Consider the following 113,550-nt stretch of genomic DNA (forward strand, 5'->3'; position numbering starts at 1 on the left):
CGCGTTCCATTTTGTGCTTCCACAAACGCCTTGCTCCATGCAAGAGGTCAAAATGCCCGAATTCCGGGAGCTTCGGAACTCTGTCACGAATCAGTGTATGCCTTGTTTTTACCTGCGGCCAATCAAAAGCTTTTCCGTTGTAGGTAACAAGTGATGTAATATCAACCTCGCTTAAAAAGCTCTGATACAAGGCGACTTCATTCCCCGGTTTGGGCAGAAGATGCTGTTTGATTATCACTCGATCTTTATATACCCTTGCATGGCCGAGCAAAAAAATCGTATTGCCGGCTCCACCGCCAAGACCTGTTGTTTCTGTATCAAAGAAAAAGAGGCTGTTGTTTTCATATCCTTTTGCAGATAGTGTATGCGACAGGCTGCTTTTATTCCATAACGCGATGACTTCATCAAGCTCGGAAAAACAGTAATGTCCGTGCCGATGGGAGAGCGGATATTCTACTTCCCTGATCAGACAGTATTCATCCTCAAAGAAGAAAGGCTTCACGCCATAAGCCTCCCACTCTTTAAGAAACGGTATATCAGAGCGAATGTCTGAGTTCCCATTCTCTTCTATCTTGTGTTCTGCTTCCTCCAGCACCATATGCTTTTTCATACGCTGGAGTTTTCCTTTTAACGACATGCCTAACCTCCTTTCCTTATGACATTTGGTCCAACAGCTGCAAAATTCGTTCCTTGGCTTTTATTCCTTCTATTTCAGTACCTATACAAGACGGACAGCCATCATGACAAGGACATTGTTTTATCAGCCGCTTAGCCGCTTCATTAATGTCAGCAAACCGTGTAAAGACTTCCTCTGCCAAGCCGATTCCGCCCGGATAATGGTCATACAAAAATACCGTTGGCAAACCGGTATGGGCAGCTTTGATTTGTGAAACGACATGGACATCATTTCGGTCACACATAATATACACAGGGACAATATGCTGCAAAACATTCGATATGCCGAGAAGCAGCTGTTCGAGTGTCTTTTCTCCAATGTCTTCATCAATTGTTTTGATTTCAAGCCAAGCCGCACTCGTGTGGAGTTCTTCTTCCGGTAAATGGATAGGGCCTGATCCGATATTTTCAAAAGTAGTCATCTTAATCTTTTTAAAAATAGTGGGCAATGCATTTACCGTAACATCGCCGTAATGTAGGGATGTACGGCTCCTCTCTTTTGTTTTGTCAATTTCCAGCACCTTCAGCTGGACTGCCAGATTGGCATCCGTGTAATATTCCACATCAACTCTTCTGACATAAGCCTTTTTATGATCCCAATCAAGCTTTTCCACTTGGAATTGCACGCCTTCATGCAAATAAATCGCTTCATCATGAAGAAGCGTCATCGCACTAAACCGATCCATTTCACCGATGATTCTCACATTCGCAATATCCGTTTGATCGACAATGACCACATTTTCTTGTGAAGCCGAACGCAGACTGATATTGGAAGCAGGAAACGATTCGTTTGCCCAATGATAACGTTCCCCATTGCGGTGCAGGACACCTTCTTCCTGAAGGTACTCGAGAATATCACTGACGTCCAGCGGCCCAAACTCTTCATCGGCTTTAAAAGGAAGTTCATAAGAAGCGCATTTTAAGTGATCAACTAAAATAATTAGATTCTCTGGGTTGATTCTTGCCGATTCCGGCGAACGGTTAAAGAAGTATTCAGGATGGCGCACAATATATTGGTCAATCGGTGTTGAATTGGCGACCATGATAATCAAAGACTCACCGTGCCTTCTGCCGGCTCGTCCCGCCTGCTGCCATGCACTTGCCACACTTCCGGGATAACCGGTCATGATACAGACCTGCAGCTGACCGATATCAACCCCGAGCTCCAGCGCATTTGTGCTGACAACCCCAAGAATTTGGCCATCTCGCAGTCCTCTTTCGATTTCTCTCCGCTCTTTCGGAAGATAGCCTCCCCGATAGCCTCTGATTGACTTTGTCCCGATCTCTTTTTTCACAAGCTCTTGAATATGGCTTAAAATAATTTCCACCCGGACTCTGCTTCTGGCAAAAACAATGGTCTGCACTTTGTTCTTCAGGAACTCTTTCGCCAGCTCGTTTACTTCTACTGTTGCGCTTTTTCTGATGTTAAGCGGCTGATTAACAATTGGAGGATTATAAAATACAAAGTGCTTCCGTCCGCTTGGCGCACCGTTGTCATCGACCAGCCTCATTGAGTTTCCGGTCAGCTGCTCTCCCAATTCCTTTGGATTCGCGATCGTTGCCGAGGTACAAATAAAGATCGGGTCACTTCCATAAAACCGGCAGATCCGTTTCAGCCGGCGGATTACATTTGCCACATGGCTTCCGAATACACCGCGATACGTGTGCAGCTCGTCTATCACAATATATTTAAGGTTTTCAAACAGACTCACCCATTTTGTATGATGCGGAAGAATGGCCGAGTGGAGCATATCAGGGTTTGTAATCACAATGTGCCCTGCTTTTCTGACTTTTTGTCTGATCGCCGGAGATGTATCTCCGTCATATGTAAAACTTTTAATATCAATGCCCATCTCATCAATGATTTCATTGAGTTCACTTTTTTGATCCTGGGCCAGCGCTTTAGTAGGAAATAAATATAACGCCCGGTTTGTATCGTCCTCAGCGATAGATTGCAGGACAGGCAGGTTGTAGCATAATGTTTTTCCGGATGCCGTAGGCGTTACAGTTACAATGCTTTCCCCTTTTTGCACATATTGAAAAGCGGCATATTGGTGGGTATATAAGGCATCAATTCCCCTTTTGGAAAGGGCTGTTTTGAGTCTCTCATCTATACGTTCAGGCATCGGTCTTGTCCTTGCTTCACGAGGCTCAATTTCATGCCAGTTCACAACGTTTTCATTTCCTTTCAATTCAGAAATGAGTTCAGTCAGTGATTTCTTTTTCATTCTTTACACCTCTTTATCAAGTACAGTTTACCGAATATTTGTTTGCATGGCTAGGTGCAAATTTTATACAATCGGACAACAAAAAAGCAAGGCATCCGCCCTGCTTATTTCGCTCTTATTGTGAGCAGCTTTGTTTCGCCTTTGTGTGCAGCCTTTTCGCCTGCAGGCTCTATTGTTTCCACAGCTTCCCCATTCATAATGACGATTGGGATGACTGTGCTGCTCGCTTTTTCTTTTATTAACTCCAAATCACACGTGATGAGCGGGTCGCCGACCTTTACTTTGTCACCTTCTTTAATATGAGCGGTAAATCCTTCTCCATTCATATTTACGGTTTCTAATCCGACGTGAATTAACAGCTCGATTCCCGAACGTGTCCGGATGCCCACGGCGTGTTTTGTATGAAACAGCTGAATCACTTCACCTTCAGCAGGTGAAACAATTTCACCATTAGAGGGTTCAACTGCAATTCCTTCGCCCATCATTTTTTGTGAAAAAACAGGATCCGGCACATCTGTCAGATCCATTACCGTCCCGTCTGCCGGAGAATAGATGACCTCTTCCGTAATTTTTTCCTCTGATTTTCCCATTCCGAATAATTTTTTCAGCAATGTGTTATCTCCCTTCCAATTCATCAACCGTTATCCCTTCATTCACCACCTATTTAACCACACTTTCAATTTCGCTTCAATTTATAACAACATCCGGCACAAACGCATAGTCTGATAAAAAAAGGCGGTGGCTCATTTGGAATGTAAAGATGACAAAAAGAATGAATTGTCTAAGAAAGAAGAGACCATCAATCAAGCAATGGACCATCTGTTTCAGTCTTCTGCATTAGGAAATCTTTTACATGGTTTTCAAAACTTGATCGACTCTAGTTTCAAAGATGTACAGACAACGATAGACGTCAGAGAAAGTGATAACGGGCTGTATGTCGATATCACAATTCCAGCAACGTTTCGAGACGGCGAGATTCTCATCGACATTAAGTCCCGGTACCTCCATGTAACGCTTCAGGAAAAACAGAAGGAGCAAAACGCCTCCACATTAACAAGCATGACAAGAACCGTACAGCTGCCTTATGAGGTACACCAGGAAGAAATGGCAACGTCATGGAGTGAGCAGACAATGACGCTTTTCTTCCCAACAAATAAGCATGAATGATTTGATTCATTCATGCTTCTGTTATTTGAAAAAGCTGGTAAATCCCTTTATTAATGAGCCGACTTGATTCATGGCACTCATGACTTGGCCTGTCGTATCCATCATTTTATTAAAGTCAAACTGCCCGTTCGCTTTTTTGAATTGTGACATAATACTTTGAACCTGTGAAGGCTGCTGCTGATTCGGTCTCGGAATAGGATAAGGATTAGGAAATATCGGCGGCTGCATAGGCATAGACTGAGGCGGAATATACGGCTGATAAAACTCCTGTTGTCCGTAATGCTGCGGAACGTACTGTTCAAAATGAACAGGCGCATTCTGCTGATAATATCCCTGCACTTGCTGAGGGTAATAATAACCCAATTGCCGAGGATCGTTTTGAGGTCTCCTTTTCATTGCGATTTCCCCCCTAGACTCAACAGTTTCTCTCCTATATATGTATGAATCATTTCTTTTGTTTGTGTCTGATGCCATCAAGCGTGTTTGTCAAATTGTGTCGAAAGTTTAAATTTTTTAAAAACAGAAAAAAGTCGAATCATTATGATACCATATTTTCAATACAGATGAGAGGGGATGCACCATAATGAACGTATCATACTTAAGCAAACGTTTTGCAGAAATGAAGAAATATGAAACAGACTGTGTGAATAAACTGATGGACTTTGCCAAGTTCCTCTATATTCAAGGACACTTCAACGCAACTGAATTTCGTAACAGTATGAAGGTTCTGGAAGCAAATGGAGCAGAAAGCCCGGCATATGAGCTGAATTAATGTCCGGCCCCCTATAATAAAAATGAAGACAGCCTTTATTGGCTGTCTTCACTTGCAATTTCATCCCTCACTGTCTGCAATGTGTAAATGACTGATTCAGTGATGTCTTTGAATCGCTTTTTATGAATATGATGAACATATGATTGAAGAATCAATTCCAGGAAATTATCTTTTGCGGTCTCTATTTGCTCAGCATGCACATATTTCGGGCGGCGAGCCTTTATAAATTCAAGCGTCCCTTCCGCCCAGTGAGCTGCCAGGGCATCATTCTCCTCCACAGCAGGCTTTATCGTCTCAAAAAAATCGTACGAGTGGTTATTTTCTTTCCCTTCCTGATATCGTGCAGCACCTGTTTCAGCGGCTTCAATCATCTGCTCGGTAACTTTCAGCAATGTTTGTGGTTGCAACATCCTTCACCTCAAAGCTTATCGTACCAAATTTTGCTCATAAATTCAGCCGATACGGTATACCTTGTCCACAGCATACCTCTCTTGAGGGGATCGGTACAGTTCGTTTATACATATATGAAGATCCATGATTTCTTCTTCCAGAACACTCAAACGTTCGTCCTCCGTTTCACGCATTTCAGCCTCGAATACATCTATAGAACGGCTAAGGCTCTGTTCAGCACAGTTTATTTCAGTTTCTATATCAGAAAGCATTCGGAGAATATCTGTCTTGCTTACGTAACCGGACATTTGTGTTCCTCCCTTTACTCTTCTCTCCCGGTTAAATTCTTTGCTCGCACGGCGCAATCCTTCCGCATGACAAAACTAGAAGCAAATCGCCAAACAAACAGGTATTCCACGAAAAGCTGAAGTTTTCGACAAAAAGACACGCAAAAATTGTATGATCCTCACGCTTAATGCACACGATACTTGTGAGGAGGTGCCGTATGAAATCTAGACCGAAAAAAGCCGGCCAGCAAAAAAAGACGGAATCAAAAGCAGTTGATTCTTTAGATAAAAAACTAGGCGGCCCGAACCGTCCTTCTACGTAAGAAGCAAGGAAATTCCTTGCTTCTTTTATTTCTTCAGCCAATGCTCCACCGCAAAGAGCGCATGCAGCTGACGTTTTTTATTTACATACCAGTCGGTCAATTCTATCTGCCGCGGCAATGCCTCCCGCACAAAGAGGCCTTTCTTTATCTTTCCATGAAACCAATCTGTTTTCTTTCCGTCTAATGAGTGAGTTAATTCAGGGTAGCATGTCCTTAGCATAGGAGATGTCCTTTTTGTGATTCCGATCATTTTTTCCATATCAAAACGGGAGCCTGTATGCGGCACTGTGTGCAAAAAGTCATAAAAAGAAGAAAACAGTTCCGGACTGAACAGCAATTGTGACAGCTGTTTTCCAAGCCTTATCCTTTCTTCGGTTTTAGAAAAACGCTTGGCCGAAATACCGTAAAGAATGCCGTCTGAAGAAGGAAAAATAACGGTGTTGAAATGAAACCAGTCACTTAAATAAAAAGGAATCGTGCCAAAAACGTTCTTTTTGAACGAAGGATTTTGTATAATAGGTGTTTGGATAGTGTTTTGTTCATTTATAATGAGAGCATACATGAGCCGCTCCGTGTTTCGTTCATGCCAAAAACGGGTCCACTCTTCTGTCATAAATTGTGATACGCCAAACAATTGCAGATAGTTGAACAGGGGCTTCCCGGTTTTTACAGACCAGTGGTACAAAAGAAGCTGCGGATAGGCATCTGAAAAGATGAGCCAATTCGCTCTCTCGTAGGCCAAAAAGAACCACCTTTGCTGTGACTCACGCAGACCAAGCTGAAACAGACTGCCCTTTAAATCAGTCATTGACCAGCCGGCATTGCGTGAAACGAAGGAAGCTAAGAGTGACCATTTAATTTCTGGATGACGGTCATAGAATGCTTTGTAAGCATTCGTTCTTGATATATTATCGGCGTTTTCGACTGCCGTCTGCCGTTCAATCCGGCGAAGAAGCTTTCTGATGGCCTGTTGTTCTTGCACGTTCATTCACTTCCGTCACTAATAGTTTAATAAGGAGGATGAGAAAGTGATTCGGTATCCTAACGGAAAAACGTTTCAGCCGAAACATCCGGTTTCATCCCAAAACAGTCATAAAAGAGCGCCATCTTACAGTAATCGCGGAATGACCCTCGAAGATGACTTAAACGAAACGAATAAGTATTATCTGACAAACCAAATTGCCGTGATACACAAAAAGCCGACACCTGTTCAAATTGTAAATGTCCATTATCCAAAAAGAAGCGCTGCAGTCATAAAAGAAGCCTATTTTAAACAATCATCGACAACAGATTATAACGGAATTTATAAAGGGCGGTACATTGACTTTGAGGCGAAAGAGACAAAAAACAAAACCTCTTTCCCCCTGCAGAATTTCCATGACCATCAAATTGAGCATATGAAGCAGGTAAAGGCTCAAGACGGTATTTGTTTTGTTATTATATCCGCTTTCGGCCAGGTTTATTTTTTAGAAGCCGATAAGCTGTTTTATTTCTGGGAAAGAAAAGAAAAAAACGGCAGAAAATCCATTCGTAAAGATGAGTTAGAGGAAGCAGCTTATCCGATTTCTCTTGGATACGCGCCAAGAATTGATTATATTAGTATTATTGAGCAGCTTTATTTTTCGCCATCATCTAGTGCGAAAGGTTGATTAACGAAAGGTTGAGATGTTATGTCAGATCAATTTACGAGTCGTGAAGCTCGACGTAAAGCGAACAGCAAGTCGAGCCCTTCACCGAAAAAAGGCAAGAAACGAAAAAAAGGCGGATTGTTTAAAAAGACGCTATTCACTTTACTCATTCTGTTTATCCTGGGTGTAGTCGGCGGCGCCGTAACATTTGCCGTCATGGTTTCAGATGCGCCGTCACTGAATGAAAACAAATTGAAGACGCCTTATTCTTCAACTATTTATGATAAAAACGGAAAAGAAGTCGCAGAAGTCGGTGCCGAAAAGCGTACCTACGTCTCGATAGATGAAATACCTGATGTCGTAAAAGAAGCCTTTATCGCGACAGAGGACGCACGTTTTTACGAACACCACGGGATTGACCCTGTCCGTATCGGAGGCGCCTTAGTCGCCAACTTTAAAGACGGCTTCGGAGCTGAAGGCGGAAGTACCATCACCCAGCAGGTCGTAAAGAACTCCCTTCTGTCACATCAGAAAACGCTGAAACGGAAGGTGCAAGAAGTCTGGCTTTCTATACAGCTGGAACGTAATTATTCTAAAGATGAAATTTTAGAAATGTATTTAAACCGAATTTATTTTTCTCCTAGAGCTTACGGAATCGGAAAAGCGGCGGAAGAATTTTTCGGCGTCACTGATTTAAGCAAATTGACAGTGGAACAGGCTGCGACACTTGCGGGTATGCCGCAAAGCCCGACAGCGTACAATCCGGTTAAAAATCCTGATAAAGCGGAAAAAAGACGGAACATTGTACTCAGCCTGATGAAAAAGCAAGGATTTATTTCTGATTCTGAATATACTAAAGCCAAAAAAGTGGCGATGAAAGACGAAGGCGTTGTTTCACAGAAGGAATATGAAAAAACAAATTCAAACAAATACAGCGCGTTTGTCGATGAAGTCATGAAAGAAATAGATGAAAAATCTGATGTCGATCCATCTGCTGACGGATTAAAGATCTATACAACACTGGATACAAAAGCACAAGACACTTTAGATGAATTAATGGATGGGGAGACTGTCGGATTTACTGAAGGAATGCAAGGCGGCGTTTCGCTTCTTGACACAAAAACTGGTGAAGTCCGGGCAATCGGTTCCGGAAGAAACTCAACAGTTGGGGGCTTCAACTATGCCACTCAAGCAAAAACTCAGCCTGGTTCTACCATAAAACCAATCCTAGACTACGGACCAGTTATTGAAAATAAAAAATGGTCCACTTACGAGCAAATTGATGACTCAGCTTATACGTATTCAGATGGAACACCTATCCGCGACTTTGACCGTCGATATAAAGGGCCTATGTCCATGCGGGAAGCACTGGCACAGTCCCGTAATATCCCAGCTTTAAAAGCATTCCAAGCAGTCGGAAAAGACGCTGCAGTGGATTTTGCTAACGGATTGGGACTCGGTTTAAATAAGGAAAAAGTGTATGAATCCTACTCTATCGGAGGATTCGGAGATGACAACCCGGGTGTCTCTTCTCTGACAATGGCAGGAGCATACAGCGCATTTGGAAATAACGGAACGTATAATGAACCGCATTTTGTGAAGTCTATTGAATTTAACGATGGAACAAAGCTTGACTTAACACCGAAATCTAAGTCAGCAATGAGCGATTATACAGCCTTTATGATTACAGATATGCTGAAAACAGCTGTTAAGACAGGTACCGGACAGCTTGCACAAGTACCTGGAGTCGAGGTAGCCGGTAAAACAGGAACAACAAACTTTAATGAAGATACAATACAAAAGTACAATATCGCCCCGGGCGGTGTGCCTGATTCCTGGTTTGTCGGGTATACACCTCAGTACACTGCTGCTGTATGGACAGGTGTAGATTCACAAAACAAGTTAGGGAAAAAATCTTTAAATAAAACGGAACAGCAAGTCGCAAAACGTCTATTTGCACAGCTCATCGCCCAAGTCGATGACGGAAGCGGATCATTTGAGAAACCTGATAGCGTAGTGGAAGCGACTGTGGAAAAAGGCTCTAATCCGGCAAAACTGGCAGGGCCGAATACGCCAAGCGATAAAAAGGTCACAGAGTACTTTGTAAAAGGTACATCCCCTTCTACTGTTTCTAAAACATATGAGAAAGAAGAGAAAGAAGAAACAGCAAAACTGTCTGGTTTAAGTGTGAAATATGATAAAGATAATCAATCATTGACATTAAGCTGGAAGTACGACGGAGATGCGACCTTTGCTGTTAAGCAATCTGTTGATGGCGGCAGCTACTCTGAAGTACAAAACAGCTCTGCAAAAGAAGCAGTCATTTCGGGCGTGCAGCCAGGCTCTGTATACAAATTCGAAGTGACAGCCGTCAGTGATGATGGCAAAAGTTCAGCGTCGACATCCTATGAAGTGCCAAAAGCCGAAGAGGATGAAGATAAAGAAGACCAGCAGCAAACGGATGATGAAAATAAAGATGATGAGAAGACTCAGGATGACACACAAACTGATGATTCTCAAACAGATGACAGTCAGACAGATCAAGATCAGACCGATGATTCAACAAACGATCAAGACAAAAAACAAGACAACACGAACACCAATCCGTCCGACAACAGCAACCAAGACCAATCTAACGATAACAGCAGCAATAACAACGGCCGCAAAGAAGAGGACGCGTCAGATGGTGACTCAACGGATGATTCATCAGGGTCTAATACAGATAAAAACAAAACAAATACATCTGACAATACACAAACGAATTCATCATCAACTGAAAAAACGAATTAAAGACAAAGCCATCACCCTTTTAAAGGTGGTGGCTTTTTTCTGCACAAAAAAACCTCCTTTTTAGGGGAGGTTTTATCGTTTCATCGCGTGATGCTTATAGAAATGCTTCTTCATTTCTGTAAAAAGTTCATCTAGCTGGATAAAGCAATGATACTGGGTCGGCTTCAGCAAAATGAACTCCACTCGTTCAGCCCAATTAATCGGCTTAGCCGGAAATGATTTCTTTGTCAGTTCTGACCAATTCAGCGATATCACCCGCTCACCCGCTGTCCAATGAAATGAAGCCAGTAAACATACAATCCCTTTAAGCATGTCGTTTTGATCGCATCTGGACTTTCTTGTTTGAAATACAGGGAGAAGTGATTCTTTTGTTTCTTCCCACACTTGAAATAGATACGGAACGTACTTTCCGCTGTTTTCCCACGGCAATATGTCTTGCGTGGTCTCAGAGAAGTCAAAATACAAAGGATTGCCCCTTAATGCTTCCTTGGTATCGGTGAAGTCAATGTGGCCCAGACTGCGCAAATATTGCTCATAAGAAGCTAACAATTCATTCGCTGCCGTCATCGTTTCACCAGCCCTTTTTTATCTCTCTTCTGCCCTTCTCTGCACAGAGAAAGCAATGGACATTCCGCACAGCGCGGCGATTGTGCCTTACAGTGATATCTTCCGAAGAATATGAGACGATGATGGGTAACGGACCAATCTTCTTTAGGAACCTTGCGCATCAGTGTCTTTTCGACTTCCAGCACCGAATCCTTCCACCGGCAGATTCCCAGACGCTTGCTGACCCTCTCGACGTGTGTATCCACTGCAATGGCCGGTACGCCAAAGGCAACAGATACGACAACATTGGCTGTCTTCCGGCCAACTCCTGGGAGTTTCACAAGCTCATCACGGTCCTTCGGTACTTCTCCGCCATAATCTTCAATAATCATTTTACTCAGTTTTTGAATATTTTTTGCTTTATTACGGTACAGACCGATTGATTTGATATCCTGCTGAAGCTCTTCCAGAGAAACAGATAAATAGTCTTCCGGACGTTTATATTTTTGAAATAATGTTTTGGTCACCCTGTTTACAAGTGCGTCTGTACATTGCGCAGATAAAGCGACTGCCATCACTAATTCAAAAGGATTGGAATGAACAAGTTCACACTCCGCGTGGGGAAACATGTCGCCTATCTTCTCTAAACAGAATTCAATTTGTTTTAGATTTAACACGATTGTCACCTTTTCACTTTATTGTTCAAGCCAATTGTAAAAAGGAACCTGCCTCTTATACTCTTTTTGCGGTTCATTCTGTTTTGTTTGAACACGCCGGAATTTTTGGCTGTGGATTTTGGCCTGCTCCACTGTTCTCAGCCCGTTTTTCTTCCATTCAAACAAAATCCGGTCAATGTAGCGGAAGCTGAGTTTTCCTGATAATACAGCCTCTTTTAAAGCGTGTTTAATCAGCTGTGCATCATGCTGATCCTGATCCTGCCAAATGGCCAGCGTTTCACACTCCAAAGGAGATAACGGTCTTGCAAACTCTTCTTCAAAAATCGTATAAAGGCTTCTTTGTTCCCCTTCTGCTTTTCTTTCTTGTGTTTGATTCTGTGCAAGCTCTATATACTCATAGAGCTTGCCCCATAAAGGCTGGAGTGAATATTTCTCAAACTTGATGCCGTTTTGGTCTTCGCCTTCCTCAATAAACAGAAAACCCTTTTGGATAAACATACGCAATCTGTTTGTGCATTCTTCAACAGAAATCGTCATGCCTTCCTGCAGTTCATGCGGTGTAGGAAAATAAGATCCCTTTTCTAAATGCATTTTGATTTTCAACAGCAGAATCAGTTCTGTTTCATTAAGTCCAAGCTGTTTATAATGGGTCAGCAGAAGATTGGGGATCGTCGACATCCCCATCTCCTGCATATCAATAAATTGCTGTTTTTTCATCGTTACACCTCTTACTGTAAAGGATAGTGTTTTCCCCTTTACTGTAAAAAGTCTCCCTTGCAGGAGACTCTTTTTTTGTTTCATTTAAATGTATTACGGATACAGACGGTTCAACAGTCTTGGGAACGGAATTGTTTCACGTACGTGAGGCGCTCCGCTGATCCAAGCTACTGTACGCTCTAATCCAAGGCCGAATCCGGAATGTGGAACTGATCCATATTTTCTAAGTTCAGCATACCATTTATATGCGTCAGAATCCAGTCCATGTTCTTTAAGGCGCGTTTCCAAAAGTTCCATATCGTGAATCCGTTCAGAACCGCCGATGATTTCTCCGTAGCCTTCAGGCGCGATCAGATCTGCGCAAAGCACTACATCTTCGCGGTCAGATGCCGGCTGCATATAGAACGGTTTTAAGGACGTCGGATAGCGAGTGATGAAAACCGGCTTGTCATAGTGCTCGGCAATCGCTGTTTCATGAGGCGCTCCAAAATCGTCTCCCCACTCGATATCGTCAAAGCCTTTTTCTTTCAGAAAATCAACCGCTTCGTCATACGTAATTCTTGGGAACGGCGCTTTGATTTGCTCAAGTTTTGACGTGTCTCTTCCTAGTGTGTTTAATTCAATTTTGCAATTCTTAAGAACTGATTGCACGATGAAAGAAACGTAATTTTCCTGTACCTGAAGGTTTTCCTCAAATTCAACAAACGCCATTTCCGGTTCGATCATCCAGAATTCGATTAAGTGACGTTTTGTTTTAGATTTCTCTGCTCTGAACGTCGGTCCGAAGGAGAATACTTTTCCTAAGGCCATTGCCGCAGCTTCCATGTACAGCTGTCCGCTTTGAGAAAGGTAAGCATCTTCATCGAAGTATTTTGTCGCAAAGAGCTCAGTTGTTCCTTCAGGCGCACTTCCAGTCAAAATCGGCGGATCTACTTTTACGAAGCCTTCGTTATTAAAGAATTCGTAAGTCGCGCGAATGATTTCATTGCGGATTTTCATGATCGCATGCTGGCGCTTTGAACGAAGCCATAAGTGTCTGTGATCCATCAAAAATTCCGTACCGTGTTCCTTTGGCGTAATTGGATAATCAGTCGCTTCGTGAATGACTTCAATATCTGTCACAGCTAATTCATAACCAAGCGGAGAACGCTCGTCCTCTTTGACAATTCCTTTTATATAGAGTGACGTTTCCTGCGTCACAGATTTAGCCGTTTGGAAAATGCTTTCTTCAACCTCCGCTTTTACAACGACACCTTGAATAAAACCTGTACCGTCTCTCAGCTGTAAAAACGCGATTTTCCCGCTTGAACGCTTATTAGCGATCCAAGCTCCGATCGTTACTTCCTCACCTACGTGCTTGTACACTTGGTTGATTGTTGTTTTCAAAATATTTCCCTCCAAAACAAGAAGACATTCGGAAGCTTTTGCCCCGCGAACTCTTTTATCATCACTTTATTATACCCGGTCTTAACTGACCGGGTCAATGCAGATAAAAAGCGGCTTTTTGTCAGCCGCTTTCTGATCCGTTAGCAATGTTTTTCTACAAAACGTTTGATTCGTTCCACCGCTTTTTCTAGAAGGTCTAATGATGTCGCGTAGGACAACCGGACATTATCAGGAGAGCCGAATCCGGAACCTGGAACAATCGCGACTTTTTCTTCTTCAAGAAGCGCCTTGACAAATTCATCTACATCTTTGAAACCGCAAGTTTGAGCTGCTTTTTTTGCATTCGGAAATAAGTAAAAAGCACCTTCCGGCTTCACGCAGCTGAAGCCCGGGATTTCAACGAGCTGATCATAAATCGTGTTTAATCTATGCTCAAATGCTTTTCTCATCTCCTCCATTGGCTCAGAAGGTCCGTTGTATGCGGCAATCGCTCCGTATTGTGCAATAGATGTCGGATTTGACGTGCTGTGGCTTGCAAGGTTTGTCATCGCTTTGATGATCTCTTCTGCTCCAGCCGCATAACCGATTCTCCAGCCTGTCATGCTGTGTGATTTTGATACGCCGTTGATGACGATCGTTTGCTCTTTCAAACGGTCAGACAGCTGTGCGATGGAAACGTGTTTTTTTCCGCCGTATGTAAGTTTTTCATAAATTTCGTCAGATACTATCAGGATGTCATGATCAAGGCATACTTCGCCAAGCGCGGCCAGCTCTTCTTCCGTATACATAACGCCAGTCGGATTGCTTGGTGAATTAATAACGATTGCTTTTGTTTTTTCTGTAATCGCTTTTTTCAGCTGCTCAGGAGAAATTTTAAAGTGATTTTCCTCAAGCCCTTCCACATAAACAGGCTGACCGCCAGCGAGTTTCACCTGTTCCGGATAGCTTACCCAGTACGGCGTTGGGATAATCACTTCATCTCCTTCATCCAAAATCACTTGGAAAAGGGTATACAGTGCATGTTTGGCACCAGTACAGACAATCAATTGAGACGGTTTGTATTCAATATTCTGGTCACGTTTAAATTTCTCTGCAATGCTGTTCTTTAATTCAGCCAAACCGCCTGAAGGCGTATATTTCGTATGTCCTTCGTTCATTGAGCGTACAGCTGCATCAATAATGTGCTGCGGTGTATTGAAGTCGGGTTCGCCCGCTCCAAGGCCGATGACATCATGGCCTGCCGCTTTCAGTTCTTTCGCTTTCGCTGTAATGGCTAGTGTGGTAGACGGTGTTAATGCGGATACTCTTTTTGCCAGTTTCAACTTGAACTCCCCCTAATTCGTCTTAAGGCGTGATATTTTTGAGAATCTTTCCAGTTGTAAAGTCCACATAACTTAAACTGTATTGTCCTTCTTTGTCTAAGTACGTTACTTCCCAAAGCAGGACGTTCCCTTCTCTTGCCAGGTGAACCTCTTTTTGCTTTGAAACCAGCCCTTCATCTTGTATGATTTTCGCCGCTTTGTCCTCGGTGATTCCCTCTTTTGCTTCTTTTGAGAGAATTTTTGCTTTTTTATCTTCAGGAACCCATACATATAATTTGATGCCTTTTTTGTCGGTTCCCTTTACGATATAATACTTTTCTTTTCCGACAAATGTTTCGACTTGATCAACGCTGGTGAGGTCGGTTTCTTTTTTCGCTTCAGCAGCTGCTGCTTCGTGCCCCTTTTCCTTTTGTGCCATGGCTGATTTATAAATGTTTGCCGAGACAAGAAGTACTGCTAAAAAAATAATACCAAATATGGCGGTAAATATTAATGCTTTTTTTCTCATCTTCTCACCTACGTACGATAAATAGTAAAAACGGCTTGGTTTTTGTTTTCTTCATCAAGCGCAAGACCGAACATCAGATTATCTCTTTTCAGTGTCCGATTCAGCGTGTCTACAATTTTATAAAGGTCATCCGAATGCTCTACATTAATTGTTGAAAGAATTTCGATTTTGCTTTCCATTTTTTCATCCTCCAAATTGAACAAATATTGTTAGTCATACTCCTTTTCAGGACGCGCCATACTAGTACCACAGAGCGGAAAAACCGCTTTTACAAATAAAACACGTCCTACTCCCACACCGGAAAGCCGCTTTATGCGGCTTTTATTCACTTTTTCCGGCAACATAAGCTTCAATCTCACTGTCAGTCACTTCAGATATTGCGGACGTCGGCAGAGCGTCAAGAAACAGGCGCCCGTAACCAGCGGTTTTGACCCGTCTGTCTAATATGACAATCGTTCCTTTGTCTCCGGCTGTCCGGAGTAAGCGCCCAATTCCTTGTCTGAACGTCAGCACCGCTTCCGGCAGTGAGACCGTTTGAAACGGATTGCGCCCTTTTTTCCTCGCCAACTCACATTTTGCAGCGTGCAGCGGATGATCCGGAGCCCGGAAAGGAAGTCTCACGATGATCACTGTCGTCAGCTCATCACCAGGGAAATCAACGCCTTCCCAAAAATGATTCGTTCCAAGCAAAATGGCCTGATTGGCTGTTTTGAACGTTTTCATCAGTTTTCCGGGACTGCCGCCGGTTATGCCCTGAGCCAAAAGCTGAATGCCTGAAACACTCATGGCGAGCTTGAGTTCCTGATGCACTTTTTTCAGCATGTCATGAGACGTAAACAGCACAAGGATTTTCGGCTGTTTTTCTTTTGCCATCAGTTCGATATAACGTGCGGTATCCTGTATAAATTCAGTCTGCCCCGTATCTTGGATCGATTTTATTTCTTTTGGAATCATTACCTGCATCCGCTCATCATAAGAAAAAGGCGACGCGATCCTCATTGTGCGGGGGAAAAAGTCGCTTAACCCCAAACGCTCAATGATAAATTGAAACGAATTTTCTATCGTTAGGGTTGCAGATGTAAGAACGACACTGTTTTTCCGGGCAAAAAACTGATCAGCAAGAAGCTCGCCCGGTTCCAGCGGCTGCGCATATATAGCTACTGCATTCTTCGCACCTTTAGCATCTATCTCAATCCAAACCGCTTCATTGTCATCTGAGCCAAAGAACAGCTGATTTAGAGTCTGGCAGTACTCCCCCAAATCATTCATGCTTCTATTATATTCATCGGCCAAAAAAGCATTTTTGCTTTTCATAACCGTCAGATGTTCTTCCATCAGAGCCGTCTGGGTCTCAAAAAGCTGCTGCAAATGCGCCAGCATAGAACAAAGCCTTTCCGCTCCATCTGTTAAAATAGGCCATCCTTTATCGTGACTTTTTTTGTTCACGTTAAAGACAAGACGGTTTAAGTCTTCTTTAGGTTTTCTTCGTTTGACAAAAGAATGCACAGAGCTGAAAAAAGCATCACTTTCCGCCTGAATATGCTGAATCCACTCCTCCACTTCGAAAAATGAATCCACCGGCAGGCTGTGGCGCTGAAAAAGCTGTCTCATTTTTTTCAGAAGCCCCTGCTCTTTCAGCGTTCCGATTCTGCTCAATTTTGTATGCAGTTCTATGTAAGTTGCTCTTTTTCCTAAATGTTCGCTTGCGGCACGTTCAAAATGGTGTGCTTCATCAATGACAAAAGTCCCGCTATCCGGGAGTCTTTTTTTCCGGCTTGCCTCATCGGTAAGCAGAAGAGAATGATTCGTAATCACCAGGTCAGACCGCATCGCACTTTGTTTGGCCCGTTCATAAAAACCAATCACTTGATCCCTCTGTTTTCGTTTATAAGAATGATCATCATATGCCAATCTGTCCCACAGCAGTTTTCCGCCTGACGGCAAATTCAGTTCTGCTACATCTCCCGTGTTTGTCTCTGTCAGCCAAACAAGAAGCTGGGCTTTTGTCAAAACGGCATCATAGTTATCGTCTTCCTCATGAAGCACCTGCTCAAACTTATAAAGGCACAGATAATGCGTTTGCCCTTTTAAAATAGCCGCAGTCACCGAAAAAGGGAACATATCTTTGATGATCGGCAAATCCTTCGTCAAAATCTGCTGCTGAAGAAGGGTTGAATACGTGCTGATGACGACCGGCTTTTTTGACTTTTTAGCAAAAAGCGCAGCCGGAATCAGGTAGCCGATCGTTTTTCCGATTCCCGGAGCAGCTTCAATCAGCGCGTGTTCACGATTGGCAAAGGCCTCAGCCACTTCTTTCATCATCAGCATTTGGCCTTCTCTTTTTTCGTACTGGGGCATGAACTCAGAGAGCGCTTTTTCATTTCCTGCTGCCCAATTTTCTATCTCAAATAGAAATTCTTCATCTTCTTTGAGACGTTCAATCAAAGGTTCAGGTTCTCTGACAGAAAAAGATGAAAAACGCGTAAAGCCTGGCATATCTGTATGTCTGTTTTCATAAATGAACATATCTAACAAATGCGTCAGATCACTGATAAAATGCTGTGACAGCCTTCTTAACTGCTTTAATGTCGGGTAAGGAAGCCGCCTTAGCTTTTCAAGAATTTCCAAAAAAATAAGTCCTGTGACTTCAGCGTCGCTGTCAGCTCGATGCGGCTGATCATGCCGCAGCTGAAGCTCTTCGCTTAATTCAGTCAGCTTATATCCCTCAAATCCCGGAAATGCGATACGGGAGAGCTCAACAGTATCCAGCACTTCACAATCTGGGAGCTGGAAACCCGCTTTATGTAACTCATGCTTCACAAACCCGAGGTCAAAATGGATATTGTGGGCGACAAAGTAAGCGCCGTCAAGCAAATGAAACACTTCTTCAGCCACTGCTTTAAACGGCGGCTGATTTTCTACCATTTGATTCGTGATTCCCGTAAGCTGTTCAATAAAAACCGGAATGGATTTATTTGGATTAATATATTTTGAAAACCGCTCAGTAATTTGTCCATTTTCAATTACAACCGCTGCAATTTGAATGATTTTATCGCCCTTTTTTGGCGAATTCCCTGTTGTTTCTACATCTATAACAACGAACCGTTGCTTTTTCATTAAAATGGACACCTCAATTCTTGCATACGACAAAAGTGTAACACGTTTTGTACGGAAATGGAGCGGCAAAACCGTTTTACGCTGAAAATCTTAAACGAAAACCCCCGATAAAGGGGGCGGTATATCTACAAAATGGTGCTGGCAGGTTCTTGTCCAAGCATTTGTTCAATTTTGTTTTGGTCATTCAAAACGGCAACTTTCGGCTGATGGCTTGCCGCTTCTTGATCAGACATCATTTTGTAAGAAATAATAATAACCTTATCGCCTTCCTGTACAAGGCGTGCGGCAGCTCCGTTTAAACAGATGACTCCGCTTCCGCGCTGACCGGGAATAATGTACGTTTCCAGGCGTGCTCCATTGTTATTATTCACAATTTGCACTTTTTCATTAGGAAGCATTCCTACCGCATCAATAAGATCTTCATCAATTGTAATGCTGCCCACATAGTTAAGATTTGCTTCTGTAACTGTTGCCCTATGAAGCTTTCCGCTCATCATCGTGCGATACATCATTATATTCTCTCCATTTCTCGAATATCAATAATGATATTGTCTATTAAACGCGCTTTTGAAAATGCAACTGCTACAGCCAGAATAATCTTTCCTTCGAGCTTGTTCACAGGCTCAAGTTCCGGATAAGAAAATAGCTCAACATAATCAATTCTGCCGCTTGTCGTTTCAATGATGTCTTTTGCAGCATTGATGACCGTTTCAGGATTTCTCTCACCTGCTCTGATCAGCTCGGCACTCGTCTGAAGGGCCTGGTAAAGCTTAGGCGCTTCTCTTCTTTCCTCAGCCGTTAAATACACATTCCGGGAGCTTTTGGCTAACCCGTCTTCCTCTCTGACCGTATCTACAGCAACCAGTTCAATATCCATGAAGAAATCACTGATTAAACCATCAACAACTGCCACCTGCTGCGCATCCTTTAAACCAAAATAAGCGCGTGTCGGTTTAACAAGATTGAACAGCTTCGTCAGCACGATGGCAACTCCGTCAAAGTGTCCTTCTCTTGAACGCCCGCATAAAACCTCTGTACGTCTCTCAACATGTATCGTTATATTTTTTTCACCGGGATACATGTCACGGGCATCAGGAGTGAAAAGAATATCAACGCCGGCATTTTCCGCAAGAGCGGCATCACGTGCAAGATCGCGCGGATACGCTTCAAAATCCTCCCCGGGACCGAATTGCGTCGGATTCACAAAAATACTCATAACGACGGCGTCATTTTCTTGCCTGGCTTTGTCTGCCAAGGTTAAATGCCCTTCATGAAGAAATCCCATCGTCGGAACAAATCCGATTGTTTTGCCTTCTGACTGATATTGTGTAATGATTTCTTTCAGCTGTGAGATATCTGTAATCTGCTTCATCTTATTTTCCTCCGTACAAGCCTTCCAGGACTGCCTGATTCATCTGAAAGGAATGCTTTTGTTCAGGGAAAGCACGATGTCTTACATCATGGACATATCCACTGATTGCTGTTTCTATAGTGCCGTCAATTTGCGTATATTGTTTCACAAATTTAGGTGTTCTAACAACACCATGGCCAATAACATCGTGATAAACAAGAACCTGTCCGTCCGCTTTTACACCAGCTCCGATTCCAATGACAGGAATGGATAATATTTCTGCGATTTTTGCCGTGAGTTCTGCAGGCACACATTCAAGCACAAGCATCATGGCTCCCGCTTCCTCGCATTTTATACTGTCTTCTATTAATTTCTTAGCGCTTTGTTCATCTTTGCCCTGTACTTTATATCCGCCTAATACACCGACTGATTGCGGTGTCAGCCCTAAATGACTGACAACAGGAATGCCACCGAGCGTCAAGGCGCGGATGGATTCAAACACCCCTTCACCGCCTTCCAGTTTCAGCGCGTCGGCTCCGCTTTCCTGAACGATAGCTGCGGCATTTTTCAGCGTATCCTCTTTAGACAAGTGGTAGGACATAAACGGCATGTCGGTTACGATAAATGTATTTGGCGCACCTCTTTTGACCGCTTTCGTATGATGGATCATATCCGCAACTGTCACGCCGACAGTTGAATCAAGGCCTAGCACGACCATTCCTAGTGAATCACCGACTAAAATCATATCGACTCCCGCTTGTTCAGCAAGCTTGGCTGCCGGATAATCGTAAGCCGTCAGCATGACAATCGGTTCTTCATTTTCTTTCATTTTTAAGAAATCAAGTTTTGTTTTCACTTTTTCTCCTCCTCATTTTTAGAGGAGATGAGCTGCCGTTTCTTATACAAGCCAAAAAACCTTCCGCTACACGAGAAGGATTCTTCACTTTCTAAAGTTCGGCGAGTTTCATCCCTCTGTCCCAGTCCTTTTTGGATCAAGGCAGACTGCTGCAATGTCTATCTATTTTTTATGAATAGGTGCAGTTCGCAGGCGATACTGCCCAATGGAAGTATATCAAAATCAACACGCTTGTACCAACTACAATGAACCCATTTCGATATCTGCCGAATAGATTTTTTTTATGCCTTCCTTTGTTTCTAAAAGAAGAACACCCTCTTCGTCTATTCCTAAAGCTTTCCCATAAAATGTTCCATTTAGCGTTCTTGCTCTTAATTCACTGCCGATCCCAAGCGCATAGCTTTCCCACAGCAGCTTAATCGGCGTGAAACCATGCGCTAAATAATCGCGGTACCGTTTTTCAAAAGAAAGCAAAATATGCTGCATGACGCTGGCCCGATCTATTTTTTCACCGGCTGCCAGACTGAGGCTCGTTGCGGTTTCCTTTAGCTCCTCTGGAAAATCATCGGCCTCTTGATTGACGTTTATGCCTGTTCCAATAATGACTGAACGGACGCGGTCTTCTTCCGCCTGCATTTCAGTTAAGATGCCGACTGCTTTTTTTCCGTGAATTAATATGTCATTAGGCCATTTAATATCCGTTTGGAGACCTGTTGCCTCCTCTATTCCTTGCACAACAGCTACCGCAGCAAGAAGTGTAAGCTGAGGTGTTTTTTGAAGCGGAATGTCTGGACGCAAAATCAGGCTCATCCAGATGCCTGTTCCTTCTTGAGAATGCCACACCCTTGACATACGCCCTCTGCCGGCTGTTTGTTTATCCGCGACAACGAGAGTGCCCTCGGGCGCGTTATCATTAGCAAGCTCATGAGCCTTTTTTTGAGTGGATGAAAGGACGTCATGATAAAAAAGATGCTGGCCCATCACTTCTGTTTTCAGCCCAAACCGTATCTCACTTTCACTGAGTTTTCCAGGCTTTTTGATAAGCCGATACCCTTTTCTTCTGACAGCTTCCACTTCATAGCCTTCTTTGCGAAGCTCCTCAATATGCTTCCATACAGCTGTTCTCGAGCATCCGAGAGCATCACTGATTTTTTGGCCGGAAATAAACTCGCTTCCGGCCTGAGAAAATAATTCAATAAGATCGTTTCTTAAGGTTGATCGCATGTCTTCAGCCACTCCTCTATGTGTTCCTTCTGATTGGAGAGCTTTCCCGTTACAACAGCCTGCTCTATCCGCTGTAATTCTTCAGACACCCATTTTCCAGCGGGCTGGTTTCGCAGTGCAAGTAAGTCCCGCCCTGTGATGGCAAGATCCTTCAGACTTTTGATGGGCAGGCTTTGATAAGCTTCTCTAACTTCCTTCAGTCTCTCGCCGTTCAGCTGCTTGGTTTGCCGGAGCATTGATATTTTGACCGCGGATAAAAGCGCTTTTTCACCAGCCTTGTACATGGACATAGCGTCATGGCTCTGGCCAAACGTATCGGCAATGTGAGCGGCTTCCTTCATCACTTTTCCAGGGAGCTTCCAGGCTTTCAGGAAAAGCATCGCTTCTTTCAAGTCTATCTGAAGATCAATTAAAAGCGCTGCCCAAAGCTCCTCACGAGAAGTGAGAAGAGAAAACGGAAACTCGCTCGCCGTCAGCAGGTTCTCTCGTTTGTGATAAAAACCGGGCAGTTCTTCATAAAGCCCCGTATGTACAAGCATTTGAATGGCCTCTTGGGACGCTTTTCCCAGTAAAAGCTTCTCGAACTCTATTGTTTTCCGTTCGACTGATACATGAGACAGAAGTGTTTTCTCTTTTATGATCGCTTCTTCTGTTTCTTTCGAAAGCGTAAATCCGAGCTGGCTCATAAATCGCACCGCTCTCAGCATGCGAAGCGCATCCTCCTGAAAGCGGTCCTCCGATTTTCCAACCGTTCGAATCAGCTGCTGATCAATGTCTTTCTTGCCGCCAAAATAATCAAGAACTTGACCGTCAGCTGTCATGGCCATCGCATTAATCGTCAAATCCCTGCGTTTCAAATCCTCTTCTAATGAGGTGATAAAGTGCACTTCTGACGGTCTTCTGTAATTTTCATAATCTGATTCAGTCCGGAATGTAGTGACTTCATAGGTATCATCTTCCCAGAGCACGATAATGGTCCCGTGCTCTTTGCCGACATCAACTGTCCGCTTAAAAAGCCGTTCTACTTGGTCCGGTGCCGCATCTGTCGCAATATCGACATCTCCAATTGTTCGTTTCATATAGCTGTCACGAACTGCGCCTCCGACAAAGTAAGCTTGGTGGCCTGCTTCAATTAATGTGCGGAGCACGGGAAGTGCTTTAATAAAAACTTGTTCCATGTCATCACTCCAGTTCTGCTAAATCGGCATATATCTGTTCATACTGGCTGACAATCTTTTGTGACGAAAATTCATTATTGAGCATTTCCATGGCCGCTTCTGTAAACCGCTTGCTCAGCTGTTCGTCTTCTAAAATGCGAACCGCTTTGGATGAAGCGGCTTCGACATCGCCGACATCCACCAAAAACCCGCTCACATTGTTTTTTATCACTTCAGGGATACCGCCAATATTCGTTCCGATGCAAGGCACTCCGCATGCCATCGCTTCAAGCAGGACAAGGCCAAAACTTTCTTTTTCAGACAGCAGCAGCTTCAAATCACTAATGGAGTAAAGCTCCTCGACACGGTCTTGATTTCCAAGCATCAGCACTTGTTTTTCCAGCCCATATTTTCTGACAAGCTCACAGGCCACTGATTTCTCAGGACCGTCTCCGACTAAGAGCAGTTTTGCTTTTGTTTTGCCGGCTATATTGCGAAACACCTGGATGACATCCTGCACACGTTTGACCTTTCTGAAGTTGGACACATGGATCACGACTTTTTCATCCGGCAGGATTCCATGTTTCTCTTTAATGGCCGCTGTGTTTTTCTTAAGGTATACACGTTCATCTATGAAATTATAAATCGTTTCTATTTTTTTCTCCGGCTTAATTAAATCGTACGTTTCAGCAGCAAGGGCTGATGAGACCGCTGTCACCCTGTCTGAAGCCTCTATCGCAAAACGGATAAGATCTTTTAAGGATGGATCGTAGCCTAATACTGTAATATCCGTTCCATGCAAAGTTGTTACGATGCCGATATTCCGTTTCAGCATCTGCTTTGCGAGATAAGCGCAAACCGCATGCGGCAGAGCGTAGTGAGCGTGGATGATGTCTAAATTCTCCCGTTCTGCAACCTCAGCGATTTTGCTTGCCAATGTTAAATCATACGGCGGATATTTAAAAACGGCATATTGGTTAACTTCAACTTCATGAAAGTGAATATTAGGATGGTATGTATTTAATCTAAACGGGATGCTCGATGTTATAAAATGGATTTCATGACCCTTTTCAGCAAGCTGTTTCCCGAGTTCTGTCGCAATGATACCTGAGCCGCCGACGCTCGGATAGCATGTAATGCCTATCTTTAACTTTTTCATTGTTCGCCCCCAAGCACATCATGGTCCAGCATCAGCATCCGATTAGAAAAGAAGCCCTCGGCGTACCCTACACCCGCTTCTTTGCCGTACAGCTTTTCTCTTGCTTCAATGATCTCGATATAACCGTTCGTCAATGGTGTTGAAACAGAATTCTGTGACGGTACAAACTGGCTTTTGTAGGCATTGAGGCTTTTCTTTTTATCCTCTATTGTATCCGAGATATCAATAACAAAATCAGGCTGATGAAAACCATTTATCATATAATAGTAGACCTTACTTACTTTATGCGCAGGCAGGCTGTTTTCATCTTTATATTTATGAATTCCTGCTGAAAAGATCGCTTCTTCTACCAGTGCGGCAGCATTGCCGTGATCCGGATGACGATCCTTTTTATATGGCATAAACACCGCTTTCGGCCGGCAGGTTCTAATGACTGTGACAATCGCCCGAATCGCCTCATCACTCATCATCAGCCCGCGGTCAGGGAGCGTCAGCTGAATTCTTTTGTCCACACCTAATATACGGGCTGCTTCGGCCGCTTCTTCTTTTCGCAAACTGACTGTTCCGTTTGAAGACAACTCCGCTTCAGTCAAATCGCATATCACAGCTTTTTTTTCCTGTTTGACAAGCTTTGCTATTGTGCCGCCCATACCGATCTCGACATCATCACTATGGGCGCCAAAAGCAAGAACGTCAGCATTATACATGAGGTTCTTCTCCCCGAAGAAGATTGCGGAATTCAAAAACGCCTTCATCAAGTGTGCGAACAAGTATTTCTGCAGTTCCCATATTGGTGGCAAGCGGAATCGAATAAACATCACATAAACGGATTAATGCCGAGACATCCGGTTCATGCGGCTGTGCGGTCAGCGGGTCGCGCAAAAAGATAACTAGGTCAAGTGCGTTAACGGCAATTAACGCGCCGATTTGCTGGTCTCCGCCTAAAGGGCCGGATTGAAAACGCTGAATTTGAAGGCCGGTTGCCTCTTGAATTTTCAATCCCGTTGTTCCCGTTGCATATAGATCATGATGACTCAAAATCTCTTGATAAGCGGTTGTAAATTGGATCATATCCTGTTTCTTCTTGTCATGCGCGATCAAAGCAATTTTCATCATTTATCCCCCTGTCTAATCAATGATATTTTCCAATCCGTAGACAAGCTGATCAATCTTCATGACTTGTTCTACAGACAGTTTTACACCGGACATGAAGGAAGCACGGTTATAAGAATCGTGACGGATCTGCAGCGTTTGGCCGTCCATGCCGAACATCACTTCCTGATGGGCGATCAACCCTGGAAGACGAACACTGTGCAGACGGATTCCGTTTAGCTCCGCACCTCTTGATCCTGGGAGAATTTCTTTTTCATCTGGATGTCCTTGCTGTTTTTCTTTTCGAACCTCGGAAATCATTTCAGCGGTTTTGAGAGCCGTTCCGCTTGGCGCGTCAAGCTTCTGATCATGGTGAAGCTCAATAATCTCAACATCATCGAAGTAATTGGCAGCCATTTTTGAGAATTTCATCATGAGTACCGCACCCAATGCAAAATTTGGAGCGATGATAGCCCCGATCCCTTTTTCTTCTGTCAGAGATGTAAGTTCTTTCAAATCACCTTCAGAGAAACCGGTCGTACCCACTACAGGGCGGACACCATGTTCTAATGCAACTTTTGTATGTACTTTCCCGATTTCGGGTGTAGTTAAATCAATCAATACATCTGGTTTTGTTTCTGTAAAGCAGGCATGGATATCTGTGTAAATAAGAGCATCAGACTCAACAGACATCACATCAGATAATTTGTGCTGATCGTATGTATGGTCAACTGCTCCGACTAGGTCAAAATGAGGTGTTTTTTCCGCCAATTTAACAGCTTCTTGCCCCATTCTTCCCCGCGGTCCTGCAATGACTACTTTAATTGTTTCGTTTGACATCTTGATCTCCTCTACTTTCCTTCTTCTTTTCTAGTCCAGCGGTCTTTATCTCTTGTATTAAATTTATGCATGACTCGGTCGTGGGCTTCCTCTAATGAAATATCAAGTGAGTTGGCTAAACAAACCAATACAAACAGCACATCGCCCATTTCCTCTTCCATGCTTTTATCATCTTCAGTCGCTTTTTTTGGTTTTTCTCCAAAACGATGATTGATTTCTCTTGCAAGCTCGCCCAGTTCTTCGGTTAATCTTGCCATCATGGCAAGCGGGCTGAAATACCCTTCCTTAAATTGGCCGATGTAGCGGTCCACCTCAGCCTGTATATCTTTCATTGTTTTATCACTCACTGCACGAAACCTCCTATCATCCTCTTACATGTTAGCTAATTCGGATACGTTTGACAAATGTTTAAGCACGTTTGCTGTTTTCTTTTGCATCCACTATAATATAAACGCTATCTAATGGAAGGAAAAGGGGTTTTGTGTGATGCTTGGAGAAATTAGATTAAAAAACATATTTTTTATTTTAATCGGTGCAGCAATTTTTTCATTTGGCCTGGTTCATTTCAATATGCAAAACAATCTGGCAGAGGGTGGATTCACGGGAATTACACTATTGCTTTATGCCCTTTTCCATATTAGTCCTTCTATTTCAAACCTGGTTTTGAATATCCCGATCTTTTTTATCGGCTGGCGTTTGCTGGGCAAGACAATGTTTGTATACACCCTAATCGGTACTGTAGCACTGTCTTTATTCCTCAGCATTTTTCAGCGATATGAAATACATATGCCCCTTCAGCATGATCTTGCGCTTGCCGCTTTATTTGCCGGCGTATTCATTGGGGCCGGCTTAGGCATTATTTTTAAGTTCGGCGGTACGACGGGCGGGGTTGATATCATTGCCCGTTTGGTCAATAAGTATTTTGGGATACCGATGGGCCGAACGATGTTTGCTTTCGATGCTTGCGTGATCATTTTATCATTGCTTACCTATCTCTCTTACAAAGAAGCCATGTACACATTGGTTGCCGTTTTTGTGGCGGCAAGACTGATTGATTTTATTCAGGAAGGCGGATACGCAGCTAAAGGTGCAACAATCATCTCTGCGAAAAACGACCAGATTCAGAAGAAAATTCTTGAGGAAATGGAACGGGGCGTTACCATTTTGAAAGGACAGGGATCCTACACGAAAGAGGATCTAGACGTGCTGTATTGTGTAGTGCCCAAAAACGAACTGGTCATGCTGAAAAGTGTGATTAACTCCATTGACCCTCATGCCTTTGTCGCGGTCAGCGATGTCCACGATGTGCTTGGAGAAGGATTTACACTCGATGAAAATAAAAATCCGCTCCCGCGCTAATGTTTTTTTGATAACAAAAGGCGGCTGCCGCCGCCCCTCTTACTCATTTTGGATAATCCCGCTTTTTTAGTTTCTTTTTCTCCGCTCTGTATTTTCTGTAACCGACATAAGTAAGTGCAGTAATGATGATACCGCCTGTAGTGATCATCACCCATAACAAAGACGGATCTGCATCATCCTCTTCCACCCTGTCAAATACACACTTCAGATCGTTCTGGAGTAGGGAAAGCCGTTCAAGCTTCGTACTCTCGGTCATTTGCTGAAACCCCTCTTGCTCAATCACTTCAATATGTTTTCCGACTGTATCAAGCTGATCTTCTGATATATCGATTGTAAGACTTGGATAAATCAAATCATACAAGCTGATAAATTCGTTCCACTTTTCATAAAAGCTCGTACTTTCATTTTTTTGGACATCCTGCTTAAGTGCGGCAAAGACCTCCATAATCGGCTTCTCCAGTGACCCCCAAAGGGGATCAGACTGATTGTCAACAGCATCCATCAGCATTCTGAACTGCGCGGCTGCTCTGAGCTTTTGTGTGTCTGATGCATCAGCCTGTTTTAAACTCCGTACCATATCGTTATAGCCCAAAGTAATTTGGCGAATTTGGGCTCCAGTTAACATGCTGTCTTGCTTCTGTTTTTCAGCGGATTTTAATGTTTTTTCAAAATAAGATAAGACTTGTAGCGCCTCTTCATATTTCGACTGACGGGTCATTTGAAAAACCGTATCGGATAAATCATTCAATTCCTTGAGGCTTCCCCGCTCTTCAGCCTTGGCATTCCCATTATAAAAAATAAGAGCAATCAACAAACAGATCGTCAGCTTTCGTTTCATGCAGGTCCCTCCCACTCTCTCTCCTTACAGAATATGAAGGAAAGGACAAGGATAGACCAAGATTGTCTTTACGTCAGTTGAAGCTTTGTTTGCTTTTTCGAAATGACGAGATAGAAGGCAAGTCCGATTGAAAAGATGCTCAGCCAAAACGTTCCGTATCCTATGTCAGTCATATATTCAGAAAGCATGGAGTATTGCGGCATCATTCCAAACAGATAATCAATGACATCATTATGAAGCGTCCAGGCCGCAGCGATAACAAGATGCCATAATGAAAATCGAAAATACGGGCTGTACAGCACCCCCTGGACAGCCATTGCAAAATGCGAGGCAATCAGCATATAGCCTTCCCATGGCAAATCACCCGTTACAGCCAATACGAGAAGATTCATTCCGACCGCCCACAAACCATATTTCACAAGCGTCACTAACGCAAGCGCTTCAAAAAGCGGAGCATTCCGCTTCATGAGAAAGGCCAGCAGCACAAACAAGAAGAAAAACGTTGCTGTCGGGCTGTCCGGGACAAAGATGAGGAAACGGGTCGGCGTCTCCAAAAGCTGAGGCAAGTACCAATAGTATCCGTAAACCGTTCCCAGAAAATTGATCGCTAAGACAAGAATAAGCATCGTTCGCTGTCCTAATACATATTGAAACCATTTCACATCAAATCAACTCTCAGTCTGTAAAAATAATGTGTCCATATAAAAAAGCTGACGCCTGGTCAGCTTTTGATAATAAAAGTATATCCTTCCGTTTCGCAATTCACAATACGTTATTTTGCCGTTGTTTCGGAAATGAATTTCGCAAGTTCTTCAAGCTGCTTATCATTTCCTTTGAACACGCCTGCCGGCATTTGGCCTTTTCCTTCAACAGCGATCTTTTTGATTTCTTCCGGCTTCAGTCCGGTGTCTACCAATGAAGGCCCGGCCGCTCCGCCTTGAAGATTATCTCCGTGACATGAAATACAGCCCTGCTCCTGAAAAATTTTATATCCTTCGGCACTGGTATCGATATCCGCTTCTTTTGTGATTTTCCCCTGCTCCTCCGCCTTTGCCCAGTCGTGAGTAGCTACGGACTGCCAGGTCAAAAATACAGCCGCGGAAATAGCCAAGAGCATCATCCCTACAGCCACGGGACGCTTCCAAGGCCTTCTTTCCGTTCCCCTGTCGAGAAATGGTGCCAAAAGCAGAGCGCCAAAGGCGATCCCCGGCATAATCATAGCGCCGACCACCGTAAAGCTCCCAGCGGCGTATTCATATTTCAAAAGCTGATATAAGAAAAGAAAATACCAGTCCGGCAGCGGAATATAACCTGTATCCGTCGGGTCCGCCATCCGCTCCAAAGGCGGCTGGTGTACAATCGTCAAAACAAGAAAACCGATCAGAAAGACAGCTCCGACCATCCATTCCTTCAATAGGAAATTTGGCCAGAAGGCTTCTGTTTTACCGGGATACTCTGAGTAATCCTTCGGTATATTCGGCTTTTTCTCAGCCGGTATCCTTGAGTCTCCTACAAATTTCATCCCTTTGCCCCGGTGCATGTCATCCCCTCCCTTTTATTCGCAGATCAAGTTTAAAGCGGTCCTGAAATCCCCTGCTTGCGGATCATAATAAAGTGTGCGGCCATCAATCCAAACAAGGCGGCAGGAAGAAAGAATACATGGATCGCAAAAAACCTAGTCAGCGTTTGGGCGCCTACAATATCCGGATGCCCTGCCAGGAGTGTTTTGACTTGCGTCCCGATCAAAGGAGTGGCTTCAGCGATCTGCAGCCCGACTTTTGTGGCAAACAGAGCCTTCATATCCCAAGGTAGCAAGTAGCCTGTAAACCCAAGCCCAAGCATGACAAAAAAGATTAACACACCGACTATCCAGTTCAGTTCCCGCGGCTTTTTATACGCCCCTTGGAAAAAGACCCTCAGCGTATGTAAAAACATCATCACAATGACCAAGCTGGCGCCCCAATGGTGCATTCCCCTGACAATCTGGCCGAATGCAACTTCATTTTGCAAATAATATACCGATTCCCAGGCATTTTTAATATCAGGCACATAGTACATCGTTAAAAACATCCCAGACAACACTTGGATAACGGTTACAAAAAACGTCAGTCCCCCAAAACAGTACACAAACGCAGAGAAATGGTGGGCGGGATTCACATGTTCCGGCACTTCGTGATCGGCAATATCCCTCCACATCGGTGTAATATCAAGCCGTTCATCTACCCAGTCATAAATTTTGTTCAGCATGTCACCCTTCCCCCTTAGGCTTTGCTTTTCCAAGATACAGGAAGCCGTCTTTAACTTCTTGCTCGTAATGATCAAGAGGCGCAAGCGGCGGCGTGCCCGGGACATTGGTGCCGTCTTTTTCATAGAGTCCGTAGTGGCAAGGACAGAAAAATTTATTCGGATTTTTAGGATCGCTGTTCCAGTTCACCGTACACCCCAAATGCTTACAAATTGGTGAAAGTGCTACAATCTCATCCCCATTTTTGAAAACCCAAGCTGATCTCGATTCTTCCGACTCATACCAGGCATCGACTTGATTAATTTTGAAATCAAAGCGCTGCGGCTCTTTTGTCAGCTCATCTACGCTGACAACCTGAACCATGTCCTGCTTTCCTGTCGATTTTAATACCGGGTCGAGTGCAAAGCGAACCATAGGCATGAGCATACTAGCCGCCATAAACCCCCCTACGCCTGTAAGCGTATAATTTAAAAATTGACGTCTCGATATATCATGTCTTCCGCCCATCTCTTCTCCCCCCCTCAAGGTCAACCCTGCAAACTGACTAAAATAGAAAATATTTCATAACTCTAGACACCCTCATAATATATGAATCTCTCAGCAAGGTCAATATAGCCAAAATATTGTTTATAAGGAAATGTAAGTGTTTTTACGAGGCGTTCCATAACTGTAACAAAACGTTCAAAATTTCAGCTGTTCGTTCATCTAATATTTTTCTTTTTATGGAGTCATTTAAGTGCTCTAACGGAACAGAAGGCGCAACAATCATCTTCCCCAATGACTCTTCGCAACTCCAATGATCATCAGCTGTCAGCAGTACAACATGCTGAAAATCTGATTTGACCTCCTCCTGTAAATCTTTCAGCCCTTGAACGGTATTTTCATTTCTATCAACATATGTATAAGCAGGCAATAAATATACCCGTCCTTTTAACTGCCTTTCCAATTCATCAGCTAGAAGCTGCGTAAATTCGCCTCTTTCAGCTGCTATTTTTAATTGGCTCCCCATTTTTATGTTAATTAATGGTATGACAGCGGTATCGATGTAATCTTTAGATTGTAAATAGTCCTTAGCATCAGGCATTTTCCACCTCATCATCGTTCTCCCCTTTTTACGACAACAAGCCTTGCATTACACTGCAAGGCTGGTCATGTTATGTGAGCTGATTCAATTGGCGCGATAATTGTTCAAATGCTTCTTTATCGTGACGATCAAGCGCATCGTCAATGTCTTTTAATAATTTTTCTCTTTGGAATGTAGAAATGGCGTGCTCCAGGATTTGTTCAGCCAGCCCCTGATCTTTTTTGTTTTCAAACAGATCTTTCGGAATGTGAGGGTTGGACTCCAGCACCGCCGCATACTCAGGAGAACTGTAGGCTGAACGGAAATTAAGCTGGATAAACAAATCCTGCTGTTTATTTAATCTAATATCATGAAAAGATTTTTCCGCGTCGGTTGTCATAACATTCTCTTTATAAAACCGAAACGGAACTTCTTCAACACAATGTGTTGACATTATAATGCCTCTAGGGCAAAATTCTGCCTGCTCTACAAAATGAACCTTTTCCATTAAAGAATCGTGGCTCATTAAATAGTTCAAGATCCATACGCACTCTCTGCGCTTTAGCTGATAATGGTTTAAAAACCAACGGATAAAATCCTTTTTCTCATTGACAGAAACAGGGGTCTGCATGTAATTCCCTCCTCTATCGTTCGTATAATCTATACTTATATGTTCCACATAAGCGGTTAAATTTCCTGCTTATCTCGAAAATTCATCCTCGATCCGCAAGATTATTTCTTCCAACTCTTCATTGGCTCCGTCTATTTCGAGTACCTTTTTCAATAGCGGCAGCGCTTCTTGTTGGAGGCCTTCTTCTAATAAAAAGGTTGCGTATTCGTATAAGAAATCTCTGTCATCACGATAGTGAAGAAAAGCTGCTTCAAAGGATTGTTTTGCTTGTTCATACTGCTCTAATTCGGTGTAAGCGCTGGCCAGATACCAATTGTATTTCGGATCTTCTTCCCCGTAGCCCCGCACCTCTTGAATCAGATCAATAATTTGCTCAAAATCCTCTTCCTTATGATACACAGCAAGGAGAGTATGAAGTGCTTCGACAAAACCAGGATCAAGAGCAAGCGCTTCCTGAAGAAGTTTTTTCCCTTCTTCTGACTTCCCGATTTTTAACGCCATCTTTGCGGCATAGAGGAAAAGTTCTTTGTTATATTCATCATACCTGATACCCTCTTTTGCCGTTTTTAATGCCTCTTCATACATCCCTTCAGCCTCATAGCTCTTTGAAAGCGGCATATAAAGTGATGAATAGGATGGATCAAGCTCCTTTAAATCGGACAGCTGTTTAATAGCCGTTTTGATCAGTCCCGCCTGCGAGGCTGTAAATCCATAGCCGAAAATTGTATTAGGGTCAGGATTCTCATCTACAGCTTTTTCATACCACGGAATGGCCTCCTCAAAATCTCCTGATGCACTTAGCGATTCCGCCAGTCTTTGGTGGACATTAACGCCTCCGATCTCACTCTGCTCCCCAGCCGTTCTTTTAAAATATTGAACAGCTTTTGCATAGGCTCCTTGAGTAAAGTAAAGCTCGCCTAGCGCAAAATCAATGATTGGTTCATTTTCAAGAATAGACTTTGCCTGTAAAAGCTTTTGCTCACTTACTTCGAACAGCCCCTGCATCTGATAAAGATCAGCCATGAGCAGCAGGCTTTCCGGATATGATGGGTCTGATTCCGGGATCGTTTCCAGCACAGCCAGCGCTTTTTCTTCTTCGTCAATATCTATTAAAAGTTCAGCATAAAAATTCGTCAGTTCTGTTTCATTCGGATATAAATCATGCAAATCACTGATCAGTGAGATCGCTTTCTCTACATTTCCCCACTCGTAATAAAGCTGTGCTGCGATGGCTTTATCTTCATCATGAAGCTGTTTTTCGGCCTTCGAGAGGGTGTTGAGTCCCTTTTCTGTTTCTCCTGCTTCAACTAATTTTATGGCTTCTTGAATTAATGTATTCAAATCGGACCGGTCCTTTCTTTTCCTAACAACATCAATCATACATAAAAGTCTTACTTGTTTGGGTTAATCCTATCATAATTCAGAGGAAAGCCCTCGGCAAATAAGATGCTTACACTGTACGTCAAGGAATTTCTGAGTCTTATTAGTTTATCAAAAGATCCTGCGATAGCAAATAAAAAAAGGAAGATAGCCCTCTATTACAGTAAAGCAGCCCTTGACCTGCCGACTTGTAAGTAAAGCACCCCTCCCTCTTTTTTAGTTTTTATATTCCTTTATAAGACAGGCTATGTTTTTCCCCTTCAGTTTATGACTGATAAACGCTCACACAACAAATCCTGAAGCATAAAACTTCAGGATTTGTTTGAAAGCTTATTTAAATGATCAAAAAAGTTTGGATATGACACATGAATGGCGTCTGTCTGTCCGATCTCAACCGGCTCCTCTGTTAAACAGGAAGCTATGCCGAGCATCATTCCGATCCGATGATCACCATGACTGGATACTTTCGCGCCGCCTTTAAGAGTTTGTTTGCCGTATACCTTCATTCCGTCTTCAGTCGGTTCAATCTCAGCACCGAGCTTTCGAAGCTCTGAAACAACTGTGTCGATACGGTTCGTTTCTTTCACTTTAAGCTCTGCGGCATCCTTAATGACTGTTGTTCCTTCCGCCTGAGTCGCAAGAAGCGCAATAATAGGTATCTCATCAATCAAGCGCGGAATAATATCTCCGCCAATTTCAACCGCTTTAAGAGATGACGTTTCAATGATTAAATCTCCATAAGGCTCTGCGCTTTCGTCAACAGATGGTATGATTTCAAGCTTTGCCCCCATGTTTTGAAGCACGTCGATGACACCGGTGCGAGTCGGATTTAACCCCACGTTTTTCAGTACAATTCTGCTGTTTGGAATCATTGCGCCAGCTGCAAGGAAAAACGCGGCTGAAGAAATATCTCCTGGAACAAAAATATCTGCAGCCGTGAGCTGCTGGCCGCCTTTTATGGAAACGCTTGTCTTGTCCTCTGCCAGTTTCACTCCGAAAGCCGACAGCATCCGTTCAGTATGATCTCTGGATTTATGAGGCTCGGTGACAGTGGTAGTCCCCTCAGCCTGTAACCCGGCAAGCAGAACAGCTGATTTAATTTGCGCGCTGGCCACAGGTGATACATAGTCAATGCCTTTTAATGTACCGCCGCTTACTGACAGCGGTGTAAATTCTCCGCCGGCTCTGCCGTCAATTTTAGCGCCCATTTGTTTCAGAGGTTCTGTTACACGTTTCATTGGGCGTTTCGCAATGCTTTCATCCCCAGCTACCGCGCTGTAAAAAGGGCGGCCCGCAAGGATTCCGAGCATCAGACGAATCGTTGTGCCTGAATTACCGACGTCTAACAGACTTTCTGGTTCTCGCAGGGAATCCATCCCTTTCCCGTGAATGACTACATCACTGCCGTTTCGCTCAATTTGAACACCCATCTTACTAAAGCAATCGATGGTGCTCAGACAGTCTGCTCCCGGCAGAAAATTTTTAACAGTTGTTGTGCCTTTCGCAAGCGCGCCAAACATAACAGAGCGGTGAGAAATAGATTTATCACCGGGAATATGTATTTCGCCGTTTAACGCCTGCACCTTTTCTCTTTTCATTGTTTCCACCTCAATCAGCATAAAAAGTTTCGTATTCCGCGCGGGCTTCTATGCACTGTTCGGCCCGTTTGCGGTCATCATCGGATTGAAAACTGATCCTTAAAATCCCGTTAATATCTTCTCTCGTTTCAATAATGCGAATATTCGTTATACTGATGCGTTCCGCAGCAAGTATAGCCGTTATCTCGGAAATCACACCAGGATGATCCGGCACGTCTACGTATAAATCATAAAATGCCGGTATTGCGCCCTTCTGGCGGAGAGGCAGTCCATCACGGTAGTCTTTTGCCGTTTTAAAATAATTGAATAGTTTTTCCGCATCTCCATGCTCTACATATGTCCGGATCGTTTCAATCTCACGAGTCCACTCATCAAAACGATCTAAAATCTTATCTTTATTATGTAACAGAATATCACGCCACATTGCAGGACTGCTTGATGCAATCCGGGTAATATCCCGAAAACCGCCGGCAGCAAACCGCTTCACAAGCGGATAAAGCTCTTCCGAGTGATGGGTCTGATGCACAAGACTGGCTGCAACAATATGCGGAAAATGACTGATCACGCTTGTTACGCCATCATGCTCTTCAGGCGACATTTCTACAAATTGGGCATTCGTCCCTTGCAGCAAATGTTTTAACTGATTGACCGCTTGTCTGTCCGTTTTACGGCCCGGGGTTAAAATATAAAATGCATTTTCAAACAGAAATTCCTTTGCAGCGGCAACTCCTGATTTATGCGAGCCCGCCATCGGATGCCCTCCGACAAATTGGTAGCCGGCAGGCAGCACTTGATCGGCGTAATGAACCACTTTTTGCTTTGTGCTTCCTACGTCAGTAATCAAAAGCGGATGCTTAATTTCTGAATGGGCCAGCTCTTCAAGCATAAGCAGCGTTTGCGCAACAGGTGTTGCAATAATAACGGTTGCAGCTTTTTTCGCGCCGTCAATAAACGAATCAGCACTCTCGTCTATCACACCTAATTTTAAGGCAGCCACTACCTGCTCATCTGAGATATCGACCCCAATAATGCGTTTTTCCGGATGTTTTTTTTTGATGGCTAACGCAATAGAACCGCCTATCAATCCGAGACCGGCGAGCAATATTGTATCTTTGATTTGATTCATTCGTCATCACCTGGTTCATAGACTAAAGAGGTGATTCTTGACCACCTCTTATAAAATTTCAGCTAAAGTTGCGAGAATTTCCTCGTTTTGCTCTTTCGTGCCGATCGTAATCCGGAGTGAAGTCGGGAACCCTAATGCATTTCCTGATCGGACAATATAACCTTTTTGCAGCAATGCCTGAAACAATTCATCAGACGGGCGGTTAAAATCTATTAAAACAAAGTTTGTCTGTGAAGGGTAGCATTTTAATCCGTGTGTTTCCGCAAAATCATAATACTGCTGAAGGCCTGCTTGATTTTTCTCGATGCAAGAAGCGATAAATTCTTGATCGTCAAGCGCTGCAATCGCTGCAGCCTGGCCAAGACGGCTGGTGTTAAACGGCTCTCTTGCCGGCTCTATTTGGCGGATCAATTTTTCGTCAGCAATACCGTATCCGACTCTAAGCGCCGCCAGACCGTATGCCTTTGAAAACGTACGCAATATCATCAAGTTGGAATACGTATTCAAAAGCGGTATGCTTTCCGGGTAATCCTCAGCTGTTACATATTCATAATATGCTTCATCAAGAACAACGAGGACACGAGAAGGAACACGTTCCAGAAATGAAATCAATTCTCCTTCAGCTGTATAATTGCCAGTCGGGTTGTTCGGGCTGCAAATCCAAACGACTTGAGTCTGTTCGTCAATCGCTTCAAGCATCGCGTCTAAATCATGAGAGCCGTCAGAACGAAGGGCAATTTCACGAACCTCAGCGCCTTCAATTACCGCATTATGCTTATATTGCGGAAAAGTCGGTGCTGCTGCAATCGTGTTTGTTTTGTCGTTTAAAAAAGCCCGGCATATTATTTGGATGATTTCATCTGAACCATTGCCGAAAATAAGTGATGTTTCGCTCACATTGAGGTGCTCACTGAGCCTTGTCCGCAAAGCGGCGCTATATCCATCGGGATAAAGCGCAAGCTGTTGAATTTCATGATGAAGTGCCTCTTTTGCAGCTTCCGAACAGCCGTACGGATTTTCGTTTGATGCAAGCTTCACGACTTTATCCAAGCCATATTCTGCTTTTACTGCTTCAATCGGTTTACCCGGCTGATAAGGCTTCAGTTGTTTTAAATGTTCTTTGATACGCAAATCCAGTCACCTCATTTTAAACTGTACAAACCGCCAAACGTCTTCGCGTAATCTTCAAACTCCTGCACTGCACGATCTCTCGTCTCAGTGCTGATGAGCCGTTCCTTTAATTCTTCTATCTTTTTGACGAGCGCACTTCCCACTACGACACCGTCACAGATTTCATTCATCTTGACCACCTGCTCGCGGCTGGAAATACCAAACCCTACAGCAACCGGCACAGAACTGAGATTCTTCACTGTCCGGATAAATGGATAAGCTGATGAATTGAACTCATTTCGGACACCGGTCACACCTAACGAAGATACACAGTAGACGAAGCCCTCGGCTTGTTCAATAATCGTTTTCAAACGGCTTTCGCTTGTCGGTGCAACTAAAGAAATATACGTTACCTCATGGGTTTTGCATTCCGCTTGAAGGCTGGCGCTCTCTTCTAAAGGCAGGTCCGGAACAAGCAGGCCGTCTATATGATTTTCCCGCAGTAAAGCGAAAAAGTATTCTTTGTTCAATTGTAACACAGGATTATAATACGTAAAGAGGATAATGGGAATATTGACGCCATTTTTTTTCATTTCTCCGCCTAATTCAATCGCTTTTACAATATTCATCCCGTTCTCAAGCGCCCGTTTTGAAGCCCGCTGAATCACCGGACCGTCTGCCAGCGGATCTGAATATGCTACACCGATCTCAAGTGCCGTGGCACCCGCTTTTTGAAGAGACTTAGCCAGTTCGACTGAAACTTCCGGCAACGGATCACCCGCTGTAATAAACGGGATAAACAACTTTCCCGACTGCTGCAGGTCTACTTTAAACATGCGCTTTCACCTCATCTTCCAATACGTTCATTAATGTGTTGACATCCTTGTCTCCTCTTCCTGATAAACAGACAAGGATAGTTTGATCCCGCCCCATCTCTTTTGCGATTTTAAATGCCTTCGCTAATGCATGAGCAGATTCGATCGCTGGTAAAATCCCTTCTTTTTCTGACAATAGTTTTAACGCATCTACTGCTTCTTCATCAGTTATGCTATCGTATGTGACACGGCCGCTTTTATGCAAATAAGCGTGCTCCGGACCAATTCCCGGATAGTCAAGTCCTGCTGAAATTGAATAAGGCTCAATAATTTGACCGTACTCGTCTTGAATGAGGTAAGTGAGCGAACCGTGAATCACACCGACAGTTCCTTTCGTAATGGTAGCGGCATGAAGCGGGGTGTCAATTCCTTTTCCTGCCGCTTCAGCACCGATCAGTTCAACATCTTCGTCTAAAAATGCCTGAAACATGCCTATCGCATTACTTCCGCCGCCTACGCAGGCAACGACTTTATCAGGCAGTGTTCCCTCAATGTCCTTCAGCTGATCCTTCGCTTCCTCTCCGATCATTTTTTGAAATTCCCGGACAATTTGCGGGTAAGGGTGCGGTCCGACGACCGATCCAATCATGTAAAAATGATCCTCACAATGCTGAACCCAATAGCGGATAGCCTCATTTGTCGCATCCTTCAGTGTCCCGTTTCCGCTTGTGACCGGCACAACCTCTGCTCCAAGAAGCTTCATTCGGAATACGTTCAGAGACTGGCGGGCGACATCCTCTTCACCCATAAATACAATGCAGGAAAAACCAAACTTTGCAGCAACCGTGGCGGCGGCTACTCCATGCTGTCCGGCACCTGTTTCTGCAATGATTTTCGTTTTGCCCATTTTTTTTGCAAGCAATACCTGGCCTAAAGCATTGTTGATTTTATGGGAACCTGTATGGTTTAAATCTTCTCTTTTCAAATAAATTTTAGCGCCGCCTAAATGCTCTGTGACTCGATCGGCATATGTTAATGCGGTCGGCCTGCCGGAATATTCAGCTAACAGCTTATGATATTCTCCCCTAAAAACAGGATCATCCTTTATTTCCTTAAATGCTGTTTCAATTTCTTCTAACGGCTGCATAAGAGTTTCCGGAACAAATTTCCCGCCAAAATCGCCGTATCTGCCTATTTTATTCGGATATGGATACATATCGGTTCATCCTTTCTTCTAAGAGCCTAATCAGTTTGACATCTTTTTGCCCGTTCTTTTCTATTCCGCTGGCAAGATCGACTCCGCCCGGTCTCCATTTCAATAAGTCTGCGATTGTGTCGGGATTCACACCGCCTGCGATGAAACACCGTTTCCCCGTTTGTTCAGCTTTCTGCTGATATTCAGGCACACACTCCCAAGCAAAAGCCACTCCAGTCCCGCCTCTTGCCCCTTTTACAGATGAGTCAATCACAAAACCGTCTACAGAATCGTTAAAGCGGTCCAAGTTCTGAATTACTGTGCTGTTATGATGGAGCGCCTTCCATATTTCACAATTTGTCAGCAGACGGAGGACTTCAGCATCCTTTGGAGTCTCATCACCATGAAGCTGGATGACGTCAAGCTGCAAATCGCCTGCTATACGGGCAATCGTTCCCAGCGATTCATTCACAAAAACGCCTGCAATCTGTTTTTTGGTGCGAACTTGGCTCAGCCACTTTTTCACATCTGCCGGAGATACTTTTCGTTTACTGTCAGCAAAAATAAAACCCAGATAATCTGCCTGTGAATCCGCTGCAAGCCGCAGGTCCTGCAGTGACCGTATACCGCAATACTTTAATGCCGGTTTTTTCACAACCTCACTCCCCATACAAAGCATGGATTGCTTTTTGCTGTGAATGCTGTCTCATCAATGACTCTCCGATTAGAACAGCTTGTGCTCCATGTTCTTTGACAAATGTTAAATGTTCTAAAGAACCAATGCCGCTTTCACTGACAAGCAAGCATTCTTTCGGAACTAGGGATGCAATCTGTTTCGTCTGTTCAAGCGAAGTTTCAAACGTTTTTAAGTTTCGATTATTAATACCGAGAATATCAGGGGTGAATACCTTCACTATTTGTTCAAGCGTCGTTTGATCATGAACCTCCACTAACACGTCCATTTCCTTTTCCCCTGCTTCGAGATACAACTCGTGAAGCTGTACAGGATCAAGCACCTCTCCGATTAACAATATGGCATCTGCTCCAATTCTCTTTGATTCCTCCACTTGAATAGAATCGATAATAAAATCTTTTCTCAGCACCGGAATCGAAACAGCACGCTTTACGTCTGATAAATAACTGTTTTTCCCTTGGAAAAACGGAAAGTCAGTTAAAACAGAAAGCGCGTCTGCCTGCGCAGCTTCATAGTCTTTTGCAATCCGCTCCGGAACAAAATCTTCTTTAATGAGTCCTTTTGACGGCGACGCTTTTTTGACTTCGGCAATCAATCCGATAAAACGGTTCGGGTTAGCCAGCGCCTCTTTAAAAGACCGTTTTTCAAAAGGCTGCTCTTCTGGCAGGATGAGAGTTTTGACTTCTTCTTTTTTTTGATTGATTATGTTTTCAAGCATAGATCTCTCCCTCTTTCTGTTTCAGTCTATCAAGCTGCGCTGCGGCACCTCCGCTTGCAATCGTTTCTAACGCAAGCTCCGTTCCTTCTTTCAGTGTTTCGGCAATACCCGCCGTGTATATCGCAGCGCCGGCATTAAAGGCTGTAATATATAAAGCTGATCGGCTGCTTTTATTTTCAAAAATATTCTGAATCAGATGAGCGCTTTCTGTCGGTGACTGCACCTGTATATCTTCAAGTCTGCCATTTTTGAAGCCGAAGTCTTCGGGTGAAACAGTATATTCCCGGCGCTCTCCATCCTTTATTTCAATCACATCGGTCGGTGATGTAACCGAAAGCTCATCTAAACCGTCACGGCTTGCTGCGAATAGTACATGCTTCGGCTGGAACATTTCCAGTGCGCTTGCCATCAATCCCGCTTTTTCAGCAGAATAGACACCGATCACCTGACGCTTCGCCTGCAAAGGATTGCTGAGCGGTCCGAGCAAATTAAAAATCGTTCTGAATCCGAGCTCTTTTCTTGTGCCCGCCACATGTTTCATGGACGAATGATAAAGCGGCGCAAACAGAAATCCCATGTTATTTGTTTCAATGCTGATTCTGACTTCTTCAGGTGTGGTTTGGATTGGTATCCCAAGCTCTTCTAGAACATCGGCGCTTCCGCTTTTAGAGGATACGGAGCGATTGCCGTGCTTAGCAATTTTAGCTCCTGCTGCTGAAGCAACGATTGCCGATGCCGTTGAAATATTAAAGGTAGAGATGCCGTCACCGCCTGTACCGCATGTGTCAACCACATCATGAAGTCCGTCTACCGTAAGGGCATGTGTCCGCATGGCCTTCACAAAGCCCGCCAGCTCTTCTGCAGTTTCGCCCCGATGAGCCAGGATTGACAATATACCGCCCATTTCAGAAGGAGTCATTTCTGCTGTCATCATCATATTCATAAGCGCTTCCGCTTCAACAGCAGTAAGTGTCTTACCATCAACGCACGTTTGCAGAAATTGGTTCATCGGCTTCATCCCCCTTGCTACGAAACATGTCTTCAGCAATATGAATGGTTTTCAGCAGTGCGCCCGCTTTGTTGCAGCTTTCTTCATATTCGGCTTCCGGCACAGAATCAGCAACAATACCTGCTCCAGCCTGTATCGATGCAACACCGTTTTTTACGCTCATGGTGCGGATCGTAATACAGGAGTCGATATTCCCGTCAAATCCGATGTAGGCGATGCAGCCGCCGTATGTCTCTCTCGGTGTCGGCTCCAATTCATTTAAAAGCTGCATGGCGCGGATTTTTGGGGCCCCGGTTAAAGTTCCCGCAGGAAAAGCCGACATTAGCGCATCAACAGGGTGAACTCCCTCTTTCAACCTCCCTGTGACGACTGAAATGATGTGCATAACATGTGAAAATGAGACGATCTTTGTGAACTCCGGCACAGCAACCGATCCATACTCTGCCACTCTGCCGATATCGTTTCGAGCTAGATCAACGAGCATATAATGCTCCGCTTTTTCTTTTTCATCTTTCATCAGATCAATTTTGAGTTTTTCATCTTCCTCTTTGTCTGCGCCTCTTTTTCTTGTTCCGGCAATCGGATGGATTTCCAAATGCCCGTCTTGAACGTGGATTAACCGTTCCGGAGAGCTGCCGACAATCTCTCTGTCCGGGAGTTTTATATAATACATATACGGCGAAGGATTGACGATTCGCAGCACTCTGTACAATTCGAAGGAATCTGCTGTTATCGGAATCTCAAATTTTTGTGACAGGACACCTTGAAAGATGTCGCCTGCTTTTATATATTCTTTGATCTTTTCTACATCTGCCATAAACGCTGATTTTTCGTAATTTGAAGATACTGAATCGAAACCTGGTGTCTTATATGACTCAGATGAAAGAAACAGTTCTTTTATGTTTTTTTGATCCATCATCTTATCAATGAGGCCTTGTAGCTCTCGGTGATTTTTATTGAACACAGCAATTTTTTCAGCTTCAGTTTCTTGTCCATTCAATCTAGCATACTGAATAAAGTGGACGTTTTTTGTTTCATGATCATAAGCAATTAATGTGCTGCAAACAAACAGCATACACTTTTCAAATTCCGTTTCCTTCCTGTGGCGAGGAACAGAAGGTTCAATCATCGGGATCATGTCATAGCTTAAATACCCGACAGCTCCGCCTACAAAGGGAATGGCAAGCTCTGGCGTTTTGATTTTGTATGCTGCATTCATCCAATCCAGAACCTCTTTTAATTCTTTTCCAGTGTAAAGGGATCGTCCATTCTCATCTTGAGCAGTAAAATCATTTTGCTGTTCTTTGATCGTGAGAAATGGCTGAAGGCCGATGAACGAATATCTGGACCAATTTGATGTGTCATCCTTGCTTTCAAGAAGGTAAGTGATCTTCCTGTCCAGCTGCTCGATCATTTGGATAGGTGTCAGTGTGTCAACTGTGAATGTCTCCACAATCGGTATGGTGCGGTAGGACATACTGTCCTCTAAAAATGCAGAAATGTTTGATTGGAAATTCATTGCTCTCACTCCTTTTGGCAAGGAGAATGAGAAGAAGGCATGAGAGGGAAAATCAAGATATAACAAAATAAACCCAAAAGAAAGGCTTCTTTTGGGTAGAATAAACATACATGTCTCAGCTCAACTACACTCATTCTCTGCTACCCTATTCTCTAACTCAACTCATTCACTAAGCTTTATACACACTCTTGTGTATTTCTAAGCTGTTCTAATCGTATTACAATTCATTATTTTTTGTCAATGATAAATCGGGTCTTAATACAACCGCTTTTTCTAAATAGACATGTCTGATTTGATTCTGAGGAACTTCAGTCTGAACAGTCATCATGACCCTTATACATTTTTTCAGACCGCCTGTAACATCCATTTCCTGCATACATGTCACCGGCACATACTGCCAGCCAGAAAGCTCACGGACAGCTTTTGCCGGGAAAACAGAGTGCAGGTCAGGCGTCGCCGATAGAAGCATTTGAACAACATCTTCCGGCTTTGTTTTGTTTTCTTCTATCATTTTTTCTAACAGCTGTTTGGTTTTTTGTAAAATCTCTTCTTCAGTATCCTTTTCTACTGTAGTTGCTCCGCGAATTCCACGAATCATCATGATGTCTCCTCCATTCGCCATTTGTTCAGCCAGCTCTCAAGTTCATCTCTTGAAAACGTATGGTCGGCGACTTTTCCTAATTCTTTGAGAACGATGAATTGAATCATACCGCCGCGGGTTTTTTTATCATTCATCATACGGTCTAAAAGCACGGAAGTTGCCGTTTCTTTTTTAATGCGGCTTGGATAGCCTAGGTTCTTAAGCCAGCTGACTAATCGATTTCTGTCCATTTCACAGCCGGCTTCCTGTTCACTTATATATAAAGCAAACTGCATACCGAGTGCTACCGCATCACCGTGGGTGATCTGTCCGTAGCCATACTCCGCCTCAACTGCGTGGCCTAGCGTATGCCCAAAGTTAAGATAGGCTCTGATTCCTTCTTCCTTTTCATCCTGATGAACGACAGACGCTTTAATCGAAATACCTTTAAAAATCATGTCATTCAGCTGCTCACTGGTGATATCGTTCAATGAGTGAATGTCCAGCAGGTCTTTCAGGAATTCTCTGTCATAAATAAAAGCATGCTTAATCACTTCTGCCATCCCGGACCGAAGCTCTTTTTCCGGTAGGGAACGGAGAAAGTCCGTATCGTAAAGCACGGCTTTGGGCTGATAAAATGCGCCGATCAGATTTTTTCCAAGCGGATGATTCACCGCTACTTTTCCTCCGACCGCGCTGTCATGCGCCAAAAGCGTTGTAGGCATTTGAATGAAATCAATGCCGCGCATAAAAGTAGCAGCCACAAATCCAGCAAGATCTCCTACAACACCGCCTCCAAAAGCGATGATGCATGAGGAGCGATCCATATGAAATCGAATCGCTTCACTCTGCAGCTTCGTGTACATATCCATTGATTTCGCCTGCTCTCCGCTCGGCACCGTCACTTTTTTCACAGGCCATTTTTCTTCCAGCAGGTGAAGCATTTCATCACCGTACAGGCGATCCACTTCTTCATCGGTAACAAGCATAATGCGTGTTAATGGCCTGTTTAGCGAGGTTAATAGTTCACAAGCCTTTTTTCTGATTCCTTGTCCGATAAATACAGGATACGAAGAGGAAGCGGTTTGAACATGCAGTGTTCTCATTAAAATTCCCTCGACAGTTTTCTCATATTCTCCACGTTTTCTCTAATGCGGTCAATTTGGTCTAAGCCGAATTGTTCAACAACAGCGTTCGCAATTTCCCATGCAACAGCAGCTTCCGCCACTACACTTGCTGCTGGCACTGCGCAGCTGTCTGAACGTTCAATGCTGGCAGAAAACGGTTCTTTCGTTTCAATATCCACACTTTTCAGCGGTTTATATAATGTCGGAATCGGCTTCATGACTCCGCGGACAACGATTGGCATTCCTGTCGTCATGCCGCCTTCCAATCCGCCAAGTCTGTTCGTAGCACGCGTATATCCTTTTTCTTCGTCCCAAATGATTTCGTCATGAACCTCGCTGCCGTTTCTCCCGGCCGCTTCAAAACCGATGCCGAATTCCACACCTTTAAATGCATTAATAGACAGTACTGCCGCAGCAAGCTTGCTGTCCAGTTTACGGTCATAATGAACGTAGCTGCCCACGCCCACCGGCATTCCTTCAACAATCACTTCCACAATTCCGCCGATGGAATCTCCGTTTGCCTTCGCTTCGTCAATGGCATCCATCATTTTTTTGCCTGCTTCTTCATCGTAGCATCTGACCGGAGACTCTTCAGTCACACGCTTCAAGTCATTAATTGAAGTATAATCCGTTTTTTCAGCCTTAACTGCCCCGATCTGTAATACGTGGCCCGCTACCTTAATGCCAAGCTCAGAAAGGATCTTTTTAGCGACAGCGCCTGCCGCCACTCTTACGGTCGTTTCACGTGCTGAAGAGCGCTCAAGCACATTTCTCATATCGCGGTGGTTATATTTAATCGCACCGTTTAAATCTGCGTGTCCCGGTCTCGGTCTGGAAATTTGGCGTTTCATTTCCTTTTCTTCTTCTTCAGTAATCGGAGCCGCACCCATAATTTTAGTCCAGTGTTTCCAATCGTTATTTTCTACGACAAGAGCGATTGGTGAACCGAGAGTGCGGGCATGGCGCACCCCGCTCATAATTTTCGCCTGATCCTTTTCGATCTGCATGCGGCGCCCGCGGCCATGGCCTTTCTGGCGTCTGCCAAGCTCAAAGTTGATATCTTCCTCAGTTATGTAAAGCCCCGCAGGCACACCTTCAATAATGGTTGTCAATTGGGGGCCGTGTGATTCACCGGCTGTTAAATATCTCATGACTTCTTCTCCCTTCATCACATTAACGCTTTTAAGTAAAACTACTATAACATATTTTTCAGCAAAAAGTCAGTCTATCTTTTTTGATAAAAGAATGTATCCGCAGGAGAAAGGCCGAATTTCTCCGGATTGAAGATCTGCTCTGTGCTGCCGACAAAGAGAACCCCATTCTTTTTTAAGCTATGAGCCATTTTTAAGTACAGCTCTTCCTTTGCGTTTTCTGTAAAATAAATAAAAACATTGCGGCACACAATCAAATCAAAGTCTTGCTCGTAGCGATCCGCAAGCAGATTATGTTTTTGAAACCTAATGTTCTTCTTTATGCCATGTTTCACTTCATAGCTCTTATCAGCGTTTTGAGTAAAATAACGATCCTTCACAGAAGACGGCACTTCTTGCAAAGACCGCTCCTGATACACGCCTTTTTTCGCTTTTTCCAGTGCCTTATCATCTATATCAGTCGCCAAAATCTGATAGCCTGGGAGCCCTTTCTGCTGATCTAAAATCATTGCGAGCGTATAAGGCTCCTCCCCTGTAGAGCATGCCGCGCTCCATATTTTTAAAGGATTTGAATGTTTGATTAAAGGCAAAATAGCTGTTTCAAGAACTTCCCATCTTTTATAATTTCGATAAAATTCTGAAACATTAATCGTCATTCTGTCCAATGTTTCATTTAAAAGCGTCTGATCCTTTTCTAGTGCCGCTGCAAAATCCTTAAAGCTTTGAAAACCTTTTTTCTCATAAAGAGATGTCAGCCTTCTCTTCATTTGCGCTTCTTTGTATAAAGTTAAATCAACTCCGGTTAATTGCTTCCATTTGGTTGTAAATACGCTGTATGTATCCATCTCTTCTCTCCCAGTCTCGCTGTCTTTTGTCCTAGTATAGCTTGTTTTATCAGGAAATTGTATTGTTTCAAATAAAAAAATCAGCTTTTCAGCTGATTTCAGATGATTGGTAAAGACAGTGGTGGATCCCCTGCCGTTTTAGCCATATATTCAAGTCAATGTAAACCTTTACAAAAAAGCCGGAACCGGCGGAGTGCAGATGCCGGCTCTTCTCTCGGCTTTTTCAGCAATGATTAATAGATCCAGCCTGTCATGAGTTGTTGATATGATACTAACTCTTCATCCTTAAAGAAAATATGAATCTCACGCTCAGCGCTTTCCAGAGAATCAGAGCCGTGGATAATATTTTTTCCGACAAACATGCCGAAATCCCCGCGAATGGTGCCTGGCAATGCTTCTTTAGGGTTTGTTTTTCCAATCAGCTGCCTAGTCACTTCAACGACATTTTCGCCTTCCCACACCATCGCAAAAACTGGTCCGGAAGTAATAAACTCAACAAGTTCTCCAAAGAAAGGCTTTCCTTGATGTTCGGCATAGTGTTTCTCAGCCATTTGTTCAGTTACTCTCATCAGCTTTGCGCCAGCTAATTGTAAGCCCTTACGTTCGAATCTAGATAAAATTTCCCCGATCAGCTGCCGTTGGACACCGTCCGGTTTCACCATGATAAAAGTCTTTTCCATCACATTCTCCACCCCATCATATGTATGTATAGGCTTTCACATTGCACACCGAAATCGTAACATCTTTCAGATAATTAATCAATCCGGGGCGGAGAAATTTCTTAATATATACAAAAAATTAAAATTTTCTTTTGCCGATATATTTTGCGATGGCTGCAAGAGAAGAACGCGCACGCCCTCTCGGAAGCGTGTTAAGTTTTTGGAAAGCTTTTTGCAGATACATCTCGCTCACTGCCATCGATGCTTCAATTGCATCTGTCTTTTTGATTTCTTCAATAATGGGCGCAAGCTGTTCTTGTGTCGTCTCGCTGTTAATTAATTTAAGCTGATTCTTTAAAGCTGGATTTTTTAATGCATATAGGACAGGCAATGTAACATTTCCTTGAAGCAAATCGCCTCCAACCGGTTTACCCAGTTCTTCTTCAGTTGAAGTAAAATCAAGAATATCATCAATGATTTGATAAGACATGCCGACATAATATCCAAACCAGTAGAGCGCCTTATGAATCTTTTCTTCAGCTCCGGAAGCAATAGCCCCCAGCTGGCAGCTGACAGCGATAAGAAGCGCCGTTTTTCTCTTTATGCGCCGCAGGTACGTTCTGAGATTCTGTTCCATGTTGTATTTGTCTTTGATTTGTTCAATCTCTCCAAGACACACTTCAACAATGGTCTGTGACAAGATCCGATGAGCTTTCGGTTCATTAATTCTCGTCATCATTTCAAGAGATCCGGCAAGCATATAATCGCCTGTATACATCGCAATTCGGTTATCCCATTTGGCTTTGATCGTCGGCTTTCCCCGGCGAAGCTCCGCATCGTCAATGACATCATCATGAACCAACGATGCCATATGAATCATTTCCAGAGTGACAGCGACATATTTAATCTTATTGATATCGTAATCGCCAAACATGCCGGAAAGCAGAACGAAGACAGGCCGAATCCGTTTGCCTCCTGCCTGCAAAAGATGAAGACCCGCCTCGCTCAAAAGCGGATAATCGGAGCGTACGGTTTGTTCAAGCTCCCTTTCAATTACATCAATATCGTCATTTAAAAAAGAGTAGGCCATTTTAAATTTCATATCATTCACCCAAACATCTGTGTTTTCATTTCCATCCGATATGCGTGGCAGCAACTCCGCCAGTAAACGAATGATATTTGACATTTTTCAGACCCGCCTCTTCAAACAGGCCTGCCAGTTCCTTCATACCAGGGAATTCTCTGGCTGACTCTTGGAGCCACGAGTATTCTTTATAGCTTTTCGCAAACAGCTTCCCGAAAAACGGCATAATATACTTAAAGTACATAAAATAAGCCTGTCTAAATCCAAACATTTCAGGCTGTGAGGTTTCCAGGCATACTACTTGTCCGCCAGGCTTCACCACACGTCTCATTTCTTTCAGTACGGTCAAATAATCCGGCACATTACGCAGTCCGAAGCCAATTGTTACAAAATCAAATGTATTATCATCAAAAGGGAGCTCCATTGCATTTCCGTGCAGCAGTTCGATTTGACTGAAACCGCCGTCTTTTACTTTCTGTTTGCCGACGCTCAGCATGTTTTCGCTGAAATCCAAACCCTTTATTTCACCGGTTTTACCGGCTGCTTTTGCAAGAGCAATCGTCCAGTCAGCTGTTCCGCAGCAAACATCAAGAGCTTTGGCGCCTTCTTTTACACCCATGATGCGCATCGTTTTATCACGCCATTTTTTGTGCTGCTGAAAACTGATGACAGAGTTCATTTGGTCGTAGTTTTTATATATTTTTTCAAATACTCCGTGTACGCGCTGTTCTTTTGAGTCCTGCATAATGGTTACCCTTCTTCCACTTTCTGATGATAAGTTTGGTCTTGGCTGATTGTCTTCAGGCGGTTTAATAAAATTTGCTGAATAGGTGAGCTTAGAGGCAGAAGTGACTCAATGCTGTTCTTTGCTTTCTTAAAACACTCTTCCAGCATCTCTTCTTTTGTTTTCCCCAGCTGTATAACACTGCCGATCACATCTAAAAATGTATCATTTCCGGTCATAAGCCGCTTATATACAAAAAAATCACTCGATAGCTTCTTCCAGCGCGGGAGATTGAAATGTTCAGACACCCGATGGAATAGAGCTGATTCAACGATGCCGACACTTTCGAAAAAATGGTGTTCGTCCTTTACAGATCGGTCATACAGACGAATTTTATGTTCATTGATTTCTTTAATTGCTGTAGCGAGCGTTCTAATCATGTAGATATCCTTCATTTCAGATAGTAATGAATAGTACAGTCCGCTGAAATAATCGCCTGCAAGAACAGTCAATTGACGGTTCTTGTTTTCGTCTCGTTTTATGACTCTGGCTGTCGTTACTTCATCATGGGTATCAAGGGCGCTTTGTACAAGCATCGCTGTTACAATATAATTTTCTCTGTCATTGTTTTTTATGTCGGCTTCCTCAAATAATGCATGAAAAAGAAGAAGCTTATCCTCATCGATCTTAGGCGCAGAAATATGCTTCGCTAAATAAGGATGAGACAGCTTTTGTTTTATTTTCGTGTTCAGATTGGCTAAAGTTCCGTAGATGTCTTGCAAAAATATCACCCTTGTCCCCAAATTCACATTTATTTCTAAATCATATGTATGAGTTTTATTTTGTCATAAGATTACGCAGGTATCATTATAGCATAAAAAAAACAAATTGGCTGTATCCTCCCGCTGTTTGCGAGCATTTGCTTTAAAACAGCGGGGACAGCCAGCTTATTTTTTTTCGCTTTTCATTTCTCCGTATGCGGTTTGAATGAGCGCCTCTCCTCTGACTTTAATGGCAGAAGTATGCTCTGTAAACTGAGCAATGATCACTTCTCCCTTGTCGAGTTTTTCGGAATGGTGAAACTTTGTGTCCGTTCCCCTTGTCAGGCCGATCACATTCACTCCATCCTCAATTGCTTTAATGACAACAAAATCGCTTGAATGCTTTTCGTTCATTTATAGCACCCTCTATCTTTATTAGTCCTGGCGTTTAATATGTTCCAATACTTCTGAACGTGCAGCAGCATCATCTTTGAAAATGCCTCTGACAGCTGAAGTGACTGTTTTGGCGCCCGGCTTTCTTACGCCCCGCATTGTCATGCACATATGCTCTGCTTCAACAACAACCATTACGCCATGCGGATCAAGCGTTTCTACGATGCTTTCTGCAATTGTAGAAGTGATGCGCTCCTGAAGCTGCGGACGCTTTGCAACTGCCTCAACAGCACGCGCCAATTTGCTGAGCCCTGTGACTTTTCCGCCCCGCGGTATATATGCAACATGTGCTTTTCCGTAAAAAGGAACAAGGTGATGCTCACACATAGAATGAAACGCGATATCTTTTACTAGAACAAGCTCCTCATGGTCTTCACCGAAGATAGTCTGGAAATGTTCTTTTGGATCTTCATTCAAGCCGGAGAATACTTCGGCATACATCTTTGCGACTCGTTTCGGAGTATCAAGAAGCCCTTCTCTGTTTGGGTCCTCTCCGATCGCTTCTAAAATTTGACGAACAGCTTGTTCGATTTGTTCTTTATTAACTTCTTTCATGTTCTGTGTCCTCCACCAATGAATACATTTAATTTCGATTCTAGCACACATGCCCCGCTAAAAGCAAAGTGAATGCACACGCTCCTAAAAAAATGAAAAGCCCCTTAAGAAGGGGCTTTTCTGTGAAGAAATAAAGTGTATGTAATCTAGATGCATACACGATCTATATTCACAATTATTTTCCGGCAACTGCGTCTTTAAGCGCTTTACCTGGTTTGAAAGCAGGTACTTTGCTTGCTGGAATTTCGATTTCTTCACCTGTTTGAGGGTTGCGTCCTTTACGTGCAGAACGTTCACGCACCTCGAAGTTACCAAAACCGATCAGTTGGATTTTATCACCGTTTTTAAGTGCATCTAAGATCGTATCAAAAACAGAGTCAACTGCTTTTGTCGCGTCTTTTTTAGACAATTCGCTTGCTTCCGCAACCGCATTAATAAGTTCTGTTTTGTTCATGCCTTTCACCTCCTCCCAAAAGGAATAAGCTCAGTTCGTTTATTATCATTTCTTCACAGTTCAGTCTGATTCTAAACCTGCCTGAGAAAAAAATCAGACAAGCAAGAGAAAGACAATTAAACGGCTTTTAAGAAAAACTGCACTCCAAGGAATGTTTGTCCATCAGAGTGAAGAATTTCTGTATGTAGAGTAACACATATAAAAAGCCATATCAAGCATTTTAAAGCGTCAATCCCTTGCTCGTCAAGGATTTAACGTGATTTATCGAACAAATATTCCTTTTTTTCCTTTTTTCATCCTATTCCTTGATCCTTTTCCAATATTAAGAGCAAAGAAAAAAGACCTCCTATTCTATAAAGAGGTCTCCCCGCATTACAGGATAATGGCGATTAAGCCGCCTGATCCTTCGTTTATGATTCTTTCTAATGTTTCTTTTAATTTATATCGTGCGTTTTCAGGCATCAGTGACAGCTTAGCCTGAATCCCTTCTCTCACGATAGAGCTGAGCGATCTTCCAAAAATGTCAGAGTTCCAAATTGAAAGCGGATCATCCTCAAAGTCCTGCATTAAGTAACGCACCAGTTCCTCGCTTTGTTTTTCAGTTCCGATAATCGGCGCAAATTCGCTTTCGACATCCACTTTGATCATATGGATTGACGGTGCGACAGCTTTCAATCTTACGCCGAATCTGGAGCCTTGCCGTATAATTTCCGGCTCATCCAGACTCATGTCAGTTAAAGCAGGCGCTGCAATGCCGTATCCCGTCTGTTTGACCATTTTTAAAGCGTCGGACACCTGGTCATATTCCGTTTTCGCATGGGCAAAATCCTGCATCAGCTCTAGTAGGTGGTCTCTGCCCCTGATTTCAACGCCTACCACTTCTTTTAGGATTTGATCATATAAATGGTCGGGCGCATACAAATCAATTTCTGCAACCCCTTGGCCGAGCTCAATCCCGGCTAATCCGGCACTTTCAATAAACTCAAACTCACTGAATTGACCGACAACCCTGTCGACATCACGGAGGCGTTTAATATCCTTAACAGTTTCCTTCACTGATTCCTGATAGCTCTCGCGCAGCCAATGGTTTTCTTTCAGCACCATGACCCAGCTTGGAAGATTTACATTTACTTCAAGCACAGGAAACTCATAAAGAGCCTCTCTGAGAACATTCAGTACATCGTTTTCCCGCATACTTTCTACGCTCATTGCCAAAACAGGGATATCGTATTTCTCGCTTAAATCCTGGCGCATCGCCTCTGTCTCCGGGTGATAAGGTTTTACTGAGTTAATGACCATAATAAAGGGTTTTCCGACTTCTTTCAGCTCTTCAATGACTCTTTCTTCTGCCTCTATATAGTCACTTCTGGCGATATCACCAATCGTGCCGTCTGTCGTAATAACCACTCCGATGGTCGAATGTTCTTGAATCACCTTCCGCGTTCCGATTTCAGCAGCCTCATGAAATGGGATCGGTTCTTCGTACCAAGGTGTATTAATCATCCGCGGGCCGTTTTCATCCTCGTATCCTTTTGCACCCGGCACTGTGTAGCCTACACAATCTACTAATCTTATATTGACATCGAGTCCGTCTGATACATGAACAGACATCGCCTGATTCGGAACAAATTTAGGCTCTGTAGTCATAATCGTTTTTCCGGCTGCGCTTTGTGGCAGTTCATCCTGCGCACGTGCCCGGTCTGCTTCATTACTGATATTCGGGAGCACCACAAGCTCCATAAATTTCTTAATAAACGTAGATTTCCCTGTACGGACAGCACCAACGACTCCTAAGTATATATCGCCTCCTGTTCGTTCAGCGATATCCTTGAAAATATCGACCTTTTCCAAGTGATCCCCTCCCGGACTTCCTATCCTTATCAATTTTATTAACCTTTTTCAATCAAACACAGGACACTATATGTGTATGACGTTGTCCTATTTCAATATGACATCTTTAGAAAATTTTCTATCCTTAATCTATTAAAGTATAAAAAAACCTTTCTCCCTATTTGTATGCAAGGGAGAAAGGTTCATTCCTTTTTTATATCATTTTCTAAAAAAACAGGTTCTTGTTTGTCATTAACGGTATATTTCACTGAAAATGCGGGGACGAAAGGCGTCTCTTCCCATATTATGCCCTGTATTTCCGTGCCGGGTTTAAAAGTTTTTTTGCTTTTTTTGAGACAGGAAACGAGCTCTGTCCTATAGTCGGCATAAATTTCTCCGTCTCCGTCAATCATAAGCGGCAGGGAGTTTCCTGAGATTGGGCTTGTGACTGAAAGAGAGTCAGCCTCCCCTAGTTTTTTCCCATCAAGCGTAAACAAGTCACGCGCTAATACATCCTGATATGGCGGATATTTATGTTCTTGGCGGTACATTTGAACGCGTAATTTGATATCACGTATTTTTTCTGCCATCTTTACATCAATCAGTTTAACAGTCGGATTATTCTCTACATCGACAAGCACGTATTGATAGTCTCCGCCGCTTTCATATGCCGTGCTTGGAGGTTCAGCCATATATCTCGGCGCTAAACGGTTAAAATCTATCGGATATTTTTGATAAAGCGGTGTTGACATATCTTTTGTTTGAATCGGAAGCAGTCCTCCGTTTGCCTTTTGAAATTCATCAACGGCTGATTGAACCAGCTTTAATTGGTCCTGATACGGAGTGGCTTGTACACTGCTTTTCCGCTCATGTGGATATAAACATCCAGATAAGAAAATCACTGCTACAAAAATCATAGCGCACTTCAGTTTACCCATACAGCACTTCCTTTTACAGCTTTATTCATTAACAGGGCCGCTGAATACCACCACAAATACAATAATTCCTGAAATCAATACACACATGTAAGCAAACGATGAAACCGCAATCTTCAGAAAACGGTTTCGGCATTTAAAACGGCTTAAATAGATGCATGCTACGGCCAGAAACATCAGCCCCATGGAACCAAGGGCAAACCACATTTTGATCAATGCCAGACTCAAATGACCCGCGCCCCCTCCGACATTTGTTTTGTAAGCGTTACATTTTATTTTAATATACAGCGCTTGAAAAGATCAACCAGATTTTCCATCCTTTGATAGAATAAAAAAACTGAAGCAAAGAGGGGGACTTTGCTTCAGTCAAATTGACTATATTCACCTACGTTTAAGAAACACTCTCTTGGACTTCGATGCTATAGTATGCGACTTTGCATACAGATGCATCCTCTCTTGCCTAAATCGGCAAAATGTTTCAGGAGATCCCAAGGCCTGGGTATTCTTCTGTGTTTCGGGCTTTCGTGCAATTAGAATATGCGGATTTCTATTCCGTTGACACTTTTATTTAACTTGGTTATCAAATGTATTCACCAAGTCCTCCATCTCGTGGGTTTTCCCTCTCGCCATTAAGGATTCAACAGCGGTTTCTACCTTTTGTCCATTAAACAGAACTTGATGAAGGGCTTCTGTAATCGGCATTTGCACCTGATATTTTTCTGAAAGCTGGTAAGCCGCTTTTGTCGTGCGCACTCCCTCAACGACCATTCCCATTTCTTCGAGAACGTCCTCAAGCTTGTACCCTTTTCCGAGTAAATTGCCGGCACGCCAGTTTCTGGAGTGAACACTTGTGCACGTAACAATCAGGTCTCCGACACCTGTCAATCCGGAAAACGTTAGCGGATTCCCGCCCATTTTTGTGCCGAGTCTCGCAATTTCAGCAAGACCCCGCGTAATCAAAGCAGCTTTGGCATTATCGCCGTATCCTAAGCCGTCTGTGATGCCAGCAGCAAGGGCGATAATATTTTTCAGAGCGCCTCCGATTTCTACACCGATAACGTCAGGATTTGTGTACACCCGAAAATTGTGGTTTATAAACAGATCCTGCACCTCTTCTGCCGCCTGCATGCTCTTTGAAGAGGAAGTGACGGTTGTCGGATGCCGGAGTCCTACTTCTTCAGCATGGCTCGGCCCGGAGAGCACGACAATGTCCTTTCTGACATCACTCGGGAGCTCAAATTCCATAATTTCAGAAATACGCAGGAGCGAATCCGGCTCTATCCCCTTACTCACATGAACAAAAACTGCTTTTTTCGTCATAAAAGGCACTGCCTGTCTCAACACTTCCCGAATCGCTTTGGTCGGAACAGCAACTATGATGAAATCTGCGTCTGACACAGCCTCCCCGATTTCCGTTGTTGCTCGAATCGATTCAGGGAGCTTGACATCAGGCAAATAATCCTTATTTTCGTGCAGATCATTTATTTGTTGGATCAGCTCCGCACGATGCCCCCACATTCTCACATCATGGTTGTTATCGGCTAATACTAAAGCCAGTGCCGTTCCCCAGCTTCCGGCTCCAAGCATTGTGACTCTTTTCATATTTGCTTCACACCTTTTTATTTTCTAGCTCTTGCAAATATTTTGATTGGTGTCCCCTCAAAACCGAACGCGTCCCTGATTCGGTTTTCTAAAAATCGTTCGTATGAAAAATGCATCAGTTCCGGATCGTTTACAAACACAACAAAACTCGGCGGCTTCACCGCAACTTGAGTCGCATAATAAATTTTCAAGCGCGACCCGTTATGAGTCGGTGTCGGATTCATTGCCACAGCATCCATAATGATGTCATTTAAAACATTCGTCTGGACACGAAGTGAGTGATTTTCACTTGCTTTAATGATTGCAGGCATGAGCGTATGAATCCGTTTTGTCGTTAATGCTGACATGAACAGAATCGGTGCATAGTCAAGAAATTGAAAATGGTCGCGGATATTTTGTTCAAATTCTTTCATCGTGCTTTCATCTTTGTCAACAGCATCCCATTTATTCACTACAATCACGACAGCCTTGCCTGCTTCATGTGCATAACCCGCGATTCGCTTGTCCTGTTCGATAATGCCTTCCTCGCCGTCAAGCACCACCGCAACAACTTCAGAGCGGTCAATGGCTTTCAGCGCCCGCAGCACGCTGTACTTTTCAGTCGTTTCATACACTTTACCTTTTTTTCTCATGCCGGCAGTGTCTACAATGACAAAATCCTGCTGGTTATAAGTAAAAGTTGTATCAACGGCATCTCTTGTTGTTCCCGCCACATTACTCACAATGACACGATCTTCGCCAAGTATCGCGTTTACCAGAGAAGACTTTCCTACATTCGGGCGTCCGATCAGGCAAAATTGAACGACTTCATCATCGTATTTTGTTTCAGGGATATTTTTAAAATGCTCCGCTGCGGCATCCAGTAAATCTCCGAGTCCCAGCCCGTGTGTTCCTGAAACCGGATACGGTTCACCAAAGCCCAGCGAATAAAAATCATAAATATTCGCTCTCATTTCTGTGTTATCCAGTTTATTTACCGCTAAAACAACAGGCTTTTTCGTGCGGTACAAAATTTTCGCTACTTCTTCATCAGCAGCAGTCACACCTTCACGGCCATTCACCATAAAAATAATGACATCCGCTTCATCCATGGCGATTTCGGCCTGCTCGCGTATCTGTGTTAGAAACGGCTCATCACCGATATCAATACCGCCCGTATCAATCAAATTAAAATCATAATTCAGCCATTCAGCCGAGCTGTATATCCGATCCCTTGTCACACCAGGGGTATCTTCTACTATTGAAATTCTTTCACCCGCAATCCGGTTAAAGATTGTGGATTTTCCTACATTCGGTCTCCCGACAATGGCTACGACAGGTTTACCCATAGTACCCTTCCTTTCGATCCAGCCGCTTTCATTTTTACATAAATTCTCAACCGGTTATTTAAATCATCTCATTCACTTTTATGAAAAGAAACCCTTCAGAGGAAGGGCTTAACTCATTTATTATATCAGTTTTTACTGGGATCACAACTATTCTTAAAAATGTTTCACGATCAAATAGACATCTTCCCCAATTCTATGGGCAATTCCGTCAAGGATCGCCTCAAGGTTTTTAGCGAAAAGCTCCATCTCTTTTTGGTCATTACAAAAAAAGATGGGTGTCCCTCCTGAAGCACGGTTCCGGTTTGTCGTGATAACAGACAAAATCACTTTCGTCAGCGATTCACTCATCCTATCACCTTATCCTGTTTTTTGATAAATTCCGTAGGCATTCTGATTGCGTTTTCCAAGGTCGGAACATTACTGATAATCTGAACAGCTGTTTCCGGGTGATGAATTTGCGGCAGGACAAAAACGCCCACTCTTCCGTCATTAAGATCCCTTTTCGCGATTGGCGTCAGGGACGGCTCTCCTGAGTCCCGATACACCCCCAGCACATTGGAGACATCAAATAAAATGGCCTGACGCTGACCCAGGTTGGCAATGGTTGCAGCTGAATTAAAATTTTTAGGAGTTAAAATAAACCCCATGCCATGCTTTAAAATCAGCTCCTGTTTCTCCGGAAGTCCGATGTTCATCATATAAATATTATCTACAAACAGACCCGGCCCTTCGAAGTGAGGCTCTATGTACTCAATATCCACAATATCTTTCAATACACTGCCGGACATAAATTTCATTGCTAACAAAAAACAAACAACAGCGGTGATGACAGCAGCCCAGATAGAGAAAAACACGTACGCCGATGTTGTCAAAAGAGCAGTAAAAATTACGATATAATTTCTGCTTTCAAACGCAATGGCGATTCCTTCAATGTAAGTGCTTCCTCTTGAGACAAGTTCGTACGAATCCATTTGTGTCAGCGTATTCCGCTCCATATTTCTGACATCTCTGAATTGAGTGGCTGCAAGTGTCAAAAACGTGATGGCCGTAAACTCCTCCTGTAATAGCGCAGGCATAATAATTGCCCCTAACCCTGCCGCAATAAGCCCAAGCGCAATATGAATGACTTTTCCGTGAATATAGGTCGGATACTGACGATAATCTGTTTTCAGCATATACAGCCTTGTGGCGACTCCTGCTACGACCCCCGCAATAATCGGATAGATGTAATCACTCATGACATTTTAGTAGCTCCTTTGTTTGATCTTTTACCTCTCTGGCCAATTTGACTGGCGAGCTGTTCATATTTTGATATGCCAAACAGCAATATCGTTCCCGCAGAGCACGCGTTAAGCCATTGAAAACCTCCGACAGCCGTATGCCCTGCCAATTGTTGAATGACAAAAGAATACACCAATTCGCCTTGGCACATTCCTAGAACATATAAGGCAAGCTGCATCTGAAAATCCCTTTCAACAGAAGCAGTCAACAGCACACATAATACAACGGCGGTCCACTCAGGTTTTATGATGAACCAAACCGGATCATATAATGCAAAAAGATAAACAAACGCATACCCGGAAACAAGCGTCAGGTGCACCATGATATAGCGAAATTGTTTATACATCCCTAAATATCCGGCATAGACGCACCCGCAAACGAGAAACATCACGTACGCCGCATTCAGAGAAAAATATAAAGTAAAGTGATGTATGCTTAAGATGATATTAGTCAAAATAAATACTGAGACGGCAAAGCGCCTTTTCGTTTTTCCAAGAATAAAGGTTGTCAGCACCCACAAAAACCACATTGACCAATAATAATAAAATTGTTCCATATCGCTTCCTCCATACTCCCAGTATGGAGTCTAAACACTTTTTTTAAACAAACCGCTTCACGTAAAGGAGAATGATCATGGGAAAAGACAGACAGGAGAAAAAACTCAAGGCTTCGGGCAGAGTGGAATCAGACCGGGACCAATCGATTCACTATGACGGAGCCACCAGCCTTGAACAAAACGGCAAATTTAAAAAGCGTAAATCATAATACAAAAAGCCCAAAACTCACACCGTTTTGGGCTTTTCTTATACAGCTGTCAACGCACATTGTAATTGGAAGTATGAATGCCTCTCTCTGTCAGCCAGTGATGAGTCTCACCTTTTATGACAAGAGGAGCCTTTTGCAAATCAGAAATCGTACTGGTGCCAAGCACAGTCATAATCATTTTTAATTCCTCTAGAATCAGCTGAATCTCTTCAAGCAGCCCTTCTTCGCCTTTTTCAGTCAGCGCTTTTAAGAAGTGCCCTGCCATTCCGGTACAGGAAGCCCCAAGAGCTATCGCCTTCGCGACATCAAGCGCATTTTGAAGGCCGCCGGACGCAATCGTTGTTTTACCGGGAAACTCAGAGCGGATTTCCGCCAGGCTCGCTGCTGTTGAAATCCCCCATGAGTTGAAAAAAGTGATCTTCCGCTGTCTTCTGAGATTTTCTATTTTCGAGAAATTTGTCCCTCCGTAACCGCCGATATCAACAGCTGCCGCACCAGCTTCATACAGCTTTCTTGCTGATTCTTTGCTCATTCCGAAGCCTACTTCTTTTATAATGACAGGCACTTTGACTTCGCTGCAGATCTGTTCAATACGGGAAAGAGCGCCGCTAAAGCTTCTGTCGCCTTCGGGCATGACAATTTCCTGAATCACATTCAGATGAATCTGAAGCGCATCCGCCTCAATCATTTCGACAGCTTCCTTCGCCTGACGAGCTGTCGCCTCACTGCCCAGATTGGCAAAAATCAGCCCATTTGGATTTTCCTTTCGGACGATTTCATACGAATAGCGTTCAGACGGGTCTTTTAACGCCGACATTTGTGAGCCGACAGCGAGAGGAATATCAGCTATACGAGCTGCTCTAGCAAGCGCCTTATTAATTTCATATGTAAGTTGTCCGCCGCCGCCAGTCATTGCATTGATAAAAATCGGCGAACTGCTTGAAAGTTCGCCGATTTTTGTGGAAATATCTACTTGTTCTAATGCAAGATCGGGCAGACTGACATGAACAAACGTAATATCATCAAGACCCGTCTCCCGCTTTTGGCCGGTAGACAGGGCATGATTGATGTGTTCTCTTTTCCGTTCTGCTCGAGTCACGTTTATCACCAATTATTTTAGTTTATTAAGCTTATCTCCGATCAGATCTCCAAGCTGGAAGCCAGTGCTTGTTTCTTCCTTCGCCTGATATTGGCGGTAATCCTCTTGATCGGCTTTAGGAGCTTCTTCAAGCTCACGCATGCTTAATGAAATGCGCTCTTCATTTTCATTCACATCAAGAACCTTCACTTTTACAGTCTGTCCTTCTTCAAGGACTTCATGCGGCGTGCCGATGTGTTTATTAGAAATTTGAGAAATATGAACGAGACCTTCTACGCCAGGAAGAATTTCAACAAACGCACCGAAGCTCACGAGGCGCTGAACCTTTCCTTCAAGCACATCACCCGGCTTGACTTTCTCGCCAATTTGGCTCCAAGGCCCAGGCAGAGTTTCTTTAATAGATAAAGAAATACGCTCATTATCCCGGTCAACCGATAATACTTTCACTTTCACTTCCTGTCCCTCTTCCACAACATCAGACGGCTTTTCAACGTGGGAGTGGGAAAGCTGTGAAATGTGCACAAGCCCGTCGATACCGCCGATATCAACAAACGCGCCAAAGTCAGTCAGGCGCTGCACTTTACCATCGAGCACACTTCCAACTTCTAGAGACTGAAGAAGGTCTTGTTTTTTATTCGCCTGCTCACTTTCAACAACCGCACGGTGTGAAAGGATGACGCGGTTTTTATCACGGTCAAGCTCTACTACGAGCAGAGACAGTGTTTTTCCTTTATAGTCGGTAAAATCTTCTACAAAATGCGCTTCTACAAGTGATGCCGGAATAAAGCCTCGAACGCCGATATCAACGACTAGACCGCCTTTTACGACATCTTTCACTTCAGCTTCAAACACTTCTTTTGTTTCAAATTTTTTCTCAAGGTCTTCCCAAGCGCGGTCTGCATCAACAGCACGTTTAGATAAAATCAAAGCATCGTCTTCCACTTTTGTTACTTTCAGGTCAAGCTCGTCGTCTACTTTTACGACATCCGATGCTTTCTCTACATGAAGACTTGATAATTCACTGATTGGAATAATACCGGACTGTTTGACATTGATAATTTCAACATCCACATGCTTGTCCTCTACCTTTGTCACAATCCCTTTTACTACATCTCCAACCTCTGGTACTTGAACATCAATTTGATTCATTTCCTCTGTCATTTGAATAACCTCCTTGGTCCAAACCTACACAGCTTAATTAAAAACGGTTTGAAAGCTGAACACGTATCATGCATGTCCGCTTTTAGCCGAATATGTATTAAAGAATCATCCAAAAAAGATTTTGAATGATCAATAAAAAGTTTTATTAGTATTAACTTCTAATAAAAGGACAGGTTTGTCAAGCAATAACATTCTTTCTTTGTTGAAAAATTCAAAAAAAGTGGCCTCCGCCGGTATCAGCGGGACTTTTGCTCCACTACATCAAGGATTTTTTCAGCAACTTCCTGAATGGAGAGAGAAGTCGTGTCGATTTCAAGCGCGTCATCTGCTTTTCGAAGCGGAGAAACTTCGCGCTCTGAATCGAGTTTATCTCTTCTTGCAATTTCCTCAATTAATGTTTCGTAGTTGGCATCGTAGCCTTTTTTTACATTTTCTTCATAACGGCGTTTCGCTCTCTCTTCAACAGATGCCAAAAGAAAGATCTTCACTTCGGCATTTGGAAGCACATGAGTTCCGATATCACGTCCGTCCATGACAACGCCGCCTTTTTCCCCGAGCTGCTGCTGGCGTTTCACCATTTCTTCCCTGACGCTTCTGTGCTTGGCAGCAATTGAGACTTGATTGCTGACCTCGTCTTTTCTGATGTCCTCAGTCACATCTGTGCCGTTGACAAGCACCTTTTGTCCTTCTTTTGTTGTAATCAGCTCAATATCGGTTTGCTTTAACAGCTCAGCCAATTTTGCTTCATCTGTCAAATCAACTTTTTCTTGTAAAGCCACATATGTAATGGCCCGATACATCGCTCCCGTATCAATATATATGTACGATTTTTTCTCAGCCACAATTTTGGCAACGGTGCTTTTCCCCGCAGCAGCCGGGCCGTCGATCGCAATCGATAATTTCTTTTCCATAATTCCTCTCCTTGCTCTTTTCTCCTCTATGGATTGTATCATGAACTTTATGAAAAAGGGTGAAAAATTCATGAATAATTAATGTTTGAAGGTTTCTACCCAATCATTAACTTCCATTTTATCCACCCCTTCATATTGAATCACTTTTGAGACATAAGGTTCAATATGCTGATAGTGAAAAAGAAACTGGATACCAATTAAAATCACTGCCTGAATGAACAATAATTTGAGCAGCAGCCGTTCAAAGGTCTTCATCGGCCCACCTCCATCACAAATAGTATGGAAGTGTTAGCCGATGTTTATTCCAATCGTCCCTTTCTTCTCTTGTTTAACTGGCTGCGAATGCAATACTGAAGAAGGAGCTGCTGATCACCGGCTGAAATCTCCGAATACTCCAAGGTCATTTTACGTTTGCCTGATTTTGAATCATTAAACACACGCCTGACAACCGCGTCAGCCTCTATTTGATGCGTTTTTTCCTCATCCTGAAGGCTGATGAACAGGCGCAGCGTATCCCCGTGCTGAAAAGAATAGCCATCTGTCACAATCAAAGCAATACCGCCGGCGCTGATATTGTACGAAAGTGTTTGAAACCCGTCTTTTTCATCTGCCGGCTCGACCAGCACATCCAATACCGCGTCAGTTCTTACATATTGCCGGCGCTGAATTCGCTTCATTTTTTCACGAGGAGGCACTTCAAGGCAGATCATTTGAAGCTTATCCTTCACTTTTCCCTTAATTCGGCTTGAGAAGCGGTAAGGCACTTCGTCTTTACCGACAAACTCTATCGTTACTTCAGTATCATGATGTAAAATCACGGTTCTTCCTGTGTTTACATCAACCGGATATGCGATCAGGAGCTCTCCGTTTTCTATACTCACGGCTTTGCTCTTTGCTATTTTTAAATCATTTTCTTCTATGTATTCTAAGTGTACAGTTTCCCCAATCTCTATCATTGACTTCACTCTTTCGCATTCAATATACTCACTTTTTTATTAAATCATGTAATGAAAAAAAGGAAAAGACTTTTAGTCCTTTCCTCCTAGTTTTTATAGGTCTTTATATATAGGTTCAGCATTTTTTAGTTTTTCAACTTTCTCTTCCGTTCCGTCATTAGCATTTATATACATTCTGAATGTATCATTTTCAATCGTACCAAGCATTTCATAGCATAATACTTCCTGTCCTAATTCATTTGTGATCACAGCAAGCCTTGTTTCTCTCACTTCTACACTTTTGTTTAATTTTGCTTTCGCATCTTGTTCAGAGATAGCCGGCTTTGGTATGTCTCTTTTTCTGTGGGATGTTAAGAAATCTCGTGCTGAAAAGCCGACAACCTCGCCGTCATCCAAGGCAACTTTCATACGGATGGCTTCTGGATACATCCGGACATTATTTTCTATTGGAACATATGAGAATACACCGATTTTATCGTATTGCGCACTTTCATCGATTTCCAGATCTTTTGTTTCATATCCGTTTTTCTTTAGAAAAGCAAGGGCTCGATTCGATCCGTCATTCAAGCTGATTTTCTGATCTTTCACTTCTCTGTTTTGGATTAAATAAACCGGGTGTCCGCCTTTTTTTGTAATATCCATATATATCGCTGCTTTATGATCAGGATCTTTCATACTGATACTGTAGACGTCACGGTTTGTTTTTTTTCCGCTCTTTATCACTTTGATTGCATAATTGTCATCAGGTGCAAAGCGTTGGGCAATTTGTTTGGCTTCCTGTGCAGAAATTTCTTTTCCCTTCAGATGGGCAAAACCCTTCTCCTCTTTTTTGGTGCTGGTGAAACTTGGCCCAAGATCTGTTCCTGAGGCGAAGGATCCGACATTTTTTTCAACCGTTTTAAAGCTGTTGATGATCGTGTTATCACTCTGTTTTTCATCAGAGGCCAGCGCCATCTCTACATCCATCCAGCGCAAGTTCTTGCTCATGACAAGGTGCTGAACGTGGCGCAGTTCATTTTGTATATCTTCTGATTGCTGATAAAGCTTATTTAACGAAGTATACTCTTTTTCGTCGAGCGGTTTTTGATCCAAATCTCTGATTGACGTTTTATAGCTGAAATCACCGATCTTGGATAACAGCTCTTCCGTTTTGTTAAACGGCATTAATGTAAGCGGCAGCTGACTGACACTGTTATGGGCTTCTGATGTAATTCTCCAAACATCTATCAATGCGGGGGACAGTGATTTTTTGCTGTTCATGGCAAGCGTTGCACCAATTTTATCATGCAGCTGGTCTACCTGATAGGTGAGCTCATGAAACGCCCGCTGATAGTTATTTTCAGCATGAAGAAGGACAGCGTCTTTTTCCTGGTGCTCTTTGTATCCCCAGTAACTAGTACCGACAATTGCAATACCGAGCACTGCGATTAAAATAGCTCTGATCATTTATCACACCTCATTTTTATGCTTTCTTATGTCCTGCTACTCACAGAAAATGTGTTTACCGATTCTCTTAATCTGCGGGCGCCCCCAAATCCACGCGCTGGTAGCTGTATCCGGATTAAAGTAATACAGCGCTTCCTCGGAAGGGTCCCAGCCATTAATGGCGTCTAATACTGCTTCTCTTGCTGTTTCGTTCGGCTGCATATAAATTTGTCCGTCAGCCACCGCTGTAAAGGCAAGCGGTTCAAAAATAACACCTGCTATTGAATTTGGAAATAACGGACTGTTTAAACGGTTCAAGATAACTGCTGCAATAGCAACCTGTCCCTCGTACGGCTCGCCACGCGCTTCCCCGTAAACCGCTTGAGAAAGCAGCCGAATATCATTATTGGAAAAACCGCCCGGCATGTTAGCTGCAACCGCATCCTGTTTTCTGGTTTTTGCAGGCGTGTTATTGTTTTGCTGTTTATTCGCTTGCGGCTGCTGTGTTATTTTTTCAGCAGGCTGTTTCTGGCGCGTCTCTGCTTGCTGCCTTGCTTTTTGAGTCGCTGTTTTTGACGGTTTCGTTTGGTATTTCAGCGGTATTTTTCCGTAATGCGTGAATTTATTTCCTTTTTGGAGCTGCTCCATGACATATTCACGGTAATATTTAGACTTAGATATCAAGGTCTGTTTGGTTTGGGCTCCGACCAGACCGTCTACCTCTTTTAAGCCGAATTGATCCTGAAAGTTCCGTACTGCCCAGTATGTCCCCCATCCATAAACCCCGTCAATTTTCCCATTATAATATCCGTTATATTGAAGACGCGCCTGCAGCTCGATCACATCGTCCCCTGTTGCCCCTCTTTGAATGACTTGATTAGAAAAGGCTGAAATTGTTTCAGTATTGATAAACGTCGTAATTATAAAGGAAAATAAGATGAGACATGCCATAATCGATCCTTTGGACTTCATCTTTTCAAGCCTCCTACAGCAAATTTTTGAGTGTAATCGTATTTTCTGTAACGAGGTTATTTTTATACACTCTTTCCTTCTTATCCCTCACAGCTTAAAAATTTCAGCAAATCAAAAAGCCGCACTATCGCTGTGCGGCTCTTCTATATCTGCATCATATTGACGGAACGGGCTTTTTTTGCTTTCCGCAAACCAAACCACCATAAAAATAACATAAATGGAAACATGTAATAGATCCAATTACTGAGGGCTGTCAGGATAAAGTCATACGACCCATGTAAAAGTGAAGGTACGGCCAACGAAAGGAAAAGCCATTTTACACGTGCTTTTTCAGCGGAAAAACGCGCTTTCCCTAGGTAAAACCCCATAATCACTCCAATTAAGGCATGGCATGAAACGGGCAGCAGCGCTCTGACAAACGCATGCTCCACGCCATGACCGATTAAATAAAGAATATTTTCGAGTGTCGCAAAACCGAGCGATACACTTGCGCCGTATACAATTCCGTCATAATGTTCATCAAAGTGGGCGTGCGGGTAAACACTGATCATTAAAATAAACCATTTTAATGATTCCTCCAAAAAGCCAGAAGACAAAAAAGAAACAAAAAAGCTTCCGCCTCCCACATTCTCTTTTTCAAGCACATACTGGATAAACATGGTGGGAAATACAAGAACAACCCCAAGAAAAAATGACCGAAGCACCATATGTACAGGTTCATTATCATACTGATCTTTTAAATAAAAATAACTTAACAGCGCGATGCCGGGAGCAATTCCTGCAGAGATGATTGCAAACATCAGGCAACCTCTTTCCTTTATATTCCTATGTCTATCCTACCATGTTGTGTATGAATTTACATCTGTCTGCCCTTAAAAAAACAAAAAGAGCATACGAATCCTTCATATGCTCTCCTCTTTTCACTTATCTTCTCTTTTTGCGATTTCATTTGCGATGTGGCCGCCGTGAAATCTTCCGTTTTCAATAAATATTTCATTTGCATTGTTTCCGGCAGCGATGACCCCTGCAATAAATACGCCTTCCACATTGGTTTCCATCGTTTCTTCATTAAAAAAAGGACGTCCTGATTCCTCATCGATTTTCACACCGATTTTTTTCAAAAATTGATGATCAGGGTGATAACCCGTCATGGCAAATACAAAGTCGTTTTTAATGGTAATCAGTTCCTGCTGGCTGGAGCGGAAAACGACTTTATCTTCAGTGATTTTTTCTACACAAGCGCCAAATTCCATTCGGATTGTACCGTTTCTTACTAAAGATTCGAATTCTGGCAGAATCCATGGCTTAATGCTAGAAGAATATTCATTGCCCCTGTATAAAACGGTGACACGCGCTCCTGATTTTACGAGTTCAAGCGCAGCATCTACACTTGAATTTTTCCCGCCGATAACGACGACGTCTTTATCGAAATACGGATGTCCTTCCTTAAAATAATGGAATACTTTCGGCAAATCCTCACCGGGTACGTTCATATAGTTTGGATGATCATAATAGCCTGTGGCAATAATGCAGTATGGTGTTGAATACGTCTCTTTTGACGTTTCGATAACAAATGAATTGTTTTCTGCTTTTGTCACTTTTTGCACCATTTCAAATGCATTCACACGGATCTTTTTCCGCTTCACGACTTCCCTGTAGTACGACAAAGCCTGAATTCTGACAGGCTTTCTGTTTTCGGTAATAAATGCCACGTCACCGATTTCAAGCTTTTCACTTGAGCTGAAAAAGGTTTGATGCGTCGGATAATTGTAAATACTGTTAACGACATTGCCTTTTTCAATGACGAGGGCATCAATGCCAATTTGTTTTAGGTGAATGGCCGCAGATAACCCGCAAGGACCTCCGCCAATAATTATTGCTTTTTCTTCAATCATTTCCGTCAACTCCTGCGATTGGCATTCGATTCACATTTTTCTATTTCCAAATAAAAAAATCTCCTATTTTATCATAGGAGATTTTTATTTTTTATGCAAATCATCAACTTATATCCAGCCTCTAAAGCGCGAAGCCTCCGCCATTTTACGCACGCCTACCATATAAGCGGCAAGTCTCATGTCGATTCTTCGGTTGTTGGCCATTTCATAAATATTGTTGAATGATTTTACCATCATTTTTTCTAATTTCTCTTCTACTTCTTCCTCGCCCCAGTAGAAGCCTTGGTTATTCTGAACCCATTCAAAATAAGAAACCGTTACGCCTCCCGCGCTTGCCAGTACATCCGGAACAAGCAGAATGTCACGGTCTGAAAGAATTTTTGTTCCTTCAAGCGTAGTTGGGCCGTTTGCTGCTTCAACAACGATTTTCGCCTGAATGTTATGGGCATTTTCTTCTGTAATTTGGTTTTCAATCGCGGCAGGAACTAAAATATCACAATCCAGTTCCAGCAGCTCTTGGTTCGTAATGGTATCGTTGAAAAGCTTTGTCACTGTGCCAAAACTGTCGCGGCGGTCGAGTAAATAATCAATATCCAGGCCTTCAGGGTCATACAGTCCGCCGTATGCATCGGATATGCCGACAACCTTTGCCCCTGCATCATGCATAAATTTTGCCAAATAGCTTCCGGCGTTTCCGAAGCCTTGAACGACAACTCGCGCACCTTTAATATCGATGCCTTTTTTCTTCGCCGCTTCTTTTATGCAGATGGTTACACCTTTTGCTGTCGCTGATTCTCTCCCGTGAGATCCGCCAAGCACAAGCGGTTTGCCTGTAATGAACCCAGGCGAATTAAATTCATCAATTCTTGAATACTCATCCATCATCCAAGCCATGATTTGTGAGTTTGTAAATACATCCGGTGCCGGCACGTCTTTCGTCGGACCGACAATTTGGCTGATAGCTCTGACATAACCCCTGCTTAGACGCTCCAGCTCTCTAAACGACATATCCCTTGGATCACAAACAATTCCGCCTTTACCACCGCCATATGGAAGATCAATGATACCGCATTTTAAACTCATCCAAATGGAAAGTGCCTTCACCTCTTTTTCAGTTACGTTCGGGTGAAAACGTATCCCGCCTTTTGTCGGACCGACAGAGTCATTGTGCTGGGCACGATAACCCGTAAAAATCTTGACTGAACCGTCGTCCATACGAACTGGTATTTTTACCGTTAATAATCTCATCGGCTCTTTTAACAGTTCGTATACTTCTTCAGGATATCCCAATTTTTCCAGAGCCTTATGTATTACGGTTTGGGTTGATTTTAATACATCAAGTTTGTCCTCTTCTGTATGACCGGTGTTTCGATCGGCTGCCATTTGAGTTAACCTCCTAGAATCTTCTGTTTCTCACATGCTCCCTTTCAGAGAATAGTATACACCTTCATATGATCTATGCATAGGATAAACGTTATGTTTTTCCATGTTTTTTAACAAAAAAAACCGCTGTAAAAAACAGCAGTTTTTCTCCCATTCTTATGAAAAATGAGTTTGGATTGTCTCTACAGCATTTCCGTCCATAATGAGCTTACCATACTCTTGTAAGCGATAAATCGTTAATGTTGTCGGACTGCCGTATTCAGCCAAGACCGCCACAACACCCTCGGCAGTCTGTGATCCCAAGTCTTCAAGGCTCAGAAAGTACTGTCCTTCATAGTGGTAGACAGTTCCTCCTGTAATACCGATCCGCTGTAAGCTTTCAGAAAGCTGAATGATATCTTCAAAGGAATGGAATTGATATATGATGTCCGCGCTTTCGTCAAGCTTGACTTGCATTTCGATGTAATCATCATCATACTCATCTTCTTCTGAATCCGCTTCTTGGTTCTTTGTTACGATCACAACCATCCCTTGTGCTTGGAGAGAATACACTTCCACTGCAATCGGTCCATTCGCTTCAAAGCCGAGCTCTGTATTTGCTTCATTCATCATATCTTTAAATAACTGGTGGACTTTAAATGAGTCCTTCCAGAGGTCTTCTTTTGTTAATCCACGATCAGTTAAATCATCGAGGGTCAAGAAGATTTTGATCTTATTATAATTCAGACGCTCAAGCCGCATAACGTTCCCTCCTGCCTCTACTTGCACACAAATCATATAACACATTATATGAGATGATGAGTCATAGGTTCTTAATTGTTATCAGTTTACACTGAGTTCACTAGTAAGACAAGCACAATGCAGTTTTTTATTGACACACTCTTTAGGGAAGTCATTCAGGTGCTGCAAGTGTCACGATGTGTGCCTCAGGCTCCGCCCCTAAACGAAGGGGCACTTTTGTTGTGCCGTACCCATTGCTGATGAGGTACGCAGCATTTTTAACAAAACCGGTTGTACCAAGCTCATAAGGGCCAAATTTCCCAAATCGAATCTGCCCGCCATGGGTATGCCCGCTGAATATCACATCAATACCGTCAGTTTCATTGATTTGTTGATGGATCTCAGGATTATGGCAAACCAGAACGTTCACCTGGTTCCCGTCAATTTCTTTAATCGCTTCTTCATAATCATCCATCTCCATCCTGATGTCATCCACTCCGGCTATGGTGATGGTATGTCCGTTATACGCAAAAGGAACCGATTCATTTCGCAGCGTAATAATACGGTGCGTTTTAAATATAGCATACAGTTTCCGCTGACTGATTTCATAATCATTGTTTCCCCAGACAAACATGACAGGGACTCCCAAACCCGCAAGCCTTCTGACGTTTTCCTCAATTCTCGAGCAGGACACCCCGCCCTCAGCTAAATCACCCCCGATTATAACCAGATCCGGCTGATGGCCCTGCGCTTCCTCTAAAAGACCGTGATCAACAATACGTTTATGAATGTCAGATATAAAAAAGATCGTAAGAGGCGGCTTCCCCTTCATTTTTGATAACGTAAATGTATGGATTTTTAGGTGATTGCCTTTTGCCACTGAATACATTTTTGCCGTCATTGCCGCTGCTGCAATAGCCAATGCACCGGCAATTTTCATTGATCGCTTCATTAAAAACTCTCCATTCTTTTAGAACTTATCAATAAGACGGACAATAAAAAAAAGACGTTTCTATCGTTTGAGAAAACGCCCCATTTTATTTACTTTCAAAATATAGATTAATATCGTATTGGTGCTTCATCAATTGAAAAACAGATTCTCTCGCCTTCCATTTATCAGGCTGCGGCCAAAGATCAGTGCTTTTCTGAATAATTTCACATCTCAGTTTATGGAAATCACCCTCGGCTTTTTCTTCTTTTTTCTTAAAATAATATGAAGTGCAGTATGCAAAAGCAGTTGCCATCATCCAAAATAAATAAAAGGTATGGCTGAGCATTTCTTGAAGAATGAGCTGAGGCGCCGGACTTTTGATCATCATTAAAAGACATAATAAGCCCAGGCAAATGAGTGAGGTCCACCGCCACCTGCGGCATTGCGCAGCATAGTTTTCGTATTTTTGTTTTCGTTTCACCAACGCCTGTAGCATCTGTTTGGTCGGCGCGTCCGTAAATCGGTCCAGCTGGTTCCATAAGGATTCCATACGCTTCACACCTTGTCCCTTTTCATTGCTACAATATATGAGCCTGCGATCAAAAAGATGCCCGCTAATAAGTCAAAGGGATGTCCAAAATTTGCCCGGTATAAACGTCATTTCCGTTCAAATGGTTATAGGCACGGATCTTTTCTTCTCCTGATCTGCTTTTATAATATTTCATGGAAATGCGGTACAGCGTTTCTTTCTTTTGAACGGTGTGCTGAACGATACGTTTCGCCTCCGTATCTTGAACTGGTTCAGACTGCTGCTGTACCTGTTCCTGCTCTTTTTGGACTGTTTTTTCCGGGGAAGGGGAAGCAGCCGCGCTTTTTGCTTCCTGTTTGTTTGCTGTGTCCTCTTTTTCCGCTCCAGCAGGCTGCTTCTTATCAGTTGTTGCTTCTGTTTGTTTCTCTGTCTTTTTGCCTTCAGATTTTTTTTTTGACTCTTCGCGCAGAACTGTCTCTGCCGTTTCTTTTTTGGCCTCTGGTTTTTGGACCACCTCGTATTTACTCTGGCTGCTGTTTATAAAAACATCTTCATAATCATCGGGATTTTCCGGATGGCTTTTCATTAGATAAAATAAGGTGACAAAGACGATAACCGGCACAAATACAAACAGTACTGTGAGAGTGGTAAATAACGGCGTTCTTGTTTTGCCTTGCTTTTTTTTCTTCTCTCTTTGATTTTTTACAGATTGTCTTGTCGGAAGGCTTTCTTCATCATCTTCGAAAAGGTCGTCCGCCAATGAGGTTTTATGGTCTTCATAAAGATTCTGGGCTTTTCTTCTCTCTACTCTAGACATGTTCGTCATGTGTATCCCTCCTAACATGTTCAAAACGAATCTGACAGGCAAACACGGCATCAATAATAAAATGCGCCGTTACCGGAACAAATAGATTGCCGGTCCATTCATAAATCAGTCCAAGCAAAAAGCTGATTGCCGTCACCATGATAAATAGCAGCCATTTTGTCAAATACCGAAAATGAAGAACAGCAAATACAAGACTGGCCGCCCATAAACCAATATGGGTCTGCAGCACTCCCCTGAATAACATTTCTTCAGCAAAAGAAATCAGAAGCGTTAAAAATATAATATGAGGGATTGGCCTTTTACTGAATAACTTTTTATTGATTCCGCCGTCATCATATAAATGAGGCGGACACCATTTCATGATTGCCATGTCGGCTAAAATGACAATAACCGCCAAAGAAACACCATACCAAATGATTCTTGTATCTCTAATATGCCAGAGGCTGAAAAAATCACTTATATCCTGAAAAAAGAACAAAACGGCAGCAGCGGACACCATGATGATCAGAAGCTGTGTCATGTATAGCTGCTTCAGTATATCACGGTCAGACAGATGCTGGATCAAATCCTTTTGCTGTTTCAGTTCGGCTCACCTACAGTCTCTAGACTGAATATACGGTGCAATTCCGATCTCCAGCCGTCTAATGGCGCTTTTTGGACGCGCTCCTCTTTTTGTTCATACAGCGAAAGATCAAAACCGCAATGTGAACAGCATGGCATGCTTCCTTTATCGGGCTCGTATGTTTCATCAAAATAGGCTAACAGCGATTGTCTTAAACAGCCATCGCGATGAAGTAAAGCTGCCACGTGACGCATTTTTTCAAGTTTCAGCTCCATGCGATACGTGATTTCCCGCTTGATCAGTTCAATTGATGTTTTCCCCTGCATAAAGAGATGGATGATCATTCGCGACTGCGTCTCTGTGATACCATATTGCATGAATAATTCGCGCAGTTTTCTTTCGTCCCGTTCTTCCGTTTCTTCCAGCACGCGAATAACATTGGCAATTTCTCCATCCGCAAGGCTCTCCATTTGGATAATCTGCTCCTGCAATTCGAAATCTCCAGGCGCTCTGAGCAAAATGCTGACACTCGGTTTTCCGTCACGCCCTGCTCTGCCGATTTCCTGCATAAAAGCTTCAGCCGTCTGCGGGAGATAAAAATGGATGACATATTTGATATCAGATTTATCAACACCCATGCCGAACGCATTTGTACAGCAAATGACATCAAGCTGATTATTGATAAATTGCTGCTGAATTAACATTCTGTCACCAGAATCCATGCCGCCATGGTAATAATCAACCCTGCTGCTTGTTTTATTTTTAATTTCCTCCGCTAATTCCTCTGCCCATTTCCTTGTCGGACAATAGACAATTCCCGGTCCTTGCAGGTTTTCAACCAGCTGAATGACCCTATCTATTTTTTCGGCAGTATCCGCGGTATTTTCAACTTTGAGCGCAATATTCGGCCGGTTAACTGAGTTAAGATGCTGTTCGGCATGCTGCAGATCAAGCAAATTCATGACATCATGCAGCGTATCCTTCGTCGCCGTAGCCGTCAGAGCAAGCACCGGCGGATGCCCTAGTTTTTTTCTCAGCTGTCCAAGCTTTGAATAATCAGGCCTAAAATCATGTCCCCATTCCGATATACAATGCGCTTCATCAATAACAAAAAGACTGATCGGAACGCTCTTTAATTTTTCCAGGACATATGACGACTGCAATGCTTCGGGCGACAGATACAAAAATTTGTAGCGGTGGATATGCTCCAAAACGAAATGTCTTTCCTGCCTGCCGAGCATGCTATTCAATGCGGCAGCTCGTTTTTCTCCCCGCGCTTTCAGCTGCTGCACCTGGTCCTCCATTAAAGAAAGCAAAGGAGAAACGATTAATATCATACCGTCAAGCATATAACCGGGCAACTGGTAGCAAAGAGACTTTCCTCCCCCTGTCGGAAGCATTGCAATGGTATCCTTTCCGCTGAGTACGCTTCTGATGATGTCCTCCTGCCCTTTTTTAAAGGAATGAAAACCAAAAAACTGATATAACGCTTGCTGTAATTTAGTCATACTGTTTCACCTGCTTTGCCAATGCCAGCCTGATTTGAAAGTAGCTGAACCGCTGCTCTAGGCCTTCTCGAATTTGTTTGATCTTGTTTGTCCGCATGCGTTTGGCGAACTCAGCAATTTGGAGCTGATCTTCAGCCGAAATATATCCATCAATCACAAAAGCCGGCTCATGAAGAGAAATTTCGACGATATGGTCTTCAATTGTGGCGGTTTTCAGCTTTCTGATTTCAGCAATTCGCTGAATCGGAATCCCTTGTCTGACCATCTGCCATGTTTTTCTCGTAGACTCAGTCAGTGCGTTCTCCAAATGCACATCAGAAAGAAGATCCTTTAATATAGAATCTTCACATTGCGGCAAGGAATGAATAAAATAATGTACCGCAGCCCAAAACAAGACATAAACGTACCACTCGTCTTCTTTCAGATTGTCAGCAAGCTGCCTGCTCGTATAACCGATCCTATTATATGAAGTTAATGAGTAGACAAAGATAAGAGCTGCTTTCTCGTCAAGCTTTTGCAAATGATTCTCCAGCATATCCTGCAAGCCTCTTGCCAGTTTTTCATGATCCTTTTGCTTGTGCATGTATCGCTTGACCCAGTGAAGCGTCTTATAATCTTTTGTGACGGGAATATACTGTCTGCTGCTGTGCTGCTTATTTGACAATACCTGTACGAGAAGGGAAAGTCTTTTCCAAAGCACGCTTGCGGCCTGCTGAAAATAAGCGCCGTGGCAATGGGCTGGCCAAGGCCGTTCACTCAGCGCCTGCCTCAACATGCTTTCGCCTCTAATAGTCACTCTGTATGTATCTGTTTCTGACATCGGTTCCAGAAATGACTGCTGTTCAAGCTTGCGAAGTGAGGCTGAAATGTCGCTTCTTGAACATTGCGGAGCCATTCCAAAATATCTTGCAGTCTGAAATAAGCCAGCATCTTGAATGGTTTGTGACGATCTTTTTCCTTTGAATAAGTGAAAAACGGCACTTCCTGTCCGTTCCCCGTTTATTTTAGAAAGGCAATCGAGAACCATGATATCAAAGTAATTTAATGACAACCTATCCACCCACATTCTTCCTGACAAAAATCGCTGGTTTGTTCTTTTTATTTTAACAGATTTTAAACAGAAATCGACGTTTAAAGTCATCATTAGGGGGGATGTTATGTAGATAACCCCTTATGTGATAAGCATTCTCAATCATTTTTCTGTTGAAATGTGGCATCAACATCATTACAATAAGTAAGAGGAATAGGTGTTAAATTGATTAAATATAAAGATTGATCCATTTGTTCCACCAAGAACAATCTGGGAGGTTTTATTCATGGCAAAGTACACAATCGTAGACAAAGATACATGCATTGCATGCGGCGCTTGCGGAGCGGCTGCACCAGACATTTACGATTACGATGATGAAGGCATCGCGTTCGTAACGCTTGACGAAAACAAAGGCGTTGTCGAAGTTCCTGAAGTACTGGAAGAAGATATGATTGACGCATTTGAAGGATGCCCTACTGATTCCATCAAAGTGGCGGATGAGCCGTTTGAGGGCGACCCGCTTAAATTTGAATAGAAGTAATCGAAAAAGCTCCCCTGCGGGAGCTTTTTTTATTTAATGAATATGCGCGCTTCTTTGCTGTTCAATCCACGGTTTAAGCTTGATAAAGATAAGTGTGAACACAATCGTAATGACAATGCCTTTTATGACGTTAAATGGCAGGATACCAGCGACTACCGCTGTTTTCAGCGCACTGTCGGATAATGCCGGGGAGTGTAAAAACCATGTGTAGGCCGGAAGAATCAGAACATAATTCAGAATGCTCATCAGCACCGTCATAGCTGCAGTTCCAAGCAGAAGACTTACTGCCAGGCCTTTTGCTGAGTTCAGCTTTTTAAATAAGAAAGCAGTCGGCAAAATAAAGAGTGTTCCGGCAATGAAATTTGCAATTTGTCCTACAGGCACTCCAGCCATGCTCCCCTGAATGATATATTGAAGAACGTTTTTTATCGCTTCAACGGCAATACCCGCTAAAGGTCCGTATATAAGAATCGCAATAATGGCAGGGACATCACTGAAATCAATTTTTAAATAATCAGGAAGCCCCGGAAACGGAAAATTTAACAGCATCAAAACAAATGCGATGCTGCTCAGCATGCTGATCACGACTAATTTTTTTACTTTCAATTTGCTCTCTCCTTTTCGATCACATCTTACTCGAAAAGCGGAAAGGTTCTTTTTCCAGCCAATAAAAAAACCGCTCTATGATATAAAAGCGGGGTTTCAAAAATTTGGCTTGGTAAAGAAACGTTTGAAAACCTTTCTTTCAAAACGCTGCTGAACCTCCATCTTCTCCCATCCAGACTATACTGTCGGCTTCGGAATCGCACCGAATCCTGCTGTCAAAAACAGCTCGCGGGCTTAGAGCCATTGCTCATCACCGCCGGTAGGGAATTTCACCCTGCCCCGAAGATTGATCATATGAATTTGGTTCCATTATAAACGATAAACGGTTGGTTGTATAGATAATTGCTTCAAATTAAATATAACGCCAAAAGTCTCTAAAACTGGTCAATTCCTCACTTTCCTTTTATCCTTTACTGCGTCAATACACATTGACACTCTATTGAGAATATGTTAAATTATCAGATATTTAGTTTGTCAATTTAGGAGGAAATCTTACGATGTTTCGAGTATTGGTCTCAGACAAAATGAGCAACGACGGCTTACAACCACTTATTGAATCAGACTTTATTGAAATCGTCCAAAAAAACGTAGCAGATGCAGAGGATGAATTACATACCTTTGATGCTCTATTGGTGCGAAGCGCGACAAAAGTAACAGAAGACCTTTTTCAAAAAATGACTTCTTTAAAAATCGTCGGAAGAGCCGGTGTCGGTGTGGATAATATTGACATTGACGAAGCGACGAAACACGGGGTAATTGTTATTAATGCGCCTAACGGAAACACAATTTCCACAGCTGAGCACACATTCGCGATGATCTCATCTTTAATGAGACACATCCCTCAGGCCAATATTTCTGTAAAATCCAGAGAATGGAACCGCACAGCATATGTCGGTTCGGAACTTTACGGCAAAACACTTGGAATTGTAGGATTAGGAAGAATCGGAAGCGAAATTGCACAGCGTGCGAGAGCCTTCGGTATGACCGTGCACGTTTTTGATCCTTTCTTAACAGAAGAAAGAGCGAAAAAAATCGGTGTAAACAGCCGTACGTTCGAAGAAGTCTTGGAAAGCGCAGATATCATCACTGTGCATACACCGTTAACAAAAGAAACCAAAGGCTTATTAAACAAAGAAACAATTGCAAAAACGAAAAAAGGTGTTCGCTTAATTAACTGTGCACGAGGCGGCATTATCGATGAGGCAGCTCTTCTTGAAGCTTTAGAAAGCGGCCATGTTGCCGGTGCGGCTCTTGACGTTTTTGAAATTGAACCGCCAGTTGATAATAAACTCGTTGACCACCCGTTAGTGATTGCCACTCCTCACCTAGGGGCATCGACAAAAGAAGCGCAGCTGAATGTTGCAGCGCAAGTATCAGAAGAAGTTCTGCAGTTCGCAAAAGGTCTTCCTGTTATGTCAGCCATTAACCTGCCTGCCATGACAAAAGATGAATTCGCTAAGATTAAGCCGTACCACCAAATCGCAGGGAAAATCGGCAGCCTCGTATCACAATGCATGAAAGAGCCGGTACAGGATGTCGCGATTCAATATGAAGGCACAATTGCTAAACTTGAAACATCGTTTATTACAAAAAGCCTTCTGTCAGGCTTCTTAAAACCACGCGTTGACTCAACAGTTAACGAAGTAAATGCGGGCGGTGTCGCAAAAGAACGCGGCATTAGCTTTAGTGAAAAGATTTCCACTTCTGAATCTGGATACGATAATTGCATTAGCGTAAAAGTGACAGGAGACCGCAGCACCTTTACCGTTACAGCTACCTATATCCCTCATTTCGGAGAACGCATTGTCGAAATCAACGGGTTTAATATCGACTTTTATCCAACAGGCCACCTGGTTTACATCCAGCATCAGGATACGACGGGGGTCATCGGCCGAGTGGGACGTATTCTCGGAGATAACGATATTAACATTGCAACCATGCAGGTTGGCCGTAAAGAAAAAGGCGGAGAAGCCATCATGATGCTTTCTTTTGACAGACATTTAGAAGATAAAATTGTGAAAGAACTAACAGATGTTCCTGATATCGTGTCTGTGAAACTTATTGATCTTCCATAATGAAAAAAACTCAAGCTCTGCAGCTTGAGTTTTTTTCTGCTTTTTAACGGTTTCCTGTTTATGTATGTTTGTGCAGTACTTCTAACACGTTTCTCAGTTCGGATACAGGTATTTGCCCAGGTGCTGAAGCCTCTTCTCCTGCGCCGAATGTGCAAGCTGATCCAAATACCTCACCGCTCAGCCTGCTGACTAATCCCGTTCCCGCCATTGACATTGTGATCATCGGTCGGTCCGCATATTTTGTCTTCATCGTATACGTCGCATCAAGCAAGGTTAAAAGATCTCCTGCATCCTTCGGCATTACGGCTATTTTCGGAATATGCGCTCCTAACTCCTGCATTTTACGAAGCCGAGAAATGATCTCGTCCTTTGCAGGTGTTTTCTGAAAGTCATGATTAGACATAATCACGTAGACACCATTTTCTCCTGCTAAAGATACTAACGCTTCAACGTTTGCCTCTCCTAAAAATAATTCAATATCGATAAAGTCTATATCTTTTGTGCGGATAGCCGTTTCCAGCAAAGCGATGTAGGAACTTACATCCATTTCTTTGCTCCCGCCTTCTTTATGCGATCTGAATGTAAATAGAAACAGCTTGTCTCTCAAAGACTCTCGCAGCTTTGAGATCATCTTTATGACTGCTTCGCTGTCGTCCGCTTTTTCAAATACATCGACTCGCCACTCGACAATATCCGGATCCAGTAATTTCACAGCTTCTGCTTCTTTTAAAATTTGCTTTTCTGTTTTACCCATCAGCGGAACGATGATTTTCGGCATCCCTTCACCGATGGAAACTCCTTTGATTGTTAACACGTTCACTCGTCTCAAATCCTTTCAATCTTTACCTTGTTTTATTATACACGGACAAGTTTTTTTTGAAAATTTCTATTATATGAAAAGCAACGAAAAAAGAGCCTGAAAAAAGGCTCTTTTAATGTAAGGAAATCGGATTTGGAGCAGCAGGAACCGGAATAGCTTCTGTTACATCGTATCTGCCGATTTTTTTTGTTCCCGTTTCCGCAAAGGTCACTTCTGTAAAGCCAAACTCCTTTGCTGTTAAAAGAAGTCCCTCCAGCATTAAGATGCCGGCAATAGAATCCTCAACCCCCGAGTGTTTTGAGAAATGGATATATAAGTGATTCTGTTTCTCCGTTACAGATTTGACGGCACCCGCTTGAATAAGAGGTGCAGTATTTGTTTGATTGCTCGATTCCATTTCCTTAATAGCTTCTTTTACAGTATTAAATGTTCTTTCTGTTGGAACGAGAAAGTCTTGTCCTTGTTCATTTTGGTACAAGGAGTAGGCTCTGTTCGACTGTTTAGGAATAGGAATTTCAGTAAAAGTACCATTTGAGCCAATACTGGCGCCGTCCTTTTTCTGCTCCGATGAGTAAATTTTGATTTTTTCATAAGGACTCCATTTTAAAGATTCTTTCAGCAATTTTTTTAGTATTGCGTCGTCTTTTACAGAAAAAGCCTCAATGGGCTGATCGACTTGTATATTTAATTCCTTATGGTTTTGGTTTTCCTTTACCTCCACTTCATCCATGAAGGAGGGAATCGTGATGGCGTGATCAAGGATATCCAATTGATCACTTTCAAACAGCACCTCCTGTATGGTTTGGTTTGATTTCGTTTTTTTAATACTGACGGGTATAATTGTGGATGTTTCGGCATCGGCAATTGCTACAGTCGTATAGTTGTTCTGCTCCTTTTCAGGAACAACTAACGATGACTGATCCAGGGATAATGCAGCTTTTTTGCTGTCTGCTGTCTCAGTTTTCGTTATAGCGTTTTCTTGGGACGCTTCTTTTTGTTGAGGCTGTGCCTGATCAAAGAAATGAGGAGAAATAATGAAGGCGATATAAACCGCAACCACAGTGGCACATGCGGGGCCAATCCACCTAACAGCGGACTTTTTTTTGCTTTTTGCCATCGAAAGCCGCTTGTATATGTCTTGCGGAGAACGATGGTCTTTAACTGCCGGCAGTTGACTTAACAACTCCTTTATCTGTTCTTCGTTCCAATCTGACTTCATCATCCATTAGCTCCTCCCTCAAAAGCTCCATATGTTTCCGAAGTACTTTGAGCCCTCTGTGTTGGGTCGTTTTCACTTTGCTTTCCGAGAAGCGCAGAGCATTGGCTGTTTCCTGTATTGAATATCCCTGAATAAACCGTAAGATAATCACAGCTCTTTGATCGATCGTACATTGATCGAGCGCAGCATAAATTTCCCGGACATTTTCATGTTGAACCGCGAGTTCGTCCGGAAGCAATTGCTGATCTCTGACATCCTGTGTGTCCCAATCAAATGTCCCGAGTACACGCTGTCTGATCGTCTGCTGCTTACGGAACCAGTCTATCGCCACATGGCGTGCAATCGACAAAAGCCATGTTTTTTCACTGCTTCTTCCTTCAAACGTATGATATGAATTTAATACACGAATATAAACCTCCTGAAGAAGGTCTTCAGCCTGGCTTTTATCCTTTACCATATAAAATAAAAATTGATATAAATCTTGATGGTAAGTTTTATATAACGCTTGAAAGGTTTCTTCCATAGGAAACCCCTCCGTTCCTTTAGTCGTAATAATAGCTTAAAAGTTACATTACAACTATATTACGAGAAACTGGAATTTGGAAGGGAATTTATATTAACATATCCTTAAATTTTATTAAGAAAAACCTTTTAAAAAACACCCGCTTGGATCAGCGGGTGTTTCTTATGGAACAAGATTCTTCGGCAAATTCAGACTCGACTTGATCATTTTGTCGGAATATAAAACGTAAACGTCGTTCCTTTGTCCATCCGGCTGTGCACCGTAATGGTACCGTTGTGAGCTTCCACAATATTTTTAACAATAGCCAGTCCCAGTCCGGTTCCTGCTCTGCCTCTTGTCCGTGCTTTATCTGCTTTATAGAATCGCTCAAAAATAAACGGCAGATCCTCTTCCGGTATCCCGGAGCCGGAATCTTTGACGTCTATTTTTATTCCATCCTTAACCGTATGAACGGAGATGGAGACATTGCCGCCTGATTGAGTATGACGCAACGCGTTATCAATTAAATTGGTAAACACCTGCTCCATCTTATCTTCATCAAACATAAATTCCTCTTCAGTGAGAGAAATGTCCTGATGCAAAGAAATATTTTTTTCTTTGGCAACGCCGGAAAATTTGCGCATGATCTTTTCTATAAATTCATTAAGATTGATTTGTTCATAATGCAATCCAGTATGGCCTGATTCCATTCGCGCTAAATCAAGCAAATCGTTGACAAGGCGGCCCATTCGCAGCGACTCGTCATATATAATTTGAGCAATCTCTTTTCGGTCTTCTTCGGAGCTCGCAATGTCATCGACAATGGCTTCACTATACCCTTGAAGCATGGAGATCGGCGTTCTTAATTCATGGCTGACATTTGCGATAAAGTCTTCGCGCAATTTATCAAGGCGGCGTTCTTCGGTCATATCTCGAAGAACGGCAACCGCGCCTCTGACATGCGATTCCGCATACAGCGGCGACATCAGCAGCACCCATGATCTGCCCTGCAGCGTCATTTCAATCATTTGTTCTTTTTCTGTGCTGACAGCATTTTGGAACAGTTCTTTTGCTTCTGGCGGAAGATTGTCGCCTTCTTTAATATTCATATTCTGCTCATAATACCAAGCCTGCAGAAAACGTTCGGCCGGCGGGTTTGTCACGAGAATCGTGCCGTCGATATTGATGGTAATCACTCCGTCAGCCATACTGCTTAATATGTTTGAAAGCTGTTCTTTTTCTTGGTTGAGCGCATTGATATGAAAGTTAAGCTGCCGCCCCATTTGATTAAAGGCGGTTGCCAGCTCACCGATTTCATCCTGGGTTAAAATCGGGATTTTCGTGTCAAACTTGCCCTTCGCCAAATCCTGTGCGCCCTCTCTCATTTTTCGAAGCGGATACGTGACCCTGCTTGATAAAAAGAAAGCAAAAAATGTGGTCAGCACAATCGCAATGCCTGCGGCAAGGAATATATAACGGGTCGTGTGTTTTGTTGTGTCTTTGACGGCAAGCAGAGATTGAGATAAAAAGACCATGCCTTTTTTTCCGTCTTTTTCATACGGAACACCCACAATCAGGCGTTCATTATCCGTGTCTCTGCCACTCAGGCCCGTGCGTTTACTGACTTTTTTATGGTTGTCCAGAGCCTGGTGTAAATCCTTGTCCCGCTGTATTTGCTCAAGCGTGATAGATGAGAGCCGATTTTTATCGTTCGGCGAATACCAGTATTTTTTCTCATCCTGTATGATCGCAATGCTTGTTAAGTTATCAGCGAGCTCCCAGGTGATCGACCTTGCCAGTGCCTGATCCTCGTGTTTTTCTAAGATGACTGCGACTTTATTTGCAAGCTGGGTTAAATCATTTTCGGCTTCTTCCACATGATAATTTTCGATAAACTCGAGTAAAAGCACCGTTAAAATAAATAATACGATCAGGACAAGAGAAAGGATCGTAGCCCACAGCTTGCCTACTACGCTTTTCCAAAATTTCATTCAGCGCCTACCTCGAATTTATAACCGACGCCCCATACGGTGACGATTTTTTTGGCAGCTCCCGGTGATACTTTATTGAGCTTTTCCCGGAGACGTTTGACGTGTGTGTCTACTGTACGCAGATCGCCAAAAAATTCATACTGCCACACTTCCTTGAGAAGCTTTTCCCGATCATACACTTTGTCAGGTGTTTTCGCTAAGAAGTAAAGGAGCTCATACTCTTTCGGTGTTAAGCTCACTTCAGTTCCGTCAGCAGTTACCCGATGGGCATCATGATCGATTGACAGATGAGAAAACACCAATACGTTTTTCGTCGGCGTATTCGCATTGAAATAAGAGTTTTGAGATGCCCTTCTCAGAAGCGCTTTTACCCGCAGCACAACTTCTCTCGGACTAAACGGTTTGACAATGTAATCATCTGTTCCCGATTCAAACCCCTGCACCCGGTTTGCTTCTTCTCCTTTTGCGGTCAGCATGATGATTGGTGTAGCTTTTTTTTCGCGAATTTGGCGGCAGACCTCAATTCCGTCTGTGCCAGGCATCATTAGGTCAAGCAAAATTAAGTCATAATTGGTTTCGAGGCCTTTGGCAATGGCTTCATCACCATTTTCCGCTTCTTCAATCACATAATTTTCACGTTCAAGATACATTTTTAAAAGGCGGCGAATTCTGGCTTCGTCATCAACTACTAATATTTTGGTTTCATTGGTTTGGTCCATCGTTTTCCCCCTGCTTTCCTTCTGTTACTTTCATTTTATCAAATCGTGAGAAAGTTTGAGAACTGTATCGCTTTGTTCTGGACTATGCATAAGAATGAAGTCCGGCAAGCACAAGATTTACGAATATTAAATTGAACATAATGATGGCAAAACCGATTACGGCCAGCCATGCTGATTTCTCACCGTGCCACCCTCTTGACAGCCTTAAATGCAAATAAGCGGCGTAAAACAAAAACGTGATCAGCGCCCATACTTCCTTCGGGTCCCAGCCCCAAAATCTCGTCCAAGCGAGCTGAGCCCAAATCATTGCAAAGATCAGCGCGCCGAGTGTAAAAATCGGAAAACCGATGGAAACGGCTCTGTAGCCAACCTCATCCACCAGATCAAGATTCACGTTTTTCACCAGAGGATGTAAACAGGCACTGATTCTTTTTCTGACGATCAGGCGAAGCGCTCCGTACAATAGGAGTCCAGCTCCAAACGACCAAATCACTGTGTTTACCTTTCTGCCTGAGAAAAGGGCCGGAAGCTCTGCAATGGGCTGCATTTTCCCCTCGGTGATAAGCTCACCCTCATGCGGACCTACAAGTGCGGGCATTTCATAGACCATCACGCTTTTTTCCTTATTCTTATCCACCCAGTTAAACTCAGCTTCATAGCCGGCAAAACGAAACACAGATGTTATCACAATAAAGGCAACTGCCGTCACCATAATAAACATGATAGCTTCAAGCCAAAAGGTTTTTTTGCTTGGTTTTGTCTGGTCAACATGCTTCAAAAGAAAAATGACGCCTGCGACAAAACTGATGGCGAGTATAGCTTGCCCCAGCGCAGCCGTGGTTACGTGGATATACAGCCAATTGCTCTGCAATGACGGAATTAAAGGCGAAATGTCCGTCGGAAACATGCTGGCGTATGCAATCAGCAATAAAGCGATCGATAATGTAAACAGACCTAATGAAGGCAATTGATAGATAAAATAAAGGATAATAAACGCAAGCACAAGCATCATGCCAAAGGCCGTTGTAAATTCAAACATGTTGCTGACAGGCGCATGGCCGCTGGCAGCCCACCTTGTAATAAAATAGCCCAGGTGGCAGAGAAAACCGATAATCGAAAGGGTAATCCCGATCGTCGCCCACCGGTTTGCCCTGTCTTTTTTATTTTTCCTTCCGCGTATGGCCCCGCCGAAAATCGGGACCGCAATTAAATACACGAGAAAGGCCGCATAAAGAAAATTTCCGCTCAGCTCCGCCATGACACCACTCCCTTTTCGCCTATTTCTGTGTTTTCATTAATTCTTTTTGGTCTGCTGGTTCAGTCAGCCCCGTTTCAGCTAAAACAAATTTTAAATCCTGCTTCAGTCCGTACCAGTTTTTATTGGTATGGCCGGCAACCATGACTGCACCTTCCTGTGTATGCAGCCAGATTCTGCGGTGCTGCCAGTACATTCCTTGAATGACGCCAATCATAAAAATGACTCCGCCGATGGCAAGCACCCAAAGCGTCAGATCTTTTCTGACTGTCAGACCGGTTATGTTTTTCGTTTCGACATGGTCAAATTTTAACTTGTACTTATTGCTGCCCGATCCTTCAATTGTTTCTTGAATGGCAACAAAGCTTTTTTCGCCTTTTGGCTTATCTGGCGTTATGATATTAAAGACAAACGCCGGATTGTTAGGGATTTTTGTTTTTGTGCTCGGCTCTCCGTCCTGATTAAAATAGAAGTCAGGAAGGTAGCTGGCGACCTCAATTTTGTAACCGTTGCCAAGATCATAAACCGAATCTGGATCCAATAGGTTGATCTTTAAGCTCCCAAAGGATTTTTTTGATTTTTTGTCAATCAGCTGAAACACCATCTGATCGAGCTGATTCTCTTTATAATCCACCTGATAAACAGAAAACGAATCAAAGCGCAGCGGCTGGTTGACACGAATATCTTCTTCTTTTACTTTTTTCAGCTTCGGCTTCTCTCCATAGACAATTTTGCCTTCCCGTTTATAGAGAACCGCGTCTGTTTGAAAGTTTTTCGCGACCTTTCCGCTTCCGACTCTGTCAATGGCATCAGCGAACACCTTTTTTTCTGTATCGCTGTTATAAGTCTCTACGCTGAATTGATTGTTTTTCAAATAATATCTTCCGTCTGTGCCTGGAATTGCCGCAGTTTCGCCTTCTCTGACCCAGAGCGTTTCATCGACGTACATGCCCGGCACAAATCTCAGCATTGCGCCAATCAGGAAAATGATTAATCCTATGTGATTGACATACGGACCCCAGCGGGAAAAACGCCCTTTTTCCGCCAGAAGGCTGCCCTCTTGTTCTCGTATTCTATAACGCTTTTTCTTTAAGAGAGTCACAATCTTTTCTTTTTCTTCAAGGTTGAGCTCGGTCTCCGTTTCACTGAACAGCCGCTGTCTTTTTAAGAAAACAGGGCTTCTCCTGACCCCCTGATTTTTCAATGCCCTGTACAGGGGAATCACGCGGTCAAGGCTGCAGATGACAAGAGAAATGCCGATAGAGGCAATCAGCAGCAAGTACCACCAAGATCCATATAAATGATGGAACCCGAGTAAATAATAAAGCTGGCCAAACGTGCCGTATTGTTCTTTATAATATGTATCAGCCTGAGCGCCGGGGGGCAAATAGGCTTCTTGAGGAAATATAGTCCCGAATGCTGATGCTGCAAGGGTTATGACGATAAGCCATATTCCGACCTTAACCGAAGAAAAGAAGTTCCATATTTTATCAATGAACGTTTTGTTATAGGTTTGTGAACGTCTCGCACTTCCATCGTATCTCATATCAGCAAGCGGGGGCTGCGTTTCCTGAAGCGCCCTGCCGCACGATTCACATAAAACGGTTCCTACCGGGTTGATATGTCCGCATTCACATTTTACCTGCTTCATCCCGAAGTCGCTCCGGGTTTTATCAGATTCATATAGTCATGGATCATGCTTTCTGTCATAGTGCCGGTCACCACCTTGACAACTTTTCCTTCCGGATTGATTAAAAAGGTTGTCGGAAGCGGAGATACGCCATAGGCATCAAGCACCTGACGATCTGTATCCAGGACAACCGGAAAATTCACTCCGTAGGATTTCATAAAATTATGTACTGCTATCTTTGACTCCCCAACATTTACCGCGACAATTTCAACGCCTTGGTCTTTAAAATATTTGTATTGGTTCGCCATATAAGGAAATTCTTTTTTGCACGGCTCACACCAGGTGCCCCAGAAATTCAAAAAAACACCTTTTCCTTTTAAGTCACTCAGCTCAATACGTTCCCCATTCGTATCTTCAAGGACAAAATTCGGTGCCTCGGACCCTTCGGATATGCTCTCTTTGTCGGCAAATACAGCATTGTATATTGTATAGCCCAGCGCGCAGATTAAAACGAGAAGGATGCCGGTCCGAATGAATAAACGCCTTTTTTTCTTCATTGTCCACTGCCCCCTTCCCCTATTGCAGATCCATTCAATTATATCATTTCACAATCATTTCACATTTCTAACTTTTTGAAGGTTATGTGAAACTTAGAAAGCGTTTTTACCGTGTTCCGCTAGCGCTCTGAGTCTTTTGACTTCATGCGGCGTAAGCTCTCTTGCGTCTCCCGTATTTAAGCCTCTCAGATTTAAAAATGCGTATTCTTCCCGCTTCAGCTTAATTACTTCATGTCCGATTGCTTCAAACATGCGGCGCACTTGCCTGTTCCGTCCTTCATGGATGGTCAGCTGTATAATGCTTGTTTGTTTTTTCTTATCCAATGAAAGCAGCTTCGCTTTGGCAGGCGCTGTTTTGCCTTCCTCTAGCATAATGCCGCGCTCCAGCTTTCTGATCAGCTCTTTAGACGGTATGCCTTTTACCTTTGCTACATATGTTTTGTTTATTTCATATTTAGGGTGCATCAGCTTGTTGGCAAACTCGCCGTCATTGGTTAAAAGCAAAAGACCGCTTGTATCGTAATCCAGACGTCCGACCGGATAGATGCGCTGCGGCACTTCTCTAAAAAAGTCCGTCACGACTTTGCGCCCTTTGTCATCATCCGCTGCGGAGATCACGCCTCTTGGTTTATATAGCAGAAAATAAACAGGCTCTTCACGTTCCACCTTCAAGCCGTTTACTTCAATCTGATCAGAACCGGTGACTTTAACACCAAGCTCTGTTATTACTTTGCCGTTCACCTTTACTTTTCCTTCTTTAATCAGCTCTTCTGCCTTTCTGCGCGATGCAACTCCGGCGTGAGCAATTACTTTTTGCAGTCTTTCCATGTCTTTCACCTCAAGTATTATCTTACTTTTTTCAACCTGAACAAACAAGCTTTTTCAGATTTCGCATGCTTTATCTAAAAAAACGCCATTTTCAGGCGCTCCCAAATAATAACGTAACGATGATGATAGATGCAACTACACCGATTAAATCAGCAAGAAGTCCCACCTTTAACGCATCACCCATTTTTTTAATGCCGACCGCTCCGAAATACACCGTCAGCACATAAAGTGTTGTATCCGTTGATCCCTGCATCACCGATGCCAGCCTGCCAATAAAGGAATCCGGTCCATACACTGCAATTAAATCGGTGGTCATACCCAGAGCAGCCGTACCGGAGATCGGACGGATCAGCGAAAGCGGAACCACCTCAGCCGGTATGCCGATGGCGGAAAAGGCCGGCTTTAAAAGATCCATAAAAAAGTCAAGCGCGCCTGATGATCTGAAAACGGTAATCGCAACAAGCATCCCTACTAAGTAGGGGATAATCGAAAATGCGATCTCAATTCCTTCTTTTCCGCCTTCAACAAAGGATTCATATGTCGGCACCTTTTTGATTGTTCCATAAAGTAGAATGCCGGCAATAATGATAGGGATCATGGCTAAAGACAGCCAGTTGATAATTTCCATCGGCTTACCTCCCCTTCTTTTTACGGCGGTAATAAAAATAACGGTCAATAATAATGGCGCCGATTCCAGAAATGAGTGTCGCCAAAATGCTCGGTCCGACGATATCTGTCGGCGTTTTGGAGGAATAGGCCATTCGCACGGCGATAACCGTTGTCGGGATGAGAGTAATGCAGGAAGTATTAACAGCTAAAAAAGTGATCATGGAACGGCTCGCTTCCGAACGGTTTCCATTCAGCTTTTTCATTTGCTCCATTGCTTTAATGCCAAGAGGTGTGGCCGCGTTCCCGAGACCGAAGAAATTCGCCATGAGATTTGATAAAATGTAGCCCATTGCGGGATGATCCGGCGGTATGTCAGGGAACAGCTTAGAAATAAAAGGCCTGCACATACGGCTGAAAATATCCAGCAGCCCAGACTGTTCAGCTATTTTCATTAAACCCAGCCAAAAAACAAGCACGCTCATAAGTCCAAATGAGATTGTGACAGCTTCTTTGGCTCCTTTAAACACCGCCTCATTTACATCCTGCAGCGTTCCATTGCACATCGCAAATACTAGCCCGATCACAGTTAAGCTGACCCAGATTATATTGACCATTTTGCCCCGCCAGCCGCATTCAGAAAAATGGATTGAAACGTTTCAAAAAACTTTTTTTTCGGTTTTTGATTTCGTTCGTTTTCGTAATAGATCGGGACTTTTGCGATGATTTCATCGTTGAACATGACTTTCATATGTCCTACAATATCCGGAATTTTTGAGACATCCTTTTCCCAGGCTTTTTTTGGTTTGAGCAGGGTAGTGTTGATTTTGACATCTTCTTTTTCTTCTTCGGTAAGCAAATAGGTGATGTCCCGTTTGATGAAAGCTTTAGACTCATAAAATGTACCTTTGAGCTTCGGAATATCTCCTTTCTTTGCGATTAAATATGTTTGATAATGATCAAATACATAGTTAAACATATTCATATGATCATCCCAATCTTCGGGGTCATTAATGGTAACGGCTATCAGATCTACGCCGTCCTTTGAAGCGGTTGAAACCAGTGTGCGTTTTGCAAGCTTGGTATAGCCTGTTTTCCCCCCTGTGCTGTATGGATACAGCATCGTCAGCAATTTATTTTTGTTTTTCCATACACTTTCCATTGTTTCTGCTTTGTATATTTTTGTGCCGGAGATGGTTTGATAGTCTTTGAGCTTCATGGCGTATTTCGTTAAAACAGCCATGTCATAAGCTGTTGAGTAGTGATTTTCATGGTCGTCCAATCCGTGCGGGTTTTGAAAACGGGTATTCTCCATACCAATTTGTTCTGCTTTTTGGTTCATCATATAGACAAATCCATCGAGGCTTCCCCCGACATACTCAGCAATCGCAACAGCAGCATCGTTCCCGGATCTCAGCATCAGGCCATACACAAGATCCTTTAATTTTACTTTTTGCCCTTCGGTTAAATAAATGGCCGAGCCCTCTGTTCTGACCGCATTTGCAGAAACAGTCACGGTTTCTTCCATTTTTCCGGATTCAATGGCAAGAACAGCGGTCATGATTTTTGTAATACTGGCAATCCGCCTTTTTTCATGCTCGTCCTTGGCAAATAACACTCTTCCTGATATGCCGTCAATGACAATGGCGCTCTTCGCACTGACATTTATAGCTGCATGTGCTGTGTTCACATTTACACTTGCAAATAGAAAAGAAATGATGACTATTAATACAGCTTTTTTAAAAATGCGCATGTTTGTTCACGTCCTTGTGGTGGTTTGTACAAGTTTATGCGCATGTCCATCAGTTATGAATAACAATTGTGTCTTGGCCTGCAAACATAAAAAAACTCTCCCATAAAGGGAGAGTAAGTGTTATCTGATTGATGCCATGCTAGATCCGGACGCTTCGTAATGAGCCAGTTCTTCCCTCATCTTCAGAAACGCTGCGCTCAGCGGCAATAATAATTGCTCCAGAGACTGCGGAACAGCATGGTAGAACTCAATTGCGCTGACTCCGGTATATGACGCCCGGCTGTTTTCACACCAGGTGTCTTTCTTTGGCATAAAGAACTCTTCAATGCATTGATGATACACATTGTAAAGTGTTTTTTCCGCTCTGGTTTCCTGAAATGGCTCTTGCATAAGGAGACGGCGGCATGCTTCAGCGCCTCCTTCACAAAATACTGTCATTCTTCTCAGCGTGCTCAGCACATCACAGCAGTATGCCTCTTCAACAGGCAATTCAGCCTGCATAGACGCCAGTGTGGTTTCATTTAAATAATCATTAACGGTATTGACAACCATTGATAAGAATTCGCCTGTTTTTTGAGTCTGCACTCGCACAATCGAATGTCCCATTTCGTTTGGTATCTTCCCCTCATGTCTTTGTCTCTCACATTTTGCTTCTTTCATGATAGCTACTTCTTCCTTATATCTTATGTTGATGAAAAAGCGCGATTCATTAAATCTCTATTTTATGTCTTCAAAGGTTTGGTTAAAGTTTTCAAAGAATAAATCCGCTTCTTCTTGAAGAACGTCATCTTCCGCATTTTCAGGCAGCGGCGGAAGCTCGTCCAGCGTTTTTAAGCCGAATTGCTCAAGAAAAGTCGGCGTCGTGCCGTATAAAATGGCCCGTCCCGGACCGTCAGCGCGTCCGACTTCACACAGCAGCGCCTTGGCGACAAGGCTGTGTAAAATTCTTTCTGATTTCACGCCTCTGATATCTTCAATTTCCGCTCTCGTAATCGGCTGTTTATATGAAACAATCGCCAGCACCTCCAAAGATGCCTGGGAAAGGCCTTTCGACGGTACTTCGATCAGTTTTTTCAAGTACGGCGCAAAGTCCTTTTTGGTGGAAAGCATGTACGTATCTGCATATTCAATTAGTTCAATGCCTCTTGTATCATGACGGTAATCGTCTGCCACATCCGCCATAATGGTGTTCAGTTCAGGCTCTTCTATTTCAAGCACTGTTAACAGCTGTTTTTTGGTCAGTCCTTCATCGCCTGCCGCATATAGAAGGGCTTCCACTATAGCTTTCCAATTCACGATATCAAGCCCCATGAATGGATTCACTCCCCATAATGTAAATATCTGAAAAATTTTGCTCCTGCTCAATCAAAATCAGCTGATTTTTCATCAGTTCTAAAACCGCCAGGAAGGTGACAACCAAATGTTCTTTTTGCTCATATGAAAAAAGATCCATAAAATTGATTCTTTTCCCTTTTGATTTCAGGCTGTGCACGATTTCATTCATTCTGTCTTCGATTGGTATTTCCTGTCTTGTAATTGTTGTTTCCATCGGCCTTGTTATTTTTTTTCGCTTCAGCACTTTTTGAAAAGCGCCAATCATATCGTAGACTGTGACTGACAGCTTTTGCTCCGACTGTTTCACTTCTTTTGCATATTCGCTCAAGTCACTCGGCGGTTTCGTGAATGATTTTTGTCTTTCTTCTTCCCGTTCCTTTAATTCCTTCGCCGCGTCTTTATATTTTCTATACTCAATCAGCTTTTCAATCAGTTCCTCCCGCGGGTCTTCTTCCTCAAGCAATTCATCCTCAAACAGCTCTTCCTCTTGCTTCGGGAGCAGCATTCTGCTTTTAATACTGAGCAGTGTGGCAGCCATCACCAAATACTCGCTGGCGATATCAAGCTCAAGCACACGCATCGTATGTACATATAATAAATATTGTTCAGTAATCTTCGCCACAGGTATATCATATATGTCAATTTCAAGACGATTGATTAAATGAAGCAGCAGGTCCAATGGGCCTTCAAACGTATCAATTTTCACTTGATATTCTTCCATCATCTCACCATTTTCAAGTATCACTCTCATTGCCGGATAAACTGGCTACCCTTTAGTATAAGCCACCAAAAAGCTCTCGTCCAATACTATTTCATTTCCTGCATTTCAAGAGATTTGTGCTGAATATTCAAATAACGAGATATCCGCCTACACAAAAAAGGGCAGGTGTACATAGGATGCTCGCGTAGACCACAACAAAGGAGGCTGAATGTTCATGGGAGAAAAATGCTTCAGCGGCGGTTTCGCTTTAATTGTCGTTTTGTTTATTCTGCTGATTATCGTAGGTGCCGCTTGGATTTGCTAGAACTAAAAAAGAGCGAATCCAATGCGTTGTTTTTTCCTTTTATCTGTCCTGTGTTACACTAAAGGCGGATTAAAAGGAGGAAGCATCTTGTACCCGAAAGCTTATATCGATTATCTCGTTGAATTTCACGCAACACGGGATTATTTTGAATGCCATGAAATACTAGAAGAATATTGGAAGGAAGATCCTCCGAACAAACGAAACATACTTTGGGTCGGCTTTATCCAGCTTGCTGTTGCTTTGTATCATCACAGAAGACAGAATACAGCCGGGGCCAAAAGATTGCTGGCAAACAGCATACGGATTCTTCAAGCGAAAAAACAAGCGGTGGAAGATTTGGGGCTTGATCATACCCGTTTACTGGAGCTTATGCAGTCGGTTTACGAACAAATTGAACTGGGATCTTCCTATAAAAGCATCATGCTGCCAATTAAAGATGAGAGGCTGAAGGAAGCATGCCGCATTGAATGCAAGCGAAAAGCTTACACGTGGGGACAGCCCAGCACACTCACTGATAGATTTCTAATTCATAAACATCGTTTGCGGGATCGGACTGATGTCATCCGCGAACGCGAGAAAGAAATTGAACGAAGAAAAAAAAGCAGAGGCTGATAACAGCCTCTGCTTAATTATTGTATGAAATGTCTTGATCCTGCTGACCTTGACAGCGTTCGAAAAAGCTCTGCGTTAATTCATTCGGAACCAGTACCTGCGTTTTGAATAAATGCTTTAAAGCATCCATCATCTGTTTTCCGATTCCTTGATGGCGATGAGAAGGATTCACACTGATATGCCGGATTTCAACCTCGGAATCCTTTTTTTCAACTCCGATTGCTCCGACGATATCCTCGTCCTCTTTCCAAAGAAAGAGCTGGCGGTCTGTATCCGTTTCGTAGTCCTTAATTGTCTGCTGAAGCTGCTTAAGATCTTTTTCATTTGGCATAAATGAAAGAAGTCCCATCGCAATCTTTTCAAACGATTTTTTATAACGAATTAACATAAAAACCCCTCTATATCCTAAATGTCCAGTTCTATCAAACGGATAAGTATAGGTGATCCGTTTTCTCACATTATATCATTTTCGCCATATTTTTAAACTGTTTTCAGCAAATTATTCAAATGAACGGTTTAAATTTGCCATTTCTATGGCAGAAACAGCACAATCTACGCCCTTATTGCCCGCTTTTGTTCCAGCCCGTTCAATGGCCTGCTCAATGTTTTCCGTAGTGACAATTCCAAAGATCACAGGTACGCCTGTTGTGTTCGCTGCTTGCGCGATGCCTTTTGCAGCTTCGTTGCAGACGTAATCGTAATGAGTCGTCGCGCCTCTGATGACAGTGCCGAGTGTAATAACGGCGTCATATTTTTTTGTTTCCGCCATTTTTTTAGCAGCGAAAGGAATTTCAAATGCGCCCGGAACCCAAGCCACATCAATATCGTTTGTATCCACGCCGTGTCTGAGCAAAGCATCTTCTGCCCCGCTCAGCAGCTTGCTTGTAATAAAATCATTAAATCTTCCTACTACGATTCCGATTTTAAGACCTGTACCAACTAAATTTCCTTGTATGATATTCATATGATTCCCATCCTTTTTTGTGATTTTTGTTATTAGAAATGAAGTAAATGACCTAGTTTATTCATCTTTGTTTGCAAATATTTTTTGTTGTGCTCTTTGGCCTCCATTTGAAGCGGCACTCTTTCTGTAATGCTGAGACCATACCCTTCAAGTCCAGCAATTTTTCGCGGATTATTCGTCAAGAGCTTCATATTCCGCACGCCGAGATCGCGTAAAATTTGAGCACCAATGCCGTAATTGCGCAAATCAGGCAAAAAGCCGAGCGCTTCATTAGCTTCTACGGTGTCATACCCTTCTTCCTGAAGCTTATAAGCTTTTAACTTATTGATCAGACCGATGCCCCGGCCTTCTTGGCGGAGATACAAAAGCACTCCCCGGCCTTCTGCGGCAATTTGCGTTAGCGCGGCGTGAAGCTGCGGGCCGCAGTCACAGCGATGAGACCCAAACACATCACCTGTGAGACACTCTGAATGAACCCGAACCAATACTGGTTCTTCATTAAACGGCACATCTCCCATCACAAATGCGACATGCTCTTTTCCATCGATCTCATTTGTGTATCCGTACACCTTAAATGTGCCAAAATCAGTAGGCAAGGTAATATCGACTTCCCGCTCTACAAGTGTTGTCAAGTTGTAGCGGTACTCAATTAAATCCTTAATGGTGATCAGTTTTAATTGATGCTTTTTCGCAATTTCAATGAGCTCAGGTACCCTTGCCATCGTTCCGTCTTCATTCATTATTTCACAAATGACGCCAGCTCCCTGAGAACCGCAGGCTTCAGCAAGATCAACTGCCGCTTCTGTATGGCCCGCTCTTTTCAGGACACCTCCCTTTTTCGCAATCAGCGGAAAAATGTGCCCTGGACGCTGAAAATCTGCCGGCACTGAACCGCTGTCCAGCAAAGCTTTGACAGTAAATGATCTTTCCTGTGCGCTGATTCCCGTTTTTGTCTTACGGTGGTCAATGCTTACTGTAAAAGCAGTGTGGTGGGAATCTGTATTGTGCTCAACCATAGGATGAAGATCGAGCCTGTCAGCGATTTCCTCACTGAGAGGCGTGCAAATCAGCCCTCTTCCGTGCGTCGCCATAAAGTTAATCACTTCAGGAGTCGCATGCTCCGCAAGAGCCACAAAGTCTCCTTCGTTTTCTCTGTCTTCATCATCCACAACAATGATGACTTCGCCTTTTTTTAAAGCGTCTAATGCCTCTTCTATCGGATGAAACATGCAAATCTTCCTCTCTAAAAGCCGTTTTCGCTTAAGAAGGCTTTTGTTATGGTTTGTTGGTTCTTATTTTCATTGGCTTTATGCAAAAATCGATACATATATTTTCCGATCATATCGCATTCGATATTCACTTTAGAGCCGATTGTTTTTTCTGAAAAAATCGTTTCGCTGATGGTGTGAGGGATTAAAGAAATCGTCACGGTATCATCTGTCAGCCCGAAGATGGTTAAACTGACGCCGTCCACGGTAATAGATCCCTTTAAAACCAACGTTTTTGTTAATGACGAATCCATTTTCAAATCATAGTAAACTGCGTTGCTTTTTTCTTCAATACGCGTGATTTCTGCGGTTCCGTCGACATGGCCTGAAACGAAATGGCCTCCAAAACGCCCGTTTGCCGCCATGGCTCTTTCCAGATTCACTTTGCTGCCTTTTGATAAATCGTTCAGCGACGTTGCTTTGACTGTTTCAGGCATGACATCAACTGTGAAGTGACTTTTCGTGAAATCAGTAACAGTCAGACAAATGCCATTTACTGCAATGCTGTCGCCCAAATGAACATCCTCTAATATTTTTGAGCATTTAATTGTTAAGGCCATAGAGGGGCCAGCTTTTTTCATAGATTCGATTGTGCCTGTTTCTTCTATAATTCCTGTAAACATGGTCACCATCCTACTCGTTTTTCGGTTTTGCCGTCAGTCTGATATCACGGCCAATTTGGGTTATATCTGTGAATTGTAATAAGGGGACATCTTTCATTGATTGAAAACCTTCACCGGAGATTAAGCTGGGAGCAAGCGTTCCTCCGATTAATTTAGGGGCAAAATAGTAGATGATCTCTTGAAAACAGCCTGCTTTGACGAAGCTTCCGTGAACAGCTGATCCGCCTTCCACATACATCGACATGATGCCTTCTTCCGCAAGGATTTTCAGTACATCGGAAATTGGTATACGATCTGTTTCCAGAGTAAATATTTTCACGCCAAAAGCGGAAAACCGTTTTTTCTTCTCCTCATCAGCACGTGTTGTTGTAAAAATCCAAGTCGGCGCTGCCTGATCGCAAATCACATTGGCGTCATCGGGAATCGAAAGTTCGGTATCAAGTATCACCCTGACCGGCTGTTTTGAAACATTCGGGAGCCTGCAGGTTAAGCTTGGATTGTCAGCCTTCACAGTGCCTGCTCCGACCAAAATGCTTTGATGTGATTTCCTGTATTGCTGAGCATCCTGTCTTGCAGCTTCTGATGTGATCCATTTGCTGTCACCTGTACTGGTCGCTGTTTTTCCGTCTAGGCTTGCGGCAGCTTTTAATGTGACGTAAGGGAGGCCTGTCCTCATGAAATGCAGAAATTTTTCATTCAGCTGTTCCGCCTGATCTGCCAGAATGCCTTCCTTTACTTCGATGCCGGCTTCTTCTATCATGCTGATTCCCCGTCCGGCCACAAGCGGGTTAGGATCTCTCATTGCGACAAATACTCTCTTTATCCCGGACTTGATAATCAGTTCGGCACAAGGCGGTGTTTTTCCGTAATGGCTGCATGGTTCAAGGGTGACATAAATATCAGCGTCTTTCACATGTGCGCCTGCCATATGAATAGCATGGACTTCCGCGTGAGCTTCACCGTATTTTAAATGGGCGCCCATCCCGACAATCTGTCCGTCCTTCACCACAACAGCGCCTACGAGCGGATTCGATTCGGTCTGTCCTTCACCCTGCTTCGCAAGATCCAACGCCAGTTTCATATAATACTCTTCCATCTGTTTTCCCCTCCCTTCTTTATTCATTTACCGTCAAAAAAGCCCCGAATTTAAGAAAAATTCGGGGCTTTAGGTATTTTACGCAATAGGAAATAACACTATGCATGTTGATACATTTTGCATAGCGGTTCTTCATCCTTCTCCCATCCAGACTTTCACTGTCGGCTTCAGCTTAAACTGAATCCACCGCGTACATATGTGCACACGGGTCACGGGCTCTAAAGCGCATGTCGCTTTACTACCGCCGGTCGGGATTTCCACCCTGCCCCGAAGGATACAATCTTTATTCATTTGTCCTTAATGGCTATTATAGCGATCCTTTCTTAAGTACGCAATGAAATAAACTTACAATTTGAGAAATCAAAAAAACACCCATCGTTCCGAAAGGTGTTTTTTCACTTAATCATTTACTTTTGCAACCTTGATTAAACCGTCGATCCGCTTTGATTTGCTGAAGTACGCCTTAATCTTATCGCCTTCTTTTATATCAGACAAATCTTGATTTAACTTTTTTCCGTTGAAGATGATCTTCGTGCCGTTTTCTGCTTCTCCATGATATTCGGTGCCGTCAATTTTTGTCACTTGATATTCCTCGATTGTATACTCTTCTTCTTCGGAGGACAAGGTTTGTCCAATCGCTGTCGGAACGTCTTTCAGTTCAACATCATTTATGTACATATACCCCCCTGCAAGTAAAACCAGTAGCACTAACAGAATGGTAATCTTGGTTTTTATTCTTCCCATTTTAAAAAACCTCCAGCCAATATGAATCTATTCATTCATATGAGTTATTCCTTTTTTTCATGAATAAAAAACCGTAAATTCTCGTAAATTATTAATATAACGATGCATAACGGGAATATGTTTCGCATTTCTGCAAAAATTTCTTTTCTATAGATATACGAATTTACGTTCTGGTTTTAGGGGATGCATGAGAAAAAGAATAAAAAAGCAGCTCCTTTTCAGGAAACTGCTTATACCTAGTTGGTTTTACGAATGTCGTTAAATGGGAAGAAAACAAACTTTGACGTACCCGCAATTTGTTTTTTCGTAAAGAGTCCAAGCCCGTTTCGGCTGTCCATTGAGTATCGGCGGTTATCACCCATCACAAAATATTTGTTATCAGGCACTTTGATCGGGCCGAAATCATCAGTTAGATGGTCATATCCATCTTCTTTTGCTTGCTTTTTATTTGCCTTCAAATAAGGCTCAGCCACTTTTTTTCCATTGATATAAAGCTGGTCGTTTTTCATTTCGACTGTGTCTCCCGGCAAGCCGATCAGCCGCTTGACATAGTGGACATCATCCCCGTTTAGCACGATGATATCCCCTCTCTTAAACTCGCCTATGTACTTAACTGTCATATTGACAAATACCCTTTCATGGTCATGAAGGGTAGGCTCCATGGACTCACCGTCAACGACATACGGCGCAAAAATAAAATTGCGGATGAGTAATGCCAGAACAACTGCGATAATAATCGCTTTGGCCCATTCAAATATTGATTTTTTCTTAGAAACGGTTTCCGCTTTCAACTGAGTTCCTCCAATAAACAACGGTCTTCAATTTATGTTATCACGAATCGATAAGAAATCCCATTAGGACCATTGAAGAAAATTTTCACATCTATTTATTCTACTGCCAGAATCAATTTGTTCCATTTCCTAATGAAATCGGGAGAAGAATCAATCAGCCTCCAAAGAACAAATCCAATATATTGCCGGCAGTTGAAGTTTCTTTATTATAAAACTCCGAATATCCGCATTTCTTACAGTAGACGACGAGAAAACGGTTATGCTGCACATCAAACAACTTTGACAATCCGGTTCCAGTTGTGGCAATTTCTTTTTGGCCAGCTTCAGTGCTTCCGCATTTTATACAGCCCTTGTTGTTCATCAAACGCAGCCCCTTTTCAAAAAAATGACATCGATATTATTTCATTTTACTACAAATGCCGTTTGGGATGAAGCATGTCAGCTTTAAAATTTGTTTAATTTTTCCCTGATGAGTGTGACTGTAAGGAATGCTCCACCCATACAAACGCGGACTAGCTTACAATCTCATTTTGTTTTTTACTGGTTCGTTTAAGCTATTTCATACGATCTCTAATATGTATAAAGAGAAGAAGAGATAGGGATGATTTTCCTATTACGTTGAATCATATTGAAGGGAACAGCGTAGGCAATGCATTTTCTATAAGCCCGCTGAACGTATCAAAAATCAGTGTTTTGGTTCCGTCGGATTGAATACAATTGTGATTGAACACTTATGATTTGAAACATAGCTATAGGATTTAACTCAAATCTCTCTATGCCTCCTCGTTCTACCTTAAAAACGTCTGTTTGTTAACTGTCACAACCAGATCAGGCTGTGAGCGAAAAGAAAAAGCTCCCTCATATCGGGGAGCTTTCTGCCTGCCTATTAGCCTTCTACGCGAACTTCTTTCATCACGTCACCGTTAGACATGTTTTTCGCGAATTCTAGACCGCTTGTTACTTTGCCAAATACAGTGTGAACACCGTTTAAATGAGGCTGCGGCTCATGGACGATGAAAAATTGGCTGCCGCCAGTATCTTTTCCTGCGTGTGCCATAGAGAGCGCGCCCGCTTCATGTGTGTGCGGGTTTCCTTCTGTTTCACATTTGATTGTGTATCCGGGACCGCCTGTGCCAGTACCGTGCGGGCATCCGCCTTGGCTGACGAAGCCTGGAATTACTCGGTGGAATGTAAGTCCGTCGTAAAATCCTTCGTTTGCAAGCTTTTCAAAGTTTGCAACTGTACCCGGTGCTGCTTCCGGATAAAGTTCAAATTCAATTTTGTTGCCGTCTTCTAATAAAAAGTAACCTGTTTTCAATTGTATGCCCACTTTCTTTATTTTAATTTTCAAAGGAGAAATTTATGTATCATCATTATGGCTTGTCTCTCCTTGTCGCGGCTATTATACCACACCTTTTTTGGGAAAACGACTCTCCCGGCTTTTCTCCAAAATAAAAATGAAACCTGAACCTCTCTATCTCCGTCTAACCTATCGGAACTGTATTTTTCATCATGATTCAGGTCCTCGCAAAGCAGCTTTAACTGCTGCTTGTGAAATGAAGGAGGTCAACTGCTTTGAAAAAAATATGGATTGGAATGCTGGCAGCGGCCGTTTTGCTGTTGACGATTCCGAAAGTCAGTCTCGCGGATGCCGCAGTCGGAGATGTCATCGTGACACTTGGTGCAAATTTGTCAGAATCAGATAAGCAAAAAGTGCTTGATGAAATGAATGTCCCTGATAATGCCACAACCGTGACCGTTACCAATAAGGAAGAACACGAATATTTAGGAAAATATATACCAAGCGCGCAAATTGGCTCAAGAGCGATTTCATCATCGTCTATTACCATTGCCAAAAAAGGCTCCGGATTAAATGTTGAGACACATAATATCAGCGGCATTACGGATGAAATGTACCTCAATGCCTTGATGACAGCCGGCGTTAAGGACGCGAAGGTTTATGTTACCGCTCCGTTTGAAGTGTCCGGTACTGCGGCTTTGACAGGCTTGATTAAAGCATATGAAGTTTCTTCTGACGAAGCGATTTCTGAAGACGTTAAGCAAGTCGCCAACCAAGAGCTTGTGACGACCTCAGAGCTTGGTGACAAAATCGGTGACGAAAATGCGGCTGCGCTGATTGCAAAAATAAAAGAAGAGTTTGCTAAAAACGGTGTGCCTGACAATAAAGCCGATATTGAGAAAAAAGTGGATGATGCGGCTTCCGATTTAAACGTCACACTGACAGACAGCCAAAAGGATCAGCTTGTATCCTTGTTCAATAAGATGAAAAATGTTGATATCGACTGGGGACAGGTCGGTGACCAGCTTGATAAAGCGAAAGATAAGATTAGTAAATTTTTAGACTCAGATGAAGGCAAGAACTTTATCCAGAAAGTCATTGATTTCTTCGTTTCCATCTGGAACGCGATTGTTTCTATATTCAAATAAAAAAAGCGCCGAATTCCCGGCGCTTTTTTCATTGCTTCACACTCGTTTTAAATGGCAGATCCAGTTTTACAATATCCTCGTACGTTTCTCTTTTTACGACTAAATGAGCCTCTCCGTTTTCTACAAATACAACAGCAGGTCTTGGAATTCTATTATAATTATTGGCCATGCTGTAGCCATAAGCGCCTGTACAGAAAACAGCAAGCAGATCTCCTTCTTTTACTTCCGGCAGGTCAATATCCCAAATGAGCATATCTCCGCTTTCACAGCACTTGCCGGCAATCGATACCGTTTTATCGTGCGCTTCACCGATACGGTTAGCTGTAACAGCTTCATATTTTGCCTGATAGAGAGCCGGACGGATATTGTCGTTCATTCCTCCGTCAACAGCTACATACTGCCGGACACCCGGCACTTCTTTTTGGGAGCCGACTGTATAAAGTGTTGTGCCTGCGTCTCCTACAAGCGAGCGGCCCGGTTCGATCCAAATTTCCGGTATGTCAAATCCATAGCGGGCTGCATTTGTTTTTACTGCTTCGATAATTTTTTCTACATATTCAGTGGCATGAAGCGGTTCATCTTCTTCCGTATAACGAATGCCAAAACCGCCTCCAAGGTTCAGCACCTTTGAAACAAATGAGTAAGCTTCTCTCCATTCGTCAAGTTTTTTGAAGATTTTTTCTGCCGCTAGCACAAAACCGGCTGTATCAAAAATTTGCGAACCGATATGGCAATGAACACCTAGCAGCTGAATGTGTTCTGATTGTAAAACCTGTTCAATCGCCTGTTCAGTTTGTCCGTTATGAAGGTCAAAACCAAACTTTGAATCTTCCTGTCCCGTTGTAATGTAGTCATGTGTATGCGCCTCTACTCCGGGGGTAATCCGCAGGAGAACATCAATTGAGTGCCCAGTTTCTTTGCACAGGTCTTCAAGTATCGAGATTTCATAGAAATTATCAACCACAATGCAGCCGATACGGTGTTCAAGCGCCATTCGCAGCTCTTCCCTGCTTTTGTTATTTCCGTGAAAGTGAATGCGCTCCGCCGGAAATCCTGCTGCAACAGCTGTGTAAAGTTCTCCTCCAGACACGACATCTAAGGAAAGCCCTTCTTCCTCGGCAAGCTGAATCATCGCAACAGAAGAGAATGCCTTGCTCGCATACGCGACCTGCGCTGTCAGCCCTGCAGTTATAAATGCCTGCTTAAAGCTTTTAGCACGCTCACGTATTAAAGCCACATCATATACGTAAAGAGGCGTGCCATATGTTTCAGCTAAATAGAGAGCGTCCACACCTCCGATTTCCAAATGCCCATGTTGATTTTGTCTGCTAGTGCCGTGTAAGAACAATGTCATTCCCTCTTTCTCCGCTTATGGGTGAAAGGACAGTTTTATGGACTGTCCTTTCATAATTAAGACATACATTATCATACTCTTCAGTCAGTTTCAATGCGATTATGAATTGGTAGGCTGTCTTAAGCGATTTCTTGGGTGAACAATGCTTGGTCTTACATTCGCACCAGGTTTCGCCGTGCGAATCAGCACCTGCCACAGCGCCTTTCCGTTAAACGGAATGAGTGGCCATAGGTATGGGGTTTGAAGGGATTTTATGCTGGCCATGGCAATAATCAGAACAGTAAATCCTATAACGAGCCCTTTTACATGAAAGAGTGCTACTAATATCATAAGTGTAAGACGGGCCATTTTATTTGCCAGGCTTAATTCATAGCTTGGCGTCGTAAAGGTTCCAATAGCGGCAAGCGAGACATACAGTATGACTTCAGGAGAGAACAGCCCCACATCAATGGCAATTTGCCCGATTAGAACCGCGGCAATTAATCCCATTGCAGTAGATAAAGCGGTCGGTGTGTGAATAGCCGCCATTCTGAGAAACTCAATTCCTAAATCAGCTAAGAAAATCTGCAGAATGATCGGGATGTGCATATCTTTATTCAACCCGATAAATTTTAGATTCTCTGGCAGCAGTTCCGGTTGAAGAACAAAGAGAAACCAGATGGGGAGAAATAAAGTAGAAGCAAGAATGCCGAAAAATCGTACCCATCTTAAAAAAGTTCCCACAGAAGGAGCCTGTCTGTATTCTTCAGCATGCTGAACATGATGGAATAAGGTTGTCGGCGTTATGATCACACTCGGCGATGTATCAACCATAATCACGACATGGCCTTCAAGTACGTGATTGGCCGCCACATCGGGCCTTTCTGTATAACGGACGAGCGGAAACGGGTTGTAGCTTTGCTTGATAATAAACTCTTCGACTGTTTTGTCTGCCATTGTTAATCCGTCGACATCAATGGCGGCAATTTCTTTTTCCACGATGTCAACCAGATCCGGATCAGCAATGTCTTCTATATAACAAATGCTCAGATCCGTTTTTGAACGCTCGCCGACCTTTGTCATCTTGACGCGAAGGCGTTCGTCCCTGATCCGTCTTCTGAGAAGCGCGGTATTGACGACGATATTTTCAACAAATCCGTCTCTGGCCCCTCTGACCACCTTTTCCGTATCCGGTTCTTCCGGATTTCTTCCCGGATAGCTTCTGACATCAATGATAAAAGCAAATCCTGCATCTTCGACAATAACTGCAACTAACCCGGACAGCACCTGGTCGGTGGTTTCATCCAGCGTTTTTACTTTTTCGACCTGAGCGTTGAGCAGTCTGTTTTCAACGATATCGACCAGCTCTTCAGGGTCCTCTTTTCCTGTCCGGTTGTTAATCGCAACAAGCTCTCTCATTAAGTGAATGATAAAGGCAGTGTCACATAATCCATTTAAATAGTACAGCTGAACTTCTCTGTCTAAAATGGTAAGCTTGCGAACACCTACATCATAGCTGATTCCCATTCCGACTCGATTTTTAAAATAAGCTTCATTTTTGTCTGGATTCCGATAAACCCGGATTTTCTCTTCCTGTTTGTCCGGCATGATACCCGCTCCTTTCTAAAATAAACTCGACCGCTTTCATGGTGATTGGCGACCCTTTCGATATATCGTCTTTCCTGCCCATTTTGCCGATATCCCCGATACCAATGATAAGCGGCAGATCAAGTTTATCAAGGCAATAGACCGTATCCCCGTTCATTCTGTGTTCATCGAATTCCCTCTCTCCGATTTTATCCACGCCGTATTCTGTTATCTCTCCATTGCGGTCAATGCTTACGTCAACCCTGGTCCATTCAGCCTGATGGGTTTTCGACGCTACCGCAATCACACCGAGCACTTCAATTGCCGGATGAGTGGCCACATAGGTCAGAGCGGTTTCTCCCGGTCCCTCTCCTTGAAGGCCGGAGTCGTCAAACATGACAAATACAGGGTCATACGGTGCTGATGTAATCAGCCTGACAAGCTCGGCGCCGCTGCGGGTGGAGGGATTTCCTTTTGATTGAGAAATACATCTCCCTCCAACTCTTCTTGCAGCGTATTCAATTGTTTTAGCAGCATACACATCTCCGTCTGTTACCAGTATGACCTTGCGTTTTGTCGTCATCTCGGCATTATCCTTTCGGTTTAAAAATAACAGCGACGATAAAGGCGAATAGAATGGCGGCTGAGATACCGGCAGATGTCAGCTCGAATATCCCCATACCGATTCCGATAAATCCGTGTATATGCGCTTGATGCATGGCACCGTGCAGAAGGCTGTGGCCAAAGCTGACAATCGGAACCGTGGCGCCTCCTCCAGCAAACTCAATAAATTTATCGTAAATGCCAAAACCATCTAAAATCGCCCCGATGACGACAAAGGATGTCATGACGTGGGCAGGCGTCAATTTAAATATGTCCAGCAGCAGCTGCCCGACAATACAAATGGCGCCTCCGCAAACAAAAGCCAAAAGATAGTCCACTTAAGATGCACCTCCTGCACGTTCAAATACAACCCCGTGTGCGATGGTCGGAATGGTTTGTTTTTGCTGGATCATAGTCGGGCTTAACAGCGCCCCGGTTGCTACTACAAACACACGGTTTAATTTTCCTTCTTTCAGCTGCTTGAAAATATGTGAGTAGGTTACAACCGCGGAACAAGCGCAGCCGCTTCCTCCGGCAAACACTTGCTGATCTGGTGTGTAAATCAGAAGCCCGCAATCATCATGTTTTGTGCCGACCGGATATCCCTCTTCTTTCAAGATATCTTTGACAATAGGAGATCCGACGCCGGAAAGGTCTCCCGTCAGGATCAGATCGTAGTCGTCTGCTGTGCGGTTCATGTCTTGAAAGTGCTGTTTAATGGTATCAGCAGCAGCAGGAGCCATGGCTGATCCCATATCAAACGGGTCGGTAATTCCTAAGTCAGCCACCTTCCCTATAGTTGCACTTGTAATTTGAATATCACTCGGTGTCTGACTGATAACAACCGCACCGCTCCCAGTTACAGTAGATGTCGCAGTATCCGGTTTTTGCCCGCCGTATTCCGTCGGATAGCGGAACTGTCTTTCGGCCGTGGCATTGTGACTGCTTGTAGCAGCAATCGCCCGATTTGCAAATCCGCCGTCGACTAAGGCAGATGCAACAGCAACTGTTTCCATTGATGTTGAGCATGCGCCAAACATGCAAAGAAACGGGATTTTCAGATGCCTTGCCACATAGTTGGCTGTGACATTTTGATTCAACAGATCGCCTGCAAGCAAAAGATCAATATCATCTTTTTTCAAATTGTTTTTTTGCAGCACGGTATTGATGGCGTCCTCCATTAGCTGCCTTTCAGCCATTTCCCAGCTTTTTTGATTACAGTGCATGTCGTCATAGGTTTTATCATATAAAGACCCGAGCGGACCGTCTTTTTCCTTAGGCCCTACTGCTGTTCCCGCTGCATTGACAAATAAGGGATGCTCAAACACCCAGGTTTGCTTTCCTGTTAATTTCATTTCTTTCTCCTCCTATGACATCAGTTTCTCAAAAGCAAACCGAATCATTCCGACGATGTAAGCAGCCACAACACCGAATACGATGACGTTTCCCGCCAGTTTAAACATGTTTGTCGCTACTCCCAATACTAAACCTTCGCTTTTATACTCAAGAGCCGCGCTTGCCATACTGTTGGCAAAGCCGGTGACAGGTACAGCTGATCCTGCGCCTGCAAACTGACCGATTCTGTCATAAATGCCGAATCCGGTGAGCAACGCTGATAATAGGATCAGCGTTGCCGCCGTAGGGTTTCCTGCTGTTTTTTCGTTAAAATCAAAAAAATGGATATAAAAATTCTGCAGACCTTGTCCGATCATGCAGATCAAACCGCCTACAAGAAAGGCTTTTACACAGTTCCATACGTAAGGCGGCTTTGGCTGATATGTTTTTACTTTTGATTTGTAGTTTTCTTTTATGTTTGTCATATTAAAACCTCCTTATGAATGATGAATAAAATACAGCCAATGAAATAAAGATCCCGCGATTTTTCCAATGACAATGGCCATTAATAAAATAATGATTTTACTTCTGAGGCCGATTCGTTTAGCCAAGATCGGCAGGACATTTAACACTTCTGTCAGCGCGGCTGCAAGCATCCCGACAAATACTCCGGCCAACAGCCCGACCGGCACGGCAATCCACTTTGATAAAAAGAGATGGTGCATATGAAGTGTTTCCCAGCCCCCGCAAACCGCACCGAGAATAACAGCCGCTTCATAAGCTTGAACAAATCTCATCGTTTTGGTGAGCTGCATCAGACGAGGAATGATTCCCATCACGGTTAAAAAAGCCACGAAACCTGCCCCGACTGTGATGCCTCCGCCGAGCCCGACAAAAATGATGAACAATACACTAACGATCATGCAGGTCCTTTATTGTTTCTTCATTTTCATGCATGGCCACATATTGATCGAGATCAAGCTGATAGTTAAACATTTCAACTTCCAGCGGGCTGGGCTCTTCATTAAGGCGCTTTTTAAAAATGTGGTTAAAAAACACAATCATCCCCAGTCCCAAACCGATGCTGTAAGGGATTTGAAGTAAATATGGATAGTCATTCCGCTCTCCGGTTATGATTTCATATAGCGCAATATGAACATCTCCCATGCTGACATCCTCATGGAAGTTCATGATGGCGAGGCACGATCCGATAAACAGCAGCAGCCAGACACCAATAAAAAGAACGGTTGATATGTGCCGTTTCTGATACTGAATTTCAACAATGGTTTCAGCTCCGCCCACAGTTTGAACATCAAGTGTGGGATCCTGCTGATAAATGGCTTTGAGCACTTTTATGATATCCAGAATTACGATATTTTTATCTTTTTCGCTCACCTGATACAGCGGCATAGCCGACAGTTTCTTTTTCAGCTGATGCTGCCCTTCTATTTGCGCGGCATCCCCGACCGTTATGATATCCCCCGGATGTGCCAAAACGCGGTGGCGAAGCCTGATAAATAGTCGTCGTTCCATCATTGATCACCATCTTTCGGTGGTTATATATGTAGTATGTGGTTCGATTTTGTTCTCATTCATCCGCTTGAAAAGACCATAAATTACCACGCTTTTGCAAAACAAAAAGCCAGCCTGCAGTGACAGACTAGCTTTCCGTATGATCCATTTGAACCTTGATCTGTTTTAATATTTTCTTTTCAAGCCTGGATACCTGCACCTGAGATATCCCCAGCCGCTCAGCAACTTCTGACTGCGTCTGATCTTTATAATACCGAAGATAGACGATTAATTTTTCCCTTTCTTCTAAATCGCTTATGGCTTCTTTCAGCGCAATTTTATCAAACCATTTCTCTTCTGAGTTATCGGCGATTTGGTCAAGCAGGGTAATCGGATCTCCGTCATTTTCATAAACTGTCTCATGAATCGAAGACGGAGCTCTTACTGCCTCTTGGGCAAGCACGACATCTTCAGCTTCAATTTCCAAGTGTTCGGCGATTTCCTGTACGGTCGGCACCCTGCCCAGTGTTTTTGAAAGTTCATCTTTCGCTCGGCGGATTTTGTTGCCAAGCTCTTTTAATGATCTTGACACCTTGACAGTTCCGTCATCACGGATAAAACGCTGGATTTCGCCGATAATCATCGGCACTGCATATGTCGAGAAGCGCACATCATAGGTTAAATCAAATTTATCAACAGATTTTAACAGCCCGATGCAGCCAATCTGAAAGAGGTCATCAGGCTCATATCCTCTGTTTAAAAACCGCTGTACGACAGACCAAACAAGACGCATGTTTTTTTCTATGAGGAGGTCTCTTGCCTGCTGGTCGCCATCTTGGCTCTGTTTGATTAATTCTTTTACTTCGTGGTCCTTCAGCTGAGCGTTCTTACCGTTTTTCTTAACCTCCACATCCATAACAAATCTCCTTAATTACAAAGCGCTTTGCTTTTTGATAAGTGCTTTGTTAAGCGAATCGTCGTTCCCATTTCGGGTGATGAATCGATACTGACATCATCCATGAAATTTTCCATAATGGTAAAGCCCATTCCAGAACGCTCCAGCTCAGGCTTTGTTGTGAATAAAGGCTGCCGGGCTTCTTCCAGATCTGTAATGCCGAGCCCTTCATCACGGATGGTCATATATACGACATGATCTTCTAGCGTCACCGAGATATATACTTTTCCATCGCCATTTTCTTCATAACCATGGATGATGGCATTCGTCACCGCTTCTGATACCACAGTTTTGATCTCGGTGAGTTCATCCATGGTCGGGTCAAGCTGTGCAATAAATGAAGCAACTGTCACACGCGCAAACGATTCATTTTGGCTGAGGGCGGAAAATTCAAGGTGCATTTCATTTTTCATGATGCCACCCCCAGTGTGAGCAGTGCCTGCTGCTCAGATTGTTCAAAGCGAATAATTTTAAACAGGCCAGACATATCAAACAGCCGTTTCACTGCCGGAGAGATGGCGCAAACGACCATTTCCCCGCCAATTTGCTTAATTTGTTTGTATCTGCCTAAAATAACGCCAAGCCCCGAGCTGTCCATAAAGGAAAGGTCCTCCAGATTCAGCACAATATGACGAATATCATCCTTTTCCAATGATTCCGTTACTTTTTGTTTCAGCGTTTCAGCCGTATGGTGATCGAGTTCGCCTGTTAATCGAATACAAAGCACTGATTCTTTGACATGCATGTCAATTCCAAGGCTCATGCTCATTCCTCCTTGATATGATCGGATAATGAGTGTTTCGATTTCGCAGGAATGAATTCCTTCACCGTGACAAAACTAGTGATCATTCGGCATAATTACTTAAATTTTGTCCAATCTCCCATTGCCCTCTTTAAAAACGTTAAGTATCCGGCTTTTTCCATATCATCTTTAGCGACGACAGGACTTTCAGCAAGCACTTTTCCGTCCTTTTTCAGCACCAGCGTGCCAAGCTCTTGGCCCTTTTGAACCGGAGCGCTTACATTGTTGTTCATTTTAATTTCTTTTTTCACATGTTTCATATCCTCGCCTTTTTTCGTCAATACAGAAATCGGCTCAGAAGTGGTGAGTTCTATCACTTTTTGTTTGCCTTTTTTGACCTTTGCTTTTGCTACCGTTTCATTTCGTTTGTATAAAGGATGTGTCTCATATTGGCTGAAAGCATAATCAAGCATCTTTGTGACTTGCGCATTTCTTTCCTTAGGTGTGCTTGCCCCGAACACAACGGCAATCGCCCGCATGTTCCCTTTTTTAGCCGAAGCGGTCAGACAGTATTTCGCTTCTCCTGTATAGCCTGTTTTGACGCCGTCTACACCGGGATAAAATTTGATAAGCCTATTTGTATTCACTAACCAAAACTTTTTATCTGTGTTTTCACGTAAATAATCCTCATACGTACCTGTAAACTTGGTGATTGATTCATATTTCAATAATTCCTTAGCCATAATTGCCATGTCATAAGCCGAGCTGTAATGCCCTTCCTCAGTCAAGCCGGTCGGGTTTTTAAAGGATGTATCTTTTAAACCCAGCTCTTTCGCTTTTTTGTTCATTTTTTTCACAAATTCATCCTCGGAGCCTGAAATAAATTCAGCCATCGCTACGGATGCGTCATTTCCTGATGCAATCGCAATGCCCTTCAGCATTTCTGTAACTGTCATTTCCTCCCCGGGCTCAAGGAAAATCTGTGATCCGCCCATTGAAGCAGCATGTTCGCTCGTACGGACCTTATCACTCATCTTGATTTTTCCTTCGTCTAAGGCTTCCATGATTAAAAGCATCGTCATGATTTTTGTCATGCTTGCAGGCGCCAGTCTCTCACGGCTGTTCTTGTTGTAAAGCACTTTTCCAGTATCACGTTCAATCAGCACCGCAGACTTGGCTTCATGAGCAAGCTCCGATGTATGTTTTCCGTCTTGTTTTGCAAATGCGGACGGTGCAAATGTAAGCAGCATCATACCAATCAACAAAGTGGATAAAAGACGTTTCATCTCAAAAGCCCTCCATTTCATAATCCTTTTTATTTTTTCCAAGCTGAATGGTTTTATACACCACTGTTGGAAAATGTTTCGGGACTTTTTCGACATAAAAAAAGACAGCTGTTTCGATTAGAAACAGCTGTCTTCTTATTTTTTCTAAATTCCATTTTTATTCGTACTTAGCAACTACCGCTTTCACAAGCTGCAAGAATCCGGCTTTCACCTTTTCTGTCACTTCCATGACCTCATCGTGAGATAAAGGCTGATCCAAAATTCCGGCTGCTGCGTTCGAAATGCAGGAAATGCCGAGTACGCGGAGACCCGCATGGTTTGCCACAATCACTTCCGGTACGGTAGACATGCCGACTGCATCAGAACCCATTGTTCTTAAAAAGCGCACTTCCGCCGGTGTTTCGTAGGAAGGACCTGTCACAGCGGTATACACACCTTTTTGAATTGGAATGTTAAGGTCTTTCGCCATTTTTTCAGCCAGGCTGGAAAGATCTTTATCATAGGCTGAAGACATATCAGGAAATCTGGCGCCGAAATCTGCTTCGTTTGGCCCGATTAATGGGTTTGTCCCCATAAAGTTAATGTGATCTGTAATGATCATTAAGTCTCCCGCACGGAATTCAGTGTTTACGCCCCCTGCCGCATTTGTCACGATCAAAGCCTCGACTCCGAGCGCTTTCATGACGCGAACAGGAAAAGTGACTTTTTCCATTGAATAGCCTTCATAGAAATGAAAGCGGCCCTGCATGGCGATGACGGTAACTCCCTCAAGTGTGCCAAGCACAAGCTGTCCGGCGTGTCCCTCAACCGTTGATACCGGGAATTCCGGGATATCCTCATATTTCAGCTTAACAGGATTTTCGATTTCATCAGCCAAAATACCAAGACCTGAGCCTAAAATAAGGCCGATCTTTGGTGATTCAGGCAAGTTTTGTTGAATAAAAGCGGCTGCGCGTTCGATTCTGTCTTTCAAGAAACAATCCCCCTATTGTAATAAAGATAAAAAGCTTTTACCGTATTTCGGTTTTTTTGTTTGGAAGTTATCGGCGATGGTTGCGCCGATATCGGCAAATGTATCTGCGAGCGGCAGCATTTGCGCTTTCTCATGTTTTTTGCTGTATGCAAGAATCGGCACATACTCACGTGTATGGTCTGTTCCATGATGAATCGGATCATTGCCGTGATCGGCTGTAATGATTAACAGATCATCTTCTTTCATTTGTTCGAATACTTCCGGAAGACGAGCATCAAATTCTTCAAGCGCGCGTCCGTAGCCCTCCGGATCACGTCGATGGCCGTATAAGGCGTCAAAATCAACAAGGTTTGCAAAGCTCAGACCCGTAAAGTCTTCTCCGAGCGTGTCAACCACCTTGTCCATTCCATCCATATTGGATACCGTTCTGCGGGAAGACGTAATTCCTTCTCCATCATAAATATCAGAAATTTTTCCGATTGAAATGACATCTAAGCCACTGTCTTTCAATTCATTCATCACAGTGCGGTCAAACGGCTTAAGCGCATAGTCGTGGCGGTTTGGCGTCCGTTTGAAATGTCCCGGCTCGCCGACGAACGGCCGTGCGATAATACGGCCTACCATATATTTCGGATCAAGCGTCAGCTCTCTCGCCGTTTCACAAATGCGGTACAGTTCTTCAAGCGGAACAACTTCTTCGTGAGCGGCAATTTGCAGAACAGAGTCAGCTGAAGTGTACACAATTAAAGCGCCTGTCTCCATATGCTCTTTGCCGAGTTCATCCAAAATAGCTGTGCCAGAAGCCGGCTTGTTTCCAATAATTTTGCGGCCCGATCTTTTCTCAAGCTCCTGAAGCAGTTCATCAGGAAAGCCTTCAGGGAACACTTTAAACGGTTTATCAATGTATAAGCCCATGATCTCCCAATGGCCTGTCATTGTATCTTTGCCGTTTGACGCTTCTTGCATTTTTCCAAAGTACGCGAGCGGCTGTTCTGTTTTTTCAACGCCCTTGATATCACCAATAAGGCCAAGGCCGAGTTTTGCCATATTCGGCATATGTAATCCGTTCATGTGCTCGGCAATATGCCCGAGCGTATTGGCGCCTACGTCATTAAAGTCGGCGGCATCAGGCGCTTCGCCAATTCCGACTGAATCCATTACGATTAAAAACACGCGATTATATTTGTATGCAGGCATCATAAAAGCCTCCTTTTTTTCTATACGTCTATTGTATCGCCTAGAGGTCTGACAACTCAAGTATAAACCGTTTTCATTCCTGTTGACAATGCATTTGAAAATAATGAGAAACTTCATTATTTTCTGTCTGGCCTAAAGAAAAAAGCCGCAGCCTGCTGCGGCTAGGCACGCGGATGGTACTGCTTGTACACATCCTTCAGCCTTGTTTTCGTCACATGCGTATAGATTTGCGTCGTAGATATATCCGCATGGCCGAGCATTTCCTGCACCGCTCTTAAATCAGCCCCGTTTTCAAGCAGATGCGTTGCAAAGGAATGCCTGAGTGTATGCGGGGTGAGCTCTTTTTTGATTCCGGCTTCGAGCGCGATTTTCTTCAGATTTTTCCAAAACCCCTGGCGGCTGATCTGCTTGCCGTGATGATTTAAAAAGAGTGCGTCAGACACTTTGTTCTTCAGCAGTTTCCCC

Annotated in this window: 130 protein-coding genes and 2 riboswitches (2 of these 132 only partly in view); of the genes, 12 read left to right on the forward strand and 118 right to left on the reverse strand. The window is 43.3% G+C overall.

Annotation, left to right across the window (positions count from 1 at the left end; all coding sequences use genetic code 11):
• The 3 genes from NYE43_RS11075 to NYE43_RS11085 form a co-directional block, all read right to left on the reverse strand.
• Positions 1-637 carry the 5' portion of a ribonuclease H-like domain-containing protein gene (locus NYE43_RS11075; protein ID WP_341061880.1) on the reverse strand. 605 nt of this gene lie to the left of the window's left edge, so 637 of the gene's 1,242 nt are visible here — the first part of the coding sequence; the start codon lies at positions 635-637; its stop codon lies beyond the left edge, outside the window.
• Between the two features lie 16 nt (positions 638-653).
• Positions 654-2,903: an ATP-dependent helicase MrfA gene (mrfA, locus tag NYE43_RS11080; RefSeq protein WP_185848887.1), complete on the reverse strand. Its 2,250-nt coding sequence runs from the start codon at positions 2,901-2,903 to the stop codon at positions 654-656.
• A 104-nt stretch (positions 2,904-3,007) separates the two neighbouring features.
• Entirely contained in the window at positions 3,008-3,514 is a 507-nt protein-coding gene (locus NYE43_RS11085) for a PTS sugar transporter subunit IIA (RefSeq protein WP_044155315.1), read from the reverse strand.
• A gap of 136 nt (positions 3,515-3,650) precedes the next feature.
• Here NYE43_RS11085 and NYE43_RS11090 point away from each other — a divergent pair, with 136 nt between their 5' ends.
• Entirely contained in the window at positions 3,651-4,070 is a 420-nt protein-coding gene (locus tag NYE43_RS11090) for an Hsp20/alpha crystallin family protein (RefSeq protein WP_341061883.1), read from the forward strand.
• Positions 4,071-4,091: 21 nt separating this feature from the next.
• Here NYE43_RS11090 and NYE43_RS11095 read toward each other — a convergent pair whose 3' ends face one another.
• Positions 4,092-4,466 carry a YppG family protein gene (locus NYE43_RS11095; protein WP_341061885.1) on the reverse strand — a complete coding sequence of 125 codons (375 nt, stop codon included), beginning with the start codon at positions 4,464-4,466 and terminating at the stop codon, positions 4,092-4,094.
• Between the two features lie 187 nt (positions 4,467-4,653).
• Here NYE43_RS11095 and NYE43_RS11100 point away from each other — a divergent pair, with 187 nt between their 5' ends.
• A complete protein-coding gene (locus NYE43_RS11100; RefSeq protein WP_024121829.1) occupies positions 4,654-4,842 on the forward strand; it encodes a YppF family protein in 189 nt (62 codons plus the stop codon).
• 35 nt (positions 4,843-4,877) lie between these two features.
• On the opposite strand, the gene NYE43_RS11105 is transcribed toward NYE43_RS11100, so the two are convergent.
• Complete coding sequence (locus tag NYE43_RS11105; RefSeq protein ID WP_024121830.1) at positions 4,878-5,249, reverse strand: YppE family protein; 372 nt, start codon at positions 5,247-5,249, stop codon at positions 4,878-4,880.
• A 45-nt stretch (positions 5,250-5,294) separates the two neighbouring features.
• Positions 5,295-5,540, reverse strand: a complete 246-nt coding sequence (locus NYE43_RS11110; RefSeq protein WP_095713163.1) for a DUF5446 family protein — start codon at positions 5,538-5,540, stop codon at positions 5,295-5,297.
• A gap of 197 nt (positions 5,541-5,737) precedes the next feature.
• Here NYE43_RS11110 and sspM point away from each other — a divergent pair, with 197 nt between their 5' ends.
• Entirely contained in the window at positions 5,738-5,842 is a 105-nt protein-coding gene (gene sspM / locus NYE43_RS11115; RefSeq protein ID WP_010334703.1) for an acid-soluble spore protein SspM, read from the forward strand.
• 25 nt (positions 5,843-5,867) lie between these two features.
• Here sspM and NYE43_RS11120 read toward each other — a convergent pair whose 3' ends face one another.
• Positions 5,868-6,830, reverse strand: coding sequence for a DUF2515 domain-containing protein (locus NYE43_RS11120; RefSeq protein ID WP_103671774.1), 963 nt, complete (start codon positions 6,828-6,830; stop codon positions 5,868-5,870).
• Positions 6,831-6,870: 40 nt separating this feature from the next.
• Between NYE43_RS11120 and recU the strand changes: the two genes are divergently transcribed.
• Complete coding sequence (gene recU, locus NYE43_RS11125) at positions 6,871-7,491, forward strand: Holliday junction resolvase RecU (protein ID WP_024121833.1); 621 nt, start codon at positions 6,871-6,873, stop codon at positions 7,489-7,491.
• Positions 7,492-7,512: 21 nt separating this feature from the next.
• On the forward strand, positions 7,513-10,260 hold the full coding sequence (locus tag NYE43_RS11130; RefSeq protein WP_341061891.1) for a PBP1A family penicillin-binding protein: 2,748 nt from the start codon (positions 7,513-7,515) through the stop codon (positions 10,258-10,260).
• Between the two features lie 72 nt (positions 10,261-10,332).
• On the opposite strand, the gene NYE43_RS11135 is transcribed toward NYE43_RS11130, so the two are convergent.
• From NYE43_RS11135 to NYE43_RS11220, 18 genes are all read right to left on the reverse strand, one after another.
• Positions 10,333-10,827: a YpoC family protein gene (locus NYE43_RS11135; RefSeq protein WP_101860380.1), complete on the reverse strand. Its 495-nt coding sequence runs from the start codon at positions 10,825-10,827 to the stop codon at positions 10,333-10,335.
• Positions 10,824-11,483 (reverse strand): endonuclease III, encoded by a 660-nt coding sequence (nth, locus tag NYE43_RS11140; RefSeq protein WP_341061894.1) that lies wholly within the window; start codon positions 11,481-11,483, stop codon positions 10,824-10,826. The genes NYE43_RS11135 and nth overlap by 4 nt, the downstream gene beginning before the upstream one ends.
• Before the next feature lie 18 nt (positions 11,484-11,501).
• Positions 11,502-12,200: a DNA replication protein DnaD gene (dnaD, locus tag NYE43_RS11145; RefSeq protein WP_185848882.1), complete on the reverse strand. Its 699-nt coding sequence runs from the start codon at positions 12,198-12,200 to the stop codon at positions 11,502-11,504.
• A 93-nt stretch (positions 12,201-12,293) separates the two neighbouring features.
• Complete coding sequence (asnS, locus tag NYE43_RS11150; protein WP_341061896.1) at positions 12,294-13,586, reverse strand: asparagine--tRNA ligase; 1,293 nt, start codon at positions 13,584-13,586, stop codon at positions 12,294-12,296.
• A gap of 140 nt (positions 13,587-13,726) precedes the next feature.
• Complete coding sequence (gene aspB / locus NYE43_RS11155) at positions 13,727-14,908, reverse strand: aspartate transaminase AspB (protein ID WP_341061898.1); 1,182 nt, start codon at positions 14,906-14,908, stop codon at positions 13,727-13,729.
• Positions 14,909-14,930: 22 nt separating this feature from the next.
• Positions 14,931-15,416, reverse strand: coding sequence for a cell wall elongation/penicillin-binding protein regulator TseB (tseB, locus tag NYE43_RS11160; protein ID WP_024121839.1), 486 nt, complete (start codon positions 15,414-15,416; stop codon positions 14,931-14,933).
• Positions 15,417-15,424: 8 nt separating this feature from the next.
• On the reverse strand, positions 15,425-15,595 hold the full coding sequence (locus tag NYE43_RS11165) for a YpmA family protein (RefSeq protein WP_003225588.1): 171 nt from the start codon (positions 15,593-15,595) through the stop codon (positions 15,425-15,427).
• A gap of 142 nt (positions 15,596-15,737) precedes the next feature.
• On the reverse strand, positions 15,738-18,533 hold the full coding sequence (dinG, locus tag NYE43_RS11170; protein ID WP_339233208.1) for an ATP-dependent DNA helicase DinG: 2,796 nt from the start codon (positions 18,531-18,533) through the stop codon (positions 15,738-15,740).
• A gap of 125 nt (positions 18,534-18,658) precedes the next feature.
• A complete protein-coding gene (gene panD / locus NYE43_RS11175) occupies positions 18,659-19,042 on the reverse strand; it encodes an aspartate 1-decarboxylase (protein WP_101864651.1) in 384 nt (127 codons plus the stop codon).
• Between the two features lie 2 nt (positions 19,043-19,044).
• Positions 19,045-19,905, reverse strand: coding sequence for a pantoate--beta-alanine ligase (panC, locus tag NYE43_RS11180; RefSeq protein ID WP_341061901.1), 861 nt, complete (start codon positions 19,903-19,905; stop codon positions 19,045-19,047).
• A gap of 1 nt (position 19,906) precedes the next feature.
• Complete coding sequence (gene panB / locus NYE43_RS11185; RefSeq protein ID WP_268496593.1) at positions 19,907-20,740, reverse strand: 3-methyl-2-oxobutanoate hydroxymethyltransferase; 834 nt, start codon at positions 20,738-20,740, stop codon at positions 19,907-19,909.
• A gap of 240 nt (positions 20,741-20,980) precedes the next feature.
• Entirely contained in the window at positions 20,981-21,964 is a 984-nt protein-coding gene (locus NYE43_RS11190; protein ID WP_024121844.1) for a bifunctional biotin--[acetyl-CoA-carboxylase] synthetase/biotin operon repressor, read from the reverse strand.
• Positions 21,949-23,142 carry a CCA tRNA nucleotidyltransferase gene (locus NYE43_RS11195; protein ID WP_341061904.1) on the reverse strand — a complete coding sequence of 398 codons (1,194 nt, stop codon included), beginning with the start codon at positions 23,140-23,142 and terminating at the stop codon, positions 21,949-21,951. Before NYE43_RS11195 ends, NYE43_RS11190 begins: the two co-directional genes overlap by 16 nt.
• 4 nt (positions 23,143-23,146) lie before the next feature.
• The gene (gene bshA / locus NYE43_RS11200; protein ID WP_341061907.1) at positions 23,147-24,280 is read right to left on the reverse strand and encodes an N-acetyl-alpha-D-glucosaminyl L-malate synthase BshA; all 1,134 of its coding nucleotides are present in this window, start codon (positions 24,278-24,280) and stop codon (positions 23,147-23,149) included.
• Complete coding sequence (gene bshB1 / locus NYE43_RS11205) at positions 24,277-24,987, reverse strand: bacillithiol biosynthesis deacetylase BshB1 (protein WP_341061908.1); 711 nt, start codon at positions 24,985-24,987, stop codon at positions 24,277-24,279. Before bshB1 ends, bshA begins: the two co-directional genes overlap by 4 nt.
• Positions 24,980-25,393 (reverse strand): methylglyoxal synthase, encoded by a 414-nt coding sequence (gene mgsA, locus NYE43_RS11210; RefSeq protein WP_024121848.1) that lies wholly within the window; start codon positions 25,391-25,393, stop codon positions 24,980-24,982. Before mgsA ends, bshB1 begins: the two co-directional genes overlap by 8 nt.
• A gap of 15 nt (positions 25,394-25,408) precedes the next feature.
• The gene (dapB, locus tag NYE43_RS11215) at positions 25,409-26,212 is read right to left on the reverse strand and encodes a 4-hydroxy-tetrahydrodipicolinate reductase (RefSeq protein ID WP_341061911.1); all 804 of its coding nucleotides are present in this window, start codon (positions 26,210-26,212) and stop codon (positions 25,409-25,411) included.
• A gap of 11 nt (positions 26,213-26,223) precedes the next feature.
• A complete protein-coding gene (locus NYE43_RS11220; RefSeq protein ID WP_341061913.1) occupies positions 26,224-26,559 on the reverse strand; it encodes a nucleotide pyrophosphohydrolase in 336 nt (111 codons plus the stop codon).
• Positions 26,560-26,698: 139 nt separating this feature from the next.
• Here NYE43_RS11220 and NYE43_RS11225 point away from each other — a divergent pair, with 139 nt between their 5' ends.
• Positions 26,699-27,571 carry a YitT family protein gene (locus tag NYE43_RS11225; protein WP_024121850.1) on the forward strand — a complete coding sequence of 291 codons (873 nt, stop codon included), beginning with the start codon at positions 26,699-26,701 and terminating at the stop codon, positions 27,569-27,571.
• Positions 27,572-27,614: 43 nt separating this feature from the next.
• Here NYE43_RS11225 and ypjB read toward each other — a convergent pair whose 3' ends face one another.
• From ypjB to NYE43_RS11405, 36 genes are all read right to left on the reverse strand, one after another.
• Entirely contained in the window at positions 27,615-28,409 is a 795-nt protein-coding gene (gene ypjB / locus NYE43_RS11230; protein WP_341061915.1) for a sporulation protein YpjB, read from the reverse strand.
• 68 nt (positions 28,410-28,477) lie between these two features.
• On the reverse strand, positions 28,478-29,071 hold the full coding sequence (locus NYE43_RS11235) for a DUF1405 domain-containing protein (protein WP_038954211.1): 594 nt from the start codon (positions 29,069-29,071) through the stop codon (positions 28,478-28,480).
• Positions 29,072-29,181: 110 nt separating this feature from the next.
• Positions 29,182-29,949: a menaquinol-cytochrome c reductase cytochrome b/c subunit gene (locus NYE43_RS11240; RefSeq protein WP_010334724.1), complete on the reverse strand. Its 768-nt coding sequence runs from the start codon at positions 29,947-29,949 to the stop codon at positions 29,182-29,184.
• Positions 29,950-29,981: 32 nt separating this feature from the next.
• Entirely contained in the window at positions 29,982-30,656 is a 675-nt protein-coding gene (qcrB, locus tag NYE43_RS11245; RefSeq protein WP_003225560.1) for a menaquinol-cytochrome c reductase cytochrome b subunit, read from the reverse strand.
• Position 30,657: 1 nt separating this feature from the next.
• Positions 30,658-31,161: a ubiquinol-cytochrome c reductase iron-sulfur subunit gene (locus NYE43_RS11250; protein WP_010334725.1), complete on the reverse strand. Its 504-nt coding sequence runs from the start codon at positions 31,159-31,161 to the stop codon at positions 30,658-30,660.
• A gap of 142 nt (positions 31,162-31,303) precedes the next feature.
• Complete coding sequence (locus tag NYE43_RS11255; protein WP_101860372.1) at positions 31,304-31,750, reverse strand: YpiF family protein; 447 nt, start codon at positions 31,748-31,750, stop codon at positions 31,304-31,306.
• Between the two features lie 58 nt (positions 31,751-31,808).
• Entirely contained in the window at positions 31,809-32,348 is a 540-nt protein-coding gene (locus NYE43_RS11260) for a ReoY family proteolytic degradation factor (protein WP_003225551.1), read from the reverse strand.
• A gap of 69 nt (positions 32,349-32,417) precedes the next feature.
• Complete coding sequence (locus NYE43_RS11265) at positions 32,418-33,689, reverse strand: tetratricopeptide repeat protein (RefSeq protein ID WP_103671821.1); 1,272 nt, start codon at positions 33,687-33,689, stop codon at positions 32,418-32,420.
• A gap of 350 nt (positions 33,690-34,039) precedes the next feature.
• Entirely contained in the window at positions 34,040-35,326 is a 1,287-nt protein-coding gene (aroA, locus tag NYE43_RS11270; protein ID WP_024121855.1) for a 3-phosphoshikimate 1-carboxyvinyltransferase, read from the reverse strand.
• Between the two features lie 10 nt (positions 35,327-35,336).
• Positions 35,337-36,452, reverse strand: coding sequence for a prephenate dehydrogenase (locus NYE43_RS11275; RefSeq protein WP_101864442.1), 1,116 nt, complete (start codon positions 36,450-36,452; stop codon positions 35,337-35,339).
• Between the two features lie 48 nt (positions 36,453-36,500).
• Positions 36,501-37,583, reverse strand: a complete 1,083-nt coding sequence (hisC, locus tag NYE43_RS11280; RefSeq protein ID WP_341061920.1) for a histidinol-phosphate transaminase — start codon at positions 37,581-37,583, stop codon at positions 36,501-36,503.
• A gap of 11 nt (positions 37,584-37,594) precedes the next feature.
• Positions 37,595-38,398 (reverse strand): tryptophan synthase subunit alpha, encoded by an 804-nt coding sequence (trpA, locus tag NYE43_RS11285; protein WP_024121857.1) that lies wholly within the window; start codon positions 38,396-38,398, stop codon positions 37,595-37,597.
• Positions 38,391-39,593, reverse strand: coding sequence for a tryptophan synthase subunit beta (trpB, locus tag NYE43_RS11290; protein ID WP_341061921.1), 1,203 nt, complete (start codon positions 39,591-39,593; stop codon positions 38,391-38,393). Before trpB ends, trpA begins: the two co-directional genes overlap by 8 nt.
• Positions 39,574-40,227, reverse strand: coding sequence for a phosphoribosylanthranilate isomerase (locus NYE43_RS11295; RefSeq protein WP_341061923.1), 654 nt, complete (start codon positions 40,225-40,227; stop codon positions 39,574-39,576). The genes trpB and NYE43_RS11295 overlap by 20 nt, the downstream gene beginning before the upstream one ends.
• Positions 40,228-40,231: 4 nt before the next feature.
• Positions 40,232-40,984, reverse strand: coding sequence for an indole-3-glycerol phosphate synthase TrpC (gene trpC, locus NYE43_RS11300; protein WP_095713181.1), 753 nt, complete (start codon positions 40,982-40,984; stop codon positions 40,232-40,234).
• Complete coding sequence (trpD, locus tag NYE43_RS11305) at positions 40,977-41,993, reverse strand: anthranilate phosphoribosyltransferase (RefSeq protein WP_127696822.1); 1,017 nt, start codon at positions 41,991-41,993, stop codon at positions 40,977-40,979. The genes trpC and trpD overlap by 8 nt, the downstream gene beginning before the upstream one ends.
• Entirely contained in the window at positions 41,965-43,512 is a 1,548-nt protein-coding gene (gene trpE / locus NYE43_RS11310) for an anthranilate synthase component I (protein WP_341061927.1), read from the reverse strand. The genes trpD and trpE overlap by 29 nt, the downstream gene beginning before the upstream one ends.
• A 217-nt stretch (positions 43,513-43,729) precedes the next feature.
• Complete coding sequence (gene aroH, locus NYE43_RS11315) at positions 43,730-44,113, reverse strand: chorismate mutase (RefSeq protein WP_095713184.1); 384 nt, start codon at positions 44,111-44,113, stop codon at positions 43,730-43,732.
• Positions 44,110-45,198 carry a 3-dehydroquinate synthase gene (gene aroB / locus NYE43_RS11320; RefSeq protein ID WP_101860363.1) on the reverse strand — a complete coding sequence of 363 codons (1,089 nt, stop codon included), beginning with the start codon at positions 45,196-45,198 and terminating at the stop codon, positions 44,110-44,112. The genes aroH and aroB overlap by 4 nt, the downstream gene beginning before the upstream one ends.
• On the reverse strand, positions 45,198-46,370 hold the full coding sequence (aroC, locus tag NYE43_RS11325; RefSeq protein ID WP_229042760.1) for a chorismate synthase: 1,173 nt from the start codon (positions 46,368-46,370) through the stop codon (positions 45,198-45,200). The genes aroB and aroC overlap by 1 nt, the downstream gene beginning before the upstream one ends.
• Before the next feature lie 74 nt (positions 46,371-46,444).
• Entirely contained in the window at positions 46,445-47,215 is a 771-nt protein-coding gene (gene cheR, locus NYE43_RS11330) for a protein-glutamate O-methyltransferase CheR (RefSeq protein ID WP_341061934.1), read from the reverse strand.
• Between the two features lie 233 nt (positions 47,216-47,448).
• Complete coding sequence (gene ndk / locus NYE43_RS11335; protein ID WP_168748134.1) at positions 47,449-47,898, reverse strand: nucleoside-diphosphate kinase; 450 nt, start codon at positions 47,896-47,898, stop codon at positions 47,449-47,451.
• Between the two features lie 115 nt (positions 47,899-48,013).
• Positions 48,014-48,976 (reverse strand): heptaprenyl diphosphate synthase component II, encoded by a 963-nt coding sequence (gene hepT, locus NYE43_RS11340; RefSeq protein ID WP_024121868.1) that lies wholly within the window; start codon positions 48,974-48,976, stop codon positions 48,014-48,016.
• A gap of 25 nt (positions 48,977-49,001) precedes the next feature.
• Positions 49,002-49,703, reverse strand: coding sequence for a demethylmenaquinone methyltransferase (menG, locus tag NYE43_RS11345; RefSeq protein WP_024121869.1), 702 nt, complete (start codon positions 49,701-49,703; stop codon positions 49,002-49,004).
• Positions 49,704-49,708: 5 nt separating this feature from the next.
• Positions 49,709-50,464, reverse strand: coding sequence for a heptaprenyl diphosphate synthase component 1 (gene hepS, locus NYE43_RS11350; protein ID WP_024121870.1), 756 nt, complete (start codon positions 50,462-50,464; stop codon positions 49,709-49,711).
• A gap of 165 nt (positions 50,465-50,629) precedes the next feature.
• Complete coding sequence (mtrB, locus tag NYE43_RS11355; protein WP_024121871.1) at positions 50,630-50,857, reverse strand: trp RNA-binding attenuation protein MtrB; 228 nt, start codon at positions 50,855-50,857, stop codon at positions 50,630-50,632.
• A gap of 21 nt (positions 50,858-50,878) precedes the next feature.
• Positions 50,879-51,451, reverse strand: coding sequence for a GTP cyclohydrolase I FolE (gene folE, locus NYE43_RS11360; RefSeq protein WP_010334745.1), 573 nt, complete (start codon positions 51,449-51,451; stop codon positions 50,879-50,881).
• A 175-nt stretch (positions 51,452-51,626) separates the two neighbouring features.
• A complete protein-coding gene (gene hbs, locus NYE43_RS11365) occupies positions 51,627-51,905 on the reverse strand; it encodes a non-specific DNA-binding protein Hbs (RefSeq protein WP_003153447.1) in 279 nt (92 codons plus the stop codon).
• A 372-nt stretch (positions 51,906-52,277) separates the two neighbouring features.
• Complete coding sequence (spoIVA, locus tag NYE43_RS11370) at positions 52,278-53,756, reverse strand: stage IV sporulation protein A (protein WP_010334746.1); 1,479 nt, start codon at positions 53,754-53,756, stop codon at positions 52,278-52,280.
• Positions 53,757-53,938: 182 nt separating this feature from the next.
• Positions 53,939-54,673, reverse strand: coding sequence for a hypothetical protein (locus NYE43_RS11375; RefSeq protein WP_095713188.1), 735 nt, complete (start codon positions 54,671-54,673; stop codon positions 53,939-53,941).
• A gap of 21 nt (positions 54,674-54,694) precedes the next feature.
• Positions 54,695-54,898 (reverse strand): DUF2768 domain-containing protein, encoded by a 204-nt coding sequence (locus NYE43_RS11380; RefSeq protein ID WP_024121873.1) that lies wholly within the window; start codon positions 54,896-54,898, stop codon positions 54,695-54,697.
• Positions 54,899-55,234: 336 nt separating this feature from the next.
• Complete coding sequence (locus tag NYE43_RS11385) at positions 55,235-56,272, reverse strand: NAD(P)H-dependent glycerol-3-phosphate dehydrogenase (protein ID WP_339233231.1); 1,038 nt, start codon at positions 56,270-56,272, stop codon at positions 55,235-55,237.
• A 17-nt stretch (positions 56,273-56,289) separates the two neighbouring features.
• Positions 56,290-57,600 carry a ribosome biogenesis GTPase Der gene (gene der / locus NYE43_RS11390; RefSeq protein WP_010334750.1) on the reverse strand — a complete coding sequence of 437 codons (1,311 nt, stop codon included), beginning with the start codon at positions 57,598-57,600 and terminating at the stop codon, positions 56,290-56,292.
• Between the two features lie 153 nt (positions 57,601-57,753).
• Complete coding sequence (locus NYE43_RS11395) at positions 57,754-57,948, reverse strand: capping complex subunit for YIEGIA (protein ID WP_024121875.1); 195 nt, start codon at positions 57,946-57,948, stop codon at positions 57,754-57,756.
• The gene (locus NYE43_RS11400) at positions 57,945-58,838 is read right to left on the reverse strand and encodes a YIEGIA family protein (protein ID WP_044155014.1); all 894 of its coding nucleotides are present in this window, start codon (positions 58,836-58,838) and stop codon (positions 57,945-57,947) included. The genes NYE43_RS11395 and NYE43_RS11400 overlap by 4 nt, the downstream gene beginning before the upstream one ends.
• Positions 58,835-59,437: a YphA family membrane protein gene (locus NYE43_RS11405; protein WP_216394054.1), complete on the reverse strand. Its 603-nt coding sequence runs from the start codon at positions 59,435-59,437 to the stop codon at positions 58,835-58,837. Before NYE43_RS11405 ends, NYE43_RS11400 begins: the two co-directional genes overlap by 4 nt.
• Before the next feature lie 77 nt (positions 59,438-59,514).
• Here NYE43_RS11405 and NYE43_RS11410 point away from each other — a divergent pair, with 77 nt between their 5' ends.
• Positions 59,515-59,646: a YpzI family protein gene (locus NYE43_RS11410; protein WP_010334754.1), complete on the forward strand. Its 132-nt coding sequence runs from the start codon at positions 59,515-59,517 to the stop codon at positions 59,644-59,646.
• A 49-nt stretch (positions 59,647-59,695) separates the two neighbouring features.
• Here the strand turns inward: NYE43_RS11410 and fni are convergent, their stop codons facing one another.
• The 17 genes from fni to NYE43_RS11495 all read right to left on the reverse strand — a co-directional run bounded on the left by fni (position 59,696) and on the right by NYE43_RS11495 (position 75,575).
• A complete protein-coding gene (gene fni, locus NYE43_RS11415; protein ID WP_268496607.1) occupies positions 59,696-60,745 on the reverse strand; it encodes a type 2 isopentenyl-diphosphate Delta-isomerase in 1,050 nt (349 codons plus the stop codon).
• A 12-nt stretch (positions 60,746-60,757) separates the two neighbouring features.
• Entirely contained in the window at positions 60,758-61,906 is a 1,149-nt protein-coding gene (gene rpsA / locus NYE43_RS11420; RefSeq protein ID WP_024121879.1) for a 30S ribosomal protein S1, read from the reverse strand.
• A 236-nt stretch (positions 61,907-62,142) separates the two neighbouring features.
• The gene (gene cmk / locus NYE43_RS11425) at positions 62,143-62,817 is read right to left on the reverse strand and encodes a (d)CMP kinase (protein WP_044155003.1); all 675 of its coding nucleotides are present in this window, start codon (positions 62,815-62,817) and stop codon (positions 62,143-62,145) included.
• 78 nt (positions 62,818-62,895) lie between these two features.
• Positions 62,896-63,072, reverse strand: coding sequence for a YpfB family protein (locus NYE43_RS11430; protein ID WP_095713192.1), 177 nt, complete (start codon positions 63,070-63,072; stop codon positions 62,896-62,898).
• 44 nt (positions 63,073-63,116) lie between these two features.
• A complete protein-coding gene (locus NYE43_RS11435; RefSeq protein ID WP_339233236.1) occupies positions 63,117-63,773 on the reverse strand; it encodes a flagellar brake protein in 657 nt (218 codons plus the stop codon).
• A 93-nt stretch (positions 63,774-63,866) separates the two neighbouring features.
• The gene (gene ypeB / locus NYE43_RS11440; protein WP_024121883.1) at positions 63,867-65,219 is read right to left on the reverse strand and encodes a germination protein YpeB; all 1,353 of its coding nucleotides are present in this window, start codon (positions 65,217-65,219) and stop codon (positions 63,867-63,869) included.
• A 36-nt stretch (positions 65,220-65,255) separates the two neighbouring features.
• Complete coding sequence (gene sleB, locus NYE43_RS11445) at positions 65,256-66,170, reverse strand: spore cortex-lytic enzyme (RefSeq protein ID WP_024121884.1); 915 nt, start codon at positions 66,168-66,170, stop codon at positions 65,256-65,258.
• Between the two features lie 143 nt (positions 66,171-66,313).
• The gene (prsW, locus tag NYE43_RS11450; protein WP_024121885.1) at positions 66,314-66,970 is read right to left on the reverse strand and encodes a glutamic-type intramembrane protease PrsW; all 657 of its coding nucleotides are present in this window, start codon (positions 66,968-66,970) and stop codon (positions 66,314-66,316) included.
• Between the two features lie 120 nt (positions 66,971-67,090).
• On the reverse strand, positions 67,091-68,065 hold the full coding sequence (locus NYE43_RS11455; RefSeq protein WP_341061947.1) for a YpdA family putative bacillithiol disulfide reductase: 975 nt from the start codon (positions 68,063-68,065) through the stop codon (positions 67,091-67,093).
• Positions 68,066-68,173: 108 nt separating this feature from the next.
• Positions 68,174-69,448, reverse strand: a complete 1,275-nt coding sequence (gene gudB / locus NYE43_RS11460) for an NAD-specific glutamate dehydrogenase (RefSeq protein WP_044154979.1) — start codon at positions 69,446-69,448, stop codon at positions 68,174-68,176.
• Between the two features lie 156 nt (positions 69,449-69,604).
• Positions 69,605-70,189 carry a genetic competence negative regulator gene (locus tag NYE43_RS11465; RefSeq protein ID WP_101864457.1) on the reverse strand — a complete coding sequence of 195 codons (585 nt, stop codon included), beginning with the start codon at positions 70,187-70,189 and terminating at the stop codon, positions 69,605-69,607.
• Positions 70,190-70,340: 151 nt separating this feature from the next.
• Positions 70,341-71,120, reverse strand: coding sequence for a metallophosphoesterase (locus NYE43_RS11470; RefSeq protein WP_151175112.1), 780 nt, complete (start codon positions 71,118-71,120; stop codon positions 70,341-70,343).
• A gap of 85 nt (positions 71,121-71,205) precedes the next feature.
• Positions 71,206-71,649, reverse strand: coding sequence for a YpbF family protein (locus tag NYE43_RS11475; RefSeq protein ID WP_024121889.1), 444 nt, complete (start codon positions 71,647-71,649; stop codon positions 71,206-71,208).
• A gap of 64 nt (positions 71,650-71,713) precedes the next feature.
• Complete coding sequence (locus NYE43_RS11480; protein ID WP_341061954.1) at positions 71,714-72,454, reverse strand: LysM peptidoglycan-binding domain-containing protein; 741 nt, start codon at positions 72,452-72,454, stop codon at positions 71,714-71,716.
• A complete protein-coding gene (locus tag NYE43_RS11485) occupies positions 72,438-73,019 on the reverse strand; it encodes a CPBP family intramembrane glutamic endopeptidase (RefSeq protein ID WP_283912421.1) in 582 nt (193 codons plus the stop codon). Before NYE43_RS11485 ends, NYE43_RS11480 begins: the two co-directional genes overlap by 17 nt.
• 14 nt (positions 73,020-73,033) lie before the next feature.
• A complete protein-coding gene (locus NYE43_RS11490) occupies positions 73,034-74,524 on the reverse strand; it encodes a RecQ family ATP-dependent DNA helicase (protein ID WP_341061959.1) in 1,491 nt (496 codons plus the stop codon).
• Positions 74,517-75,575, reverse strand: a complete 1,059-nt coding sequence (locus NYE43_RS11495; protein ID WP_024121893.1) for a helix-turn-helix domain-containing protein — start codon at positions 75,573-75,575, stop codon at positions 74,517-74,519. Before NYE43_RS11495 ends, NYE43_RS11490 begins: the two co-directional genes overlap by 8 nt.
• 265 nt (positions 75,576-75,840) lie before the next feature.
• On the opposite strand from NYE43_RS11495, the gene NYE43_RS11500 reads away from it, so the two are divergent.
• Positions 75,841-76,089 (forward strand): ferredoxin, encoded by a 249-nt coding sequence (locus NYE43_RS11500; RefSeq protein ID WP_003225461.1) that lies wholly within the window; start codon positions 75,841-75,843, stop codon positions 76,087-76,089.
• A 39-nt stretch (positions 76,090-76,128) separates the two neighbouring features.
• Here NYE43_RS11500 and fmnP read toward each other — a convergent pair whose 3' ends face one another.
• A complete protein-coding gene (gene fmnP, locus NYE43_RS11505) occupies positions 76,129-76,701 on the reverse strand; it encodes a riboflavin transporter FmnP (protein ID WP_024121894.1) in 573 nt (190 codons plus the stop codon).
• A 156-nt stretch (positions 76,702-76,857) separates the two neighbouring features.
• Positions 76,858-76,992, reverse strand: a riboswitch (FMN riboswitch).
• 206 nt (positions 76,993-77,198) lie between these two features.
• Here fmnP and serA point away from each other — a divergent pair.
• A complete protein-coding gene (serA, locus tag NYE43_RS11510) occupies positions 77,199-78,776 on the forward strand; it encodes a phosphoglycerate dehydrogenase (protein WP_268496611.1) in 1,578 nt (525 codons plus the stop codon).
• Positions 78,777-78,834: 58 nt separating this feature from the next.
• Here the strand turns inward: serA and aroD are convergent, their stop codons facing one another.
• The 15 genes from aroD to scpA form a co-directional block, all read right to left on the reverse strand.
• Positions 78,835-79,596: a type I 3-dehydroquinate dehydratase gene (aroD, locus tag NYE43_RS11515; protein WP_341061962.1), complete on the reverse strand. Its 762-nt coding sequence runs from the start codon at positions 79,594-79,596 to the stop codon at positions 78,835-78,837.
• A 112-nt stretch (positions 79,597-79,708) separates the two neighbouring features.
• The gene (locus NYE43_RS11520) at positions 79,709-80,818 is read right to left on the reverse strand and encodes a sigma-X negative effector (RefSeq protein ID WP_341061964.1); all 1,110 of its coding nucleotides are present in this window, start codon (positions 80,816-80,818) and stop codon (positions 79,709-79,711) included.
• Positions 80,754-81,338 carry an RNA polymerase sigma factor SigX gene (gene sigX / locus NYE43_RS11525; protein ID WP_024121898.1) on the reverse strand — a complete coding sequence of 195 codons (585 nt, stop codon included), beginning with the start codon at positions 81,336-81,338 and terminating at the stop codon, positions 80,754-80,756. Before sigX ends, NYE43_RS11520 begins: the two co-directional genes overlap by 65 nt.
• A 203-nt stretch (positions 81,339-81,541) precedes the next feature.
• Positions 81,542-83,308, reverse strand: coding sequence for a sensor histidine kinase ResE (resE, locus tag NYE43_RS11530; protein WP_024121899.1), 1,767 nt, complete (start codon positions 83,306-83,308; stop codon positions 81,542-81,544).
• On the reverse strand, positions 83,305-84,027 hold the full coding sequence (gene resD / locus NYE43_RS11535; RefSeq protein ID WP_010334777.1) for a DNA-binding response regulator ResD: 723 nt from the start codon (positions 84,025-84,027) through the stop codon (positions 83,305-83,307). The genes resE and resD overlap by 4 nt, the downstream gene beginning before the upstream one ends.
• Positions 84,028-84,109: 82 nt before the next feature.
• Positions 84,110-85,285, reverse strand: a complete 1,176-nt coding sequence (gene ccsB / locus NYE43_RS11540; protein ID WP_101860350.1) for a c-type cytochrome biogenesis protein CcsB — start codon at positions 85,283-85,285, stop codon at positions 84,110-84,112.
• Between the two features lie 19 nt (positions 85,286-85,304).
• Complete coding sequence (gene resB / locus NYE43_RS11545) at positions 85,305-86,933, reverse strand: cytochrome c biogenesis protein ResB (protein ID WP_341061968.1); 1,629 nt, start codon at positions 86,931-86,933, stop codon at positions 85,305-85,307.
• Complete coding sequence (resA, locus tag NYE43_RS11550; protein WP_024121902.1) at positions 86,930-87,469, reverse strand: thiol-disulfide oxidoreductase ResA; 540 nt, start codon at positions 87,467-87,469, stop codon at positions 86,930-86,932. The genes resB and resA overlap by 4 nt, the downstream gene beginning before the upstream one ends.
• A gap of 93 nt (positions 87,470-87,562) precedes the next feature.
• Complete coding sequence (gene rluB, locus NYE43_RS11555; protein ID WP_024121903.1) at positions 87,563-88,297, reverse strand: 23S rRNA pseudouridine(2605) synthase RluB; 735 nt, start codon at positions 88,295-88,297, stop codon at positions 87,563-87,565.
• Between the two features lie 91 nt (positions 88,298-88,388).
• Positions 88,389-88,925, reverse strand: coding sequence for a spore maturation protein SpmB (gene spmB, locus NYE43_RS11560; protein WP_341061970.1), 537 nt, complete (start codon positions 88,923-88,925; stop codon positions 88,389-88,391).
• A gap of 4 nt (positions 88,926-88,929) precedes the next feature.
• Positions 88,930-89,520: a spore maturation protein SpmA gene (gene spmA / locus NYE43_RS11565; RefSeq protein WP_024121904.1), complete on the reverse strand. Its 591-nt coding sequence runs from the start codon at positions 89,518-89,520 to the stop codon at positions 88,930-88,932.
• Positions 89,508-90,656 (reverse strand): D-alanyl-D-alanine carboxypeptidase family protein, encoded by a 1,149-nt coding sequence (locus NYE43_RS11570; protein ID WP_268496615.1) that lies wholly within the window; start codon positions 90,654-90,656, stop codon positions 89,508-89,510. The genes spmA and NYE43_RS11570 overlap by 13 nt, the downstream gene beginning before the upstream one ends.
• A gap of 120 nt (positions 90,657-90,776) precedes the next feature.
• Complete coding sequence (locus NYE43_RS11575; RefSeq protein ID WP_185848863.1) at positions 90,777-91,316, reverse strand: YpuI family protein; 540 nt, start codon at positions 91,314-91,316, stop codon at positions 90,777-90,779.
• Positions 91,317-91,373: 57 nt separating this feature from the next.
• Entirely contained in the window at positions 91,374-91,967 is a 594-nt protein-coding gene (scpB, locus tag NYE43_RS11580) for an SMC-Scp complex subunit ScpB (RefSeq protein WP_044154877.1), read from the reverse strand.
• Complete coding sequence (gene scpA / locus NYE43_RS11585) at positions 91,957-92,712, reverse strand: segregation/condensation protein A (RefSeq protein WP_024121908.1); 756 nt, start codon at positions 92,710-92,712, stop codon at positions 91,957-91,959. The genes scpB and scpA overlap by 11 nt, the downstream gene beginning before the upstream one ends.
• Before the next feature lie 214 nt (positions 92,713-92,926).
• Here scpA and NYE43_RS11590 point away from each other — a divergent pair, with 214 nt between their 5' ends.
• Both NYE43_RS11590 and NYE43_RS11595 read left to right on the forward strand, forming a co-directional pair.
• Positions 92,927-93,016: a YjcZ family sporulation protein gene (locus NYE43_RS11590; RefSeq protein ID WP_024121909.1), complete on the forward strand. Its 90-nt coding sequence runs from the start codon at positions 92,927-92,929 to the stop codon at positions 93,014-93,016.
• A gap of 87 nt (positions 93,017-93,103) precedes the next feature.
• Complete coding sequence (locus tag NYE43_RS11595; RefSeq protein ID WP_101860347.1) at positions 93,104-93,628, forward strand: DUF309 domain-containing protein; 525 nt, start codon at positions 93,104-93,106, stop codon at positions 93,626-93,628.
• A 13-nt stretch (positions 93,629-93,641) separates the two neighbouring features.
• Here NYE43_RS11595 and ribT read toward each other — a convergent pair whose 3' ends face one another.
• From ribT to NYE43_RS11640, 9 genes are all read right to left on the reverse strand, one after another.
• Positions 93,642-94,016, reverse strand: a complete 375-nt coding sequence (gene ribT / locus NYE43_RS11600; protein WP_003223910.1) for a GNAT family N-acetyltransferase RibT — start codon at positions 94,014-94,016, stop codon at positions 93,642-93,644.
• Between the two features lie 111 nt (positions 94,017-94,127).
• Complete coding sequence (ribH, locus tag NYE43_RS11605) at positions 94,128-94,592, reverse strand: 6,7-dimethyl-8-ribityllumazine synthase (RefSeq protein WP_024121911.1); 465 nt, start codon at positions 94,590-94,592, stop codon at positions 94,128-94,130.
• Between the two features lie 32 nt (positions 94,593-94,624).
• Entirely contained in the window at positions 94,625-95,821 is a 1,197-nt protein-coding gene (locus tag NYE43_RS11610) for a bifunctional 3,4-dihydroxy-2-butanone-4-phosphate synthase/GTP cyclohydrolase II (RefSeq protein WP_024121912.1), read from the reverse strand.
• Between the two features lie 14 nt (positions 95,822-95,835).
• Positions 95,836-96,483, reverse strand: coding sequence for a riboflavin synthase subunit alpha (ribE, locus tag NYE43_RS11615; protein WP_024121913.1), 648 nt, complete (start codon positions 96,481-96,483; stop codon positions 95,836-95,838).
• A 10-nt stretch (positions 96,484-96,493) separates the two neighbouring features.
• Complete coding sequence (ribD, locus tag NYE43_RS11620; protein ID WP_341061976.1) at positions 96,494-97,579, reverse strand: bifunctional diaminohydroxyphosphoribosylaminopyrimidine deaminase/5-amino-6-(5-phosphoribosylamino)uracil reductase RibD; 1,086 nt, start codon at positions 97,577-97,579, stop codon at positions 96,494-96,496.
• Positions 97,580-97,710: 131 nt separating this feature from the next.
• A riboswitch (FMN riboswitch) is annotated at positions 97,711-97,858 on the reverse strand.
• A 120-nt stretch (positions 97,859-97,978) separates the two neighbouring features.
• Positions 97,979-98,323 carry a hypothetical protein gene (locus NYE43_RS11625; RefSeq protein ID WP_024121915.1) on the reverse strand — a complete coding sequence of 115 codons (345 nt, stop codon included), beginning with the start codon at positions 98,321-98,323 and terminating at the stop codon, positions 97,979-97,981.
• Between the two features lie 236 nt (positions 98,324-98,559).
• A complete protein-coding gene (gene sipS, locus NYE43_RS11630) occupies positions 98,560-99,114 on the reverse strand; it encodes a signal peptidase I sipS (protein ID WP_103671741.1) in 555 nt (184 codons plus the stop codon).
• Between the two features lie 154 nt (positions 99,115-99,268).
• Positions 99,269-99,475 (reverse strand): zinc ribbon domain-containing protein, encoded by a 207-nt coding sequence (locus tag NYE43_RS11635; RefSeq protein ID WP_010334793.1) that lies wholly within the window; start codon positions 99,473-99,475, stop codon positions 99,269-99,271.
• Positions 99,476-100,000: 525 nt separating this feature from the next.
• On the reverse strand, positions 100,001-100,432 hold the full coding sequence (locus NYE43_RS11640; RefSeq protein ID WP_003223931.1) for a peptidylprolyl isomerase: 432 nt from the start codon (positions 100,430-100,432) through the stop codon (positions 100,001-100,003).
• A 257-nt stretch (positions 100,433-100,689) separates the two neighbouring features.
• Between NYE43_RS11640 and NYE43_RS11645 the strand changes: the two genes are divergently transcribed.
• Positions 100,690-101,562 (forward strand): DUF1002 domain-containing protein, encoded by an 873-nt coding sequence (locus NYE43_RS11645; RefSeq protein ID WP_059336647.1) that lies wholly within the window; start codon positions 100,690-100,692, stop codon positions 101,560-101,562.
• A gap of 28 nt (positions 101,563-101,590) precedes the next feature.
• Here the strand turns inward: NYE43_RS11645 and lysA are convergent, their stop codons facing one another.
• The 15 genes from lysA to xerD all read right to left on the reverse strand — a co-directional run.
• Positions 101,591-102,910 (reverse strand): diaminopimelate decarboxylase, encoded by a 1,320-nt coding sequence (lysA, locus tag NYE43_RS11650; RefSeq protein ID WP_024121918.1) that lies wholly within the window; start codon positions 102,908-102,910, stop codon positions 101,591-101,593.
• 105 nt (positions 102,911-103,015) lie between these two features.
• A complete protein-coding gene (gene spoVAF / locus NYE43_RS11655) occupies positions 103,016-104,503 on the reverse strand; it encodes a spore germination protein SpoVAF (protein WP_024121919.1) in 1,488 nt (495 codons plus the stop codon).
• A complete protein-coding gene (locus NYE43_RS11660; RefSeq protein WP_024121920.1) occupies positions 104,448-105,065 on the reverse strand; it encodes a stage V sporulation protein AE in 618 nt (205 codons plus the stop codon). Before NYE43_RS11660 ends, spoVAF begins: the two co-directional genes overlap by 56 nt.
• Positions 105,066-105,072: 7 nt before the next feature.
• Positions 105,073-105,423, reverse strand: coding sequence for a stage V sporulation protein AE (spoVAE, locus tag NYE43_RS11665; RefSeq protein ID WP_003230467.1), 351 nt, complete (start codon positions 105,421-105,423; stop codon positions 105,073-105,075).
• Entirely contained in the window at positions 105,424-106,440 is a 1,017-nt protein-coding gene (gene spoVAD, locus NYE43_RS11670; RefSeq protein WP_024121921.1) for a stage V sporulation protein AD, read from the reverse strand.
• 12 nt (positions 106,441-106,452) lie between these two features.
• The gene (gene spoVAC / locus NYE43_RS11675) at positions 106,453-106,905 is read right to left on the reverse strand and encodes a stage V sporulation protein AC (RefSeq protein WP_024121922.1); all 453 of its coding nucleotides are present in this window, start codon (positions 106,903-106,905) and stop codon (positions 106,453-106,455) included.
• Between the two features lie 12 nt (positions 106,906-106,917).
• On the reverse strand, positions 106,918-107,343 hold the full coding sequence (spoVAB, locus tag NYE43_RS11680) for a stage V sporulation protein SpoVAB (RefSeq protein ID WP_024121923.1): 426 nt from the start codon (positions 107,341-107,343) through the stop codon (positions 106,918-106,920).
• Positions 107,333-107,953, reverse strand: coding sequence for a stage V sporulation protein SpoVAA (gene spoVAA, locus NYE43_RS11685; protein WP_044154790.1), 621 nt, complete (start codon positions 107,951-107,953; stop codon positions 107,333-107,335). Before spoVAA ends, spoVAB begins: the two co-directional genes overlap by 11 nt.
• Positions 107,954-108,080: 127 nt before the next feature.
• Positions 108,081-108,848: an RNA polymerase sporulation sigma factor SigF gene (sigF, locus tag NYE43_RS11690; RefSeq protein WP_024121925.1), complete on the reverse strand. Its 768-nt coding sequence runs from the start codon at positions 108,846-108,848 to the stop codon at positions 108,081-108,083.
• Between the two features lie 11 nt (positions 108,849-108,859).
• Complete coding sequence (gene spoIIAB, locus NYE43_RS11695) at positions 108,860-109,300, reverse strand: anti-sigma F factor (RefSeq protein ID WP_010334803.1); 441 nt, start codon at positions 109,298-109,300, stop codon at positions 108,860-108,862.
• Entirely contained in the window at positions 109,297-109,650 is a 354-nt protein-coding gene (spoIIAA, locus tag NYE43_RS11700; protein WP_010334804.1) for an anti-sigma F factor antagonist, read from the reverse strand. Before spoIIAA ends, spoIIAB begins: the two co-directional genes overlap by 4 nt.
• A 95-nt stretch (positions 109,651-109,745) precedes the next feature.
• Positions 109,746-110,915, reverse strand: coding sequence for a D-alanyl-D-alanine carboxypeptidase family protein (locus NYE43_RS11705; RefSeq protein WP_105991705.1), 1,170 nt, complete (start codon positions 110,913-110,915; stop codon positions 109,746-109,748).
• 157 nt (positions 110,916-111,072) lie between these two features.
• A complete protein-coding gene (locus tag NYE43_RS11710; RefSeq protein ID WP_024121928.1) occupies positions 111,073-111,888 on the reverse strand; it encodes a purine nucleoside phosphorylase I, inosine and guanosine-specific in 816 nt (271 codons plus the stop codon).
• A gap of 12 nt (positions 111,889-111,900) precedes the next feature.
• Positions 111,901-113,085, reverse strand: a complete 1,185-nt coding sequence (gene deoB, locus NYE43_RS11715) for a phosphopentomutase (RefSeq protein WP_024121929.1) — start codon at positions 113,083-113,085, stop codon at positions 111,901-111,903.
• Between the two features lie 161 nt (positions 113,086-113,246).
• Positions 113,247-113,550: the 3' end of a site-specific tyrosine recombinase XerD gene (xerD, locus tag NYE43_RS11720; RefSeq protein WP_095713215.1), read on the reverse strand. It continues 587 nt past the right edge of the window; the window shows 304 of its 891 coding nt (coding positions 588-891); its start codon lies off the right edge, out of view; it ends in the stop codon at positions 113,247-113,249.

The sequence above is a fragment of the Bacillus sp. FSL R5-0434 genome (genome assembly GCF_038004745.1).
GTDB lineage: Bacteria > Bacillota > Bacilli > Bacillales > Bacillaceae > Bacillus > Bacillus halotolerans.

Bases quoted from the DNA above. Each gene is read 5' to 3' on its own strand.
- mrfA (WP_185848887.1), bottom strand. From the start codon at position 2,903: ATGAAAAAGAAATCACTGACTGAACTCATTTCTGAATTGAAAGGAAAT.
- NYE43_RS11095 (WP_341061885.1), bottom strand. From the start codon at position 4,466: ATGAAAAGGAGACCTCAAAACGATCCTCGGCAATTGGGTTATTATTAC.
- NYE43_RS11100 (WP_024121829.1), top strand. From the start codon at position 4,654: ATGAACGTATCATACTTAAGCAAACGTTTTGCAGAAATGAAGAAATAT.
- NYE43_RS11110 (WP_095713163.1), bottom strand. From the start codon at position 5,540: ATGTCCGGTTACGTAAGCAAGACAGATATTCTCCGAATGCTTTCTGAT.
- sspM (WP_010334703.1), top strand. From the start codon at position 5,738: ATGAAATCTAGACCGAAAAAAGCCGGCCAGCAAAAAAAGACGGAATCA.
- NYE43_RS11120 (WP_103671774.1), bottom strand. From the start codon at position 6,830: ATGAACGTGCAAGAACAACAGGCCATCAGAAAGCTTCTTCGCCGGATT.
- NYE43_RS11130 (WP_341061891.1), top strand. From the start codon at position 7,513: ATGTCAGATCAATTTACGAGTCGTGAAGCTCGACGTAAAGCGAACAGC.
- NYE43_RS11135 (WP_101860380.1), bottom strand. From the start codon at position 10,827: ATGACGGCAGCGAATGAATTGTTAGCTTCTTATGAGCAATATTTGCGC.
- dnaD (WP_185848882.1), bottom strand. From the start codon at position 12,200: ATGAAAAAACAGCAATTTATTGATATGCAGGAGATGGGGATGTCGACG.
- tseB (WP_024121839.1), bottom strand. From the start codon at position 15,416: ATGAGAAAAAAAGCATTAATATTTACCGCCATATTTGGTATTATTTTT.
- NYE43_RS11165 (WP_003225588.1), bottom strand. From the start codon at position 15,595: ATGGAAAGCAAAATCGAAATTCTTTCAACAATTAATGTAGAGCATTCG.
- dinG (WP_339233208.1), bottom strand. From the start codon at position 18,533: ATGAAAAAGCAACGGTTCGTTGTTATAGATGTAGAAACAACAGGGAAT.
- panD (WP_101864651.1), bottom strand. From the start codon at position 19,042: ATGTATCGCACGATGATGAGCGGAAAGCTTCATAGGGCAACAGTTACA.
- panC (WP_341061901.1), bottom strand. From the start codon at position 19,905: ATGAAGCAGATTACAGATATCTCACAGCTGAAAGAAATCATTACACAA.
- NYE43_RS11190 (WP_024121844.1), bottom strand. From the start codon at position 21,964: ATGCGATCAACCTTAAGAAACGATCTTATTGAATTATTTTCTCAGGCC.
- NYE43_RS11195 (WP_341061904.1), bottom strand. From the start codon at position 23,142: ATGGAACAAGTTTTTATTAAAGCACTTCCCGTGCTCCGCACATTAATT.
- bshA (WP_341061907.1), bottom strand. From the start codon at position 24,280: ATGAAAAAGTTAAAGATAGGCATTACATGCTATCCGAGCGTCGGCGGC.
- bshB1 (WP_341061908.1), bottom strand. From the start codon at position 24,987: ATGTATAATGCTGACGTTCTTGCTTTTGGCGCCCATAGTGATGATGTC.
- mgsA (WP_024121848.1), bottom strand. From the start codon at position 25,393: ATGAAAATTGCTTTGATCGCGCATGACAAGAAGAAACAGGATATGATC.
- dapB (WP_341061911.1), bottom strand. From the start codon at position 26,212: ATGTCAAACGAAACAATTAAAGTAGTCATTGCAGGACCGCGGGGAAGA.
- NYE43_RS11225 (WP_024121850.1), top strand. From the start codon at position 26,699: ATGCTTGGAGAAATTAGATTAAAAAACATATTTTTTATTTTAATCGGT.
- ypjB (WP_341061915.1), bottom strand. From the start codon at position 28,409: ATGAAACGAAAGCTGACGATCTGTTTGTTGATTGCTCTTATTTTTTAT.
- NYE43_RS11240 (WP_010334724.1), bottom strand. From the start codon at position 29,949: ATGCACCGGGGCAAAGGGATGAAATTTGTAGGAGACTCAAGGATACCG.
- qcrB (WP_003225560.1), bottom strand. From the start codon at position 30,656: ATGCTGAACAAAATTTATGACTGGGTAGATGAACGGCTTGATATTACA.
- NYE43_RS11250 (WP_010334725.1), bottom strand. From the start codon at position 31,161: ATGGGCGGAAGACATGATATATCGAGACGTCAATTTTTAAATTATACG.
- NYE43_RS11255 (WP_101860372.1), bottom strand. From the start codon at position 31,750: ATGAGGTGGAAAATGCCTGATGCTAAGGACTATTTACAATCTAAAGAT.
- NYE43_RS11260 (WP_003225551.1), bottom strand. From the start codon at position 32,348: ATGCAGACCCCTGTTTCTGTCAATGAGAAAAAGGATTTTATCCGTTGG.
- aroA (WP_024121855.1), bottom strand. From the start codon at position 35,326: ATGAAAAGAGAAAAGGTGCAGGCGTTAAACGGCGAAATACATATTCCC.
- NYE43_RS11275 (WP_101864442.1), bottom strand. From the start codon at position 36,452: ATGAATCAAATCAAAGATACAATATTGCTCGCCGGTCTCGGATTGATA.
- trpA (WP_024121857.1), bottom strand. From the start codon at position 38,398: ATGTTTAAAGTAGACCTGCAGCAGTCGGGAAAGTTGTTTATCCCGTTT.
- trpB (WP_341061921.1), bottom strand. From the start codon at position 39,593: ATGTATCCATATCCGAATAAAATAGGCAGATACGGCGATTTTGGCGGG.
- trpC (WP_095713181.1), bottom strand. From the start codon at position 40,984: ATGCTTGAAAACATAATCAATCAAAAAAAAGAAGAAGTCAAAACTCTC.
- trpD (WP_127696822.1), bottom strand. From the start codon at position 41,993: ATGAACCAATTTCTGCAAACGTGCGTTGATGGTAAGACACTTACTGCT.
- trpE (WP_341061927.1), bottom strand. From the start codon at position 43,512: ATGAATTTCCAATCAAACATTTCTGCATTTTTAGAGGACAGTATGTCC.
- aroH (WP_095713184.1), bottom strand. From the start codon at position 44,113: ATGATGATTCGTGGAATTCGCGGAGCAACTACAGTAGAAAAGGATACT.
- aroB (WP_101860363.1), bottom strand. From the start codon at position 45,198: ATGAGAACACTGCATGTTCAAACCGCTTCCTCTTCGTATCCTGTATTT.
- aroC (WP_229042760.1), bottom strand. From the start codon at position 46,370: ATGAGATATTTAACAGCCGGTGAATCACACGGCCCCCAATTGACAACC.
- cheR (WP_341061934.1), bottom strand. From the start codon at position 47,215: ATGGATACATACAGCGTATTTACAACCAAATGGAAGCAATTAACCGGA.
- hepT (WP_024121868.1), bottom strand. From the start codon at position 48,976: ATGAAATTTAAAATGGCCTACTCTTTTTTAAATGACGATATTGATGTA.
- menG (WP_024121869.1), bottom strand. From the start codon at position 49,703: ATGCAGGACTCAAAAGAACAGCGCGTACACGGAGTATTTGAAAAAATA.
- mtrB (WP_024121871.1), bottom strand. From the start codon at position 50,857: ATGAACGAAAAGCATTCAAGCGATTTTGTTGTCATTAAAGCAATTGAG.
- folE (WP_010334745.1), bottom strand. From the start codon at position 51,451: ATGAAAGAAGTTAATAAAGAACAAATCGAACAAGCTGTTCGTCAAATT.
- hbs (WP_003153447.1), bottom strand. From the start codon at position 51,905: ATGAACAAAACAGAACTTATTAATGCGGTTGCGGAAGCAAGCGAATTG.
- NYE43_RS11375 (WP_095713188.1), bottom strand. From the start codon at position 54,673: ATGGGTAAACTGAAGTGCGCTATGATTTTTGTAGCAGTGATTTTCTTA.
- NYE43_RS11385 (WP_339233231.1), bottom strand. From the start codon at position 56,272: ATGAAAAGAGTCACAATGCTTGGAGCCGGAAGCTGGGGAACGGCACTG.
- der (WP_010334750.1), bottom strand. From the start codon at position 57,600: ATGGGTAAACCTGTCGTAGCCATTGTCGGGAGACCGAATGTAGGAAAA.
- NYE43_RS11395 (WP_024121875.1), bottom strand. From the start codon at position 57,948: ATGAGTGAATCGCTGACGAAAGTGATTTTGTCTGTTATCACGACAAAC.
- NYE43_RS11400 (WP_044155014.1), bottom strand. From the start codon at position 58,838: ATGAGTGATTACATCTATCCGATTATTGCGGGGGTCGTAGCAGGAGTC.
- NYE43_RS11405 (WP_216394054.1), bottom strand. From the start codon at position 59,437: ATGGAACAATTTTATTATTATTGGTCAATGTGGTTTTTGTGGGTGCTG.
- NYE43_RS11410 (WP_010334754.1), top strand. From the start codon at position 59,515: ATGGGAAAAGACAGACAGGAGAAAAAACTCAAGGCTTCGGGCAGAGTG.
- rpsA (WP_024121879.1), bottom strand. From the start codon at position 61,906: ATGACAGAGGAAATGAATCAAATTGATGTTCAAGTACCAGAGGTTGGA.
- cmk (WP_044155003.1), bottom strand. From the start codon at position 62,817: ATGGAAAAGAAATTATCGATTGCGATCGACGGCCCGGCTGCTGCGGGG.
- NYE43_RS11430 (WP_095713192.1), bottom strand. From the start codon at position 63,072: ATGAAGACCTTTGAACGGCTGCTGCTCAAATTATTGTTCATTCAGGCA.
- NYE43_RS11435 (WP_339233236.1), bottom strand. From the start codon at position 63,773: ATGATAGAGATTGGGGAAACTGTACACTTAGAATACATAGAAGAAAAT.
- ypeB (WP_024121883.1), bottom strand. From the start codon at position 65,219: ATGATCAGAGCTATTTTAATCGCAGTGCTCGGTATTGCAATTGTCGGT.
- sleB (WP_024121884.1), bottom strand. From the start codon at position 66,170: ATGAAGTCCAAAGGATCGATTATGGCATGTCTCATCTTATTTTCCTTT.
- prsW (WP_024121885.1), bottom strand. From the start codon at position 66,970: ATGTTTGCAATCATCTCTGCAGGAATTGCTCCCGGCATCGCGCTGTTA.
- NYE43_RS11455 (WP_341061947.1), bottom strand. From the start codon at position 68,065: ATGATTGAAGAAAAAGCAATAATTATTGGCGGAGGTCCTTGCGGGTTA.
- gudB (WP_044154979.1), bottom strand. From the start codon at position 69,448: ATGGCAGCCGATCGAAACACCGGTCATACAGAAGAGGACAAACTTGAT.
- NYE43_RS11465 (WP_101864457.1), bottom strand. From the start codon at position 70,189: ATGCGGCTTGAGCGTCTGAATTATAATAAGATCAAAATCTTCTTGACC.
- NYE43_RS11470 (WP_151175112.1), bottom strand. From the start codon at position 71,120: ATGAAGCGATCAATGAAAATTGCCGGTGCATTGGCTATTGCAGCAGCG.
- NYE43_RS11475 (WP_024121889.1), bottom strand. From the start codon at position 71,649: ATGGAATCCTTATGGAACCAGCTGGACCGATTTACGGACGCGCCGACC.
- NYE43_RS11480 (WP_341061954.1), bottom strand. From the start codon at position 72,454: ATGACGAACATGTCTAGAGTAGAGAGAAGAAAAGCCCAGAATCTTTAT.
- NYE43_RS11490 (WP_341061959.1), bottom strand. From the start codon at position 74,524: ATGACTAAATTACAGCAAGCGTTATATCAGTTTTTTGGTTTTCATTCC.
- NYE43_RS11500 (WP_003225461.1), top strand. From the start codon at position 75,841: ATGGCAAAGTACACAATCGTAGACAAAGATACATGCATTGCATGCGGC.
- serA (WP_268496611.1), top strand. From the start codon at position 77,199: ATGTTTCGAGTATTGGTCTCAGACAAAATGAGCAACGACGGCTTACAA.
- NYE43_RS11520 (WP_341061964.1), bottom strand. From the start codon at position 80,818: ATGATGAAGTCAGATTGGAACGAAGAACAGATAAAGGAGTTGTTAAGT.
- sigX (WP_024121898.1), bottom strand. From the start codon at position 81,338: ATGGAAGAAACCTTTCAAGCGTTATATAAAACTTACCATCAAGATTTA.
- resE (WP_024121899.1), bottom strand. From the start codon at position 83,308: ATGAAATTTTGGAAAAGCGTAGTAGGCAAGCTGTGGGCTACGATCCTT.
- resD (WP_010334777.1), bottom strand. From the start codon at position 84,027: ATGGACCAAACCAATGAAACCAAAATATTAGTAGTTGATGACGAAGCC.
- ccsB (WP_101860350.1), bottom strand. From the start codon at position 85,285: ATGGCGGAGCTGAGCGGAAATTTTCTTTATGCGGCCTTTCTCGTGTAT.
- resB (WP_341061968.1), bottom strand. From the start codon at position 86,933: ATGAAGCAGGTAAAATGTGAATGCGGACATATCAACCCGGTAGGAACC.
- resA (WP_024121902.1), bottom strand. From the start codon at position 87,469: ATGAAGAAAAAAAGGCGTTTATTCATTCGGACCGGCATCCTTCTCGTT.
- rluB (WP_024121903.1), bottom strand. From the start codon at position 88,297: ATGGAAAGACTGCAAAAAGTAATTGCTCACGCCGGAGTTGCATCGCGC.
- spmB (WP_341061970.1), bottom strand. From the start codon at position 88,925: ATGGAAATTATCAACTGGCTGTCTTTAGCCATGATCCCTATCATTATT.
- spmA (WP_024121904.1), bottom strand. From the start codon at position 89,520: ATGGTCAATATAATCTGGGTCAGCTTAACTGTGATCGGGCTAGTATTT.
- NYE43_RS11570 (WP_268496615.1), bottom strand. From the start codon at position 90,656: ATGCGCATTTTTAAAAAAGCTGTATTAATAGTCATCATTTCTTTTCTA.
- NYE43_RS11575 (WP_185848863.1), bottom strand. From the start codon at position 91,316: ATGAAAGAAGCAAAATGTGAGAGACAAAGACATGAGGGGAAGATACCA.
- scpB (WP_044154877.1), bottom strand. From the start codon at position 91,967: ATGGGGCTTGATATCGTGAATTGGAAAGCTATAGTGGAAGCCCTTCTA.
- scpA (WP_024121908.1), bottom strand. From the start codon at position 92,712: ATGGAAGAATATCAAGTGAAAATTGATACGTTTGAAGGCCCATTGGAC.
- NYE43_RS11590 (WP_024121909.1), top strand. From the start codon at position 92,927: ATGGGAGAAAAATGCTTCAGCGGCGGTTTCGCTTTAATTGTCGTTTTG.
- ribT (WP_003223910.1), bottom strand. From the start codon at position 94,016: ATGTTAATTCGTTATAAAAAATCGTTTGAAAAGATTGCGATGGGACTT.
- ribH (WP_024121911.1), bottom strand. From the start codon at position 94,592: ATGAATATCATACAAGGAAATTTAGTTGGTACAGGTCTTAAAATCGGA.
- NYE43_RS11610 (WP_024121912.1), bottom strand. From the start codon at position 95,821: ATGTTTCATCCGATAGAAGAGGCATTAGACGCTTTAAAAAAAGGCGAA.
- ribE (WP_024121913.1), bottom strand. From the start codon at position 96,483: ATGTTTACAGGAATTATAGAAGAAACAGGCACAATCGAATCTATGAAA.
- ribD (WP_341061976.1), bottom strand. From the start codon at position 97,579: ATGGAAGAGTATTATATGAAACTGGCGTTGGATCTTGCGAAGCAGGGT.
- NYE43_RS11625 (WP_024121915.1), bottom strand. From the start codon at position 98,323: ATGGGAAGAATAAAAACCAAGATTACCATTCTGTTAGTGCTACTGGTT.
- NYE43_RS11635 (WP_010334793.1), bottom strand. From the start codon at position 99,475: ATGAACAACAAGGGCTGTATAAAATGCGGAAGCACTGAAGCTGGCCAA.
- spoVAF (WP_024121919.1), bottom strand. From the start codon at position 104,503: ATGCCGGACAAACAGGAAGAGAAAATCCGGGTTTATCGGAATCCAGAC.
- NYE43_RS11660 (WP_024121920.1), bottom strand. From the start codon at position 105,065: ATGACGACAAAACGCAAGGTCATACTGGTAACAGACGGAGATGTGTAT.
- spoVAD (WP_024121921.1), bottom strand. From the start codon at position 106,440: ATGAAATTAACAGGAAAGCAAACCTGGGTGTTTGAGCATCCCTTATTT.
- spoVAC (WP_024121922.1), bottom strand. From the start codon at position 106,905: ATGACAAACATAAAAGAAAACTACAAATCAAAAGTAAAAACATATCAG.
- spoVAB (WP_024121923.1), bottom strand. From the start codon at position 107,343: ATGATCGTTAGTGTATTGTTCATCATTTTTGTCGGGCTCGGCGGAGGC.
- spoVAA (WP_044154790.1), bottom strand. From the start codon at position 107,953: ATGGAACGACGACTATTTATCAGGCTTCGCCACCGCGTTTTGGCACAT.
- sigF (WP_024121925.1), bottom strand. From the start codon at position 108,848: ATGGATGTGGAGGTTAAGAAAAACGGTAAGAACGCTCAGCTGAAGGAC.
- spoIIAB (WP_010334803.1), bottom strand. From the start codon at position 109,300: ATGAAAAATGAAATGCACCTTGAATTTTCCGCCCTCAGCCAAAATGAA.
- spoIIAA (WP_010334804.1), bottom strand. From the start codon at position 109,650: ATGAGCCTTGGAATTGACATGCATGTCAAAGAATCAGTGCTTTGTATT.
- NYE43_RS11705 (WP_105991705.1), bottom strand. From the start codon at position 110,915: ATGAAACGTCTTTTATCCACTTTGTTGATTGGTATGATGCTGCTTACA.
- deoB (WP_024121929.1), bottom strand. From the start codon at position 113,085: ATGCCTGCATACAAATATAATCGCGTGTTTTTAATCGTAATGGATTCA.